Annotated in this window: 83 protein-coding genes and 13 pseudogenes (2 of these 96 only partly in view); 52 read left to right on the top strand and 44 right to left on the bottom strand. The window is 72.5% G+C overall.

The genetic code is table 11. From position 1 onward, the window contains the following. Positions 1–222, top strand: the final stretch of a protein-coding gene (locus ACIGW4_RS14715) for a GH32 C-terminal domain-containing protein (RefSeq protein ID WP_399580612.1). It extends 2,340 nt beyond the left edge of the window; the window shows 222 of its 2,562 coding nt (coding positions 2,341–2,562); its start codon lies off the left edge, out of view; the stop codon is at positions 220–222. Between the two features lie 248 nt (positions 223–470). On the opposite strand, the gene ACIGW4_RS14710 is transcribed toward ACIGW4_RS14715, so the two are convergent. The 5 genes from ACIGW4_RS14710 to ACIGW4_RS14690 form a co-directional block, all read right to left on the bottom strand. Continuing rightward, the gene (locus tag ACIGW4_RS14710) at positions 471–1,169 is read right to left on the bottom strand and encodes a transcriptional regulator (protein WP_123456757.1); all 699 of its coding nucleotides are present in this window, start codon (positions 1,167–1,169) and stop codon (positions 471–473) included. Positions 1,170–1,230: 61 nt separating this feature from the next. Further along, the gene (locus tag ACIGW4_RS14705; RefSeq protein WP_399580610.1) at positions 1,231–2,607 is read right to left on the bottom strand and encodes a nucleobase:cation symporter-2 family protein; all 1,377 of its coding nucleotides are present in this window, start codon (positions 2,605–2,607) and stop codon (positions 1,231–1,233) included. Positions 2,608–3,174: 567 nt separating this feature from the next. Beyond that, positions 3,175–5,802 carry an RICIN domain-containing protein gene (locus tag ACIGW4_RS14700; protein ID WP_399580607.1) on the bottom strand — a complete coding sequence of 876 codons (2,628 nt, stop codon included), beginning with the start codon at positions 5,800–5,802 and terminating at the stop codon, positions 3,175–3,177. A gap of 39 nt (positions 5,803–5,841) precedes the next feature. Further along, positions 5,842–8,205: a non-reducing end alpha-L-arabinofuranosidase family hydrolase gene (locus ACIGW4_RS14695; protein WP_399580605.1), complete on the bottom strand. Its 2,364-nt coding sequence runs from the start codon at positions 8,203–8,205 to the stop codon at positions 5,842–5,844. Between the two features lie 401 nt (positions 8,206–8,606). Further along, positions 8,607–10,193 (bottom strand): sigma-70 family RNA polymerase sigma factor, encoded by a 1,587-nt coding sequence (locus ACIGW4_RS14690; RefSeq protein ID WP_399580604.1) that lies wholly within the window; start codon positions 10,191–10,193, stop codon positions 8,607–8,609. Between the two features lie 271 nt (positions 10,194–10,464). Here ACIGW4_RS14690 and ACIGW4_RS14685 point away from each other — a divergent pair, with 271 nt between their 5' ends. From ACIGW4_RS14685 to ACIGW4_RS14650, 8 genes and pseudogenes are all read left to right on the top strand, one after another. Beyond that, positions 10,465–10,827 carry a DUF1304 domain-containing protein gene (locus ACIGW4_RS14685; protein ID WP_123456752.1) on the top strand — a complete coding sequence of 121 codons (363 nt, stop codon included), beginning with the start codon at positions 10,465–10,467 and terminating at the stop codon, positions 10,825–10,827. Positions 10,828–11,208: 381 nt separating this feature from the next. Then, positions 11,209–11,934: pseudogene (locus ACIGW4_RS14680) on the top strand (sensor histidine kinase); the annotation flags it as partial. Between the two features lie 229 nt (positions 11,935–12,163). Then, positions 12,164–12,463 (top strand): DUF664 domain-containing protein, encoded by a 300-nt coding sequence (locus ACIGW4_RS14675; protein WP_399580601.1) that lies wholly within the window; start codon positions 12,164–12,166, stop codon positions 12,461–12,463. A 96-nt stretch (positions 12,464–12,559) separates the two neighbouring features. Beyond that, a complete protein-coding gene (locus ACIGW4_RS14670; RefSeq protein WP_399580598.1) occupies positions 12,560–14,626 on the top strand; it encodes a carbohydrate binding domain-containing protein in 2,067 nt (688 codons plus the stop codon). 94 nt (positions 14,627–14,720) lie between these two features. Beyond that, positions 14,721–15,662 (top strand): adenosine kinase, encoded by a 942-nt coding sequence (locus ACIGW4_RS14665; protein WP_399580595.1) that lies wholly within the window; start codon positions 14,721–14,723, stop codon positions 15,660–15,662. Further along, positions 15,659–17,155 (top strand): GMC family oxidoreductase, encoded by a 1,497-nt coding sequence (locus tag ACIGW4_RS14660; protein ID WP_399580593.1) that lies wholly within the window; start codon positions 15,659–15,661, stop codon positions 17,153–17,155. Before ACIGW4_RS14665 ends, ACIGW4_RS14660 begins: the two co-directional genes overlap by 4 nt. Positions 17,156–17,190: 35 nt before the next feature. Next, complete coding sequence (locus tag ACIGW4_RS14655) at positions 17,191–18,135, top strand: aldo/keto reductase family oxidoreductase (RefSeq protein ID WP_260174596.1); 945 nt, start codon at positions 17,191–17,193, stop codon at positions 18,133–18,135. Positions 18,136–18,241: 106 nt separating this feature from the next. Beyond that, positions 18,242–20,293, top strand: coding sequence for a radical SAM protein (locus ACIGW4_RS14650; RefSeq protein ID WP_399580590.1), 2,052 nt, complete (start codon positions 18,242–18,244; stop codon positions 20,291–20,293). A gap of 91 nt (positions 20,294–20,384) precedes the next feature. On the opposite strand, the pseudogene ACIGW4_RS14645 reads toward ACIGW4_RS14650, so the two are convergent. The 4 genes and pseudogenes from ACIGW4_RS14645 to ACIGW4_RS14630 all read right to left on the bottom strand — a co-directional run. Further along, positions 20,385–23,429: pseudogene (locus ACIGW4_RS14645) on the bottom strand (alpha-amylase family glycosyl hydrolase); the annotation flags it as partial. Between the two features lie 140 nt (positions 23,430–23,569). After that, a pseudogene (locus tag ACIGW4_RS14640) lies at positions 23,570–26,635 on the bottom strand (alpha-amylase family glycosyl hydrolase); the annotation flags it as partial. Between the two features lie 141 nt (positions 26,636–26,776). Next, a complete protein-coding gene (gene rfbB, locus ACIGW4_RS14635; protein WP_398706279.1) occupies positions 26,777–27,769 on the bottom strand; it encodes a dTDP-glucose 4,6-dehydratase in 993 nt (330 codons plus the stop codon). Continuing rightward, positions 27,766–28,833, bottom strand: a complete 1,068-nt coding sequence (locus ACIGW4_RS14630; protein WP_398706278.1) for a glucose-1-phosphate thymidylyltransferase — start codon at positions 28,831–28,833, stop codon at positions 27,766–27,768. The genes rfbB and ACIGW4_RS14630 overlap by 4 nt, the downstream gene beginning before the upstream one ends. Positions 28,834–29,073: 240 nt before the next feature. On the opposite strand from ACIGW4_RS14630, the gene ACIGW4_RS14625 reads away from it, so the two are divergent. Genes ACIGW4_RS14625 through ACIGW4_RS14565 form a run of 13 tightly spaced genes read left to right on the top strand, consistent with a single transcriptional unit; the run spans position 29,074 to position 46,538 of the window. After that, positions 29,074–30,366, top strand: coding sequence for an aspartate aminotransferase family protein (locus ACIGW4_RS14625; protein ID WP_398706276.1), 1,293 nt, complete (start codon positions 29,074–29,076; stop codon positions 30,364–30,366). After that, a complete protein-coding gene (locus ACIGW4_RS14620; RefSeq protein ID WP_123456744.1) occupies positions 30,363–31,385 on the top strand; it encodes an ATP-binding cassette domain-containing protein in 1,023 nt (340 codons plus the stop codon). Before ACIGW4_RS14625 ends, ACIGW4_RS14620 begins: the two co-directional genes overlap by 4 nt. After that, positions 31,382–32,197 carry an ABC transporter permease gene (locus ACIGW4_RS14615; RefSeq protein WP_399580586.1) on the top strand — a complete coding sequence of 272 codons (816 nt, stop codon included), beginning with the start codon at positions 31,382–31,384 and terminating at the stop codon, positions 32,195–32,197. Before ACIGW4_RS14620 ends, ACIGW4_RS14615 begins: the two co-directional genes overlap by 4 nt. After that, on the top strand, positions 32,194–32,994 hold the full coding sequence (locus tag ACIGW4_RS14610) for an ABC transporter permease (RefSeq protein ID WP_123456742.1): 801 nt from the start codon (positions 32,194–32,196) through the stop codon (positions 32,992–32,994). The genes ACIGW4_RS14615 and ACIGW4_RS14610 overlap by 4 nt, the downstream gene beginning before the upstream one ends. 8 nt (positions 32,995–33,002) lie before the next feature. After that, entirely contained in the window at positions 33,003–34,535 is a 1,533-nt protein-coding gene (locus tag ACIGW4_RS14605; RefSeq protein WP_399580582.1) for a phosphotransferase, read from the top strand. A 1-nt stretch (position 34,536) separates the two neighbouring features. Beyond that, complete coding sequence (locus ACIGW4_RS14600) at positions 34,537–36,660, top strand: glycosyltransferase (RefSeq protein ID WP_399580580.1); 2,124 nt, start codon at positions 34,537–34,539, stop codon at positions 36,658–36,660. Beyond that, on the top strand, positions 36,653–37,768 hold the full coding sequence (locus ACIGW4_RS14595) for a sugar phosphate nucleotidyltransferase (protein WP_399580578.1): 1,116 nt from the start codon (positions 36,653–36,655) through the stop codon (positions 37,766–37,768). The genes ACIGW4_RS14600 and ACIGW4_RS14595 overlap by 8 nt, the downstream gene beginning before the upstream one ends. Before the next feature lie 11 nt (positions 37,769–37,779). After that, positions 37,780–40,869 carry an HAD-IIB family hydrolase gene (locus tag ACIGW4_RS14590; RefSeq protein ID WP_399580575.1) on the top strand — a complete coding sequence of 1,030 codons (3,090 nt, stop codon included), beginning with the start codon at positions 37,780–37,782 and terminating at the stop codon, positions 40,867–40,869. After that, complete coding sequence (malQ, locus tag ACIGW4_RS14585; RefSeq protein WP_399580574.1) at positions 40,866–42,944, top strand: 4-alpha-glucanotransferase; 2,079 nt, start codon at positions 40,866–40,868, stop codon at positions 42,942–42,944. The genes ACIGW4_RS14590 and malQ overlap by 4 nt, the downstream gene beginning before the upstream one ends. A 19-nt stretch (positions 42,945–42,963) precedes the next feature. Then, positions 42,964–44,124 (top strand): sedoheptulose 7-phosphate cyclase, encoded by a 1,161-nt coding sequence (locus ACIGW4_RS14580; RefSeq protein ID WP_398706266.1) that lies wholly within the window; start codon positions 42,964–42,966, stop codon positions 44,122–44,124. Then, positions 44,121–44,525 (top strand): cupin domain-containing protein, encoded by a 405-nt coding sequence (locus tag ACIGW4_RS14575; RefSeq protein WP_123456736.1) that lies wholly within the window; start codon positions 44,121–44,123, stop codon positions 44,523–44,525. Before ACIGW4_RS14580 ends, ACIGW4_RS14575 begins: the two co-directional genes overlap by 4 nt. Next, positions 44,506–45,579, top strand: a complete 1,074-nt coding sequence (locus ACIGW4_RS14570; protein ID WP_398706265.1) for an ROK family protein — start codon at positions 44,506–44,508, stop codon at positions 45,577–45,579. The genes ACIGW4_RS14575 and ACIGW4_RS14570 overlap by 20 nt, the downstream gene beginning before the upstream one ends. After that, the gene (locus ACIGW4_RS14565) at positions 45,579–46,538 is read left to right on the top strand and encodes a sugar nucleotide-binding protein (protein WP_399580572.1); all 960 of its coding nucleotides are present in this window, start codon (positions 45,579–45,581) and stop codon (positions 46,536–46,538) included. Before ACIGW4_RS14570 ends, ACIGW4_RS14565 begins: the two co-directional genes overlap by 1 nt. Positions 46,539–46,951: 413 nt before the next feature. On the opposite strand, the gene ACIGW4_RS14560 is transcribed toward ACIGW4_RS14565, so the two are convergent. After that, positions 46,952–47,167 (bottom strand): hypothetical protein, encoded by a 216-nt coding sequence (locus ACIGW4_RS14560; RefSeq protein ID WP_399580569.1) that lies wholly within the window; start codon positions 47,165–47,167, stop codon positions 46,952–46,954. Positions 47,168–47,640: 473 nt separating this feature from the next. Between ACIGW4_RS14560 and ACIGW4_RS14555 the strand changes: the two genes are divergently transcribed. From ACIGW4_RS14555 to ACIGW4_RS14545, 3 genes are all read left to right on the top strand, one after another. Further along, on the top strand, positions 47,641–48,063 hold the full coding sequence (locus tag ACIGW4_RS14555; protein WP_399580567.1) for a hypothetical protein: 423 nt from the start codon (positions 47,641–47,643) through the stop codon (positions 48,061–48,063). A gap of 7 nt (positions 48,064–48,070) precedes the next feature. Continuing rightward, positions 48,071–48,472 carry a hypothetical protein gene (locus tag ACIGW4_RS14550; RefSeq protein WP_383433980.1) on the top strand — a complete coding sequence of 134 codons (402 nt, stop codon included), beginning with the start codon at positions 48,071–48,073 and terminating at the stop codon, positions 48,470–48,472. Positions 48,473–48,638: 166 nt separating this feature from the next. Continuing rightward, positions 48,639–49,667: a hypothetical protein gene (locus ACIGW4_RS14545; RefSeq protein WP_399580565.1), complete on the top strand. Its 1,029-nt coding sequence runs from the start codon at positions 48,639–48,641 to the stop codon at positions 49,665–49,667. A 635-nt stretch (positions 49,668–50,302) separates the two neighbouring features. Here ACIGW4_RS14545 and ACIGW4_RS14540 read toward each other — a convergent pair. Together ACIGW4_RS14540 and ACIGW4_RS14535 are read right to left on the bottom strand one after the other, a co-directional pair. Then, a protein-coding gene (locus ACIGW4_RS14540) for an IS5 family transposase (protein ID WP_399580563.1) occupies positions 50,303–51,234 on the bottom strand; the annotation gives its coding sequence in 2 pieces (ribosomal slippage) (positions 50,303–50,838 and positions 50,838–51,234; 933 coding nt in all). Between the two features lie 2 nt (positions 51,235–51,236). Next, positions 51,237–51,839, bottom strand: coding sequence for a S1 RNA-binding domain-containing protein (locus tag ACIGW4_RS14535; RefSeq protein ID WP_399580562.1), 603 nt, complete (start codon positions 51,837–51,839; stop codon positions 51,237–51,239). A 162-nt stretch (positions 51,840–52,001) separates the two neighbouring features. On the opposite strand from ACIGW4_RS14535, the pseudogene ACIGW4_RS14530 reads away from it, so the two are divergent. From ACIGW4_RS14530 to ACIGW4_RS14515, 4 genes and pseudogenes are all read left to right on the top strand, one after another. Further along, a pseudogene (locus ACIGW4_RS14530) lies at positions 52,002–52,527 on the top strand (transposase family protein). A gap of 688 nt (positions 52,528–53,215) precedes the next feature. Next, positions 53,216–53,893: pseudogene (locus ACIGW4_RS14525) on the top strand (transposase family protein); the annotation flags it as partial. 201 nt (positions 53,894–54,094) lie between these two features. Next, on the top strand, positions 54,095–54,514 hold the full coding sequence (locus ACIGW4_RS14520) for a hypothetical protein (RefSeq protein ID WP_399580560.1): 420 nt from the start codon (positions 54,095–54,097) through the stop codon (positions 54,512–54,514). 209 nt (positions 54,515–54,723) lie between these two features. Continuing rightward, positions 54,724–55,941: a phosphatidylserine/phosphatidylglycerophosphate/cardiolipin synthase family protein gene (locus ACIGW4_RS14515; RefSeq protein WP_399580557.1), complete on the top strand. Its 1,218-nt coding sequence runs from the start codon at positions 54,724–54,726 to the stop codon at positions 55,939–55,941. Positions 55,942–56,005: 64 nt separating this feature from the next. On the opposite strand, the pseudogene ACIGW4_RS14510 reads toward ACIGW4_RS14515, so the two are convergent. Further along, positions 56,006–56,515: pseudogene (locus ACIGW4_RS14510) on the bottom strand (YihY/virulence factor BrkB family protein); the annotation flags it as partial. A 382-nt stretch (positions 56,516–56,897) separates the two neighbouring features. Then, positions 56,898–57,794, bottom strand: a pseudogene (locus ACIGW4_RS14505) (transposase family protein); the annotation flags it as partial. A gap of 398 nt (positions 57,795–58,192) precedes the next feature. Here ACIGW4_RS14505 and ACIGW4_RS14500 point away from each other — a divergent pair. Both ACIGW4_RS14500 and ACIGW4_RS14495 read left to right on the top strand, forming a co-directional pair. Next, positions 58,193–58,575, top strand: a pseudogene (locus tag ACIGW4_RS14500) (DUF6479 family protein). A 36-nt stretch (positions 58,576–58,611) separates the two neighbouring features. Then, positions 58,612–59,886 carry an NAD(P)/FAD-dependent oxidoreductase gene (locus ACIGW4_RS14495; RefSeq protein WP_399580555.1) on the top strand — a complete coding sequence of 425 codons (1,275 nt, stop codon included), beginning with the start codon at positions 58,612–58,614 and terminating at the stop codon, positions 59,884–59,886. A 71-nt stretch (positions 59,887–59,957) separates the two neighbouring features. Here ACIGW4_RS14495 and ACIGW4_RS14490 read toward each other — a convergent pair. The 8 genes and pseudogenes from ACIGW4_RS14490 to ACIGW4_RS14455 form a co-directional block, all read right to left on the bottom strand. Continuing rightward, positions 59,958–60,636, bottom strand: a pseudogene (locus tag ACIGW4_RS14490) (transposase family protein); the annotation flags it as partial. Positions 60,637–60,864: 228 nt separating this feature from the next. Continuing rightward, on the bottom strand, positions 60,865–61,287 hold the full coding sequence (locus ACIGW4_RS14485; RefSeq protein WP_399580553.1) for a YjbQ family protein: 423 nt from the start codon (positions 61,285–61,287) through the stop codon (positions 60,865–60,867). A gap of 69 nt (positions 61,288–61,356) precedes the next feature. Further along, positions 61,357–64,197, bottom strand: a complete 2,841-nt coding sequence (locus tag ACIGW4_RS14480) for a type 2 lanthipeptide synthetase LanM family protein (protein WP_399580552.1) — start codon at positions 64,195–64,197, stop codon at positions 61,357–61,359. 194 nt (positions 64,198–64,391) lie between these two features. Then, on the bottom strand, positions 64,392–64,595 hold the full coding sequence (locus ACIGW4_RS14475; RefSeq protein ID WP_123456731.1) for a DUF6229 family protein: 204 nt from the start codon (positions 64,593–64,595) through the stop codon (positions 64,392–64,394). A 311-nt stretch (positions 64,596–64,906) separates the two neighbouring features. After that, positions 64,907–65,887: a methyltransferase gene (locus ACIGW4_RS14470; protein ID WP_399580550.1), complete on the bottom strand. Its 981-nt coding sequence runs from the start codon at positions 65,885–65,887 to the stop codon at positions 64,907–64,909. Positions 65,888–65,916: 29 nt separating this feature from the next. After that, positions 65,917–66,225: pseudogene (locus tag ACIGW4_RS14465) on the bottom strand (PhzA/PhzB family protein); the annotation flags it as partial. Between the two features lie 57 nt (positions 66,226–66,282). Further along, positions 66,283–66,963: a phenazine biosynthesis FMN-dependent oxidase PhzG gene (phzG, locus tag ACIGW4_RS14460; RefSeq protein ID WP_399580547.1), complete on the bottom strand. Its 681-nt coding sequence runs from the start codon at positions 66,961–66,963 to the stop codon at positions 66,283–66,285. A gap of 1,628 nt (positions 66,964–68,591) precedes the next feature. Then, positions 68,592–72,404 carry a CHAT domain-containing protein gene (locus ACIGW4_RS14455; RefSeq protein WP_399580546.1) on the bottom strand — a complete coding sequence of 1,271 codons (3,813 nt, stop codon included), beginning with the start codon at positions 72,402–72,404 and terminating at the stop codon, positions 68,592–68,594. Positions 72,405–72,485: 81 nt separating this feature from the next. Here ACIGW4_RS14455 and ACIGW4_RS14450 point away from each other — a divergent pair, with 81 nt between their 5' ends. Continuing rightward, on the top strand, positions 72,486–72,893 hold the full coding sequence (locus ACIGW4_RS14450) for a hypothetical protein (RefSeq protein WP_399580544.1): 408 nt from the start codon (positions 72,486–72,488) through the stop codon (positions 72,891–72,893). A 10-nt stretch (positions 72,894–72,903) separates the two neighbouring features. On the opposite strand, the gene ACIGW4_RS14445 is transcribed toward ACIGW4_RS14450, so the two are convergent. Beyond that, positions 72,904–73,044 (bottom strand): hypothetical protein, encoded by a 141-nt coding sequence (locus tag ACIGW4_RS14445; protein ID WP_399580542.1) that lies wholly within the window; start codon positions 73,042–73,044, stop codon positions 72,904–72,906. A 66-nt stretch (positions 73,045–73,110) separates the two neighbouring features. On the opposite strand from ACIGW4_RS14445, the gene ACIGW4_RS14440 reads away from it, so the two are divergent. Both ACIGW4_RS14440 and ACIGW4_RS14435 read left to right on the top strand, forming a co-directional pair. Further along, positions 73,111–73,827, top strand: coding sequence for a hypothetical protein (locus ACIGW4_RS14440; protein WP_399580541.1), 717 nt, complete (start codon positions 73,111–73,113; stop codon positions 73,825–73,827). A 211-nt stretch (positions 73,828–74,038) separates the two neighbouring features. Then, positions 74,039–74,200: pseudogene (locus tag ACIGW4_RS14435) on the top strand (transposase family protein); the annotation flags it as partial. A gap of 288 nt (positions 74,201–74,488) precedes the next feature. Here ACIGW4_RS14435 and ACIGW4_RS14430 read toward each other — a convergent pair. Then, on the bottom strand, positions 74,489–74,614 hold the full coding sequence (locus tag ACIGW4_RS14430; RefSeq protein WP_399580862.1) for a hypothetical protein: 126 nt from the start codon (positions 74,612–74,614) through the stop codon (positions 74,489–74,491). 145 nt (positions 74,615–74,759) lie between these two features. Between ACIGW4_RS14430 and ACIGW4_RS14425 the strand changes: the two are divergent. From ACIGW4_RS14425 to ACIGW4_RS14415, 3 genes and pseudogenes are all read left to right on the top strand, one after another. Next, a pseudogene (locus ACIGW4_RS14425) lies at positions 74,760–75,647 on the top strand (MsnO8 family LLM class oxidoreductase); the annotation flags it as partial. 231 nt (positions 75,648–75,878) lie between these two features. Then, on the top strand, positions 75,879–78,239 hold the full coding sequence (locus ACIGW4_RS14420; RefSeq protein WP_399580538.1) for an ATP-binding cassette domain-containing protein: 2,361 nt from the start codon (positions 75,879–75,881) through the stop codon (positions 78,237–78,239). Positions 78,240–78,324: 85 nt separating this feature from the next. Further along, positions 78,325–79,038, top strand: coding sequence for a GNAT family N-acetyltransferase (locus ACIGW4_RS14415; protein WP_399580536.1), 714 nt, complete (start codon positions 78,325–78,327; stop codon positions 79,036–79,038). Between the two features lie 213 nt (positions 79,039–79,251). On the opposite strand, the gene ACIGW4_RS14410 is transcribed toward ACIGW4_RS14415, so the two are convergent. From ACIGW4_RS14410 to ACIGW4_RS14385, 6 genes are all read right to left on the bottom strand, one after another. Next, positions 79,252–80,703, bottom strand: a complete 1,452-nt coding sequence (locus tag ACIGW4_RS14410) for an MFS transporter (RefSeq protein ID WP_260174592.1) — start codon at positions 80,701–80,703, stop codon at positions 79,252–79,254. Positions 80,704–80,910: 207 nt separating this feature from the next. Beyond that, positions 80,911–81,738 (bottom strand): tyrosinase family protein, encoded by an 828-nt coding sequence (locus ACIGW4_RS14405; RefSeq protein WP_123456715.1) that lies wholly within the window; start codon positions 81,736–81,738, stop codon positions 80,911–80,913. A 22-nt stretch (positions 81,739–81,760) separates the two neighbouring features. Further along, entirely contained in the window at positions 81,761–82,153 is a 393-nt protein-coding gene (locus ACIGW4_RS14400; RefSeq protein ID WP_398706237.1) for a tyrosinase cofactor, read from the bottom strand. A 294-nt stretch (positions 82,154–82,447) separates the two neighbouring features. Next, on the bottom strand, positions 82,448–83,197 hold the full coding sequence (locus tag ACIGW4_RS14395) for a succinate dehydrogenase/fumarate reductase iron-sulfur subunit (protein WP_123456713.1): 750 nt from the start codon (positions 83,195–83,197) through the stop codon (positions 82,448–82,450). Next, positions 83,194–85,191 (bottom strand): fumarate reductase/succinate dehydrogenase flavoprotein subunit, encoded by a 1,998-nt coding sequence (locus tag ACIGW4_RS14390; RefSeq protein ID WP_123456712.1) that lies wholly within the window; start codon positions 85,189–85,191, stop codon positions 83,194–83,196. The genes ACIGW4_RS14395 and ACIGW4_RS14390 overlap by 4 nt, the downstream gene beginning before the upstream one ends. Positions 85,192–85,193: 2 nt before the next feature. Next, positions 85,194–85,820 (bottom strand): succinate dehydrogenase, encoded by a 627-nt coding sequence (locus tag ACIGW4_RS14385; protein WP_260174697.1) that lies wholly within the window; start codon positions 85,818–85,820, stop codon positions 85,194–85,196. 201 nt (positions 85,821–86,021) lie between these two features. Here ACIGW4_RS14385 and ACIGW4_RS14380 point away from each other — a divergent pair, with 201 nt between their 5' ends. Next, entirely contained in the window at positions 86,022–86,900 is an 879-nt protein-coding gene (locus ACIGW4_RS14380) for a LysR family transcriptional regulator (protein ID WP_123456710.1), read from the top strand. Between the two features lie 64 nt (positions 86,901–86,964). Here the strand turns inward: ACIGW4_RS14380 and ACIGW4_RS14375 are convergent, their stop codons facing one another. Both ACIGW4_RS14375 and ACIGW4_RS14370 read right to left on the bottom strand, forming a co-directional pair. Then, positions 86,965–89,130 carry a bifunctional diguanylate cyclase/phosphodiesterase gene (locus ACIGW4_RS14375; RefSeq protein ID WP_123456709.1) on the bottom strand — a complete coding sequence of 722 codons (2,166 nt, stop codon included), beginning with the start codon at positions 89,128–89,130 and terminating at the stop codon, positions 86,965–86,967. After that, the gene (locus ACIGW4_RS14370) at positions 89,127–89,939 is read right to left on the bottom strand and encodes an SAM-dependent methyltransferase (protein WP_398706231.1); all 813 of its coding nucleotides are present in this window, start codon (positions 89,937–89,939) and stop codon (positions 89,127–89,129) included. The genes ACIGW4_RS14375 and ACIGW4_RS14370 overlap by 4 nt, the downstream gene beginning before the upstream one ends. Before the next feature lie 541 nt (positions 89,940–90,480). Here ACIGW4_RS14370 and ACIGW4_RS14365 point away from each other — a divergent pair. From ACIGW4_RS14365 to ACIGW4_RS14355, 3 genes are all read left to right on the top strand, one after another. Further along, positions 90,481–91,203: a hypothetical protein gene (locus ACIGW4_RS14365; RefSeq protein ID WP_398706230.1), complete on the top strand. Its 723-nt coding sequence runs from the start codon at positions 90,481–90,483 to the stop codon at positions 91,201–91,203. A 49-nt stretch (positions 91,204–91,252) separates the two neighbouring features. Beyond that, the gene (locus ACIGW4_RS14360) at positions 91,253–92,017 is read left to right on the top strand and encodes a DUF4239 domain-containing protein (RefSeq protein ID WP_123456706.1); all 765 of its coding nucleotides are present in this window, start codon (positions 91,253–91,255) and stop codon (positions 92,015–92,017) included. A gap of 163 nt (positions 92,018–92,180) precedes the next feature. After that, positions 92,181–92,738 carry a hypothetical protein gene (locus tag ACIGW4_RS14355; protein ID WP_123456705.1) on the top strand — a complete coding sequence of 186 codons (558 nt, stop codon included), beginning with the start codon at positions 92,181–92,183 and terminating at the stop codon, positions 92,736–92,738. A 179-nt stretch (positions 92,739–92,917) separates the two neighbouring features. On the opposite strand, the gene ACIGW4_RS14350 is transcribed toward ACIGW4_RS14355, so the two are convergent. Continuing rightward, a complete protein-coding gene (locus tag ACIGW4_RS14350) occupies positions 92,918–93,445 on the bottom strand; it encodes a hypothetical protein (RefSeq protein WP_123456704.1) in 528 nt (175 codons plus the stop codon). Between the two features lie 391 nt (positions 93,446–93,836). Here ACIGW4_RS14350 and ACIGW4_RS14345 point away from each other — a divergent pair, with 391 nt between their 5' ends. Beyond that, on the top strand, positions 93,837–94,496 hold the full coding sequence (locus ACIGW4_RS14345) for a class F sortase (RefSeq protein ID WP_123456703.1): 660 nt from the start codon (positions 93,837–93,839) through the stop codon (positions 94,494–94,496). Positions 94,497–94,595: 99 nt separating this feature from the next. Here the strand turns inward: ACIGW4_RS14345 and ACIGW4_RS14340 are convergent, their stop codons facing one another. After that, complete coding sequence (locus ACIGW4_RS14340; RefSeq protein WP_260174591.1) at positions 94,596–95,456, bottom strand: polysaccharide deacetylase family protein; 861 nt, start codon at positions 95,454–95,456, stop codon at positions 94,596–94,598. Positions 95,457–95,561: 105 nt separating this feature from the next. On the opposite strand from ACIGW4_RS14340, the gene ACIGW4_RS14335 reads away from it, so the two are divergent. After that, on the top strand, positions 95,562–96,023 hold the full coding sequence (locus tag ACIGW4_RS14335) for a universal stress protein (RefSeq protein WP_399580528.1): 462 nt from the start codon (positions 95,562–95,564) through the stop codon (positions 96,021–96,023). An 85-nt stretch (positions 96,024–96,108) separates the two neighbouring features. Here ACIGW4_RS14335 and ACIGW4_RS14330 read toward each other — a convergent pair whose 3' ends face one another. Continuing rightward, a complete protein-coding gene (locus ACIGW4_RS14330) occupies positions 96,109–97,281 on the bottom strand; it encodes a CapA family protein (RefSeq protein ID WP_399580526.1) in 1,173 nt (390 codons plus the stop codon). Positions 97,282–97,543: 262 nt separating this feature from the next. Here ACIGW4_RS14330 and ACIGW4_RS14325 point away from each other — a divergent pair, with 262 nt between their 5' ends. The 3 genes from ACIGW4_RS14325 to ACIGW4_RS14315 all read left to right on the top strand — a co-directional run bounded on the left by ACIGW4_RS14325 (position 97,544) and on the right by ACIGW4_RS14315 (position 99,247). After that, positions 97,544–98,107, top strand: a complete 564-nt coding sequence (locus tag ACIGW4_RS14325) for a sigma-70 family RNA polymerase sigma factor (protein WP_123456699.1) — start codon at positions 97,544–97,546, stop codon at positions 98,105–98,107. A 4-nt stretch (positions 98,108–98,111) separates the two neighbouring features. Then, the gene (locus tag ACIGW4_RS14320) at positions 98,112–98,543 is read left to right on the top strand and encodes a PaaI family thioesterase (RefSeq protein WP_123456698.1); all 432 of its coding nucleotides are present in this window, start codon (positions 98,112–98,114) and stop codon (positions 98,541–98,543) included. 206 nt (positions 98,544–98,749) lie between these two features. After that, positions 98,750–99,247, top strand: coding sequence for a hypothetical protein (locus tag ACIGW4_RS14315; RefSeq protein ID WP_123457626.1), 498 nt, complete (start codon positions 98,750–98,752; stop codon positions 99,245–99,247). Positions 99,248–99,253: 6 nt separating this feature from the next. Here ACIGW4_RS14315 and ACIGW4_RS14310 read toward each other — a convergent pair whose 3' ends face one another. The 6 genes and pseudogenes from ACIGW4_RS14310 to ACIGW4_RS14285 form a co-directional block, all read right to left on the bottom strand. Further along, complete coding sequence (locus ACIGW4_RS14310; protein ID WP_398714030.1) at positions 99,254–100,462, bottom strand: sensor histidine kinase; 1,209 nt, start codon at positions 100,460–100,462, stop codon at positions 99,254–99,256. 109 nt (positions 100,463–100,571) lie between these two features. Then, positions 100,572–102,317: a cation acetate symporter gene (locus tag ACIGW4_RS14305; protein WP_359588759.1), complete on the bottom strand. Its 1,746-nt coding sequence runs from the start codon at positions 102,315–102,317 to the stop codon at positions 100,572–100,574. Between the two features lie 10 nt (positions 102,318–102,327). Continuing rightward, the gene (locus ACIGW4_RS14300) at positions 102,328–102,504 is read right to left on the bottom strand and encodes a pentapeptide repeat-containing protein (RefSeq protein WP_399580850.1); all 177 of its coding nucleotides are present in this window, start codon (positions 102,502–102,504) and stop codon (positions 102,328–102,330) included. Then, positions 102,499–102,882, bottom strand: a pseudogene (locus ACIGW4_RS14295) (hypothetical protein); the annotation flags it as partial. The gene ACIGW4_RS14300 and the pseudogene ACIGW4_RS14295, both read right to left, overlap by 6 nt. A 70-nt stretch (positions 102,883–102,952) precedes the next feature. Then, positions 102,953–103,702 carry a LytR/AlgR family response regulator transcription factor gene (locus ACIGW4_RS14290; RefSeq protein WP_398714032.1) on the bottom strand — a complete coding sequence of 250 codons (750 nt, stop codon included), beginning with the start codon at positions 103,700–103,702 and terminating at the stop codon, positions 102,953–102,955. 10 nt (positions 103,703–103,712) lie between these two features. Then, on the bottom strand, positions 103,713–104,585 hold the full coding sequence (locus ACIGW4_RS14285; protein ID WP_399580522.1) for an Fpg/Nei family DNA glycosylase: 873 nt from the start codon (positions 104,583–104,585) through the stop codon (positions 103,713–103,715). Between the two features lie 108 nt (positions 104,586–104,693). Here ACIGW4_RS14285 and ACIGW4_RS14280 point away from each other — a divergent pair, with 108 nt between their 5' ends. From ACIGW4_RS14280 to ACIGW4_RS14270, 3 genes are all read left to right on the top strand, one after another. Then, positions 104,694–105,365, top strand: a complete 672-nt coding sequence (locus ACIGW4_RS14280; RefSeq protein ID WP_359588757.1) for a response regulator transcription factor — start codon at positions 104,694–104,696, stop codon at positions 105,363–105,365. Then, on the top strand, positions 105,362–106,708 hold the full coding sequence (locus tag ACIGW4_RS14275) for a sensor histidine kinase (RefSeq protein WP_399580519.1): 1,347 nt from the start codon (positions 105,362–105,364) through the stop codon (positions 106,706–106,708). The genes ACIGW4_RS14280 and ACIGW4_RS14275 overlap by 4 nt, the downstream gene beginning before the upstream one ends. A gap of 247 nt (positions 106,709–106,955) precedes the next feature. Continuing rightward, a complete protein-coding gene (locus ACIGW4_RS14270) occupies positions 106,956–108,626 on the top strand; it encodes an alpha/beta hydrolase (RefSeq protein ID WP_399580517.1) in 1,671 nt (556 codons plus the stop codon). Here the strand turns inward: ACIGW4_RS14270 and ACIGW4_RS14265 are convergent. The 3 genes from ACIGW4_RS14265 to ACIGW4_RS14255 all read right to left on the bottom strand — a co-directional run bounded on the left by ACIGW4_RS14265 (position 108,589) and on the right by ACIGW4_RS14255 (position 113,356). Next, positions 108,589–109,980 (bottom strand): wax ester/triacylglycerol synthase family O-acyltransferase, encoded by a 1,392-nt coding sequence (locus ACIGW4_RS14265; protein WP_359588753.1) that lies wholly within the window; start codon positions 109,978–109,980, stop codon positions 108,589–108,591. The two genes, ACIGW4_RS14270 and ACIGW4_RS14265, sit on opposite strands and share 38 nt — an antisense overlap. A gap of 108 nt (positions 109,981–110,088) precedes the next feature. Beyond that, complete coding sequence (locus ACIGW4_RS14260; protein WP_398714042.1) at positions 110,089–112,176, bottom strand: SpoIIE family protein phosphatase; 2,088 nt, start codon at positions 112,174–112,176, stop codon at positions 110,089–110,091. Between the two features lie 49 nt (positions 112,177–112,225). Then, positions 112,226–113,356, bottom strand: a complete 1,131-nt coding sequence (locus ACIGW4_RS14255; RefSeq protein ID WP_399580513.1) for a DUF6777 domain-containing protein — start codon at positions 113,354–113,356, stop codon at positions 112,226–112,228. A 332-nt stretch (positions 113,357–113,688) separates the two neighbouring features. Between ACIGW4_RS14255 and ACIGW4_RS14250 the strand changes: the two genes are divergently transcribed. The 3 genes in view from ACIGW4_RS14250 to ACIGW4_RS14240 are tightly spaced (at most 22 nt apart) and all read left to right on the top strand, a layout consistent with a single transcriptional unit that may run on beyond the window. Further along, positions 113,689–114,567, top strand: a complete 879-nt coding sequence (locus ACIGW4_RS14250) for a YndJ family protein (RefSeq protein WP_123457624.1) — start codon at positions 113,689–113,691, stop codon at positions 114,565–114,567. Beyond that, positions 114,564–115,106 (top strand): DUF1990 family protein, encoded by a 543-nt coding sequence (locus ACIGW4_RS14245; protein ID WP_399580511.1) that lies wholly within the window; start codon positions 114,564–114,566, stop codon positions 115,104–115,106. The genes ACIGW4_RS14250 and ACIGW4_RS14245 overlap by 4 nt, the downstream gene beginning before the upstream one ends. Positions 115,107–115,128: 22 nt before the next feature. Further along, on the top strand, positions 115,129–115,343 hold the start of the coding sequence (locus ACIGW4_RS14240; protein WP_399580509.1) for a lipase maturation factor family protein. The gene runs 1,213 nt beyond the window's last position; only the first 215 of its 1,428 coding nucleotides appear in the window; it begins with the start codon at positions 115,129–115,131; its stop codon lies beyond the right edge, outside the window.

The raw sequence follows: 115,343 nt of genomic DNA, 5'->3' as shown, positions 1-115,343 counted from the left end.
GGAGTCCAGCGCGCGCCGCTGACGCCCCGGAACGGCAGGGTCGAGCTCCGCATCCTGGTCGACTGGTCCTCGGTGGAGGTGTTCGGCGGCGACGGAGAGGCCGTGATCACGGACCAGATCTTCCCGAGCCCGGACAGCGACGGCATCCGGCTCTTCGCCGAAGGCGGCTCCGCCCGCCTGGACAGCGCCGAGGTCAGGCAGGTGGGGTCATACCGCGACTGAACCCCACGCCCGTCGCGATCGAGCCGCCTGCGCGGATCCGTCGACGGTGTGGGCCGAGCACCGCGCCCACGGCCTGCGGCCCGACGGGAAGGCGGTGGTCGACGAGCCGCTGCCCGACACCGGGCCGGAACCGCGGCCCCCACACGGAGGCCGGCCACGGAGCAGTCCCGTGGGTGGGGGGCCGGGGCGCGCCGCTTCAGCCTCCCGAGCCCCCCTGCCCGCACCCCGCCCCCGCGCGGATCGCGCTCTCAGGTCGAGGAGTCATGGGCGACGAGGTGGAGGAAACGGTCCGACAGGGCGTGCAGCCACTCGGTCCGTTCCGCGGCGATCTCCTTCAGTCGCGCACTGTCGCTGCGGGCCACGAGATGGCCCATGTAGCGCTCGTTGAAGCGGGCGTACTCCTGGTGCAGGGTGCGCAGCGCCCGCGCCACGGTGCGCTCGGGTGCGCCGACGAGCCGCGCGAGCGGGCCGGCGTGTTGCTTCCAGCGGCCTTCGACGGCCTGGCGGAGCCGGCCGTCGAGGTCGCCGGCCCGCCCGATGGCCCTCAGCAGTTCGCCCGGTTCGAGGCCCAGGGCGTCCGCGAGCAGCAGGGCCTGTCGGTCGGTTCCGCTCCAGCGGTGGTCGCTCTCGGCGCGGGCGTAGTCGTGCGCGTCCATGCCGATGCGCCGGGCCAGCCGCTCGGCGCTGAACTGCCGGGCCAGGCGATGCTCGCGAAGAGATCTCGGCTTCCGGTCCATGAGCACCGGCACAGGGCACCACAGCGCGCTGGCCAGCGCGAAGAGTTCGGCCTCCGAGGGCGCCACCGCCCCCGACTCCCAGGACACGAGGGCCTCCACCGAGCGGTACAACCCCAGCTGCGCCATGCCGACGACGACCTGTTCATGGGTCAGGCCGATACGGAGACGGGCGGCCCGGGCCTGGGCGGGAGAGAACGGAGGGGTGGGCATGTGCAGATCACCTCGGTGAGCGGCTCCGCGGAACGCCGGGCTCGGCGGAGCGGGAAGGGGGTCAGCGGGCCGTGGCGGTCTGCGTACCCGTCCCGTCGTCGTACGCGGCGAGGCCGTCCCAGTCGATGTCCTTTCGCGTCCGGCGGCTCTCGAAGACGTGGAAGAACAGGTTCAACAGGACCGCCGTCAGCGTGCCGAGCGTGATTCCGCTGCCCAGGACGGCCCGCACCTCGGTCGGCATGCGCTCGAAGAAGGGCGCGACGGCCGTCGGGAGCATCGCGGTGCCGAGACTGACGGCCAGGATGACGGCGTTGCGCTCCTCCCGCAGGTCGACCTTGCCGAGGATCTGGATGCCGACGGTGGCGACCATGCCGAACATCGCGACGGCCGCCGCGCCGAGCACGGGGTGGGGGACGGAGGCCACCAGGGCTCCGGCCTTCGGCACCAGGCCGATGAGGATCATGAGGACGCCGGCCGCGACGACGACGAACCGGCTGGTGACGCGGGAGATGCGCACCAGACCGATGTTCTCGGCGAACGCCACGTACGGGAAGGAGTTGAACACCCCGCCCAGCACGGTGGCGACGCCGTCGGCACGCAGCGCGCGGCTGACCGTGTCGCCGTCGACCCTCCGTCCGGTGATCTCGCCCATGGCGTACACGTCTCCCGTGGTCTCCACCATGGTGATGAGCATGACGACGACCATCGCCAGCATGGGGAAGACCGAGAAGTGCGGCAGGCCGTAGTGGAAGGGAGTGCTGACGCCGAGCCAGTCCGCCTGGTCGACCGCCCCGAGGTCGGCGTCGCCGAGCAGCCAGGCGACGGCGGTTCCTCCCACCAGTCCGAGCAGGATCGCGACGCTGCGCAGGGGCGGACCGCCGAACCGCATCACCAGCAGGATGAACAGGAGGGTTCCACCCGCGTACGCGAGGTTGACCGGGTCCCCGTAGTGGGGCCCGTCCATGAGTGCCGAGCCGCCGCCGACGTCCTGGAGCGCCACCGGGATGAGGACGACGCCGATGACCGTGAGGAGGGTGCCGGTGACGATCGGGGGGAAGTACGCGGTCAGCCGCCCGGCGAAAGGGGCGAGGAGGAAGGCCGCGACCCCGCCCGTGATCACGGCGCCGTACACCACGAGGAGGCCGGCGGTGCCGCCGCCCGCACCCTGTCCGATGGCGATCATGGGCGAGACCGCGGTGAAGGTCGCGCCCTGGACGAGCGGGAGCCGGGCTCCGATCCGCCAGAAGCCCCAGGCCTGGATGATGGTGGCGATCCCGGCGGTGACCAGGTCGGCGTTGATGAGGTAGACGAGCTCCTGCCCGGAAAGGCCGAGGCTGCTGCCGAGGATCACCGGTACGAGCACCGCACCGGCGTAGAAGGCCAGGACGTGCTGGAATCCGTAGAGCGCGAGGGTGGGGAGTGGAAGTACCTCGTCCACCGGGTGCGGGGTGGTGAGGGATCGTCGGCGCGATGCCTGTGGTGCCATCTCTGCCTTGCCTTGAGGGTAGGTGAATGAGAGGGAGCGCGACGCCGGGTCGCGCGGAGGGCCTCGAAGGGAGGAGTCCGGGCGGCCGCGCGGATCAGGCGGTTCACCGGCTGGCGGCACGGGGTTACCGGCGCGGCCAGGCGTCCAGACATGGAGGCGTGAGGGAGCCGGGGTGAAGGGCCCGGGCCAGGCACAGATCCTTGCGGACAGGCAGGGCGTCACGCAAGGCGGTAGGCCATGGTTTTTTAACCAAAACCCTTCAGTAACTTACGAATCCATGGACATCGCCCACGTCGAGTGCGGATTTCGTTGCCCCTCACCGACCCAGGGGCGACGGAGCCGGATCCGGGTCCTGCGGCTTCGTCGTGGACGAGGACGACGCGCCGCCCGCGAACCCCGGCTGCTCCACAGCGGAAAGCCGCCCTCCCGCCGAGATGTCCCCTCGGTCGGGAAGGGCGGCTTCCATCGCTGATGTCGCGTCAGCTCAGGCGCACGCGTGCGTCCGCTCGGGCGTCGGGGTCAGGACGGGTCGCCGTACTGGAGGCCTCGCCCGTTGGTGCCGACGTACACGCGGCCGAAGGTGTCGGGGTCGCCGGTGACGACGCCGACACCGCCGATGCTGCCCCACTGGTGGGCGTCGTCGTTGACGCGGAGCCAGGTGGCGCCCTTGTCGGTGGAGCGGAAGACCCCGGTGACGTCCTTGACGGTGCCGATCAGGTAGAGGGCCTGGTAGGAGGCGCCGGGTGCGGCCTTGCCGAAGCCGAGGGCGGAGGCGGACCTCACCGTGGTGAGCGTGGTGAAGGTGCGGCCGCCGTCGGTGGAGTGCAGCAGCCCCTGGCCACCACCGGTGATCCACAGGTCTCCCGCGACACCGGGGACGGCCGTGAGCCGGCCGTCGGCGGGAAGGCCGGTGGCCCGGGCGGTGAAGGTCGCGCCGCCGTCGGTGCTGGCGTGGAGCGTGCCGCCGGCCAGTGAGTAGAACGTCCTGGCCGAGGAGCGGTCGGCGACGACCACGGCGTCGGTGCCCAGGCCGCCGACCTTCGACCAGCTCGTCCCCCTGTCGGTCGAGCGGTACGGGACCTGACCGGCCTCGGTCCAGACGATGGTCGAGCCGTCCGCCGAGAGCGCGACACGGCCGTCCTGGGCGCCGGCCACCGGTTCCGTCCTGAAGCCGTTCCAGCTGATGCCGCCGTCGGTGGAGTAGGCGCCGTCCTGCGCGCCGCCACGGCCGACGCGGACCATCACCGAGGGGTCGGACTGGGCGAAGTCGATGTCGGTGCTGTTGGTCATCATCGGGTTGCCCAGCCGCCCGGCGGGCACCTTGGTCAGGTCGTCGTGGCGGAAACCGCCCTGGTCGCCCATGGCGGTGATGACGGCGGCACCGCCGGGCGGGGCGATCGCGTCCATCAGCGCGGTCTCCTCAAGCCCCCGCGCCCCCACGGTCCAGTGACTGGTGCCGCCGCTGTCGGTGGCGTCGGCGTCCTTGCTGCGCCAGATGCCGTTGCCGGTGCCGTACAGCACGTGCCCGGAGGCGAAGGGGTCGATGGCCAGGGCGGTCATCCAGTGTCCGGTGTGGGTGCCGACGTACGGAGCGGCCGAGGCGTTCCGCACCGATTTCCCGGACAGTGCCGTCCACGTCGCGCCGCCGTCGGTGGTCCGGTAGATCTCGTCCTCGGGCCACCAGCGGTCGAGGGTGGTGACCATCACCGTGGAGGGCTTGCGCGGGTCGACGGCCAGCCCGGAGAACCCGTGACCGCCCTGGGACGGGGAGACGTTCTTCCACGCTCCGTCGGCCGGTGTGTGCTTCCACACCGAGCCCGCCGTCACGCCGTTGGGTCCGGGCACGTCGGTGTACGTCAGGTACAGCGAGCCGTCACCGGAGAGCACGCCGTGCTGTGGCATCTGGCCGGTGGGCTGCCCGGGGACGGCCTGCCAGGTGCTGCCGCCGTCGGTGGAGCGGTACAGGGAGGTGGACCTGTCGGCGACGCCGACGTAGACCGTCCTGCTCCCGGCCGGGCCGTACGTCACGAAGGAGATGCCCGCGCCGCTGCTCGCCCCGTCCTTGACGGGGAACGAGGAGACCTGCCGCCACGTCACACCGCTGTCCGTGCTGCGCCACAGCCCGTTCTTACGGGTGCCGAGGAGCAGGGTGCGGTTGTCCGAGGGGTCGATCACGAGCCGTTCGCCCGCCCCGCGGCCGTCCTCGTTGCCGCCCAGTTTGAACGGCAGGTCGGTGCGCTGGAAGGTGCGGCCCCGGTCGGTGGAGCGCAGGAGCGCGCCGTTGCCGGCCCAGTCGTTGGTGTAGGTGCCCGTCGCGAGGTAGAGCCGGTCGGGGTCGACGGGGTCGGTGGCCAGCGCGTCGACGCCCAGCAGGTTCCAGTCCTTCTCGCCGAGCCAGTCGGTCAGCGGGATCCACTGCTCGGCCGCGCTGTCCCAGCGGTAGGCGCCGCCCATGTCGGTGCGCGCGTACAGCAGGCCCTTCTCCCGTGGGTTGAACACCAGCCCGGTGACGTAACCGCCGCCGACCACCTGGGCGTTCTTCCACGCGTACGGTCCGGTCCCGGTGGTCGGGGCCTCGGCCGTTCTCACCAGTTTCCACTGCTGGTTGGTACTGCCATGGCCGGGATACTGGATGACCGCCGCGCCGTCGGCCGTGGAACCTCCGGAGACGTCCAGGACCTGGCCGCTCCCGCGGGAGGTGAGGATGACCGCGTCGGAACCGCTCACCTCGTCGATCCGCCACTCCTGGGAGGCGGAGGAGCTGTCGGTCTGCTGCTCGGCGACGGCCGCCCGGGCGGTCGAGGCGCCCGCTATGCCCAGCACCTTGCCGCTGTTGCGGTTCACCAGCTCGTAGTAGCCGCCCCCCGTGGGGCGCAGCCTCCACTGCTGGTTGGCGGTGTTCTGGTCGGTCCACTGCTGGATGCGGGTGCCGTCGGCGGTGGAGAAGGCGTTGACGTCCAGCGCCTTGCCGCTGCGCACGGAGAGCAGCCGGTAGTAGGCACCGCTGTCGACCGTCGCGGCCTGCGAGTCGTCCTGCACGAACAGGAAGTACGGCACGACGGTGACGGGCACACCGAGCAGCAGGGCGGTGGCGGTCCTGCGGCGGCGGTGACGCCCGCGGCGCCCGCCGTTCGTGGGGTTGTTCATGGGGGGTGTTTCTCCTTGTGCGACCGTGGATCGGGCAGCTCAGCGCTGCAGGGTGAGGACGCCCGGCCGGTACGGCAGCCGGTCGTAGGGGCCGCCCGCGTTCGGGGACTTGCCCTGGTAGAGGAACCGCAGGTCGCAGGGGTCGATGGTCATGGTCTGGTCGGGGTTGCCGCGGACCAGATCACCGTGGCTGATGTCGTCGGTCCAGGTGGCACCGCTGTTGGCCCTGCCGGCGAAGGGGTTGCTCTCGGTCGCGGCCTGGGGCGTCCAGGAACCGTTCAGGCTGGTGGCCGTGAACGAGCGGAAGTAGCGCTGCTCGTTCGCGCCCCGGGCCTCGACGATCATGAGGTACTGGTTCCGGCCCTGGACCTTGTAGACCTGCGGCGCCTCGAACAGGTTCTTCACGGTGTCGCTCATGACCGTCGTGTACGACGAGCCGAAACTGCCCGGGAAGTTCCCGATCGGCATGCTCGCCCGGTAGATCTTGCCGTTGTCACCGGCGAAGAACAGGTACATGTTCTTCTCGTCGGCGATCAGGGTCTGGTCGATCGGGCCGGTGCCGGATTCGGTGCGGGGGATGCTGCCGGTGAAGAGCGGCTGCGGCGCGGACCAGCCGTTGGGGTCGGCGGGGTCGCTGGACGTGCGGTAGCTGAAGGGCGACGCACCCCACTGGTAGGCGAGCACCCAGATCTTCTTGGGCGCGAAGTAGAACAGCGTGGGTGCCACCGCGTTCTGGCTCATCCTGGTCTGGCCGGCCGACGCCATGTCCGACCAGTTCGTGAAGGGACTGAACGCCATCGAGCCGTACGAGGCTCCCGACGCGCTCGACGCGTAGACCAGATGCTTGCCGTTGTGCACCACGTGGGTGAAGTCCTTCACCGCGTCCCACCCGTTCGACGGCTGTGCGAGGGCACCCGTCGAGCTCCACTTGTACGTCGACGGAAGAGCACACGTGCCGCCGCCCCTCCCGGACGGAGCGGTCCACTTCTGGTTGCCGACGGAGGCGCAGGCGTACAGCTGGATCCTGGTGCCGTTCGCGGTGCCGGCGCCGACGGCGTCGAGGCACAGCCCGGACTGGACGCCGGTGATCGTGCCGTCGGTGTTGATGTTCCACTGCTGGTTGGCGCCGCCGTTGCAGTCCCAGACGACCACCGAGGTGCCGTTGGCGGTGCCCTTGCCCTTGGCGTCCAGGCACTTGCCGTCGTGGACCTTCAGCTGCTTGGCGGCGGTGTAGGTCCAGCGCTGGTCGGCCTGTCCGCCGCAGTCCCACAGGTGCGCCTGGGCGCCGTTGGCGGTGGCGGAGCCGGGGATGCCGACACAGCGGCCGGAGGCCACGCCCTTGATCTCCCCGGTACCGCCGGTCGGCTCGGCCGGGGTGGTGCCGGATCCGGACCGGAGAGCGTTCATGACGGCGGTGTACGCGGGCTTGGGCTTGCCGTTGCCGTCGAACAGCAGGGGGTTTTCGCCGCTGCGCCAGGAGTCGCTGTCACGGACGCCCCACACCGTGATGCCGGTGCACCGGGCCACGGACAGACAGGCGCCGACCGCGTTCGCGTAGTGGGCGGGTGAGGCCTGGGCGATGTCCAGCTCGGTGATCTGGACGTCGACGCCCAGGGCGGCGAAGCCGGCCAGGGTGGTCCTGAAGGACGCCGGCGGGCCGCCCGCCCCGAAGTGGCTCTGGAACCCGACGCAGTCGATGGGCACGCCGCGGGACGTGAAGTCCTTGACCATGCGGTAGACGCCCTGGGTCTTGGCGTCCGACCAGTTCTCGATGTTGTAGTCGTTGTAGCAGAGCTTGGCCGAGGAGTCGGCCGCACGGGCGGTGCGGAACGCTTCCTCGATGAAGCCGTCGCCCAGCACCGTCTGGAAGACCGAGCCGCGGAGCCGGCCGCTGCCACCGTCGGCGAATGCCTCGTTGACCACGTCCCAGGCATAGATCTTGCCCTTGTAGTGGGTCATCTCGGTGGTGATGTGGTTGTTCATCACGCTGCGCAGCGTTTTCGCGTCCCGGATGGAGCCGACCCAGGAGGGGAGCTGCGAGTGCCAGACCGTGGTGTGGCCGCGCAGGCGCTGGCCGTGTGCCCTGGCGTGGTCGACGATCCGGTCCGCGGGACCGAAGTCGAAATTGCCGCGGGACGGCTCGATGGCGTCCCACTTCATCTCGTTCTCCGGGGTGATCATGTTGAACTCCCGGTCCGAGATCGCGGCGTACGCCGAGTCGCCGAGCCTTCCGGCGGCCACAGCCGTGCCGAAGTACCTGCCCGAGGGCGCCGCCTGGGTGCCCAGGGCCGCGGCTCCGGCGGAGTTGGGGAGGAGCGTCACGACACCGGCCACCAGCGCCGTGGCCGACAGTCCGATCGCCCATGTCCGGCGACGCCGGCGGAGCCGGTGCAGGCCCTTCATGCTTCTCCTCGGGAGTCCTGCGCACCGGTCGCCCGGAATTCGTGGATGTGCTGCGTCATGGAAGGAACTTTCTTCAGGGGACACGTCAGTCGGGGAAGTCGTCCTGCCGCGCCGGCACGTCATGGCGGGCGGCGGGAAGGACACCCCTGAAGTGGAGGCTTCCGAGCGCACGGGCTCGTAACAGAAAAGTCGGGCCGCCCGCGGGATCGCCCGGTGATGCATCTCGCAGGCAGAAAGCGTTATGCCGGGCGCCGCGGTCCGGTCGCGCCCGCGGAAAGGGCACGGCCGGACTCGTCAACGGTGAACGCTGGTCACGGCGTGGTGCGGGAGCCGGCCGGATCGTGCTGGAGGATCACCGGCCGTCACCGCTCACTCGGCCGGATCGCCCGAGGAGCGGGGGCTCAGGCCCGTGCCCTGCGGACGACGAAGGAAGCCTGGCCGGCGAAGGCCGGAGTGCCGTCGGAGCCGTCGAGCCAGACGCCGCCGTCTCGGTGGCGGAGGACCGATCCGGGATAGTTGTGCGCGTGCAGGGTCACCGACCCGGCGACCGTCCCGGGGCGCGGGCAGAAGGTGGCGTCCTCACGGAACAGTTCGCTGCCGTCGTCGGTGCTCAGCCGCAGCCGCAGGTACTGATGGCGAAGGTACCGGCCGTCCGCCGCGCGGAAGGTGACGCACCGTGAGTCGGCCAGCCCGCCGAGGACCGTGAGGGTGACCCGTTGCCGTCCCTGCGCGCTGCTGGACGCGGAGACCGGGCCGAGCGTCGCGAAGTCACCGGCGTACGTGACGAACAGGCCGGGTCGGTCCACGGACTCCAGCGACTGCGCACCCAGGGGAACGGTGTCCGTGACGGCGGACGGACCCGTCGGGGACGGAATCACCGGAGACGCGCTCAACGGAGACGGGCTCACCCGAGACGGTTCGGCCGACGTGGTGGTGGGCGACGGGATCGGCGTGGGAATCCCGACCGTGGGGGCGGCGACGACCCCGGGCTCCCGAGGCGCCGGTTCGGGCCAGGTCGCGTAGGTGGCGGTCCCGGCGATGAGCACCGCGCCGGTGGCGAGGCTCACCAGCGGATGAGCGGTGACCGCGTGGAGTTTGCCGGCCAGCACGCCGTGCGGACCGCCTCCCCCCGTCGCCGTGCCGACGGCGACGTGTGCCGTGGCCGGCCCGGCGGCCGTACCCGACAGCAGGCCCTTGGCGGCCAGCGCGGCGACGAGTCCGGCCGGGACGGCCAGCGTCGTGAGGCTGAGGGGCAGCAGTTCGGCCGGAACCCGTTCTGTCGTCGTCGCCGTGCAGACCGGGCAGTCACGGGTGTGCCGCGCCATCCGCTTGCGCCACACCGACGCATGGTGACCGTCCCAGCCGGCGACGGTCTCGGCCAACTGCGGACAGCGCGGTTCCGCCTCGAGCGCGGCGACGATCGTCCGGCACAGCTCCAGTTGCTCGCGCATGCGTTGCAGGCGCACTCCGACGTGGGCGACCGTGAGCCCCGTCGCGGCGGCGATGTCGTCGCGGCTCAGCAGGCCGGCGCATTCCTGCCACCACAGCGACAGCAGCATCCGATGGTCCGGGTCGAGCCACCGGCCGGCTTCGACGACCCGGCGGCGCTCGTCCGACACGTGCAGCCGCAGGATCGTCACGTCCACGGGTTCGGCGCCGGCGTCCGGTATCCGGTGTGCCTCGTCGAGGACCGTGGTCCGGTCGGCGAAGACGTGTTGCCGGTGCCAGTGGGTGTTGATCTGACGGAGCGTGATCGACACCAGCCAGGACCGGAAGCTCTCCGGGGCACGCAGGGAGGGCAGGTCGCGCACCACGCGCAGCAGGGTCTCCTGGACGACGTCGTCGACGTCGGCATGTCCGCTCAGCGCCCGCCCGACGATGTTGTAGACCAACGGCAGGTACGCGGCGATCAGCTCCTCGCGCGCCCGACCGTCACCGGCCTGCGCCGCGACGACCAGCTCCGCGTGGTCCGCATCCATGAGCCCCATTCCCACCTTCTCCAGGGGAGTGATCCACCGAGTCGGCGGCATACCTTAGCCTCGGCGAAGGTACACGGCCAAAGCCCGCGCCTCGGGTGGACGGGCTGGGCCGTGCCGACTCGGAGGGCCCGGTACCGCGTGTGCGTCCGGGCGGCGGACGGCCTGCTCGGCGCCGCCCAGGCAGGACGGGCCCGGCCCCGGGAGTGATCGAGCGGGGCGCCGCGTGTCGACGCGAGGGCGGTGGAGCGGGGTGCGGGTGTCGTGTGTGAGTCTGGTGCCCATGTCGATCATCGCAACCGTCGTGGTGCTGCTCATCGCCGTGCTCCACGTCTACATCCTGGTCCTGGAGATGTTCTTGTGGACCGGTCCGCGGGCCCGGGCCGCGTTCGGGACCAGCGTCGCGTTCGCCTCCGAGACGAAGGCGCTCGCCGCCAATCAAGGGCTGTACAACGGCTTCCTCGCCGCCGGGCTGGTGTGGGGCGCGGTGGCCTCCGACCCCGTGGGCTTCCAGGCGAAGGTGTTCTTCCTGGTGTGCGTGGCCGTGGCCGGTGCGTACGGTGCCGCCACGGCCAGCCGGAAGATCCTCTTCGTACAGACCGTCCCGGCGCTGATCGGTCTGGCACTGGTGCTGGCCGCCCACTGAGCGGTGCCGGCGAACCGACCGGGGCTGACGGACCTCGACCGGCCCGATCAGCCCAGGAAGCCCAGCCGCACCTGACGGTCGGGATCGTCCTTGTCGGTGTCCGCCGATTTCCGCCAGGACAACCCCGCCCCTACCGCCGCAGCACATGCGTTCAGCCCCGGGTGAAGCCTGGCATCGGGCCGGCCGGCCACGTAGAAGACGCCCGGATGAGCCGTGAACAGTTTGGTTTCCGCTGGAGAACCCCCCGGATGCGGGGGCTCGAACCCTTCCAGTAACGCGGCTCCCCCGCGGCGATGCCGAACATCCGGGCATTCTGCCCGTTGCCGTCTCGCTGCATCCTCCTTGGTCCTGCTCGATCGGGGACGGTCAGGCGTTCGCCCCACGGCCTTCGCCCCCCTCCTGTTCGGCCAGCTCGTGCAGGCCAGGCACGACGTGGCCCGCCAGCTCGTCGAGGTCGAGGAGGCTCGGGAACACGAACGCGCCCTGCACGCCCAGACCGTCCTGGCCCGCGAACGCGCCCAACTGGCCCGCGAGATGCATGACGTCGTCTCGCACCAGGTCAGCCTCATCGCCGTCCGGGCCGGCGCCCTGCAGGTCGCCGCCAAGGACCCCGACGCCCGCGAGGCCGCCCGCACCATCCGCACCCTGAGCGCGAACACCCTCGACGAACTCCGCCACATGGTCACCCTGCTCCGCGCCTCAGGCGGCAAGGCAACCGAACTCACCCCCCAGCCCACCCTCGCCGACCTCCGGCAGCTCATCGCCGACAGCGGCATCGAGACCACCCTGACCGGAGAGCCGCCGGCCGGCATCAGCACCACCGCCCAGCGCACCGTCTACCGCACGGTCCAAGAAGCCCTCACCAACGTGCGCAAGCACGCCCCCGAAGCCCGCGCCGACGTACGCCTGTGGCACGACGCGCACCACTTCGGCGTCACCGTCACCAACACCGCCCCCACCCGCCCGACCGTCCCCCTGCCCAGCGCCCACCACGGCCTCATCGGACTGAAAGAACGCGCCGAACTCCTCGACGGCACCCTCACCGCCGGACCCACCCCTCAGGGCGGCTACACGATCGAACTCCGTGCCCCTGCCCGACCTGACTGACCTGGCCCCACCAGGACGCACCGCCGGACCCTTCTGACTGGTCTCGACCAGTCCTGCGGTCGCCAACCCCGCCTCCCGGTCACCTCGTCTGCCGCCGTCGCCGCACCGAGCGGACGCTGACCCGCAGGTCCTTGGCGATCGCCGAGGCCGCCCGGTAGCCGGGCATCACCACGGACACCGTCCGGGCCCGGCGGCGACGCTTCCTGCGAACGCCGGCTCGGCGACCGGAATGAACACCCACGGCCTGACGGACGAGCAGGCCCGCATGACGGCCTCCGTCGGCGAGTCGGGCATCGGCGGACCGATCAGGCACGCCGCACGGTGCGAGACCTTCTGGACCGGTCTCGTCCTTCCGCAGCGGAGCAGGCCGCAGCGTAAGGCAGCCGAGGCACGGCCCGACCCGTGGTTCCGACCGTGGGAGCCCGGGCGCCGAACGCCGGCGGACGACGGCACCGACGGACGGGCCACGCGCCGCGGGCGCCGGGACACCCGGTCAGAACCCTTGACTCCCCCAGGAGTTCACCCCTAGCTTGCTCAAGATCTTGCGGAAAGTTACAGCAAGAATTTCCAGACTCCTCGGGGCGTACGAGCCACGTCCCGCACCCGCACCCGTACGAGGAGCACCATGACGATCGGTCTCACCGCCGCGTCCAGGCGCACCACCGCGTTACTCGCGTCCGCCGCCCTGACGTTCGGTCTCACCTCCGCGCTCACCGTGTCCGCCCCGCCCGCCGCGGCCTCCCCCAGCGCCAACGGGGCCAAGAAGGTCACCGCGGTCCTGTTCGAGTGGAACTTCGACTCCATCGCCCGCGAGTGCACACGGACCCTCGGCCCCAAGGGCTACGGCTTCGTCCAGGTCTCGCCGCCGCAGGAACGCGTCCAGGGCAGCGCCTGGTGGACCGCCTACCAGCCGGTCAGCTACAAGGTCCAGGGACCGCTCGGCGACCGTGCCGCCTTCAAGAACATGGTGGACACCTGCCACGGGGCGGGGGTCGAGGTCATCGCCGACACGGTCCTGAACCACATGACGTCCGGTTCGGGCACGGGCACCGCCGGCACGCGGTACGGCAAGTACGACTATCCCGGCGTCTACTCCGACGGGGACTTCCACGGGTGTCGCCGCCCGATCGGCAGCAACTACGGAGACCGCTACAACGTCCAGGAGTGCGAGCTCGGGGAAGCCGGGAACCCGTCCCTCGCCGACCTCGACACCGGCAGCGAATACGTCCGCGGCAGGATCGCCGGATACCTCGACGACCTCATGTCCCTGGGCGTCGACGGCTTCCGCGTGGACGCCGTCAAGCACGTCCCCGCGCGCGACCTCGCGGCCATCCGCTCCCGGCTGAGCGATCCGGACGCCTACTGGATCCAGGAGGCGATCTTCGGCGCCGGCGAGGCCGTCTCGCCGACGGAATACCTCGGCAACGGCGACGTCCAGGAGTTCCGCTACACCACGGACCTCAAGCGGATCTTCACCGGCGAGAAGCTCTCCTACCTCAAGAACTTCGGTGAGGCCTGGGGATACATGCCCTCCGGCCAGAGCGGCAGCATGGTCGCCAACCACGACACCGAGCGGAACGGGAACAGCCTGAACTACCGCGACGGTGCCAAATACACCCTCGCCCACGTCTTCATGCTCGCCCACCCCTACGGCACCCCGTCGGTCCACTCCGGTTACGAGTTCGGCAGCAGCGACGACGGCGCGCCCCACGGACACGACGTCACCGCCTGTTTCAGCGACGGATGGTCCTGCCAGCACGCCTGGCGCCAGATCGCCAACATGGTCGCGTTCCGCAACGCCGCCGAGGGCACCGGCATCACGAACTGGTGGGACGACGGCGACAACGCCATCGCCTTCGGCCGTGGCGACAAGGCGTTCGTCGCCCTCAACCGCGAGGCCGGCGGGATCACCCGGACGTTCCAGACCTCGCTGCCGGCCGGGACGTACTGCGACGTCCAGCACGGTGACCCGGTCCCGGGCGGCGGCTGCACGGGCCCCACGTACGCCGTCGGCTCCGACGGCAGGTTCACGGCCACGGTGGGCGGGAACGACGCGATCGCGCTGCACGTCGGCGCGATCGGGGGCGACCGGGCGACGGACGGCACGGCCACCGTCTACTACAGCACCGACAAGAACTGGTCCGCCTACCGGCTCCACTACGCCCCGACCGGCGGCACGTGGACCACGTCCCCCGGCGTCGCCATGGAGGCCGCCTGCGCCGGCTGGGTGAAGAAGAGCGTCGTGCTCGGTTCCGCCACCGGCCTGAAGGCCGCCTTCAACAACGGCTCCGGCACGTGGGACGACAACAACGGCGCCGACTACTCCCTGGGGTCCGGGGACGTCACCGTCAAGGGCGGGGTCGTCGCGACGGGCAACCCCTGCCCGGCCGGACAGACGCGGACCGGCGCCTCCTTCGCGGTCACGGCGACCACCGTCCCGGGCCAGAACGTCTACGTCGTGGGCGACGTCCCCGCCCTCGGCTCCTGGTCGCCCGCCGCCGCCCTCAAGCTGGACCCGTCGGGCTACCCCGTCTGGAAGCTCGGCCTGGACCTGCCCGCCGGCACCGCCTTCGCCTACAAGTACGTCCGCAAGGACGCCGCCGGCAACGTCACCTGGGAGAGCGGAGCCAACCGCACGGCCACCGTGCCGGCGGAGGGCAGCGCGTCCCTCACGGACACCTGGCGCGACTGATCCGTCCCGCACCGCGGGTGGGCCCGGTCCGGCGCGGCCGGGCCCACCCGCGGTCCGCGGCAGTCGACAGCACCCGCACGCGAGAGGAACAGCAATGAGCAGCGACTACGACGTCCTCGTCCTGGGAGGGTCGGGCGTCGACACGATCGTCTACGTCCCCGAACTCCCGCTCCCCTACGCCGACAGCTACATGATCCGGCCGGGCATCGAGACCCGGGCGGGCCAGACCGGGGACTTCGTGGCCCTCGGCCTCCACGCCCTGGGGCTGCGCACCCACCACATCGACATGATCGGCGACGACCCGTCCGGAGACCTCGTCCGCGCCTTCCACCGCGACAGGGGCATCGGTTTCACCGAGGTCCCCATGCCGGGTGGTACGAAGCGGGCCGTCAACCTCGTCGACCCGGACGGCCGCAGGCTGTCGCTCTACGACGAGAGCCGTTCGCGGGAGTCCGACCGCCTCCCCGAGGACCTGGTCCGCAAGCTGGCCGCGGCCAGCCGCCACGCGCACGTCTCCATCACCTATCCGTGCGCCTTCACCCTGCCCCTCCTGCGCGAGGCCGGCCTCACCGTCTCCACGGACCTGCACAACTGGGACGGCGAGAACCCGTACCACGAGGCCTTCGCCTACGGTGCCGACGTCGTCTTCGTCTCCACCACCGCCCTGCCGGATCCCGAGGCCACCATGCGCCGCGTCCTGGAGCGGGGCCGGGCCGAGGTCGTCGTGGCCACCGCGGGCGCCGAGGGCTCCTACCTGCTCACCGCCGCCGACGAGGACCCGGTCCACATCCCGGCCGTCGCCCCGCGCGAGCCGGTGGTGGACTCCAACGGCGCGGGCGACGCCTACGCGGCCGGCTTCCTCTTCGCCCGCCTCGCCGGCGAGGACCCGCGGCGGTGCGCCCTCCACGGCGCCGTCGCCGGGGCCTACGCCTGCACCGTACCGGCCACCGGGAGCGACGCCATCGACCGCGCGGCCCTGATCGAGGAGGTCGCCGCCCTCACCGGCGCCCGGTCCACCGCGGGGGGCGCCGCGTGACCGCCGACTCCTACGACGTCGTCGTCCTGGGCGGTGGCGTGGCGGGCTGCGTGCTCGCCTCCCGGCTCAGCGAGGACGGCGGGCGCTCCGTGTGCCTCGTCGAGGCGGGGCCCGACCACGGTCCGGACCCGGGCGGCTGGCCGGGCGGGGCGCTCGACGCCCGTGCGCTCCCGCGCGAGGAGATGTGGGAACGGAACGTGCCCGTCCATCGGTTCCGCGGCCGGGTGATCGGCGGTTCGTCCTGCGTCAACGGCTGCTGGAACACCTGGGGTTCGGCGGCGGACCACGACGAGTGGGAGCGGGCGGGCGGTTCCCGGTGGGGCTTCGCGGCCATGGAGCCGTACCGCGCCGCGGCCGTGCGCCGCATGGGCCTGCGCGAGGTGCCCGACCGCGAACTGTCCCCGTGGAGCCGGGCCGCCGTCGAGGCCGCCCGGGAACTCGGGCACACCGAGGTCGACGCGGGCCTGCCCGGGGCGCCCGGCTACGGCTTCCCGCTGCTCAACGCCGTGGACGGCCGTCGCTGGAACGCCGCGCTCGCCTATCTCGACGCGGACACCCGCGCGCGGGCGAACCTCACGGTGCTCGGGAACGCCGTGGCCGACCGGATGGTCCTGCGCGGCGGACGGGTGGAGGGGGTCGTCGTGCGCGCCGGCGGCGTGTCCCGCACGCTCCGCGCGGGACTGTACGTGGTGGCCGGCGGCACCTTCGGCTCTCCGGCGCTGCTGATGCGCAGCGGCATCGGCCCCGCCGACCCGCTGCGGGAGGCCGGCGTCTCCCCGGCGGTGGACCTGCCCGGCGTGGGGGCGAACCTGAGCGACCAGCCCGGCGTCTTCCTGCCGCTCGTGCCGACGGCGGAGCTGGACGCGGCCCTCGCCGAGAAGGAACGGGAGGGCGAGCTGTACGTCAACCGGGTCCTCGTCCGCGCGGCGAGCGAGTACGCCGCCGAGGGCGGCTGGGACCTGCACATCCTTCCCTCCGCCGGACCGCCGCTCTTCGGGTCCCTGCCACCGGGCCGGTACGAGGCGGGGGTGTCGGCCTTCCTCATGAAGCCCGTCTCCCGGGGCCGGGTGCGGCTGCGGTCCGCCGACCCGGAGGAGTCTCCCGCGATCGATCCGGCGTTCCTGTCGGACCCGGAGGGGCGCGACGCGGCCGTGCTCCGGTCGGGTCTCGCGACCGCCCGCCGGTTCGCCGAGTCCGCGGCCCTGAAGGGGCTCGCCGGACTGCCGGAGGGGACGGCGGCGCACGAGCTGCCCGAGGCGGAGCTGCGCGCCCGCCTCGGCACGTACTGGCATCCGGTGGGGACCTGCGCGATGGGGCCCGCCGGTGATCCGTCCTCGGTGGTGGACGGCGAGGGCCGGGTGCACGGCGTGGCGAACCTGCGGGTGGCGGACGCGTCCGTGCTGCCCACGGTCCCGGCCGCCAACACCCAGCTGCCCGTCCTGACCGCCGCCGAGATGCTGGCGGCCGCCATGGCCGCCGCGCCCGCCTCATGAGCCACGACCGCACCGATCCCGGAGGACCGACGAACATGACGGAGGATCCCGCCGCCCGCGGCGGACGACTGGTGTACGGCTGCATGGGGCTCGGCGGCGGCTGGGACACCCTGCCGTACGGGGCCGCCGACGTCGCCCGCGCCGAGGCCGCGGTCGAGGCGGCGCTGGACGCCGGCATCACGGCGTTCGACCACGCGGACATCTACCGGTACGGCAAGTCCGAGGCCGTGTTCGGCGAGGTGTTGTCCCGGGCCCCGGGGCTGCGCGACCGGATCACGCTCCAGACCAAGGTCGGCATCCGGCTCCCGGAGGCGGACCGGCCGGGCCTGTACGACCTGCGCGGCCCGAGCGTGCTGCGCCGGGTGGAGGAGAGCCTCGCCCGGCTGCGGACCGACGCGGTCGACGTCCTGCTGCTGCACCGGCCGGATCCGCTGGCCGACCCGGAAGAGCTCGCGGAGGCGCTCGTCTCCCTGCACCGGCAGGGCCTGGTGCGCCGTTTCGGCGTGTCCAACATGAACGCCGCCCAGATCGCGCGGCTCCAGTCCTTCCTCGACGTGCCGCTGACCGTCGACCAGCTGGAGATGAGCCTCCACCGCAGGGACTGGGTGGAGGAGGCGGTGCTCGTCAACACCCCGGCGGGCGCCGGGGTCGGCTTCCCCTCGGGCACCGTGGAGTACTGCGGCGAGCGGGGCATCGAGCTCCAGGCCTGGGGCGCGCTCGCGGGCGGACGCTTCTCCGACCCGCAGGCCGGTCCGGCGGGCGCGCTCGTGGCCCGGCTCGCCGAGGCCAAGGGCACCACCCCGGAGGCCGTGGTGCTGTGGTGGCTCCAGCGCCACCCGGCGGGGATCGTCCCGGTCGTCGGGACCTCCCGGCCGGAGCGGATCCGCGCCTGCCGCGACGCGGTGGGACGGGCGCCCGGCCTCGATCACGAGGAGTGGTACGCGCTGTGGACGGCCGCGCGGGGCGCGCCGCTCCCGTGAACCGCCCGCGTCCCGCACCGCTCCCGCCGCCCGGCGCCGCTCCGGCGCCGGGCGTTTCCCCGAACGCCCGGCCATCCCCGGTGCGCCCCCTGGACGGAGAAACACCGTGACCACCACCGCCGCGACCGTGGCGGGCTCCTTCGAGTCGGCCCGGTTCTACATCACCTTCCGCTGCAACTCCCTGTGCGGCTACTGCAACGTCTGGCAGGACGACAAGTTCAAGGGGTACGAGGAACTCACCCTCGAACAGGGCCGCCGGATCCTGGACGAGCTGCACGCGCTCGGCGTCCGCTACGTCGACTTCACCGGCGGGGAGCCGGTGCTCCATCCGCACATCGACGGCATCGTCCAGTACGCGAAGTCCCTCGGCATGACCGTCGAGATCACCAGCAACGGCATACGGTTCGCCAAGCACATCGACGCGATCGTGCCGCACGTCGACACCATGAACGTGTCCCTGGACACGCTGCGGCCCGAACGCTACCGGGCGATCCGGGGCGTGCCGACGCTCGACCGGGCCCTGGACGTGATCCGGGGGATCGTCGCCTCCGGCGCCGGGAACCTGAAGCTGATCTGCGTGGTGACGCGCGAGAACGTGGACGAGGTGCCGGACCTGCTGCGTTTCGCCCAGGAGAACCGGGTGACCGTCTACTTCTCGACCATGTTCGAGTACTTCGACGAGCAGGACACCGTCCGGGACGTGCGCAGGACGGCGCGGAAGCTGAAGCTGGTGGAGCAGAACGGCAGACCGGTGGCCGGAGGGGACTCCTGCGGCCCGGGCCGCGCCGCGGCGCCCGGACCCGACGACGGCTCCCTTCCCGACCTGCTGCTGGGGCTGCTGTACGCCCCCTTCTCGCTGATCAACCTGCACTTCCGCAAGTACGTGGAGACGCAGGACCCGAGCGCGCCGACGCAGTGCTACGCCAACAAGCGGATCCTGACGGTCGGCCCGGACGGGCGGCTCGTCCTGCCCTGCTACCACGCCTTCGACAACTCGGTTCCGTGGGGCGGGGGGCTGGCCGACGCGGTGCGGGACGAGGAGTTCGCGCGGGTGAGGGACGAGGAGGTGGGCTTCCGTCCGGAGTGCCGGGGGTGCACGGTCTTCCCGTACGTCGGGCTCTCCTTCAGTTACCGCTTCGACAAGGTCTTCCTCTACCAGGCGCTGTCCGAGGAGATCGCCAAGATCAAGGGCCGGTTCGTCGACCCGCTCCACCCCCGCGTCGCGGTCGCTCCCGAACCGCTGCTCGGGGAGTTCGCCGAGCTGGAACGGTTCGTCGACACCCGGCTGCCGGGCGCCCGTGAGCCGTTGGCCGAGGACCACCTCTATCGCTTCGACGTCACACCCACCGGACTCCACAGGGACCTCGTCGCCGGTGGGACGGCCGTCGAGGAGGTCCTCGCCGATCACGTGCGGGAGCAGTGCTGGGGCGTGCAGCGCTCGCCCCACCTCTGGATACGGCTGGTCTACCGCGAGCTCGTGCCGCTGCTGCGCGACCTCACGGAGCGAGGCCTGGTGTCCCGGCAGGCGTACGAGGAGGTCGTGGCCGGGCTGTACGGGGTGCAGCTCGCGTGGTGGCGGGCCTATCTCGGCCGGTACTTCCGGGGTGGCGAGGAGCTGCGCACCCGGGAGGCCGACGGTGTGGTCGCCCGGTTCCTGGCGCGGACCGGAGAGCTGCTGCCGGTGGCTCCCGAGTCCACGCGCGTCCGGCAGATCCTGCTCCACGCCGGCTGTGTGCTCGGTCTCCCGGCGGCCGGGCTCGCCCCTCTCGCCTCCCCCGAGCCCTTCGCGGAGGCCGCGCTGCTCGCCAAGCACCTCCTCCTGGTCGCACCGGACGGCGAACTCACGGCGTACGCGGCGCTGCTCCCGCCCGACGCGGCCGCCCCGCTCCTCGGGAAGACGCCTCCGGCGAACGGAACGCCAGGAGCCTCCGCCCGCGCGCTCGACCGGCTCCTGGACGAGGCCCCGGCCGCCGACGTGCCGTCGGTCGCGGCGCTGATCGACGCGGTGCGCGCCCTGCGCTCCGACGTGCCGGCCGAGGAGCTGGCCGGGCTGCTCCTCGCCCGCGAACTGCGGGACCCGGCACGCGTACGACTCCGCGGTGAGGTCCTGCGTCGTGCCGGTGGTCCGCCGGCCCGCTCGGCGCACCCGCTGGGCTGAACACCGGGGTACCGGCGGAACGCACCGTGCCCCCGAGCTCGCTCGGGGGCACGGTGCGTTCCGGTGCGGGTCAGCGCGGGTCCGTGCCGCTCACTCCGGTGGCGGCGAGGAGGGCGCCCGCGGTGTTGCGCTGGGTGGCGACGAGCTGGCCGCGCAGCGCCTCCTGGATCCGGTCGCGGTCGCGCGGGTCGACGGTGAAGGCCTGGCCGTGCGCCAGGTCGGGCCGGGCCGCCCGCTGTTCCTCCGTCAGGGCGGTGGGCAGGAGCCGCAGCCAGCGTCCCTCGTCGGTGAGGGCGCCGTCCTCGATCGCGAGGCTTCCCGAGGGGCCGTAGACGAGCTGCTGGCTGGTGGAGTCGGTCGCCTTGACGTCCCACACGACGGTGGTGGCGTCGAGCCAGGTCGCCTCCGAGCGGGAGAGGTCGAGGTCCGGCGTGGTGCGGACGCTCGGCAGGAGGTAGCCGGTGTCGCCGCCGACGAGCCAGACCTCCTTGCCGTAGGAGCCGAACTCGAGCGAGCGGTCGCCGGGAACGTCCTTCTCGTCGCCCCGGTGGACGATGTAGCTGAGGGAGGTGGCTCCTTCGGCCAGCGGCACCTCGAAGACCGCGCCGAAGGCGTCGCTGCGGACCGGGGTGAGCGGCCGGGACCAGTCGGTGGGGGCGGCGGCACCGGTCCAGGTGTGGAGTCCCCAGCCGGTGTGGTCGCCGTCCGGCCGGCGGTAGTGGATGACGGCCTTCCTCTCGTCCTGCGGCGGGTAGACACCGGCGGGGACGGTCTCGGACTGGCCCTCGGCGCCGGCCTCGACCCAGACCTCTCCGGTGCGCCGCAGTTCCACGGTGCGCCGGGGCCCGTCCGTCACGCCGTCCTTCTCGACGGTGTAGGGGACGCTGCCGGTGGTGGGGTCGACCTTGACCCAGGCGAACGCGCCGTAGGCGTCGCGGCCGGTGAACTCGACGGTGGTGCCGCCGGACACGAGCTTCCAGCCGGTGTAGTCCCCCTCGGGGCGCCGGTAGTGGACGACGGCGTAGTCGCGTGCGACGGCGCTGGGCCGCGTGGGCGCGACGGGCTCTCCGGCGGTGGAGGCGGCGCGTCCGCTCGCGACGCGTCCGAGGTCGTCGACGACGACGGCCTTGTAGCGCAGGGGAGTGCGCGCGGGCGTGTCGTCGGGCAGGTTCTGGGTGACCTTGTACGGGGCGTGGTCGGCGGAGCCGAGGACCTGCCAGGGGCCGTCGCCGACCTGGGCGGCGAAGACCACCCGGCTCAGTTCCCCGCCCCGGACGTCGGCGGAGAGTTCGACGGTGCCGGTGGCTCCGGCGGCCGGGGCCCTGAGCGTCAGGGCGGGCGCGGTGCGGGGGGTGTCCAGGGGGCGGCCGGCCTTGAGGACGACCGAGGACAGGGCCGGGACGGTGAGCGTGACCTCACGGTCGCCGTCGCTGCGGACCGCCGTGGTGCGTCCGTAGAGCGGGGTGAAGGAGGTGCGCGAGGTCCCGGTGCGGAAGGTGACGGTCCGTGGGGTGGTGGCGTTGTTGACCGCGACCAGGTACTCGGTCCGCCGCTTCGGGTCGATCCTGGAGGTGGCGTGGACTCCCGCGGTACGGGTGTCCGCGTACCGCTCGATCTGCACTCCGTCGCGGAGGGCGGGGTGCCGCTTCGTCAGGCGGGAGAGTTCGGCGATGGAGCGGTAGAGCGGGTGGGTGGTGTCGTAGGCGTCGGTGGCGTGGGTGCGGTCGGTGCCGATGAGGTCGTCGTCGAGGTAGTCGGGGACCTGCGAGGCGAAGAGGGTCTGGCGGGCGTCCTTGTCGCCGCCCGCGCCGGTGAAGCCCTGTTCGTCGCCGGCGTAGACGACGGGGTTGCCGCGGGAGAGGAAGAGGATCTCGTCGGCGAGGCGGGCCCGGGCGAGGAGTTCCCGGTCGTCGGCGCCGGGGTTGTCCCTGCGCAGGAAGCCGCCCAGGCGGCCCATGTCGTGGTTGCCGAGGAAGGTGACCTGCTCGTAGGCGTTGGCCTTGTCGGTGGTGTAGCGGTAGTCCTGGGCGAAGACGTCGGCGAGGGAGGAGGCCGGACGGCCGAGGGACACGACGTCGCGGACGGCCTGCTGGAGCGGGAAGTCGAGGGTGGAGTCGAGACGGCCCCGGGTGACGTAGGGGGCGGTGACGGCGGGGTCGGAGGAGAGGACCTCGCCGAAGATGAGGAAGTCCTCGCGTCCGCGCTCGGCGGCGTAGGCGTCCAGGGCGGTGGCCCACCGGGTCCAGAACTCCATGTCGACGTTCTTGACGGTGTCGACGCGGAAGCCGTCGACGGCGAAGTCCCCGACCCACCGCTCGTAGATCTCGGCGAGCCCGCGCACGACCTCGGGGCGTTCGGTCCACAGGTCGTCGAGGCCGGTGTGGTCGCCGTAGAGGCCGCTCTCGCCGACGAAGGTGGAGTCGCCGCGGTTGTGGTACATCGTGGGGTCGTTGAGCCAGGCGGGCTTCTTGGCGTTCCGCTCCGCCGGGGTGGTGACGGGGGTGTACGGGAGGCCGTCGGCGTCCATGGGGGCGGCGGTCCTCGTGTCGTCGAAGGGCCGGCCGGTGCTGTCGAGGTAGGGGTAGGCGCCCTTGCTGCGGTAGCCGTAGCGGTTCTCGCCCGAACGGATGACGTCGGCGGTGTGGTTGGTGATGACGTCGAAGAAGACCTTCATGCCCTTGGCGTGGGCGGCGGCGATCAGCTTCCTGAGGTCGTCGTTGGTGCCGAAGTGCGGGTCGACCTGGGTGAAGTCGGTGATCCAGTAGCCGTGGTAGCCGGCGGAGGCGTCCTTGCCGGTGCCCTGGACGGGCTTGTTCTTGAAGATCGGCGCCATCCAGATCGCGGTGGTGCCGAGGCCCCTGATGTAGTCGAGCCGCTCGGTCAGGCCCTTGAGGTCGCCGCCCTGGTAGAAGCCCTTGTCGGTGGGGTCGAAACCGGTCTCCGTACGGCTGCCGGTGAGACCGCCCCGGTCGTTGGAGGCGTCGCCGTCGGCGAACCGGTCGGGCAGGACGAAGTAGAACTGCTCGCGGGTGAGGTCGTGCCGGGCGGGCTGGGCGGCGAGGGCCCGGTCCGACGGCGGGGCGGGGATCCGGTGGCCGGTCGCCGCCGGTGCGGGGGCGGCGACGGCCGTCGCCATCAGCGCGACGGCGGTGGCGAGGGCGACGCGCGCTCCGGAGCGCGTGAGGGCGGGCGTGGTGCGCGGTGCGGCGGGGGCGGGGGCGGCTGGCTCGTGCACGTCTGGGTCCCTTCCAGATGGGCGGTTCAGTGGGTGGAGAGCTGGACGCCGGTCGCGCCCAGGAGGGCGCCGTCGGCGGCCCGCTGGGTGGCGATCAGCTGTCCTCGTCGCGCCTCGGCGGCTCGGTCGAGGTCGCGGGGATCGAGGGCGAAGGCCGACCAGCCCTCGTACCGGGGATGGCGTGCTCGCTGGTCGGCGGTGAGGGTGGTGGGGGTGAGGCGCAGCCACCGGCCCTCGTCGGAGAGGGCCCCGTCGGCGAGCGTGATGCCTCCGGGGGCGTAGACGAGCTGCTGACTGGCGACTCCGGTGCCGGTGCCGCGCCAGACGACGGTGGTGCCGTCGAGCCAGACGGCGTCGCTGCGGCCCAGGTCGAGCGGGAAGGCCCCGCCGAGGGAGGGCGACAGGTAGACGGGGTCTCCGGCGAGACGCCAGACCTCGCGGCCGTGGAGACGGAAGTCGAGGGCTTCGTCGGTGGGTACGTCCTTCTCCTCCTTCCTGTGGAGGATGTAGCTCAGGGAGCCGGCCCTCTCGCCGAGGGGCACCTCGAAGACGAGGCCGAAGGCGTCGCGGCGCGCGGGCCGGATCGGGTCGTTCCATTCGGGCGGGTGCGCGGCGCCGGTCCAGGCGTGCAGTCCCCAGCCGTCGTAGTCGCCGTCGGGCCGGTGGTAGTGGATCACGGCCTTGGTCGGGTCCTGGGGGGCTTCGGCGGCGGGGCGGACGGCGTCGACCAGGGTGGTGCCCTGGTGGGTCCAGGCCTCGCCGGCGGCGGTGACGTCGAGGACGCGTGCGGGACCGTCGGGGACGCCGTCCTTCTCCACGGTGAAGGAGAGGCTCGTCGTCCCCTCGGGCGGGGTCACCCACGCGAAGGCGCCGTACGCGTCCCGGCCGGCGAACTCCGCGGTGCCGGAACCGGTGCGCAGCCGCAGGCCGTCGTGGTCGCCGTCGGACCGCCGGTAGTGCACGACGAGGTGCCGGTGTTCCGCCTTCGGCTTGGCCGGGGTCGGGTTCTCGCCGGTCGTGGTGGCGCCGAGGGCGGCGGCGGTGCGGCCGGAGCCGTCCACGGCGACGGCCTTGTAGCGGACCGTCGTGCCGGCGGGCACGGTGGCGGACAGCTGCTGGGTGACCTTGTACGGGGCGTGGTCGGCGGAGCCGAGGACCTGCCAGGGACCGTCGCCGACCTGGGCGGCGAAGACCACCCGGCTGAGGGGGTCCCCGGAGACGGCGGCGCCGATCTCCACGGTGCCGCGGGCTCCGGCCGGGGGGACGGAGAGGGTGGGGGCGGGTGCGGCCGCGCTGCGGGGAAGCGGGGTGCGGGCCCTGAGGACGACGGTCGAGAGGGCGGGCACGGTGACGGTCACGCTGCCGGTGGGTCCGCTGCGCAGGGGGCGACGGGTGCCGTAGAGGGGGAGGAGGTCCTGGTGCGGGGCGCCGGTGGGGACGTAGGCGGTACGGGGTTCCTCGGCGTTGTTGACGGCGACGAGGTACTCGGTGCGGTCCCGGGGGTCGACGCGGGAGAAGGCGTAGACGCCCTGCCCGGCGGCGACGTGGCGCTCGATCTGGACGCCGTCGCGCAGCGCGGGATGCCGCTTCGTCAGGCGGGAGAGCCCGGCGATCGCCCGGTAGAGGGGGTGGCTCGGCTCGTAGGCGTCGGTGGCGTGGGTGCGGTCGGTGCCGATGAGGTCGTCGTCGAGGTAGTCGGGGACCTGCGAGGCGAAGAGGGTCTGGCGGGCGTCGGCGTCGCCGCCGGCGCCGGTGAAGCCCTGTTCGTCGCCGGCGTAGACGACGGGGTTGCCGCGGCTCAGGAGGAGCAGTTCGTGGGCGAGGCGGTCGCGGCGGAGCAGTTCGGCGTCGGTGGCGCCGGGGTTGTCCTGGGTGAGGAAGGCGCCGATCCGGCCCATGTCGTGGCTGCCGAGGAAGGTGACCTGCTCGTAGGCGTTGGCCTTGTCGGTGGTGTAGCGGTGGTCCTGGGCGAGGACGTGCGCGAGGTCTCCGGCGGGTCCGCCGCGCGAGACGTAGTTGCGCAGGGCGGCCTGGAGGGGGAAGTCGAGCGTCGAGTCGAGCCGTCCTCGGGTGACGTAGGGGGCGGTGATCGTCGCGTCGGCCGAGAACGCCTCGGCGAACATGAAGAAGTCCCCGCGTCCCCGCGTCGCGGCGTAGGCGTCGAGCGCGGTGGCCCACTGGGTCCAGAAGTCCATGTCGACGTTCTTGGCGGTGTCGACGCGGAAGCCGTCGATGGCGAAGTCCTCGACCCACTTCTCGTAGATCTGCTTCATGCCCTCGACGACCTCGGGACGTTCGGTCCACAGGTCGTCGTGGCCGAAGAAGTCCCCGTTGAGGCCGCTCTCGCCGACGAAGGTGGAGTCGCCGCGGTTGTGGTACATCGTGGGGTCGTCGAGCCAGGCCGGGACCTTGGCCGGTTTCGTGACGACCGGGGTGTACGGGAAGGAGTCGGCGTCGACCCGGGGGGTCTCGGCGGTGTCGTCGAAGGGGCGTCCGGTGCTGTCCAGGTAGGGGAACGCGCCTTTGGGGCGGTAGCCGTACTCCTTCTCGGCGTAGTCGACGGTGTCGGCGGTGTGGTTGGTGATGACGTCGAAGAAGACCTTCATGCCCTTGGCGTGGGCCGTGTCGACCAGGGTCCTCAGGTCCTCGTTGGTGCCGAAGTGCGGGTCGACCCGGGTGAAGTCGGTGATCCAGTAGCCGTGGTAGCCGGCCGTGGCGTCCTTCGCGTCCCCTCTGATCTGGACGGGGATGTTGGTGAAGACGGGGGCCATCCACAGGGCGGTGGTGCCCAGGCCTTTGATGTAGTCGAGGCGTTGGGTGAGGCCCTTGAGGTCGCCGCCCTGGAAGAACTTCTTGTCGGTGGGATCGAAGCCGGTCTCCAGGCGGCCGCCGGCGAGGCCGCCCCGGTCGTTGGCGGTGTCGCCGTTGGCGAACCGGTCGGGCAGGGCCAGGTAGAACTGTTCGCGGGTGAGGTCGTGCCGGGCGGGCTGTGCGGCGAGGGCCCGGTCCGACGGCGGCGGGGGCGCCGACGGGGGCGCCGGTGTCGTGGACGCCGTCGACGGTGTGCCGGTGAGGGCCGTCGCCAGGAGGGCGGTCGCCAGGGTCATGGCGGAGCGCCGGAGGGGTCCGGTCACGGGTGTGCTGCTCCTCGGGAGCGTGGAGGGACGTGCGTACGGAAGGGGCGGCCGGGCCCGGTTCGGCCCGGCTCCGGGAAGGGAGGAACGGCTCGGCGGGGCGCCGGCCGGGTCTCAGCGGCGGACGGCCCCGGCGGCGGGGCGGTCGTCGGACGTCCGCGGGCGCCGGTCCGCGTACCAGCGGACCGTGTCGGCGAGGGCCGTGGCGAAGTCGGCGCGGGGCTCGTAGCCGAGTTCCCGCCGGATGCGGGTGTCGTCCACCGCGTACCGCTGGTCGTGGCCCTTGCGGTCCGTCACCCGGACGATCCGGTCGGGTCCGGCACCGCAGAGTCCGAGGAGGCGGTGGGTCAGGTCCAGGTTGGTCAGAGAGGTCCCGCCGCCGATGTTGTAGATCCGGCCGGGGCGTCCGCCGTTCCTGACCAGTTCGACGGCGGTGACGTGGTCCTCCACGTGGAGCCAGTCCCGGATCTGGGAGCCGTCGCCGTACAGGGGTACGTCCTGGCCGGCCAGGAGGGCGGTCACGAAGCGCGGGATCAGCTTCTCGGGGTGCTGGCGCGGTCCGAAGTTGTTGGAGCAGCGGGTGACCCGGACGTCCAGGCCGTGGGTCGCGTGGTAGGCGAGTGCCATCAGGTCGGCGGCGGCCTTGGAGGCGGAGTAGGGCGAGCCGGGCCGGAGCGGGGCGTCCTCCGAGGCCGCGCCCGCGGCGATCGAGCCGTACACCTCGTCGGTGGAGATCTGGACGTGGGTCCGCACCCCGTGCCGGACGGCCGCGTCCAGGAGGGTCTGCGTGCCCAGGACGTTGGTGCGGGCGAAGAGCGAGCCGTCCTCGATCGACCGGTCGACGTGGGACTCGGCCGCGAAGTGCACGATCTCGTCGTGTCCGGGCACGATCCGGTCGACGAGCGCCGCGTCGGTGACGCTGCCGTGGACGAACCGGAAGAGCCGGTGGTCGCGCACCGGGTCCAGATGGGTGGGGCCGGCCGCGTAGGTCAGGTCGTCGAGGACGGTCACGGAGACGTCCGGCGGTCCGTCGGGGCCGAGGAGGCGCAGGACGTGGGCCGAGCCGATGAATCCGGCGCCGCCGGTGACGAGTATGCGTCGGGTCATGGGTGGAGTTGCACCTTGCTGTGGTCGCCGAGGACGAGGCGGTGGGCGTAGGGGAATCGGGGGGCCGCCACGACGGCGTCACGGCCGATGAAGGAGCGCTCGATGCGGCCGGCGCACTCGACGTCCGCGCCGTCGAGGAGGACCGACGCCTCGATCGAGCTGTCGTGGACGCGGCAGTTGGCGCCGATCGAGGTGTAGGGGCCGATGACGGCGTTGCTGATGACGCTGCCCGGGCCGATGACGACGGGTCCGGTGATCCGCGACCCCCGGACCACGGCGCCCTCGCCGAGGCGGACGCGTCCCACGACGGCGCTGTCGGGGTCCACCTTTCCTTCGAGCCGCCCGCTCAGACCGTCCAGGACGTGGCGGTTCGCCTCCAGCATGTCGTCGACGCTGCCGGTGTCGCGCCACACGGAGGTGGTCTCCTCGGCGAGGACGTCCTGTCCGTCGTCGATCAGCCACTGGACCGCGTGGGTGATCTCCAGTTCGCCCCGGGCGGACGGACGGATCGCGCCCACCGCCTCGTGGACGGCGGGGCTGAAGGCGTAGACGCCGATGAGGGCAAGGTCGCTGCGCGGGTGGACGGGCTTCTCCTCCACCCGTGTCACGCGGCCGGTCTCCTCGACCTCCGCCACGCCGAAGGCGCTGGGGTCGGGGACGGAGGTGACGAGCAGTCGGGCGGCGGCGGGCCGGATCCTCGCACGGGCGATGAAGTCCCGTACGCCGTCCTGGAGGTAGTTGTCGCCCAGGTAGACGAGGAAGTCGTCGTCGGCGAGGAAGTCGCGGGCGGTGGAGACGGCGTGGGCGAGGCCGAGCGGGCGGTTCTGCGGGATGTACGTGACGTCGAGTCCGAAGGCGGATCCTCCGTCGCCGACGGCCCGTCGGATGTCGTCCGCGTAGTCGCCCACGACGAGACCCACCTCGCTGATGCCGGCCTCCGCGATGGACTCCAGCCCGTAGAAGAGCACCGGCTTGTTGGCGATCGGCAGGAGTTGTTTGGTCCCGGAGTGGGTGAAGGGGCGCAGTCGGCTGCCGGTACCGCCGGCCAGGACCAGGGCTTTCACATCGGCTGCCTTCGGTGGGGTGCGGCCTGGCGGTGTCTGTGCACGGTCCCTCCTCGCTCTCGAGGCACTTGTCGGCGGTCGCACCGGCGACTCAAGCAGAGCCGCGCGGTGAACTGCAAGCCGTGTCTGAAAGTTTCTGAAATCTCTTGCTACTCGTCACCGGAGAGTGTTTGACTCGCACATCGAAACGATCAACTGGCTTTCGACGCACTTCAGTTCGTGCGACCCATGGGGGCATCGGTGGCAGGTCACCAGCGAGAACTGCTGGTCAGGGAGGCACGGCATCTGGCCCCTGGCGCCTCGGAGGAGGCGGCACTCGCCAAACGCGTCTTCGCCGAAGGGCGCGGGGCCGTCCTCACGGACCTCGACGGCAACCAGTACCTGGACTTCGCCGCCGGCACGCTCACCCAGTCACTGGGACACGGCCATCCGGAGGTCGTGGCGGCACTGATCCGTCAGGCCGAACGGCTGTGGAACGTACACGACAGCCCCACCCCCGAACGAGCCGCCTTCTTCGAGCTGTTGGCGCGTCTGCTGCCCGAACGCCTCGACACGTACGCGCTGTTCTCCACCGGGGCGGAAGTGGTGGAGGCCGCGCTCCGGGTCGTCCAGTCCACGGCCGAACCGGGCCGCAACCGCATCGGCGCACTGCGGCACGGCTTCCACGGCAAGACCATGGGCGCCCGGATGCTGGTCCACTGGGACGTCGGCCACCAGGCCTTCGCCGGGAACAGCGTCCTCGGCTACGCGCCGTACTGCTACCGCTGCCCGCTGGAACTGGAGTACCCCACCTGCGACGTCCGGTGCGCGGCTCTCGTCGACCGGCACATCGCGTCGAAGCCGAACGTCTCCGCCCTGGTCTTCGAGCCGGTGCTCGGCGCCGCGGGGGTCGTCGTGCCGCCCCCCGGCTACTGGGAGCGCGTCTCGGAATCCTGCCGTGACAACGGCGTCCTCCTCGTCGCCGACGAGGTGGCGACCGGCGGGGGCCGCACGGGAGCCTTCCTCGCCTCCGAACTCCTCGGCGTGGAGCCGGACCTCGTGGCGATGTCGAAGGGGATGGCGAACGGCTTCCCCTTCGCCGTCCTCGCGGGACGGCGCGACCTGCTGCACTCCCCCGCGGCCGCTCCGCCCGGCGCCTACGCGTCCACCTACGCCGGAAACCCGCTGGGCATCGCCGCCGCGCGGGCGACGCTCGAGGTCGTGGAGCGCGACCGGCTCATCGACCGGGTCCGGGTGCTGGGAGACCGGCTGGGCGAGCAGCTCGCCGCCCTGCACGCCCGGTTCGACGTGCTCGGGGAGGTCAGGGGCGTCGGCCTGCTGCACGGTCTCGAGTTCGTCCGGGACCGTGCCACCCGCGCCCCTGCCCCCGAGATCGCCCGCGCCGTCTACACCACCGCGCTCGAACTGGGGCTCCGCACCTCGGTCGGCGGCCACATCATCCGGCTCGCTCCCCCCTTCACCCTGGACGAGGCGCTCCTGGACGAAGGCGTACGGATCCTCGGACGGGCCGTCGAACGGGTGGTGGCCGCGTGATCGTCGCCGAACGGCTCACCAAGGACTTCCGCGTCGCCGAGCGGCGGCCGGGCCTCCTCGGCAGCCTCTCCACCCTCCTCACCCGCGAGTACCGGACCGTGCGCGCCGTGGACGGCATCTCCTTCCACCTCCGCGCCGGCTCCAAGACCGCGTACATCGGCGCCAACGGGGCCGGCAAGTCGACCACCATCAAGATGCTCACCGGCATCATGACCCCCAGCTCCGGCCGATGCCTGGTCAACGGCGTCGAACCCTACCGGCAGCGCCGGGACAACGCCCGTTCGATCGGCGTGGTCTTCGGGCAGCGCAGCCAGCTGTGGTGGGACCTCTCCGTGCCGGACTCCTTCCAGATCCTGCGCAGGATCTACGACGTACCGGACGCGGTGTACGAGCGGAACCTGGCGCTCTACCGGGAGCTCCTCGACATCGACGCCCTGGGGACCACCCCGGTACGCCAGTTGAGCCTCGGGCAGCGGATGCGGGCCGAGATCGCGGCGAGCCTGCTGCACGACCCGAAGGTCGTCTTCTGGGACGAGCCCACGATCGGCCTGGACATGGTGCTCAAGGAAGCCGTCCGCGCCCTCGTCAACCGCGCCAACGCCGAACTGGGCACGACCGTGCTGCTCACCAGCCACGACCTCTCCGACATCTCGGCCATCTGCGACGACGCGCTCGTCGTGGACGGCGGCAGGGTCGTGCACGAGGGAACGCTCCACGAACTGCTGCGCCGCGCCGACCGCCGGTCGGTCGTCTTCGACCACCGCGGCGGCCCCGGCGTGGCGGACACCGTGCTCCGGATCGAGACGGGGCTCCCGGGCGCCACGGCGGGCCTCACGGGCGAGGGACGGATCCGGGTGGACTACCCGGCGGACGCCTTCACCTCCCGGTACGTGCTCGGCTTCCTCCTGGACCACTTCGAGCTCGCCGACTGCTACGCCCCCGAGCCCGACCTGGAGACCGTGCTCCGCCAGACCTACCGGGGCGGTGCCCGCGCCGCGCGGGACGGCGGTGCCGGGTGAGGGGCCCCCTGCACGCCGGCGCCTACGTGCCCTTCGCCACCAGTGGGCTGCAGTCCCTGCTGCAGTACCGCTCCACCTTCCTGGTCACCGGCGTCACCGCAGCGGCGGGCGCCGCCGTCACCGTCTTCCTGTGGCGGGCGGTCTACGCCGGCTCCACGGGCCCCGGGCCCGGCGGCTTCACCCCGGCGGGCGTCACCACCTACCTGGTGATCGCCCAGGTCCTGGCCGTGGTGCACGCCAACCGGGTCGACGACGATGTCGCGGCCGAGGTCTACCGCGGCGACATCGCGGTGATGCTCGTGCGCCCCGTGAGCTATCCCCTGGTCCGCTTCGCCGCCTGCCTCCCCGTGATCGCCGCCAACGCGCTCCTCGTGGGCGTCCCGCTGCTCGTGCTCTTCGCCGTCCTCGTCCCGCTGACCGCCCCCACCCCGGTGGACGCGGCGCTCTTCGTCCTGTCCACCGCGTTCTCGGCGGTCATCGCCTTCTGCGTGAACCTGCTGACCGGCATGGCCGGGTTCGTCACCACGAACACCTGGGGCGTCCGCATGGTCAAGCAGGGGATCGTCGCCTTCTTCGCGGGCCAGATGGTTCCGCTGGCCCTCCTGCCCGGCCCCCTGCACACCCTGGCGATGGCCCTGCCCTTCCGCGCCATGGCCGACGGCCCCCTCACCCTGCTGCTCGGCCGGTACGAGGGGGTCGGCGGGGCGGTCGCCGTCCTCGGCCACCAGCTCGGCTGGGCCGCGGGGCTCGTACTGCTGTGCGCCGCGCTGTGGCGCGCCGCGGCCGGCCGACTGGAGGTGCTGGGCGGATGAACCGGACCGTCGGCGGCCATCTGCGCCTGGCCTTCTTCCTCGGCGGCGTGGGCCTGCACCGGCTCACCGCGTACCGCCTCGACTTCCTCCTCGGCTCCGGGGCCTTCCTCGTCCGGGTGGGACTCCAGACCCTGGCGGTGGGCGTGGTCTTCAGCCACGTCCCGGCCGTCGCCGGCTGGTCCTACCACCAGGTGCTCTTCCTCCTCGGCTGCTCCCTGCTGCCGCGCGGGCTCGACCACCTCTTCACCGACCAGTTGTGGGAGCTGAGCCGCAAGCTGGTCCAGCGGGGCGAGTTCTACCGCTACCTGATCCGCCCGGCGAACCCCCTCTTCTCGCTCCTGTCGGAACGCTTCTTCCACCCGGACGGCTTCGGCGAACTGGCCGTCGGCACCGCCCTGGTGCTCTGGTCCGGAGCCGAGCTGGGTCTCGACCCCACCGCCCTGCAATGGGCGCTCGTGGTGCCGCTGATCCTCTGCGGAGCGCTGATCCACGCCGCCGTGAAGCTCTTCTTCGCGTCCCTGTCGTTCTGGACGGTGACGAGCATGCCGGCGATGCAGACGGCCACCCAGGTCTCCGAGTTCGCCGGCTATCCGCTCGACCTGTACCACCCGTCGCTGCGGATGCTCCTCACCTGGGTGCTGCCCTTCGCCTTCACGTCGTACGCGCCGGCCGTCTACCTGCTGCACGGCTCCACCGGCCTGGTCCGGTGGCTTCCGGTCGTGACCGGCCTTTCCCTGCTCGCCGCGCTGTCGCTCTGGCGGCGCGGCCTTTCCAGATACGAGATGACCGGGAGTTGACGAACTGCGTGACCAGCGACACCCAGCTCCATGAACTGCTGCGCGGCGCGGACTGGCCGCCTGAGGACGTCCGCCGGGCCGACCGCTGCGTGCCGGTCGACGAGGCCCCCCTCGGCTCCGGCATCACGCTGTTCGTCGTGTCCGTCGTCGGCGGCCCGGCGCACGGCGGGCTCCTCCTCGTCCCCGCCCGCGCGGACGGGTCGGGCCGCCTGGTGGACGCCCAGGGCTCCGAGGGCTTCGACCTCGCCTGCGTGCGGCTGATGGCGGCCGGAGGCCGGATCCCCACCGCCCGCGGCGGTCACGTCGACTTCCGCGGCACGGCCGGGGCCCGCGCGGTCTCCCCGCTCCCCTTCGCGCAGGGCCGGTCCTCGAACTCGCTCTCGCTCCTCGACATCGACGGCCGTCCCCACCTCCACAAGACCTACCGCTCCCTCGGTGCCGAGGTGCGGGAGCCCGAGCTGCTGCGCCTGATGGACGGCAGCGCCCACACGCCCCGGTGGTTCGGCGACTACGGGTACGTGCCCCCGGGCGGCACGGAGCGACTGGCCCTCGGAGTGGTCTACGCGTACACGCCGGGCAGCGGGATCGACACCCCGCTGCGCGCGAACCTGCGCGCGCTCTGGCCCGGACTGACGGGCGGCCCGGGAGGCGTCCGGGAGTCCGCCCCGTCCGGCGGCGCCGGCGGCCCCGCGCGCCTGGACGGCCTCGTCCGGGAGCACCTCGCCCCCCTCGCCACCCCGCTCCGCACGGCCCGTTCGTTCCTCGGCGGGTTCCACGAGGAACTGCGCGTACGCCTCGGCCGGGGAACTCCCCCGCCGGACTACCCCGTCGAGCGTGCCCTCCGCGCCGCCGAGGAGCGGTGCCACGCCCTCGCCGAGCGGGCCGGCCGCGAGGCGGGGCTGCCGGCGGCCGCGCTGGACTCCGCCTTCGACTCCCTGACCCGGGAGATCGCGCTGCTGCGGACGGCCTTCGACGCGGCCGGCACGCACCCCGCAGGGCCCTGCCACGGCGACCTCCACCTGTCGCACCTGCTGTGGGACCCGCCCCGGCTCATCGACATCTCCACCCCGAGCACGGGCCCGGACGTCCCGGGCTGGGCCGAGCAGTCCCCGCTGCAGGACCTGGTCGCGCTGGGACGTGCCCTGGAGTACTTCGCCGCCGACGAGGCCGCGTACGAGAGCGCCCGGCTCCTGGGCGTCGACTCCACCGAGACGATGCTCGCCTCGCTCGACGGCGGCGCCGGCCTGCCGCCGCGCGAGCGGTCCGTGCTCCTGCTCGTGTTCGAGGCGGCGGACACGTGGCGCCGGCACGTCGCCGGCCTGTTGCTCGCGCCCGCCGGATCCGACGGGGACCGTGCCGGTCCGGGTCCCGACGCCTCCGACGAGCCGTTGCGACGGTTGCTCTACCTGCGCCGCCTGCTGCACGAACTCGACTACAACTTCGCGCACGCCCGGCCCTACCACGCCGCGATCGACCTGCGTCACGCCATGGCGCTCGGTCTCCCCTCCCCGCTCGCCCGCACCCTGACCGCGAGGACCTGACGTGAGTCACGTGACCGACGAACCGCTGCACGTCATCGAGACGTACTTCGAATGCTGCGGCTTCGACCACACCTTCCTCCAGGGCGGCACCTCGGTGTACCTCTGGAACCTCTCCCGCGCCTTCGCCCGCAAAGGCCACCGGGTGTCCATCGTGACGCCCGCTCACGGGCGCCTCGACGACCTGCGCCGCCGCCACACGGTCGAGGACCTCCCCTACGAGGACTCCTACACCCTCCCCCTCGTCCTCGACCCCGAGGTGTGGCGGGACTTCCCAGCCGAGGTGGACGTGCCGCTGCGCACCACGGCGCACCGGATACGTCTGGAGGGCGTCGACCTCTACTTCCTGTCGAACGACCACCTGGACCGGCTGCCCGACACCTTCTACCCGCCGTACTCGGCGAAGGGCCGGGACCTCACCTTCTTCAAGCCGCTGGTCTTCCAGGTCGACAGCGTGCGCTTCCTGCGCGGCTGGTTCGGCGGCGAACGGGCGATCGTCCACGCCCACGAGCCCTACTACCACTACCTGTTGCCTCCGGCGCTGAGCGGCGACCCGCTGAAGAGCGTGGTCACCACCGTGCAGAGCAACATGCCGATCACCAAGAAGGTGTACGGACCCGAGGTCCGCAGGCTCCTCGCACTCCTCGGCGCAGCCCCGCCGGCGGACGAGGAGCCGTCGCTTCCGGCCGGTGAGCGCGAGGCCCAGCGCCAGTACCAGACGCGTACCCATCTGCACTACGAGTACCCGGCCGACCACCTCACCGTCTACGGTCTGGTCGCCGACCACTCCGACGGGATCGACTTCCTCTGCCCCGGCCAACGGGACTTCTACAACGGTTTCCGCGACACCCCGTTCGAGGAGCTGTTCGCGGCGCTGCCGATCTCCCGGACGGTCCGGCGCAACGCGCACAAGCAGTTCGTCGGCGGCTGCGCGATCTCGGACGGCTGGCTCGCCCGGGACCCGGACGCGGTGGACCGGGACGGCGTCCTGTCCGGGCTCGGTCTGGACCCGTCGCTGCCGACCTTCTTCCACAACGCCCGCTACGCGGTCCACCACAAGGGCCAGGTCGAACTGGTCCGGGCGATCGACCGGGTCCTCACCGACGGGCTCGCGGCCAACTTCGTCCTGCGCTGCATCACCGGCACCGGCATCGACGACCCGTACTTCCACGAGGTCGCCGAGCGCCACAAGGGCCGGGTGCACCTGGAGTGGGAACGGGTCGACGAGAGCCGGGTCTTCGCCTACGCGGCCTCCGCCGACTTCTGCGTGTTCCCGTCCAAGTTCGAGATGGACACCTTCCTCATCGCCCAGGGCGAGGCCATGGCGTGCGGGGCGGTGCCGGTGGCCACCGCCCAGTGGGGCACGGCCCACTTCCGGCACGCCGCCGAGGACGCGACGCGGACCGGCTTCTCGGTCAACCGGTCGTTCGCCGAGGACGACGCGCTCCTCGTCGACGGGCTCGCCGACCGCTTCCACCGGGCCGTGCGCCTCTTCCACGACGAACCCGACGAGTACCGGGCCCTGTCGGCCCGTGCCCGGCAGGTGGCCCGCTCCTTCACCTGGGACCACTGCGCCGACCTCCACCTGGAGGTCTTCCGGGACCTCTGGCGCGGGACCGCCCCCCGGCCGACGGCCGACACGGCCCTGCGGCACGGCTGGTTCGACGTCCTGCCGTCCCGGACCTGGCAGGAGCGCCCCCAGGAGGTGCTCGACGCGGCCGTGGCGGCCGGCGACCTGGCCGCCGTCGAGCGGCTGGGCCCCGTCACCCCGCCCCTGGCCCTCCGGCTCTTCGACGCCGCCTGGGAGCGTGCCGACTTCGCCGTGTGCGAGGCGGTGGCGGAGCGGTGGCCGGACGCGATCCCTCCGGAGCGGGTGGCCCTCCTCGGTGACCGGTGCGCGCCCCACGGGGACGGCCTGCGGTACCGGCTCGCCCACGCGGAGCGCGTCGAACTGGTCGTCCCCGGCCCCCGGGGCCCCGGGGGCCGGGCGGAGGCGGAGGTCACCGAGTGGACCCGCGGGGAGACCGGGGAGTTCAGGGGTGCCGCTCCGCCCGCCGGCACGGACGCCCGGCTGCTCCTGACCCTTTCGAACGGCCGGATCGCCTGGGACGAGGTGCGTCATGGCTGAGTCCGACCAGGTCCGCACCGTCCTGCTCGCCGGCGGCCGGGGCGAGCGCATGGGGCGGCTCGGCGAGGGCCGGCTGAAGCCGCTCGTGCCGTACGGCGGCGCCTGCCGGCTCATCGACTTCAGTCTGGCGAACGCGCGCGACTCCGGCCTCGGGGAGGTGCTCCTGCTCTCGCAGTACGAGGAGCGCCTGCTGATGGACGACCTGCACTCCGCCTGGAACGGCACCTCGCGCGGCTTCCGGGTCCACTTCGGCCCGTACGACGCGGCGTACCACGCCGCGGGCGAGGAACTGCCCCCGCGGCTCCCCGACCGCACCTGGCCCCTGGAGAAGGGGACGGCCGACGCCCTCATCCGCAAGGAGCAGTACGTCTTCGGCCCCCGGACCGAGCACGTGATGGTGCTCCACGCGGACCACGTCTACCGCTTCGACTACGGCCCGCTGATCCGGCGGCACATCGCGTCGCGGGCGGCGCTCACCGTCGCCTACCAGCGGATCGACCCGCGCTGGGTCCACCTCTTCGGCATGGTCGCGTTCGACCGGGACGGCTCCCTGACCACCTTCGTGGAGAAGCCCGAGCACCCCACGTCCGACCTCGTGTTCGCCGCCTTCTGCGTGTTCGACGCCAAGGTGCTCCGGCGGTACCTGGAGGAGCTGGAGGGCACGGACTGGCAGCACGACATCAGCCGGGACGTGATCCCGGCGATGCTCGCGGCCGGGGAACGGATCCGGGGGCACCGCGTCGAGGGCCACTGGGAGGACATCGGCACGGTGGAGCGCTACCACCGCGCCCATCTCGCGATGACCCGCTCCGACGCCGGACTGCCGGTCCAGGCCCTGCCCTGGACCATCTCGCCCTACCTGCAACGGCGCCGGGTCGACTCGCCGGGTGCCCGGCGCTCCGTGGTCCCCTTCGACATGGTCAGCCGGGGACACGTCGAGGACAGCGTGCTCTTCCCCGGCGTCCGGATCGGCGAGGGGGCGCGGGTGCGGCGCAGCGTGGTGCTGCCCGGTGCCGTGGTGCCCGACGGGGCCGACATCGACTCCGCGGTCGTCCTGGAGAACGGCTTCGTCCAGCACGTCGAACCCGCGCCGAACGCCGCACGCTGAGGAGCACGTCCATGCACATCATCAACTTCGCCTACGAATGCGGCGGCTTCGACTCCCGGCTGATGCGCGGGGGCCTCTCGCCGCTGGTGTGGAACCTGTCCCGGGAGTACGCCTCCCTGGGACACCGGGTGTCGATCGTCACCCCCGCGCACGGGCACCTCGACCGGCTGCGCGAGTCGTACGCGATCGAGGACCTCGACTTCCGGCTCGACCACACGGTGCCGCTGGTGCTCGATCCGAAGACCTGGCCGGGCCGTCCCGCCGAGACGGCGCTGTCGCTGACGACCCGGGCCCATCTGCTGCGGCTCGACGGCGTGGACGTGTACTTCCTGTCCGACGCCCAGTTGGACCTGCTGCCCGACCGGCTGTACCCCCCGCCGGACTCCGAGGGCCGGGACCTGTCGTTCTTCAAGCCGCTGGTCTTCCAGGTGGCCGGACTGCGCTTCCTGCGGGAGCGGCTCGGCGGGGAGGAGCCGGCGATCGTCCACGGCTTCGAGCCGTCCTACCACCACCTCGTCCCGCTGGTGCTGCGCGACGACCCCCGGTGGCGCTGTGTCAGTACGGTGGCGGCCAACGCTCCGATCACGCAGAAGGTCTACCGGCCCCAGACCGAGGCCCTGCTGGCTCTCTTCGACGTGTCCCCCGCCCCGGCCGGTGCCGGCGCCGGGACGGGCGGGGCGGTCTCCCTCGACGCCTGGGAGGAGGCGCCGCCGCCGGAGGACTCGCCGGCCGCCGCCATGGTGCGGGCCCTCGCGGCGACGCGCCTGCACACCGAGTACGGCCCCGACCACGTGGGCCTCTTCCCGCAGCTCCTCGCCCACGCCGACCTCGTGGACTTCGTCTCCCCCGGTCAGCGCGACCACTACAGCACCTTCGCCGACACCCCGATGGAGCGGTACGTCGCCTCGCTGCCCGTCTCCGGCCTGCTGCGCGAGCAGGCGGGCAAGCTGTTCGACGGGGGCTGCGGGGTGTCCGGGACGTGGCTGGAGAGGGACCCGGCGGGGGTCGACCGCGACGCGGTGCTGCGCTCCCTGGGACTCGATCCGGCCCGGCCGGTCTTCTACCACGCCGCCCGGTACGCCGTGCACCACAAGGGCCAGCTGGAGCTGCTGCGGGCCGTGGAGGAGGTCCTGGCCGGCGGTGCGGAGGTCAGCTTCCTCCTGCGGTGCGCGACGGGCGCGGGCGGAGCGGCCGGGGCGGCGCCCGCCAACGCGTACTTCCAGCGGGTCGCCGACGCGTATCCGGACCGGGTGCGGCTCGACTGGCGGCTCGTCGACGAGGACGCGCTCTTCGCGGAGGCCGCCTGCGCCGACTTCTGCGTCTATCCGTCGAAGTTCGAGCTCGACGGGTTCCTCATCGCCCAGGCCGAGGCGATGGCCTGCGGCGCCGTGCCCGTCGCCACCGCGCAGCGGACCACCGCCCACTTCGGGCACGCGCTTCCCCACGGGGACCCGGCGGCGACGGGCTTCGCGGTCCGCGGTTCGTTCCGCGACGACGACCGCGAGCTCGCGTCGCTGCTCGCGGACCGGATCCGTGCCGCGGAGCGGACGTTCCGCGAGGCTCCCGGGGAGTACGCGCGGCTGTCCGCCGCGGCTTCCGGGACCGCCCGCGGTTTCACCTGGGGCGAGAGCGCCCGCCGTCGCCTCGGCGCGTTCCGGGAGCTCCTCGACGACGTTCCCCGCCGGCTGCCGGCGGGGGACGCGATCCGGTACGGATGGTTCGATCTGCTCGACGGGGCGGAGTGGACCGAGCACAGGGAGGCGATCGCCCGGCGCGCCCTCGAACTGGGGGACGCCGCCGCCTACGGGCGGTGCGCCGAACTCGACGGGGCCGCGTACGAGGCGCTGTTCGCCGCCGCGTTCCGGCGGGCGGACTTCCCGCGCTGCGCCGAGCTGGCGGAGGCGGCGGACCGCATGGCGCTGATGGCCCCGGTCCGGCACCGCTGTCGCGTCTCGTCCGCCGGGCCGGACGGGACGCTCCGGGTGGAGTACCGGCATCCGGAGGTGGCGGCGGTCGACGTCGTGGTCGAGGGGGACGCGGCGACCCCCGGCGACACGGACCCGTCCGGTCCGGAGCCCCTGGAATCGGCGGCCGAGGCCGCGCTGTCGGACGAGCCTGTGCCGTCCGCCGGCACGACCCGGACCACCGCGCTGCGGCGGGACGCCGACGGCGTCCTCCGGGGCTCCGTCCCGGCCGACGGCCTGCGGGCGGGTCTCGTCCTCCGGCTCACGCTCGCCGACGGCCGCGTGACCTGGGACCACGTCCCCCTCCCGGAGGCCCCGCCCTACCGTGTCGTGGCCACCGACCTCGACGGCACGCTGCTCCGCGGCGATCTGACGGTCTCGTCGCGGACCCGGCGCGCACTCGACCTGGTGGCCTCGTCGGGAGCCCTGCACCTCGTGGTGACCGGCCGCCCGGCCGCCGCGTGCCGTCGGCTCCTCGACTCCCTCGGCTACACGGGGCTCGCCGTCTGCGGCCAGGGCGCGCAGTTGTACGACGCGGGCGCGGACCGGCTGCTGTCCGCGGAGCGCCTCGACACCGGACTCGCGCGCTCGGTCGTGGCCCGCGTCGAGGACCTCGTGGGCCCGCTCGAGCTCGGGGTGGTGACCTCTCCCCCGGAGAGCCGCTTCAAGGTCACCCCGGGGTTCGGTGAGCGGGTGCGACACGGCTGGGACGTCACGGCTGACCGCTCGCTGCTGTGGGAGGCGCCGATCGACAAGCTGGTGCTGCACCACCGCGTCCTCGGGGACGACGAGCTGGCCGAGACGGCCCTCCGGCTCTGCGGCGAGGAGGTGACCGTCGTGCACTCCGTCCAGGGCATGGTCGAGGTCCTGCCGCGGGGCGTCACCAAGGGCACCGGGGTGGCGCGGGCCCTGGAGCTCCTCGGCGTCACGGGCGAGGAGACGATCGCCTTCGGCGACATGCCCAACGACATGCCGATGCTGGCGCTCGCCGGGCACGGTGTGGCGGTCGCCAACGCCCACGCGGCACTGCGGGCCGTCGCGGACGAGATCGCGCCGGGCAACGAGGAGGACGGCGTGGCGGAGGTCCTCGAGCGCCTCTTCGGCACGCCGGTGACGCCCATGGGAGGTGGCGTGTGAGCGACCCCCTCTCCCGTCTCGCCGAGGCCCACGGCGTGGCGACGGGTTACCGCACCGACCGGGGACGTCCGGTGGAGGTCTCCCGGGACACCTTGGTGGCGGTGCTCGCCGCGTGCGGCGTCGACGCCTCGACGCCCGCCGCCGCGGAGGCCGCCCTCGCGGCCCACCGCGCCGAGCGGGCCCGCCGGCTCGTCCCGCCGTGCGTCGTGGTGCGGGGCCCCCGCGGCCCCCGCCCGGCGCTGCCGGCCGGGGCCAGGGCCGAGGTGCTCTGCTCCGACGGCCGTACGCGGAAACTCGACGAGCCGCTGCCGGCGGGGTCCCACACCCTGAGCGTGGAGCGGGACGGACGGCGGGACGCCGCGGTGCTGCTGGTCGCGCCGGACGGGTCGGTCCCGGCACCGTACTCCTGGGGCTTCCTCGTCCAGCTCTACTTCCTGCTCTCGCGCCGCTCCTGGGGCATGGGCGACCTCGGCGACCTCGCCGAGCTGGCCTCCTGGGCGGGGCGCGACCTGGGGGCGGACTTCGTCCAGCTGGGTCCGCTGCACGCGATGGAGCCCGGCCCGCTGCCGGATCCGTCGCCCTACCGTCCGAGCAGCCGGCGCTTCCCCGACCCCATGCACGTGCGGGTCGAGGCCGTCCCCGAGTTCGCGTACCTGGCGGAGGGGCCGCGTGCCCGCGTCCGGCGGCTGGCGGACCGGGCCGCGGCCCTCAACTCCGCCGTGCTCGCCGGGGAGTCGCTCATCCGCCGCGAGGAGGTGCGCGAGCTGAAGCTGGCGGCCCTGCGCGAGGTGTACGAGGTGCCCCGTCCACCGGGCCGCGAGGCGGCGTTCGCCGCGTTCACGGCGCGGGAGGGCCGCGACCTCACGGACTTCGCCACCTGGTGCGCGCTGGCGGAGGTCCACGGCCCGGCCTGGCGTTCCTGGCCCGCCGCGCTGCGCGATCCGCGGTCGACGGTCGTGGCCGACGCCCGGCGGGTCCTGTCCGGCGCCGTCGACTTCCACCGGTGGCTCGCCTGGATCACCGACGAGCAGCTCGCCGGCGCCCAGCGCGCCGCGCGGGAGGCCGGGATGCGCGTCGGGCTCGTCCACGACCTGGCGGTGGGGGTGGCGCCCGAGGGGGCCGACGCCTGGGCGCTCCAGCACTGTCTGGCCGAGGGCATGTCGGTGGGGGCTCCGCCGGACGACTTCAACCCGGCCGGCCAGGACTGGGGGCAGCCTCCGTGGCGTCCGGACGCGCTGGCCGCGGAGGGCTACCGGCCCTTCGCCCGTCTGCTGCGTGCGGGGCTGCGGCACTCCGGCGCCCTCCGCGTCGACCACGTCATGGGGCTCTTCCGCCTCTGGTGGGTGCCCGAGGGGCGGCCCCCGACCGACGGCACGTACGTCCGGTACGACGGCGCGGCGATGCTGGCCGTGCTGGGCGCCGAGGCGGAGGCCGCCGGGGCGTTCGTCATCGGGGAGGACCTCGGCACGGTCGAGCCGGAGGCGCGCGAGGAGCTCGCGGCGCGGGGCGTGCTGGGGACGGCGGTGCAGCGCTTCGAGTACGAGGGCGGCTCCGAGGGCAGGGCGGGCCCCCTGCCGCCGGAACAGTGGCGTGAACACTGCCTGGCCACCCTGACCACGCACGATCTGCCCACCACGGCGGCCTGGCTCAGCGGTGAACACGTCGACCTGCGGGCCTCGCTGGGGCTGCTCGCCCGGTCGCCCGAGCAGGAGAAGGCCGAGGCCTCCGCCGAACGGGACGGCTGGCTCGCCGCGTTGGCGCGGCTCGGGCTCCTGCCCGATCCCGCCGGCGAGGTCGCCGCCCTGCACACCTACCTGAGCCTGACGCCGGCCCGGATGATCGGCGTCTGGCTCCCGGACACGACCGGCGACCGGCGGCCGCAGAACCTGCCGGGCACGGCGGGCGTCCACCCCAACTGGTGCCTGCCGATCGCCGACGGACAGGGCCGTCCCGTGTCCTTGGAGGAGCTTTCCGAGGCTCCGCTCGTCCACCACCTGGCCGAGGTGTACGCACGCCGGCCGCAAGCACACCGAGTGACCAACGAGGAGAGGCATGTCAAGCCGGGTTCTAGTTGACGAGGCACGTCGGCCGGGGGTGTGGGAGGACGCCGACGGCTTCAGCCTGCTCGCGCCGGACGGCACCGGGTACCGGTCGGACCTCGTCCCGGGGGTGCTCTCCCCCGGGAATCCCGCACTCGCCCGCGCCGTGGGCGGACGCCGGGTCGTCGCCTTCACGGGGCCGACCGTCGACCGCCTGTACGGGCAGGCGCTGCGCGACTACCTGGAGGCGAACCTGACACCGGGGACGTGGACCCTGCACACGATCCCCACCGGGGAGAAGAACAAGACCCTGGCCACGGCGGAGCGGGTCTGCTCGCTCGCCAAGGCCGCGGGACTCGACCGGCACGGGGTCATGCTGGCCCTCGGCGGCGGCATCGTCTCGGACGTCGTGGGCTTCGCCGCCTCGATGTACTCCCGGGGGATCCGCTACATCCGGATCAACACCACCCTCGTCGGTCAGGTGGACGTCGGGGTCGGCGTCAAGACGGGGGTCAACGCCCTGCACACGAAGAACATGTTCGGCGCCTACCACCCCGCGCACGCCTCGCTGAGCGATCCCTCGTTCCTCTCCACCCTGCCCCCGCGGGAGATCCGGTGCGGTCTCGCCGAGATCGTGAAGATGGCCGTGATCCTGGACGAGGAGCTGTTCCGGACGCTGGAGCGGTACCCGGACGCGTTCCGGCGGGACGGAACCCCGACGCCGCCCGAGATCGAGACGTACGTCCTGCGCACCTCGATGCGGCTGATGATGGAGGAGCTGTGCCCGAACCTGCGGGAACACCAGCTCGCCCGCCTGGTGGACTTCGGCCACACCTTCAGCCCCGTGATCGAGACGGCCGGCGACCACCGCCTCGAACACGGCGAGGCCGTCGCCGTCGACATGGCGCTCTCGGCCTGCCTGGCGCTGCGGCTCGGACTGGTCGACGAGCGGGAGTGCGACCGGATCGTCGGTCTCCTCGCCCGCATCGGGCTTCCCGTCTTCGACGCGGAGACCTGCACCCCGGAACTGATGACGCGGGCGCTGGAGGAGTCCTGGGAGCGACGCGGCCGCCGGCTGCACCTGGTGGTTCCCATCGCCGCGGGCAAGGCGACGTTCGTCGACGACCTCGCCGACGTGCCCCGTGACGTGCTCCGCCGGGCCCTGGACGAACTCGCCCTGAGAACCGACGGCATCGCCGAGGGGACCAGGCCGTGACCCGGGGCACCGGAACCGCGCGGCCCCTCGCGAACCTGCGGGACCTGCTGTCCCCCAAACCGCGCGACCACGGCGGGGCGGGGACGATCCTCGCCCACCGGATCTTCGCCCGGGGCGAGGGGCCCGGCGCCGGCTTCATCGACCTGGCCGTCCTGCCGCCGGGGACGTCCATCGGACGTCACCGGCACGGTCACGACCGCGAGACGTACGTCGTGCTCAGCGGCAGCGGCGTGATGTACCGGGACGGGGAGGCGTTCCGGGTGGAGGCCGGGGACGTCATCCCCAACGAGCCCTTCGGCGAACACGGTCTGAGCAACGACACGGACACGGAACTGGCGCTCCTCGTCTTCGAGGTGGAGGCCGGCGACAGGAAGGACCCCGATGGCGATCCCGCCCGGTGACCCGACGACGACCGGGACCGGCCCGCTCCTGACCGTCATGGACGTCGGAGGGACGACGCTGCGCGTCGGCACCTTCGACGTCCGGGGCGGCGGACGGCTGTCGGACGTGGCCCGGATGCGGGTGGACGGCATGGACCGTCACCCCGGCACCCCCGTGCCCGTGCTCCAGCGGCAGGTGGTGGACCAGATCGTGCGCGAGGCCGAGCGGCGGTCCGGGGCGCGCCCCGGCCCCGCTCCGGCCGCCCTGGCCGTCGCCTTCGCCGGGCCGGTCACCCGGGACGGGACCGTCCTGGGCGCCCCGACGGTGTGGGGCGGGGGCGGTGACCCCCTCCCGCTCCAGGAGGTCCTGAGCGCCCGGCTGGCCGTGCCGGTGCTCGTCGTCAACGACCTCACGGCGGCCGCCTGGCGGTACGGGACGGAGAGCGCGGTCCCGTTCTGTCTGCTGACCGTCAGCTCCGGCATCGGGAACAAGGTGTTCCGCGACGGCGACGTGCTCCTCGACGCCGAAGGGCACGGCGGGGAGCTCGGTCACTGGACCTGCGACCGCTCCCCCGACGCCCCGCCGTGCGACTGCGGGGGGCGCGGACACCTGGGGGCGATCGCCTCGGGGCGCGGGGTCCTCGCCGCGGTGCGCCGGGCGGCGGCGGCCGACCCGGCGGGGTACGCCCGGTCGGCACCGGCCCGCGCCGGAGCGGTCGATCCGCGGTTCCTCGGCAATCCGGAGATCGCGGAGGCCGTACGGAACGGGGACCCGTTCACGACGGCCGTGCTGCGCTCCACCCTCGTGCACCTGGCGGCGGCCGTGGGCGCGGTGTTCGCCTCCATCGGGATCCGCCGCTACGTCCTGATGGGAGGCTTCGCCCTCGCGATCGGCGAGCGCTACCGGGAGCTGCTGGTGGAGGAGCTCGTGCGGCAGGGCTGCTTCGGCCTGACGGCCGCCCAGGTGGACGCCATGGTCGTACTGGGCGAGGACGACGACGACCACGGCCTGATCGGGGTGGGCCGGCTCATGGGCCGCCGTCTCGCGGCACGACGGGAAAAGGTGACCCTCTGATGCCCGTCCGTACGGAGAACTCCGTGCCGGCCGCGGTCGCGCCCCGCCGGACGCTCGTGGTCGGCAGCGGGTTCGTCGGCTCCGAGATCGCCCGCCGGCTCGTCCTGGAGGGCCACGAGGTGACGCTCGGGTCACGAGGACGGCCCGCCGTCGAACCCGAGGCGTACGGGGCGCGTTGGAGGGCGCTGGACGCCACCGACGCGGAGGCCTGCGCCCGGGTCGTGACGGCGGTCGCCCCCCGCACGGTCGTCCTGGTCCACGGGCCGTCCGACGTCACCTGGTGCGAGGCGCACCCCGGGGAGGCGGCCGCGGCGCACAAGGCCGCGACCGCCCACTTCGCCGCGCTGCCGGGCCTGGACCGCGTCCTGATGATCTCGACGGACAACGTGTTCGACGGCAGGTGCGCCGAGAACGTCGAGTCCACCCCGGTCGCACCCGCCAACGCCTACGGGGCGGCGAAACGCGCCGCCGAGGAGCTCCTGCTGTCCCGGGCGGTCTCTCCGGCGACGGCCCTGCGCGTCAGCCTCGTCTACGGCCACGAGCCCGCGGACGGCGGGAAGTGGCTGAACTTCTTCTCGTCCTGTGCCCACCGCCTGGTCCGTGGCGAGACGGTGGAGGCGCCGGCCGACCAGTGGACCACGCCGGTCCTCGTGGACGACGTCGCCCTGGTGGTCGCCCGTCTCCTCACCCACGGGGGCTCCCTTCCGCCCGTGCTGCACCTGGGAGGTCCGGAGCGTGTCTCCCGTGCGGCGTGGGCCGGCGAGATCGCCCGCGTCCTGGGCGCACCGGCGGACCTGGTGAAGCCGGTCCCCCGGGCCGCCGGCCGCTATGCCTCCCGGCCGCGGAACACCTGCCTCTCCAGCACGCTGCTGTCGGCCGTGCCCGGGATGGCCGCCGTTCCCCCGCGGGGCGTGGCAGCGGCGGCCGAGTTCCTGGCGCCGCTGTTCCTCCGGCGCTGAGACACGACGGGGACACCGTCTCCGCGCCCTCGTCCGTCACGACGGCGGCGCGGAGCCTCTCCCGGGAGACCCGGCCGCCCGTCCGGGAAGACCGGCGGCCGGTCGTCGTGTTGGATGAGGCTGCCTTCCGGAGACAGGGCCAGGACCGGCATGCCCAGGTCGGCGGCGCGGGACGGCCGTCGGTGACCGGCTCGCGGCCGGGCGCCGTTTCGCCGGAGCGCAAGGAGATTCGGCGACCCAGCCCAGGACGGTCCCGACCGGCTCGATCAGCCCAGGAAGCTCAACCGCACCTGCCGCTGCGGGTTGTCCTTGTTGGTGTCCGCCAAACTCCGTTAAGGCAACACCAGCCTATCCGGACGGCAAGGGCCGGGGCCGACCCTTGCCACAACCCCGCGGTCACTTCTCCAGCAGGGTCACAGGGGCCTGGGGACGAGGAGGCGGCAGTCGAGGATCTGGCGGGCTTCCCTCCGGCGGGAGCGGCGGGGGTGCAGCAGGGCGACGCCGACGATGACGACGTACACGGTGATCCAGACGACGAGGCATTCGGTCTGGTCGTGGCGCTCGCCCGGCTGGCGCGGAGGGGCGCTCGGCCCTCTCATCTGGCGCTGGCGCTGTTCGGCGAAGGGCACCCGGTGCCGGAGGGGACCGTGCGAGACGCTTTCGGCAAGGCGGTCCGGGGCCTGGGCGCCGGGCTCGGCGAAGAAGGTCCGGAAGAGGGGGAGGACGGGGAGGAGTGGGCGGAGCGCGTCGCCGACGAGGTGGTCGCCTCGGGGCAGCGGGTGCGGCTCGTTCCCGCGCGGGTGCGTCGGATCGATGAGGGCATCGCCCGGTACATGCGTGACCGGGGAGTGGCGTGGCCCCCTCCCGAGCTGGCCGACCTGGATGAGAATCCGGAACCTCCGAGCCTATCCGGCGGGGAGGTCACGGCTTCCGCGGTGGCCACGGTGCTGCGAGGCGGTGCCGCCGTCACGCCACAGGGGATCGGCGACGTGCTGCGGGCCGTGCAGCCGACGGGCTGGGGCAACCCGGGGGCGCGCTGGCCGAGTACACGGTCAAGGACGTCCCTGATGCCGCCCGGGAGGTGTTCCTCCCGGGCGGCGGGATGAGCACTGTTCCCGACGGTGACGTCCGCGGCGCCCTGCTGGGTCTGGCGGAGACGGCCACCCTGGAGGACCTGCGGGACGCCTGGGAGGTGAGCGGGGCGACCCGCGAGTGGGCGCTGGACCTGTGCGCACGGATCGAGGCGGAGCTCGAGGCCGGCGAGCTGGGCGACGCGGCCCTCGCCTGGCTGATGGGCAGGGCCTTCGTGTCGGGGCTGGTGCTGATGGCCCAGGTGGGAGACCGCCACTGGTCCCCCACGGACCGGGCGTCGGACTCCCTGATCCTGTTGATGATGCGGCGGTCGTTGCGCGACCTCGACGGCAAAGTGCCGGACTGCCAGTGGGAGCTGCTCGGATCCCCCGCCGTGATGCCGGCCCCGCTGATCCCGTTCCTCCAGCCGCGGCACACCTCCGAGATCCAGTAGGAGAATCATGATCCAGAGCCCTCGTGAGACCGTGGCGGCGGCCATGGCCGAAATGGCGGTGCTGCGTGCTCTCCAAGTGGCCGGTCGGCGCTTGCTCGCGCGGCAAAGCCGGGCGGTACGGGGCCCTCTGCGGACCGTCCCTCCGTGGGAGCTGCATGTCCATCTGCCGGTTGGCGATACCGATCTGGCGCTGCTCCTGCGGGATGCGTGGGTCATCCCGGAGGCCGTCGGCCTGCCCTCGACCATGATCGACGAACTGGATCAGCACGTGCGGATTCTGCTTGCCGCGGGGCTCGGGTACCGCCGGGACGACTTGTTCAAGACTTTGTCCCGTATGCCGCTGGAACAGCTGGTACTCCCTTGGGACGCGCCTACCGGGAGGGAGGAGGCTCATGCCCCGAGCAAGTGATCCTGTGGAGCTGAGGGCGGCAGGCGTCCTGCAGTACTGCACGAGCGAGACCGTCGAACCGTATGACCACTGCCCCCGGTGCGGTGATTTCCATGAGGTGCGCGCGAACCTTAACGGGCGCTTCGACTTCATGTGCGGCGGTGATCGGGCGGTTGAGGTCACACAGGTGACCAGCAGCGTGGCTGAGCGGAACCGGCGCTCCTGGGAGCCGTACCTCAAGGAGCGTACGGTGCCCGAGTTGGATCTGGGCTGGCACGTGGTGTTCGAGAGCACGGCGAAGGCAACCTACGGGGGTCGCAAGGGGCACCCTCGTTTCAGGGATGCCCTGACCGTCATCAGCCCGGCCCTGGCCGAGCTGGAACGGTGTGGCGTGCATCACTTCACCCCCGGCACGGCCTGTATCGAGCATCCGTTCCACGAGGAGGCGTGCCCGTACGGCGTCCTGGGCAGTGCCGGGGTGATCTCCGGCTATTCCGTGCCCAGCGACACGACTACCGGCTACATCAGCGCCGGCCTGCTGACGGGGTACGACCAGATGCCGGCTTTCAACCCGAACCACTGGGCCGGGAAGGCCGAGAAGAACAGCCGCCAGGGAAAACCCCCACCACCCTCTCCCCTCCCGGAACCACTCCGGATGGGCCCGGTGCTGTGGTCGTTCGATCCGGACTTCCTCGCTTCACTGGAGAAGCGCCGGGCCGAGGACGAACGGAAATCGGCCGAGACGACGCGAGCCCTTTTCCCCGGTCGCCACACCGATGCTGAACTCACCGAACTGGCCCGCCGGGACGTGAGGGAACGGATCACCCTCGCACGATCCGTGACCTGGCGGACCGCGCTCCCGGCGAACCCGCCGCCCATCGCTGACGCCGACGGCGGAACGGAACTGGTGGACTTGCTGGAAGTCGAGTTCGGGCTGCACGAGGACCTGGCCCTGAAGCTCAACGCGGCTTCCGACCGACCGCGCCGCGAGGTGTTCTTCTGGCTCACCTGGATGCGTTCCTCGGCATGGCACCGCCTCGCCGCCCCGGGCCTGCTGCCCCCGCGGTCTCCGAACGTACCGGCCGGCATCACCGGCCTCTGGGTCGGCTGCCTGCTGGACCAGACCCACGTCCTGCACTGGGACCACGACACCGGCTGGACGCGCCACCCGCTCCCGAACCCGCTGCCTGTACCCCGATTCCCCGGCTGCCCCTGACCAACGACAGGACAGCACAGCGGCATTTCGGCCCCCTCATGGGCCGAGGTTGGACTGTGAGGAGGGCCCCCTCCGACTATAGACACGCTCCGCAGTTGTCTATGTTGCTAGGAGCTGTCCGGCCGATCATGAGCCTGTGATGGAACGTGCATGATGTCGCCCAGGTCCTGGCATCTGCGACGCCACCACGGCCAGGCATGTGGAGCGTGAGGGTCGGGCAGCGTGCGTGCCAGGAAGTCGGCGTCGGCTTCTTTGACGGCTGACGCGATTTCCCGGGCTGCTCGTCTGTCGAGAGCGCCGATGGCTCGCTCTATCAGGAAGCGGTCGTCCCAGATGTCGTAGCCGGGCAGATGCGGTTTGGGCAGGTAGAGCGGCCATCCTGAACGGTGCACGAAGCCCCGCCAGCATCGGACGGCGTGTTCGAGCGTTTGGACAGGAAGGCCGCGTTCGGCCTCGAACCGGGCCGCCTGGCGACGCGTATGGGGTGAGAACTGTGAGGACCGGCGCCGGTAGTCCCGAAGATGGGTCCGACAGGCAGCGTCCAGACGTAGAGCAGCCGCCGTCTTGCGGGGCATGACTCTTCTTTCGAAGTGGTGATCTCGGCAGGTCACTCTACTGTCTGGTCCTGCGGTGGTTCACGTCCTGAGCCAGATGGCCAGCGCCGCAGCGGTTGCGGTGCCGAGGTAGACGTAGCCACGTTTGTCATATCTGGTGGCGACGGCTCTGGCGTGCTTGAGCTTATTGATGGCCCGTTCGACGGTGTTGCGTTTCTTGTACCGCTCTTCGTCGAAGCCGGGTGGCCGTCCGCCGCGTGAGCCTCTGCGCCGGCGGGCGGCCTGGCTGTCGGTCTTCTCCGGGATCGTGTGCCGGATGCCCCGGCGTCGCAGGAAGTTCCGGACGGGCCCGTTGCTGTATGCCTTGTCGGCGGCGACGCTGTCGGGCTTCTTGCGGGGTCTGCCCGGCCCGAGGCGGGGGATGCGGATCTTCTCCAGCACTGGCTGGAGCTGGGTGCAGTCCGCCCGCTGACCTGGGGTGATGATCAGGGACAGCGGGCGGCAGCGGCCGTCCGCGCTCAGGTGGAGCTTGGTGGTGAATCCGCCGCGCGAGCGGCCCAGGCCCTCACCTCCCGCACCACCTCCACCAGGCGGGCGACGAGGCGCTGCCACGGCGTCTCGTCCTGGTGTTCTGCCAGTTCGGCCCCCTTTGAGCCGGGCGCCGACAGTGGGTCGGTGCGGGCACCGGCGGCATGCTGATGCGCACGGACGATGGTGGAGTCGACCGCGACGTCCCAGTCGATCTCGCCTGCGGCGTCGGCCGCGGCCTGGACCTGCTGGAGCAGACGCTCCCATGTCCCGTCGGCCGACCACAGGCGGCGCCGTTCGTAGACGGTCTTCCACGGCCCGAATCGTTCGGGCAGGTCACGCCACTGAACGCCGGTCCGCACTCGGTGCAGAATCCCGTCGATCACCTGCCGGTGATCCCGCCACCGGCCACAACGCCTGTTACTGACCGGCAGGAACGGCCGCAGCTGTTCCCACTCGGCATCGCTCAGTTCACCCCGCCCCATGCTCACATCAACGGCTTGGGCACGCTGGCCGGCACGACACCTTCGTGCCGGCCACCCTCCGATCTGGAGAGGAAGACCCGACGGGTTGGCAGCTCGATTTCCGTGACGACGACGGCGATCTCCTCTCCGACCTCGAAGTCTTCCACCGGACTCACCGCAGGCCGGCCGTGGACTGCTCTGAAGGGGGCCAGCCCGACAATCCCGTCCCCGAGGTCGACGAAGACGCCGAAGGGAAGCACCTTCTCAACCGTCCCGCAGAGTTCCTGGCCCACTGCTGTGCGGTCGGCGAAATCCTGAAGAGGGTCGGGTTCCAGTGCCTTCAAGGACAGCCTGGCCTCCGCGTTGTAGGTGTCGAACTGGAGGAACTCGCACGAGACACGCTGGCCTACCTGAACGACATCGGTGGCAGCGTCGATGTGCCGCCATGACAGTTCGGGGACGCCGATGAACCCGGCACCGGGGAAGAGGGGATGGGCAGGCCCGTCGTCCAGGGCCACGAAAACCCCGAACCGTTCGATCGCCGCGACGGCCCCGGACAGGATGTTGCCGCGGTGCAGGGACTCCAGGAACGCCCAGAGTCCCGGGCTTTCAGACTGCCAATCCATACCGACACCCTGGCATACGAGATCGTGGGGCGACCATGCCCTCGACGAGCTACCCCCTCGCCATGCCTCAGCAGTCGGCACCATGATCGGCCGGACAAGTCCTAGTACTGCAACGGTCTTTAAAGCGTGTTGCAGAAGGCTCTGTCCGGGCATTTCCCCTGCATGCGTGGGGTGTTGAGGGCTGAGCCGTTGTGGGTGGAGACGTTCACGGGGCTGCGGATGCGGCAGTTCGAACGGCTGCTGAAGGTCGTGCGTGAACGGGGCGGGAACGGGCCCGGTGGCGGCCGTCCGTAACTACCGGTTCTCCGCGAACGTGCAGGTCGTCATCGATGCCGACACCAAGCTGGTGATCGCTGCGGCCCGGCCGGTGGCCGGCAGCACCGCGGACGCGAAGGCCCGGCGGGACTCCGGCCTGGCCCGGCACTGCGAGGGCGTGACCGTGCTGGCCGATGGCGCCTACATCAACACCGGCCTTGTCGTCCCGCACCGCAAACGCCCCGGCCGAGCCCTGCTGCCGGGCGAGGAAGAGGACAACGCCGAGCACCGCAAGGTCCGGGCCCGCGTCGAGCACGCCTTCGCCCGCATGAAGCACTACAAGATCCTCCGTGACTGCCGCCAGCGCGACAACGGCCTCCACTACGCGGTCCAGGCCGTCGCCCACATGCACAACCTCGCCATGGCAGCGTGACCCGGCCAGCCCTAAACCGGCCCTGACCTGCCCAGACACGACCTTCTGCAACACGCTTTAGTACTGCAACGGTGCTTGCCGTGACTGATGGCTCCCGCCTCCGCACCCTGAGTGCTCCCCGCGCGAGCGGGGGTATAAGGGGTACAAACTCGCGGTTCGTCGCGGCCACAAGGGGGCGGGGCTGAGCGGCTGTCACCCTTCGGTGCGAACTGCTCCCGCATGGCAGTCGCTCTTCGGGGCCAGGGCCGAGACCGACCAAGATCCGGGCCATGCGCGGACCAGCCGCCTGCGGCTTGGCCGAATCGTGGCCGTTCCCACTGGTCAGCGGCCACACGAGGCGTGCACCACCAGCACACCAAGAACCTGCTGGTGTCGTACTCGCCGAAGAAGCCCGGCTTCTTCTAGGGGCATAAGAAGAGGCGCCCGACCTGGGCTTTCGCCCGTCAGGCGCCTCCCGTTCACCTTGCCACGGGAGGGGCGTGTTTGCACTGAAACTCCCAGTTCATCCCACCGGTATCCCGCTCCTGACCAGCTCTTCCGGACCAGTCACGGACCAAAATCCCGGCTCACCCCCCTGGCGCCTCGCTCCGGCTGACGCGGTCCCACTCCTCCATGGACTGTTCGATGAGGCGGTTGGCCTGCTCGCGGACGCCATCCAGGAACTTGGCGGAGTGACGGAAGAGGACCTCGGCACTCCGGCCCGCGCGACGAGCGCATTCGGCCGGGCCATCAGGTCCTCCCGGTCCTGGCGCATCTGCCTTGCGGCGACACCTACGCCCAGCTGGCCGCCGGGTTCGGCACCGGAATCGCGACCGTCTACCGCTACGTCCGCGAAGCGACAGAGGTCCTGGGCGCGCTCGCGCCCAGCCTGGCCCAGGTCATGCAGACCGCCAGCCGGCTGGCCTTCGTGATCCTCGACGGCACCCTGCTGCCGAGCGACCGGATCGTCGCAGACACCCCGTACCACTCCGGCGAACACAAGCGGCACGGCATGCGCGTCCAGGTCCCGACCGACCCGTTCGGCCACCTGCTGTGGGCATCGTCCGCACTGCCCGGATCCACCCACCACCTGACCCCTGCCCGGACACACGGGATCGTCGACGCACTCGCCGCCGCAGGGCCGAAGTGCTGCGCGGACAAGGCGTGTCAGGGCGCTGGACACCCGGTCCGGGTACCCTTCCGGGGCCGCCCTCTCAAGCGGTGACAGCGGCGGCATAACAGCTCTCATGCCAAGATCCGCCGCCCCGGCGAGCAGGCCACGGCCACTTTGAAGGGCTTGCGACTCCTACGGAAGCTCCGCTGCAGCACGAACCGGATCACCGACGCGGTGAAGTCCGTTCTCGTCCTTCACCACGCCCCAACCTGAGACTGGAAAAGGCTCATTCCCGCTGCACTCCGGCGGATTTGGCCTCCGGCCCTTCACGTCGTCCGAGTGCCCGGCCCGCCCCGGATTCCCGTCGTGAGAGTGATCCGTTGGCGGGACGCAAGCGGCACAGGAAACGAGGGGAGCCGCCTCAGGGCCTGGCCTGTGTCGTCGGCCGGGCTCTTCAGATCGCGGGAGAACGCGGTGAAGTTCCAGAAGTACCGAAAGCTCAAGGCCGGCGTCATGGCGGTGGTCGCCGTCGCGACCCTGACAGTGGCCACCGTCCCGGCGGCGGAAGCGTCGAACTGCAAGTTCGGCGGTGTCACCATCGACTGCGACCACCCGGTCTCCGAGCACGTCTTCAGCGACGGCGCACTGCAGCGGTTCGTCATCGGCACGGACGCGGCGGTGTGGACCCGCTGGACCGATCCGCAGCGGACCAGCTGGTCCAGCTGGGAGTCGATGGGCGCACAGGCCCGCTCCGGCGTGGCGGTCAAGCAGCACCACACGCAGGACTCCGTCCTCATCGGAGCCCTCGGCACCGACGGGTACTGGTGGTCGAAGTACCGTCGGCCCAGCGGGACCTGGAACGCTTGGCAGCGGTACGGGGTGGGCTTCCCGTAGCCCTTCCGGGGCCACCGCAGGGCGAGGTGTCACTCACCGTGGGGGCCAGGAGGGGGTGGACCGCTCGGCAGGTGGGGCTGCGCCGGTGCCGGTGCCGGTGGCGTGCAGCCCCGGCGCCGATGCCCTCCCCTTCCCCCCTCCCTCGTCCCCGTCCCGGAGGCCGTCGGATAAGGTCCTGGTCGTCGATGGCCCGACCGAGGGGGACTGGGATGTCTGACAGAGAGCAACCGCAGGGCGGCGCGACCACCGCCTCCGCCGACAGCGGCGCCGTGGACGAGCGGATCCACCGCATACGCCGGCGGCTGGAGCGGCTCATCGGCGTCGCGGCGACCGAGGGCAACGCCGTACGCCCCCTGCGCAACGGCGACGAGATCTTCGCCGCGATGCTGGACGCGATCGGCAACGCGCGTCACACCGTCGACATGATGACCTTCGTCTACTGGCGGGGCGACATCGCGCGGCGTTTCGCCGAAGCGCTGACCGACCGGGCACGTGCGGGGGTGAGAGTGCGGCTGCTTCTCGACGGCTTCGGCAGCCGCCTGATCGAGAAGGACCTGCTGGACCGGATGAGCGCGGCCGGAGTCGCGGTCGCGTGGTTCCGCAAGCCCCTCTACCTCTCGCCGTTCAAGCAGAACCACCGCTGCCACCGCAAGGCCCTCGTGGTCGACGAGCTGACCGCCTTCACCGGAGGCGTCGGGATCGCCGAGGAATGGTGTGGCGACGCCCGCAATCCCGACGAGTGGCGGGACACCCACGTCGAGGTCCGGGGCCCCGCCGTGGACGGCATCGCCGCCGCCTTCGCCCAGAACTGGGCCGAATGCCACACGGAGCTCTTCGACGAGCGTGACCGGTTCGTCGGCCACCCCCCGAGCGGGAGCGCCATCGTGCAGGTGGTCCGCGGTTCGGCCAGCGTCGGCTGGCAGGACATGCAGACCCTGATACGGGTGATCCTCGAATCGGCGGAGGAACGGATCCGTCTGGCGACCGCCTACTTCGCCCCGGACGACTACTTCATCGACCTGCTCTGCGCCACGGCCCGCCGCGGCGTGGAAGTCGATATCCTGCTGCCCGGCCCCCACACGGACAAGCGGGTGTGCCAGCTGGCGGGGCAGCACCACTACGAGGCGCTGACCGCCGACGGAGTGCGCATCCACCAGTACCAGCCGACCATGATGCACGCGAAGGTCATCACCATGGACGGCGTCGTGTCCCTGATCGGCTCCACGAACTTCAACCGCCGCTCCCTCGACCACGACGAAGAGGTCATGCTCGCCGTCATGGACTCCGAGTTCACCGCCGCCCTCGACGCGCACTACGACGAGGACCTCGAAGTGAGCGAGCTGATCCGCCCGGTCCGCTGGAAGCGGCGGTCGCTTCTGCAGCGGGCCCGGGAGACGGCGGTACTGCCCATCCGCCGCTACCTGTAGGAGGAGGCGGCGGCTCGACTTCCCGCGGCTTGTCGTCAGACCGTCCTGCCTGCCGCGCGCGCACCGCGTTGAACTGCGCGCCGGCGAGCAGGGCCAGATTGCCGAACCACAGCCACACGAGGAAGACGATGATTCCCGCCAGCGAACCGTAGAGGCGGCTGTAGGTCCCGAACAGCGTGTAGAGGGTGAAGAGCGCCGAGGCCCCGAGCCACAGGAAGGCCGCAAGGGCTCCACCCGCGAACCCCCGGCGCAGGCCACGGCCCTGGACGGGTCCCGTCCGGTAGAGGATCAGGATCAGCGCCGTGACGATCACCAGCAGCACCGGCCACCGCACCAGGGTCATGACGTCCGTGCCCGAGCGGCCGGCGGCCTCCGCGAGCCGCCGGGCCACCGGGCCGGTCGCGACGAGGCTCGCGGCGCCCGTGACGAGCAGGGCGGGCACCAGTGTCAGTACCGCGTAGTAGGTGAGGGCCGCCGCGTAGTCGGCGACGTTGTCCTCCCACAGCCGCACGGCGGTGGTCCACAGGCGGGTGCGGATGCGTTCGAGCAGCTCGAAGGACCGGTTCCCGGGCATGCTCCGACAGGTGCGGAGAATGTTCGACGTCACGGAGGTTCCCTGCCCTGCGTGATCGCTCTGGGCGGCACTGATGCAGAGCACTCAGGAACCGCGACTTCCCGACCCCGTTCCCGCGACACGGGCCCCTGTCACGCCGGACCTGCCCGTTCAGGGGCTGGAGGCGCCGGACATCCGGATCGCCGGCAGTGCACGCCGACGGACCGGCCCCGGTGAGGAGGACGGCGAGTCGCAGAAGGACGCCGAGGAACAGGACGAGGCTCCGGCCGCCGCCCGGCCACGCCGGAGCCACAGGAACCGGCCGACTGACGAGCTGGTGCGTAATAGCGGTGGAGGCGTGTTTCGCCTGGTCGCGGCCTGCTCTCAGGTATTGGCGATGCGGGTCGGAGACGAGGCCGGCGATGGCCCGGTAGGTGGCGGGCAGGGCATCTCGCCGGTGGGTCCAGCAAGTCGGCTGCTTCCAGCGTTCGTGGTCGGCGAGGGCGTGCTCGGCAGTGATGCGTTTCGATGAGTGTCGGTGCCGGGCCTCTTCTCTGGCGACGTGCACATGCGGCAAAGCGATCTTGTTCGGTTTCCTGGGCGGCGTGATCGCCTGGCCAGGGTGGTCGCGACGGAGCCCGAGGCAGCCGTCGCCCAAGAGCGCCTTCACCTCCGGGAAGTGCTGGAAGCGGACGGCGATGCCCTTGTTGCGTGCGGCGGTCGCATCGTGCATCCGCCCTGGCCGCAGGGCGTCGGTCCAGAGTGTGCGGCCCTGGTGGTCGGCGACGACGGTGGCCTTCATGGTGTTCTGCTTCTTCTTGCCCGAGACGAACGCCCGGCGTCCACCGCGGCCGGCTGCGGGACGTCCGACCTGGGCCTCGGTGGCGTCCAGCAGCAGCTCGATGCCCTCGGCCTGGGCATGGGCGAAAACATCGGCCAGGGTCCGCAGCCGCGGGCCAGGCCGGCCGGGGACCGCGCATTCCCGCTCGGCCGGAAGCACCCGTATCTCCCCGATCGCGCGGGTGACGGTGGAGCGGTCGACACCGAACAGCAGGGCGAGGACGGAGTGCGGGAGATCGTGCCGCAGGTGGATCGGCGTGACGATCAGCCGGTCGAGGAAGATCAACCGGTGCCGGGCGCCCCCTCCTGCCGCTCGTTTCCCGTCCTCGCCGCGTGTCTGGTGACGTCGTCCCTCGACAACGGCCTGCCACGGGCCGGCCGACTCCTCAAGCAGGCGGGCGAGATGGAGCCGGGAGATGCCCGTGAACATCTGATCCGGGAGAACCGTCCGGTTGACCATGATCACCACGATCGGATCGTGCCACCCATCAGCACGGATGCCTCCACCGCTATCACGCACCAGCTCGTAAGAAGTCGCAACAAGAGAGCCCTCAAGGCTCTGCGTGAACGGCGAATTTTCAATCAGTGACTGTAGTTCAGGCATTCTCTGCTGTCGTCCCTGGGCGAGCGCAGGAGGATTATCGCCTGCGTCGCGGTGCATGCCCCCCCTTGCCTGTCCGGGGTGCCAGTGGCGAAGCCATCCGATCAATTTGCGGTGCGTGATCTGCCGACCTCCGCTCAGCCGCCTGCATCCGTCTCGCACCCGACGGCGGAAGTCAGGGCTGTTGGCGTCGAGACCGGCGCCTCCTGGGCCGCCACTGGCCATCCTGGACAGGCTCAGAGAGATGGGATGCCTCCATGAACGCCCACATCCTTGGCACTGCGGAGACCGCGGCCGGCGTCTGGCAGTCCGGACTCACCCAGGTACTCGGCGGTCCGATCGTGGTCGCCGCCCTCATCGGTGCCTTCGCGTTCGGCATAAGGGTCAGGAACAAGGAGCTCCCGCCCCGGACCCCGGGTCGCAGCCGCATCGGCCCGACACGGGCCGGCTGCCGGGCGAGGTTTCCGAGTACCGCAAGCCCTCCGAAATGCCGCACACCGATGGCGAGCACCGCCTGATGCCGTACAACCTGAAGAGCTCCGGTGAGCCTGACACCGAACCGCCGAGTAAGGAGAAGCGTCAATGGCGCGGAATCTCAAGCGGTGGTTTCGATAGCGGCGGCACCGGCCATGGCGACTGAACCCGACGAATGACTCACCTGAAAGGGAGTTCATCCATGGTTGTGACAGGTAAGGAACGCGCCGACGTCGTCGTCATCGGAGCTGGTGCGGCCGGCCTTGCCTGTGCGGCAGACCTCGCTGCCCGCGGGCTCTCCGTCCGCCTCCTTGAGGCTGACGAAGCGCCCGGAGGGCGGATGCGCACCGATCGCGTCGCGGGTTTCACGGTCGACCGCGGATTTCAGATCTTCAACACGTCGTACCCGCAGGTCAAGCATCGACTTCACCTGCGCCGGCTCCGGCTCCGGCGCTTCAACCCCGCCGTTCTCGTGTCCACCACGCGCGGGATGCGGCGCTACACCGATCCCACCCGTGATCTGCGTGGCAGCGGAGATCTACTGACCTGGCGGGCTGCCTCGCCCAGAGACCTGCTCGCCGTGGGAGCGCTGTCGGCTCGCGACATGCTGGAGCCCGCTGCCATGCTGCGCGCCCGTCCCGACACCACCACCCGCATCGCTCTTACGAAAGCCGGGGTGTCTCAGGATCTGATCGACACCTTCTTCCGTCCTTTCCTCTCCGGTGTCTTCCTGGAAGAAGACCTGGACACCTCATCCCGCGTCTTCCACTTCGTTTGGCGTACGTTCCTGCGAGGCACTCTCTGCCTTCCCGCTGAGGGCATCCAAGCCGTGCCCGCCCAACTTGCCTCCGGACTGCCCTCCGGCGTGCTGTCGACCGAAGCGAGGGTCGACCGCCTCACGGACGACGGGGTGCAGTTCGCCGACGGTGCCGAGATCCACGCCCGGGCGGTGGTCGTGGCAACCGGGGCTCGTGCTGCGGCTCACCTCGTGACAGGCCTTCACGTTCCCACCGGTCGTACCGTGAGCACCATCTACCATGCTGCCGAACGCTCACCGCTGGCCGAGCCAACCCTTGTCGTTGATGCCGGCCGCCGCTTCTTGAACACCTGCGTCCTCACCGAGGTCCATCCTGGTTTCGCGACGGATGGCCGGGCCTTGGTGTCGACTTCCGTGCTCGGAGAGCTCTCCCCAGAACGAGACGACCGAATTCGAGAGGCTCTTGCCGAGGTGTACGAAGTGGACACCAAGTCCTGGGAAACCGTCCATCGAATCACTGTGCCCGACGCCCTGCCGGCAATGCCCCCTCCGTATCCGCTGACACGTACGACCCGTCTGAGTGCCGGCCGGTACGTATGCGGCGACCACCGGGCGACGGGGTCCCTGCAAGGGGCCCTCGCCTCCGGTGCCCGCGCCGCCCGAGAGGTCCTGGCTGATCTTGACCATGGGCGCACCCGGACGGGATCGCGGAGCTGGTGAGCTGTCCGGCTCGCTTGTCCGCCCACGGTGGGGCTGCGCCATGGGCGCGTTCCTGACGGACAAGGTCCGGAAGTCGACGAGCTGACCGAGACGAGGGCCCGGATCTTCGCATGGGACCGATTCACCGCCTGCTGACCTGCGGAGAGGGTCTCCCACCGTCCCCAGCACGGGACGCGGACCGTGCCGTCGGCGTACTGAGGCATTTCGGCCACATTGGACAGCGTGCCCCAGTCGTAGCCGTCGATGAAGTAACGATGGAACCAGTCAGTGAGCCCTTTCCGTCCTCACCCTGAGCCGGCCAGCTGCAGGATGAGGACGGCCTGGACGAGGCCGGTGGGGCCCACAGCAGTCGGCCGAAGGAGCCGGCGATGACCTGCACGTTCATCCCGTGCCGCTTGTGCTTGCCGGAGCGGAACGGCCGGTCCGCGGCGATGCGGTCGATCGGCAGCAGGATGCCGTCCAGGATCAGGTACGCCTTCGCCGAAGCGGTCCGCACCGCGTCGGCCAGGCCCGGGGCGAGAGCGGCCAGGAGCTCGACCACTTCGGTGACGCAGTGGTAGGCCGTCGTGGTACCGATGCCGAGCCCGGCGACGAGCTGGGCACAGGTGTGGCCCATCCGCAGATGGGCGAGGGTGAGCAGGCCCGGCGGCCGGCGGTCAGGCGCCGCCAGCGGGAGCCGATCACGCGGCGATACCGCCGCAGCTGCTGAGTTGGGTAGCTGTCGTCCTTCGGTGCGAACTGCTCCCGCATGACGGTCGCTCTTCGGGGCCAGGGACGAGGCCGACCAAGATCCAGGCCATACGCGGACCAGTCGTCTGCAGCCAGGCCGAACCGTAGCCGTTTCCGCTGGTCAGCGGCCACATGAGGCGTGTACCACCAGCACACGAAGAACCTGCTGGCAGCCTGAGCAGCAGCCATACTCCGGGGCCAGTTGGCGCGGCCGGACTTGCCGTCTACAGTCCGCACCGGGTCGGCGTCCTATCCGAGGAAGCTCAACCGCACCTGACGGTTGGGATTATCGACATTCGTGTCCACCAGGCACACCGACTGCCAGGTCCCCAGCGCCAGTTCGCCGCCGATCACCGGGAGCGTCGCGTGGGGCGGCACGAGGGCCGGCATCACGTGGTCGCGGCCGTGGCCCGGGCTTCCGTGGCGGTGCTGCCAGCGTTCGTCGGCGGGGAGGAGCTGGTGCAGGGCGGCCAGAAGGTCGCTGTCGCTGCCCGCGCCCGTTTCGATCAGCGCCACGCCCATGGTCGCGTGCGGCGTGAAGACGTTCAGGAGTCCGTCCCTGCCCTGTGCCACCTCGGCCAGGAAGGAGGAGCACTCCCGGGTCAGGTCGTAGACCGTCTCCGACGTCCCGGTGGTGATGTCAAGGGTGCGGGTCTCGAATCCGTGGCTCATGCCCCCATGGTGGGCGGGCGGGGCTTTCCGCTCAAACTTCACACGCGGGTGATCCGGCAGGTGCCCGGGTCACGTCTCCGGAGGGAGGGCCAGGAGGAGCGGAGAGCCCAGCCGGGCGTCGGGGTGCATCCGCAGGAGGTGGTGGACCACCCCGGACAGCCCCGGGAGCAGTCCCGGTGCGAACGCCTCCTTGGCGAGGCCGCCGACCGGGCCGCGCTGCTCGATGCCGGTGATCAGCTCCGCGTCGGCCTCCACGGCGGACGGCCCCTCGTACCCCTTCAGACCGCGCAGGCGGTGGAGGACCTCCCAGAGTCCGAGGTCGCCGTGGCAGAGGGTGTGGCTCCAGCCGAAGCCCTCGCGCAGGCCGACCGGTCCCGAGCGGAGCGCGGTGTCCAGGTGGCGCGGGTCGCCGGTCCGTTCGTGGAGGTCGACGGCGGCCAGGCCGATGCCCGTACTGCCGTGGCACCAGGCGGTGGGATGGTCGACCTCCCCTCCGACCCGCGCGTCGGCCCAGGCCCGTTCCCCGGGCGAGTACAGGGACTCCTCGAAGTCATGGGCCAGGGAGCCCAGTTCGTACCACCGGCGCCGGTCGGCCGCGCTCCCGGCGGCGGAGAGGGCGAGTCTGGTGAGCGCCCAGCCGGCGCCGGTGGCGCCGTGGGCGAATCCGCCGATGCCCTCCGGGAACATCACCGTGGACCACCGCGCTCCGCGGTCGTCGACGACCGCGGTCCGTTCCAGCCGTCGTCCGGCCTCGGCCGCGACCCCCAACCACCTTTCCTGAAGTGTGAGTTCGGCCAGGTCGAGCAAGGGGACGATCACTCCGGCCGCTCCGCCGAGCACGTCGAGCGCCCGGTCCTCGGCGATGAGCTCCGGGGTCAGCAGCGCGGCCCTGGCGCGGGCGCGGTCGAGCAGCCCCGGCGTCCCGAGGACGCGGTGCAGGGCCGACCAGGTCCACACCTGCGAGGCGATCCCGGTGAACCCGCCGATCTGCCGGGTCGGCGTGGTGTCCTCGGTGGCGGCCAGCACCTCCAGCGCGCCGTCCAGCACGGACTCGACACCGGCCACCGGGTCGGCCCGTCCTGCCCGCTGCTCCCGCAGGTACTCCGCGAGGGCGAGGGCGACGCCCCCCTGGCCGGTGTAGAGGTCCGCGCCGAGCGGGCGGACCGCCCAGCCGTAGTCCGTGAGCACCGGGCTGATCCAGGTCGCGGTGGCGTCGGTGCCGCGCACGGCCGCCGCGCGGATCGTCTCCACGGCCGCGGCCGCCAGTGCCCGGCGGCGCCGGTCCAGGTCCTCGGCGCCCGGAGACCGGGCGGGCGTCCGCACCCGGTCGGGGAGCCGCCGTTCGTTCAGGTAGGCGCCGACCAGTGCGCTGCGGATGGTGTCGCGCTCACGGGTGAGGTTCGCCCGCCGCCACCCGGTCAGGAAGGCGGCCGTCCGCCGCCCGTCCACCCGGTCGCCGAACACCGGGACGTCGCCGATCAGCAGGTCCGCGATCTCCCCGTCGATCACCGCCGGGTCGCGGGGCGCGCCCGGGGCTGCGAGGGCGTTGCGGTGGAGGATGTCGCGGGCCCGCGCCAGGGCGGCGTCGGGGTCGTGCAGCGAGGCCGGGTGCCAGAGCATCCGACCGATGTCCGTGTACGTCTGCGTGGGACGTCGGATCCTGCGGACCCGGCATCCGTCGAACACCTCCATCAGCGTGCCGAGTCCACCGGCCGCGTCGATGTCCGCCAGCGCCCCGGTGATCCGGTCGAAACCGGTCAGCACCTGGTCCCAGTGACGGATCAGCACCGGCTCGGGGCTGGGGTGGTTGCGGGCCGGGGGCAGGTCCACCACACCGATCTCCATGCGGGCGGTGTCCAGTCCTCCGTCCGCGATGACCGGGACCCGGATCCGCGGCTGCTGGCCGGGCAGACCGCCCGCGGCCGAGAGGTCCACTCCGGCGAGGGCGTAGCCGTCGGTGCGGAGCGGCAGGATGCCGGTGCGCAGCACGGTGTTGCGGATCGTCCGGGCCGCCCGGTCCACGGCGTCGCCGCGGCCGCTCGGCGGGACCTCGACATCGGGCGTGAACAGGGCCTCGGCGTCGACCACGGCGGGCACCGGGCCGTGGGCCACCAGGTTCTCGGCGTGCAGGTCGGTCCCGCCGATGAGCCGCATCACCGCCAGCCATCCGCCCAGGGCGCGGTAGAAGCGGGCGAGTTCCGTCTCGTCCCGGCAGTAGCGGTGGGCGAGGTGCTCGGCCCAGCCGTAGCCGTCCCGGACCACCACCCTCGGCACTCCCAGGTCCTCGGCGCCGGGGACGGCGGCGACGAAGGAGCGCAGCGCGGCGTCCACCTCCACCGGCCGCGGCTTGTACATGACGCTGCCCGTCTCGAAGAGCGCCCGGGCCACCGCCCGTCCTCCGTGGTGCGTGTCCCCGCGGGCGAGTTCCAGAGCGCGCAGGGGGCCCGGATCGTCGCCGAGCAGGCCGGCGACGGCCCCCCGGTCCGCGGCGAGCCGTGTGCCCAGTTCCAGCGCGCCCTCGATCAGGAGGCGCCCGGAGGCGTGGGCCCGTTCGCGCAGCGCCGGGTACCGCCGGTGCAGGGCCTCGGCGAATTCGGGGGCGGCGGCGTGCCGGAGGAAGGCGCCCCAGCGGGCGGCCGGGTCCGCGCCGGGCAGTGCTCCGGCCAGGACGGCGGCCCGCAGTTCCAGCAGGAGCACCCGGTTGAGCCGGAGCTGGAGGGTACGGCCGAGGGCCTCGCGGGTCGCCTCGCGCAGGACCGCCCGCTCGTCGGCGGCCAGTCCGGCGACCTTCGGGATCCGGTCCTCCAGCTCCGCGAACAGCGGGGCCGCGAAGGCGTCCACCGGTGCCGCGAACCAGCCCTCGGGCGGCGCTCCGTCGGCCGTGCGGGCCGCTGCCACCGGTTCCACCATGCTGGGTCCTCTCCTGACGGGTGGTGCGCGTGATCATCCGGCCTGGGGCGGTGCCGCGTCGTCGCGAGCCGCATGCGTCCGAGCATCGCCGCCCCCGGACGCGTCCGTGAGCCGGAGACGTCCGAGCGGCGTCGCGGGCCGGGGAACCCGTGAGGGCTCCCCGGGTGTCGCGTACGGTGCCGTGCGGCGGTTCGTCAGCAGCAGTAGCTGTGCCACGAACCGGTACAGCTGCTGCACCCTGTGAGCAGCGCCTCGGTGGCGTCGGTCAGCGCGGCCTCTCCGGCCGCGCCGCCCACGTAGAGCGGGCCGGCCGGGTTGTCGGCGCCGAAGGCCGTCTCGGCGCCCTGGAGCCAGGCGGTGACGATCTCGTCGGTACGGGTGGCGGACATGACGGGCATGCGGTTCCTCCTACGAATCGCCGGGATTGCGCGGAGCTACAGAATCCACCGGAGGATGTCCGTCCGAGATCTGCCAGAACCGGTCATTCTTCGACCGGGCTTCCGGTCGTGTCCGGCCCGGCCCGGAAGCCGCCGCCCCGCGGCCGGCCCCGTATCCGCGGACCGGTGCGCCGGGACTCGTCCGGGGCTCGAACCGAGGTGAGCGGCGGTGTCCGCCCCCGGACGGCCCGGTCCTCCGAACACGCCCGGCCGGGGTGCCGCGGACGGTGACCGTGCTCGTCAAGTGGGGCGGTCCGCCCACATCCGGCCATTCACCGTCCGCCATGCGGACGCTTCGAGCCGCTCCACGAGACCGCGCCGAGGCGTTTCTCGCGGGTGCCGCGCGCCGGACCCGCCGCGGCGGCCAGCAGGCCCTTCGTCTCCAGCGGCAGTTCCACCACCCGTTCCAGAGCGAGACCCGAGCGGTGCAGCAGCGTCCGGTAGTCGTCCAGGGTGCGCTGCCGGCCGCCGTTGACCACCAGCAGGTGCAGGTCCCACAGCGCGGCCAGCGGGCCCGAACCGTCGTCCGTGGCCATCCGCTCCACCACCAGCAGCCGGGCCCGCGGGGACAGTTCCGCCCGCACCCGGCGCAGCAGCCGGACGCAGTGCCCGTCGTCCCAGTCGCCGAGCACGCGGGAGAGCAGATAGACGTCGCCGCCGGCCGGCAGCGGCTCGGCGAACATGTCCCGGCCGTGGAGCTCCACCCGGTCCAGGCCCACGGTGGCCGCCAGATGGGCGCGGGCGTGCGGCAGCGTGTGAGGCAGGTCCACGAGGACGCCCCGGGTCCTCGGCGCGGCGGCCAGCACGGCGGCCAGCAGCCGGCCGCTGCCGCCGCCGACGTCGACCACCCGCTCGCGCCCCGTGAGGTCGAGGACACCGGGCACCGCCTCGAACACGGCGTGACCGGCCTGCATCACCCGCTGGAAGCGCCCCGCCGCCTCCCGGTCGCCCGCGAGGTAGGACAGCAGCGGCTCGCCGTGCGCCAGCTCGAAGCCGGACGTCCCGGTGGTCAGCGCCTCCTCCGCGTGCTCCCAGGCGCGGTAGAACTCCTCCCCGTACAGCAGCGCCATGTCGCGCAGCGAGCCCGGCCGGTCCCGCAGCAGCTCTCCGACCGGTGTGGTGGCCACCGTCCCGTCGCCGTCCGGCTCGAACACCCCGAGCAGGACGAGCAGGCGCAGCAGCCGGTGGACGAGGTCCTCGCGCAGCCCCGTCGCCGCTGCGAGCGCCGCCGGGTCCCGGTGTCCCCCGGCCACCAGGTCGGGCAGCCGCGGCCGGGCGGATAGCCGGGGAAGCGGATGGTGCCCTCGCCGCGGCACTCCGCGAGGACCAGGCCGGGCCGGAGCGTCTCGTACACCTCGACGTCGGTCCACTCCCAGTCGGGGAGCACCTGGAGCGACAGCTCGCCGTGGCGGCGCAGGTTCTCCCGGCCGCGCACCACGAGGGGCCGGCCGACGTCGGTGAAGAACAGGGCGGCCGTGCCGTCCTCGGTGTACAGCGTGTGGCGCCGCAGTCTGCTCTCCCGGTCGGTGCGCAGGAAGGCGTCGACGGTGGCCCGGTCACGGGCGCGTGCGGTGTCCTCGGAGGCGGACATCAGGGGCTCCCTTCTCCTTCGTGGGGGCGGTTCACTGCTGGAGGCTGTGGGGGTGGTTCACGGCTGGAGGCGGCCGGCCCGCCAGCCCTCGGGGCCGCGCGTGTAGCGCAGCCGCTCGTGCAGTCGTCCGGTGCCGTCGGACCAGAACTCCACCTCTTCGGGTACGAGTTCGAGCGCGAGGTACGCGGCGGGGCGCGGCCGCGGTCCGGCGACGGCCAGCCGCGCGGCGCGGTCCCGCAGCGCGGCCACCTCCGCGAGGGAGCCCAGCGGCTCGCTCTGCCGCGAGGCGGCCGTCATCGCGTGCGTGAACACCGGGCGGGCGGCCCAGAGGGCGTCGGCCGTCGCGTCGGGCAGTCGGCGCACCCGTCCGGCGAGGCTGATCTGCCGGCTGGTCTCCCGCCAGTAGAGCAGGCCCGACGCCCGTGGATCGACGGCGAGTTCGCGTTCCTTGCGGCTGCCGCGGTGGGTGGCGAAGACCAGGCCGGTGTCCGTGAACCGGTTGACGGCCACGATCCGGCTCGACGGGCCGCCCGCCGCCGTGGCGGTGGCCAGGGCGAGGGCCCGCGGTTCGCGCACGCCCAGTTCCTCGGCCCGGGCCAGCCAGCGGCGCAGCAGCGCCACCGGGTCGGCGGGCGGGTCGGCGTACTCGGGGAAGGGCAGCCGGACCGTTCCCGTCAGGGTCTCCGACCGGCCGGTGGCGTGCCGGGCGTGTGCGGTCGTGCCGGTGCCGTCAGACATGGATCCTCCCGGGACCCACCGGCAGCAGAACCATCTACGCACAGTCCTGGAGAAGGTGATGGGCTCGGCCTCCCCCAAGGACCCGCTGCAGCTGGACCTGTTCCCGCGGGCTCAGCCTGACGACCCGAGAGCCAGATCTGCCCGCCTCGTCGCTCGACCGGCAGACCGGCGGTGGTCAGGGGCACCCGCGGGCTGGTTGCCGCGAGGGCCGCCGAAGATGGTGGTCCTGCGGCGGGTGACAGTCTGCTCGGTGTCGGCGGTGATCCGGGGGGGGTGCTGGTGCCCTGGTGATCGGCGAGAACGAAGGCGAGGCCCTTGGCCGTTCGAAGGGCGGTGCCGCCGTAGCAGAGGGCCGCTGTGGCAGTGGTGGCGTTCTTCTCGAGCTGGAGCTCGTTTCCTTCCGGCAGGTAGAGCGTGATGCCGGTGGAGCCGCGGCGGATCAGGCGCCGGCCGGCGGTGTCGTAGACGTAGCTGGTGGTGTGGGTGACCTCGGTGAGGGACTCCAGGTGGCCTTCGACATCCCGCTCAAGGGTTTCGAGTGCGCTGTCACCGATCCTCCGGGTCATGGTGTTGCCGTTGTCGTCGTAGGTGTGGTTCTCGGTGCGCGGATCCGTTCCGGTCTGGGTGACCGAAGTCGGGTCGCGCTTGCCGGGAGTGGGGCCCGCGTAGATGCGGACGGTGCCACGGAGGAGTCTGCAGGGGCGTCACACCTCGGCAGGCGGCTGTCGGGCGTGAACTCAACGCCGAGGGGGCGTCCGTCGGTGGCTTCCGATCGGAAGTGTCAGCCGGTCCCGGGCGACCTTGGACTTCGTGAGTCAAAAGGTCGGCCGCAGCCTGCGCCCCTGGTCAAGTCTCCGACCTGAGGCTTCAGTCGGCACTCCGAGCCGGCACGGTGTCCCACCGCTTCTGGGTGCACCGTACGCCCTGGTAGCGACAGAATTTCAGGCCGGAACCCGCTAATGCTCCGCGGAGAACGCAATACGGGCTCGGCGCGGATCCGCCTGGAGGAATACACCTTGCGCTGTCGCTCACGCATTTCCTCGTAGCCAGTCCGGGGCGTCCTGTTGAACTTACGGTGCGGTGACCCCACCACACGTCCACCAGCCTGGGCGCCAAGGGGCCCGGTAGCCGGCGTCCGCGAGGAACTCCACCGCTGGGCCGCTCATCAGGAGCTTGACCAGGCCCGACTCGCCAGCACGGATGGCATCCACACAGCTGCCCGGCCCGGGGACTGCAGAACAGCACCCACCCCTTCTGGCCAGCGAGCACCGCGGCCTTGACGGCGTTCTGCTCGTTCTTCCTGGAGATGAACGCCTCCCGGCCCTTGCGTCCGGCCGGCAGACCCGGATCTCGGTGCCGTCAATGATGCCCGTCTACCCACTGATGCCGATGCAGTCGGTGATCTCGGCCGGTGTCCACCACTGGACGCCGGGACTGATCGCACACCCCCGCTCGGTGAGCAAGGGCCGCATCTCGCCGATCACCCGAGCGCCGATGGAATGGCCGGCCTCGAACCAGCAGGCCGCTCCGCCGCGAGTGGCCCCGTGGCGGAGATGAGCGAGGGCGGCCAGAAGCCGGTCGACGAACACGAACCAGGAAATAAGGGACTTAATGCCCTCTCGGGGGCTTCACGGGCCCACATGTATATGGGCCGCCCATAGAGAGGGTGCCCGGACGTATTTGGCCCGTTGCGCCCGGATCTCGTCATGCAGGGCGCGAGCCACGTCGAAGTTTTCGAGCGACCCGCCGTTGGCAAGCAATTTCGCGTAAAAGCCGTCCGAGATGCGAGCCGCAAGCCAGTCGTCGATCTCCCACAGCGAACCGATGACGTGGCGGAATCCGGCGAGGTGAAATGCCGTCGTAAGGTGCACGGATTCGTCCAGAGTCGCTTCGTTTTCGTTGAATGCCGTGCGGCAGGCCGACAGATAGGCCAAGGCCGCGCCAGACAGCCTCACCCCTGCCAGAGAGCTGACGGTCAGCGGATCTCGTTGGTGATCCTGCAGGAGCAACTTGCTGCGTGACGGATCGGTCGGGTCGTGAGCGCCGTGGCAGGCAAAGTGGACGATCGCGGCGTCGGGCAAATGGGAGAGGACGTTCGCTTTGGTCGCCGCCGAAGGGCTCATGGAGGTGCCGTGGGCGGTGCCATGCCCGGTCAGAACCGTAGCCTCCGGGAAGTGGCGACGGAGAGCCTCGGTTTCCGTGGCTGCGTGACGCAATGGCGCCGCACCGGGTGTTGCCTCCATAGCCACCACCAGGGCTTTCGCCGATACGGGGACGGCGGCGTGGCGGCGGGCGTGGCGCAAAGCCCTGATGGTGGGCGTATAGGAGGAGGCCACTCGGTCCATGACGGTCCTTGAGTCCTGGGCAGAGTGGTACCCAGCGGCATGCACGGGGAGCAGGCTCAGGAGCCCGCTCGTGACCCACCATGTCCGCGGCCAGTCACCGCCCATGGGCGGCGCTGTGGTGAACCCGAGCCGGTCCAGGACGGGTCCTGCCGCTGCATCCCAAAGCCACTCCAGCACCCGGCTTTGGGTTGCCTGTGCCGCTGCGCGCTCTTCAGGCGGAAGCGTGGTGTCGTGCGCATCCCGCAAGGCCTGGTGGAAGGTGGTGACAGTGGCATCGACCGTGTCCATGTCCAGGCCGGGGAGAGGCAGCAGCGTGACGCCTTCAGAAGTGACCAAGAGTGCATCGCTGCGGTACCTGCTGACGTTGATGACGGCGATGGGACCGTGCTGGGCCTCGGCAGTCAACTCCGTCAACTGCGGTGGAAGGTGGAAGGTGGAGAAGCCATCGTGTGCACGTATACGGGCGACCACCGAGTCGAACTGCTCGGCGAGGTCATGCCGGTCCGTGGCGCTCTGTAGGAAGCTGGACTCGGCGACGGCATCTACGGACTGGGGGGTGTCGAGGATGTCGCGAAGCTGGATGTACTCGTCCGCGAGGTCGGGAGCTGTTGCGCGAAGGTCGGTGAGGTCGGTGCGGGTGTCGAGCGACTGGCTCAGTAGGACGCCGCGCCCCTGTTCGAGCAGGGTCAGTGCCCGCTCGGCTCCGGCGGGGCCGTCGGCCTCCAGGACGAGGGCGGCCGCGTCAGCGGCTAGGCGGGCGTGGATGCCTAGCTCATACTGCTGATCGGAGCGGTGCAGCCGACGATGGACCGAATCCGGCAGAAGACGCACAGCGGCTTCCATCAGGTCCGCCACCTGGCCTGTCCGGCCATGCTGGTACGCGAGTGCGGCCGCACTCTGTGCGGCGAAGGCCCGCCAGCTCGGCGGTCCGCTCTTGGTGTTGAGGGCCTGCGTCATGACGGCGAAGGCTTCCTCGTTGTCGGCTTGGACGTCGGCGCTGCCGGCCGCGATACGCAGATGCAGGGCTCCTCCCAGGTTGTTCAGGAGGAAGAGACGGACCGGCAGGTCCTCTGGAGAGGAAGCAACCGCCCTGCGTCCTCGCTCTACCGCTTCATCGATGTCAGCCGGGTCGCGGAAGAACGAGAACCGTTCGGCGAGGGCGTTGGTGAGGCTCGTCAGAGGGTACGCCAGCATGGGGCTGTCGGCCGGGGTGAGCTCCACTGCCTCGCGCAAGGCATCGACAGCTTCGTCCAACTCGGCCCGGTCTCGCGTGTACGAGAAGCGATGACGCAAGGTAATTCCCAGGGCGGACAGGTACATGCGCCGATGGTTGTGCTGCCTTGGAGTGGCTGCCAACGCCCGCCGGGTCAGATCAATTGCCTCATCCAGATCCGACAGGGATCGGCTCCGTTCCGCACGCGAGACGAGTGCCATCGCCACGGTGACGCGATATACCGGCAGGGAGGGATCGCCGGCCGCGCATGCGGCAACGCCGGCGCGTCCGCTCTCGACTGCCTCGTCAATATCTGCTTGCGCTCCCAGGTGGTCGTATCTGTTGCGCAGGGCGCTGGAAAGATTGGTGAGATTCTGCGCTCGGAAGGGGTGTCCCTCGGGCGTGAGTCGGAGAGCTTCGCGGGCACGCCGCACGGATTCACCGAGGTCCCACGACGTTGTGGAGCGTTCATGACCGAGGGCCGTCACTAGGTTCGCCACGAAGCCAGCCCGCTGCGGGGCATGTTCGGGCGTGTTGCTCAGGACCTCTTGGAAGACGGTGATCGCCTCGCTCAAGTCCTCGGGGTCCCCGCGTCGGTCGTAGCGGTCCCTCAGCGCGGCGCCCAGGTTGGTGCGCAGCTCCGGCAAGTATTCGCTCCCCATGTCGGCCGTTGCCAGACGCGAGATGTTGATCGCCTCATCAAGGTCGACGATTCCGGTGGCGTTCGCGGCCCGAACGAGCAACACACTGCACAGGTTCGAAGCGCACATCGCGCGCGCCAGACCGGTCGTCGACTGCATCGCGCGCTGCCCGGCCTCCACGGCATCGTCGATATCCGAACGGTTCCCGTTCCTCGTGAACCGCAACACCAGTGAACTCCGCAGGAGTTCGAGTGCCTGGATGACTTCGGAAAGGTCGTCCGAGGGAGTCCTCACCAGCGTGCGCGCCACCTCGATTGCCTCATCCAGTTCGGGAGCGTTCGGGTCGAGTTCGGCTATGTCGAGCAGTGCCGTACCGAGCCGAAGAAGCAAAGAACCCCAGTGCCGTTCGTCCGGCGCCATCTCTTTTGTCCCGCGACGAAGGAGGGCAATGCCTTGACGAAGGTCTGCTTGGGCTCCACTTCGGTCGTGCCGGAGCAGGAGCGATTCCGCCAGCATGCACAGAACCACTCGCGTGTGCTCTCCGTCCGCCGGCAGGCTCGCGAGAAGTTCCTGCGCGGCCGCGATCGAGGCATCGATGTCCTCCTGCTCGCCCACCGCCTTGAAACGGGCACGAAGATCAAGGCAGAGGCCTCGGAGGCACTTGAGCCGGAAGAGGGCCCCCGTGGGCAGGAGCGCGGCGGCCTCCCGGTTGACCTCGATCGCCTCGTCGAGGTCGACCAGCTGATCGCGCAAGTGCGCGCGTAGCGTCAGAGCGTTGGCGAGCTTCGACATGTTGAGTGCGCGGACCTCAGACGACTCTTGGCGTACGGCGCCGACGATCCGGCGCCATGCCATCACGCAGTCGTCGATGAGGTGGGCCTCGTCCGAGGTGCGGGACTTCTCTGTCAGCTCCACGGCCAAACCGAAGGAGGCGTGCGCGATGAGGGGCAGCAGTTCCTGAGGAACGTTCCCTACGCCCGCCATGAAGTGGGCTGTGAAGGCCCTGACCGCGCAGCGGATCTCTTCGCTGCCGTCGAGACCTGCCTCGTGCCGCATGACGGCTCGCATCCAGTACAGGAGGCCGAGCGCTTCCCTGGCCGGCCCGAGGTAGTCCTCGGGGAGAACGGCAGCCAGGCGTCGCGCGTCCTCCATGGCGGACGGTTCCAAGATCGGGGTGTACTCGGCGGCGCGACTCAGACGGGCCACCACCGGCACCGTTCGGTTCTCGATCTCGGTGTGCATTGCTCCCCCGTGCCGTGGTGTGAGAGAAATGACCGTACGATCCGACAGTACGTCAAATTTGCTACACACAAGGGGATATCGGTGTCCGGTAACGTGACACAGGGTGGTCTCGGCGAGCCCGATGCCGATGGTGTGGCATACGTATGCGAGCACGCGGAAGAGATCCGGAGGCAACTGGAACTGACCGGTGATTCGGCGTGCCTCGATCGGCTCCGGCTGGCGGTCCAAGAGGAGCGCGCGGTCTTGGACCTCCTTGAGGAACTCCACGAGGCGGTGCTTGCTTCGGGCGATGCGCTGGGAGTCTTGGGGCGGGGCTCTCGCGGGGTGAGGCCCGCCGGGATCATGGCGGCACGTAGGGAGTCCGTCTTCATCTGTCCACGGCAGCGACGTTGCTCACGCAGTTGGTGGCCGCGTGAGGGGTCGACCGTACCCCCGGTATGCCACATCGACGAGGGAGCGGAAGTCAGGCTCAGGAAAGTGAAGATCTGAGATGGGTGGGCTACTGGGCGAACTCGGGAAGAAGCTTGCCGAACGGTGGCTGACCCTGCTTGTCCTGCCAGGCGTACTGCTGCTGGCAGCGCTGGCATCCGCGGTAACCCTCGGCCATGTCCATGCCCTCGACCTGTCTCGGCTGACCCATGAGATCGACCGATGGGCTGCCTCCCCCCAATGGACGGCGACTGGCAGAGTGGCAGTGGTGTTGGCCGTGATCCTCCTGGCTTCGGCTGTCGTGGGCCTTGTCGCCCAGGCAACAGGCTCCGTCATCGAAAGAATCTCGCTCGCTGCGGGCTGGGATCGATGGCCATGGGGAGCACGGCAGCTGGCCCATCAGCGCACTACCGCACGCCGCGCGCGGTGGGATCGACATGCAGAGACGTATCAAGGGCTCCTCGCCCAAGAACGCGCTCGCATCACCAACCCGTCATCTGCGGTGAGTTCAGAGGTGCAGACGCACGCCATGGCGGAAGCTCGTACGACGATGCTCCGCATCGCTGAGGAACGCCCGACACGACCCACCTGGATTGGGGACCGAATCAACGCCGCCGCCGTTCGGCTGGAACGGCAATTCGATATCGACCTCGGGCTCGTCTGGCCCCACCTGTGGTTGATGCTGCCCGATACGGCGCGCACCGAGATCACTGCGGCAAGGGGTCGTCTTACTGGCGCGACGACTCTGCTGGGCTGGGGCTTGCTCTATGCGGCCATCGGAACCATCTGGTGGCCCGGGCTTCTGATCGCCGCCGTGGTGTGTGCCACCGGCTGGCGCCGTTCCCGCGAGGCGGCAGACGCGTACTCGCTACTTCTTGAAGCATCCAGCCGTCTGTACATTCGCGAGCTCGCCGATCAATTCGGGTTCGACCACAGCGGCCCTCTGAACCCAGAAATCGGCGGGGACTTGAGCGATCACATCAAGGGCCCCTAACGAGCTCGTGCACGGTAAGCGGTGGGGCATCGAGCTCTGAATCGTCGATCATGGCTGCGTGGTGGGGGATGTGACACGCGCAGTGATCACCAGCAACCGGAGGGCCACGGGGCTGTCGGCCGACGTGATCGCTTAACTCGTTCCCGAGGTAGGCCCGTTGTGGCATGATCGCCACCAGGCGAGGCTTGCCTCTCAACCACGGAAGCGGGCCGTGGGCGCCGGCGCGAGGCACCGGCTGGTGTTCGTCGACCGGCTGCTGGCTACCCTCGTCCACCTTCGTCACGGTGTCACTTACGATGCGCTGGCCTGCTGGTTCGGCGTGGACCGCTCCACCATCACCTGGGCCATCGGTGAGGTGCGGCCCCTGCTCGCCGAACGGGGCTGCACCGTCAGCCCGGACGTGCGGCTGCGGACCCTGGTCGAGGTCACCGAGCACCTCATTGCCAGTGAGAAGAGCGGCATCGTCGACCACGCTCGCCAATTAGGGCTGGTCAAGCTCCTGGCCGACGGGCCCGTGGTCGAGGTCCTTGCCGATGCCGGCTGCCAGGGCCTGGGTGCGCAGACCGGCGGACGTGTGGTGACACCGCCGCACCGCAAGTTCAAGAAGAACACCCCAGACTGGTACGAGGAGCTGTACGAGCGACAGCGTAAAGCGCACTCCTCACGCCGCATCCGGGACGAGCACGGCATCGCCCATCTGAAGAACTGGCAGGCACTGGCCTGTCACCTCGGCCGTCGCGAGCACATGGGCGACATCGTCCAAGCTGTCGCGGGCCTGCTGTCCCACCAGCAGAGCGCGGACCTGATCCCGCACAGCAGAGGTGAAATCCGAACCCCCGCCGGGACCCTCGACGTCTCACCGCCTATCGTGCACGAGCTCGTTAGCCTCTGGCCTGCGGGTTGGGCCAGTATCGTGAGCCAGCACGGTCTCCCACCGCTTCTGGGTGTCGGAGCACCACGGCGTGCCCGGGGTCGCCGGTTCCGCGCCCACGGTCCTCGCCGCCGTCGCCGCCGCGACCTCCGCGGTCCGGGTCGGTACGGGAGGGGTGATGCTCCCGAACCACCGGCCGCTCGTCGTGGCCGAGCAGTTCGGCGTGCTCGAAGCCCTCTTCCCCGGCCGGATCGACATGGGGGTCGGCCGTTCGGTGGGCTTCACGGACGGCGTCCGGCGGGCCCTCGGCCGGAACAAGGACGACGCCGACCGGTTCGGGGAGCAGCTCGCCGAGCTCCTCGGCTGGTTCACCGGCGAGCAGACGGCCCACCCCCGGGTGCACGCCCGCCCCGCCGAGGGCCTGCGGGTGCCGCCCTTCGTCCTCGCGACCGGGGAGGGCGCCGGGATCGCCGCTGCCGCCGGGCTGCCGCTGGTCATCGGCGACCTACGCGGCCGTGAGCGGCTGCTGACGGCCGTCGACACGTACCGTGCCGCCTTCCGCCCGTCCCCGTGGGCCGCCGAGCCGTACGTGGTCGTCGCCGGAACGGTCGCGGTGGCCGCCACCGAGGCGGAGGCACGGCGGCTGCTGGTCCCGGAGGCCTGGTCCCTGGCGCACTCCCGCACCCTCGGCGTCTTCCCGCCGCTCGCCCCGCCCGAGCGGATCGAGGGGCTGCCGATGACGGAGAAGCAGCGCGGCTTCTACGAGGCGGGGCTCGGCGGACACGTGCACGGCACGGAGGAGCAGGTGGCGGAGGCGCTGGAGCGGGCGGTGAAGGAGACCGGGGCGCAGGAGGTCATGGTCACCACGAGCACGTACGACCGGGCGGCGCTGAGCGAGTCGTACCGCCGTCTCGCCCGCGCCGTCGGCCTGACCCCGCGGGACGCCTGACGTCACGGGACGCCTGGCCCCGCGGGACACCTGACGTCTCAGGCCGCCTGACGCCTCAGGCCGCCCGACGTCTCAAGCCGCCTGCCGTCCCAGGCCGTCCGACGCCACCGGAGGCGCGCTGTCGGCATCCGTCCGCGACCACCCGGGCGCCGGGGCGCCGCGGCCACCAGGTCCGTCGAGACCCCAGGGACCCACCGGGGCAAACGCGGACCATTCGATAGGGTCACCTCCATGCACGACACCCCCCACGATCCGTATGTCCGCGTCCGTGGTGCCCGCGAGCACAACCTCGACGGGGTCGACGTCGACATCCCCCGCGACGCGCTCGTCGTGTTCACCGGGGTCTCCGGCTCCGGCAAGTCGTCGCTGGCCTTCGGGACGATCTACGCCGAGGCGCAGCGCCGCTACTTCGAGTCGGTGGCGCCGTACGCGCGGCGGCTGATCCACCAGGTGGGGGCGCCCGCGGTCGGTGAGATCACCGGGCTGCCGCCGGCGGTCTCCCTGGAGCAGCGCCGGTCCTCGCCGAACGCCCGCTCCTCCGTCGGTACGGTGACCACCCTCTCCAACTCCCTGCGGATGCTGTTCTCCCGGGCCGGTCGCTACCCGGAGGGAGCCGAGCGGCTCGACTCCGACGCCTTCTCCCCCAACACGGCGGCGGGCGCCTGCCCTTCGTGTCACGGCCTCGGGACGGTCCACGACACCAGCGAGGAACTCCTCGTCCCCGACCCCGACCTGTCGATCCGTCAGGGGGCGATCGCCGCCTGGCCGGGCGCCTGGCAGGGGAAGAACCTGCGGGACGTGCTCGACGCCCTCGGTCACGACGTCGACCGGCCGTGGCGGGAGCTCGACGCGAAGGACCGGGAGTGGATCCTCTTCACGGACGAGCAGCCGGTCGTCACCGTGCACCCGGTGCGGGAGGCGGACCGCATCCAACGCCCTTACCAGGGAACGTACATGAGCGCCCGCCGCTACGTCCTGCGCACCTTCTCCGACTCGAAGAGCCCGTCCCTGCGGGCGAAGGCGGAGCGGTTCCTCACCAGCGCGCCCTGCCCGGCGTGCGGCGGCGGCCGGCTGCGGCCCGAGGCGCTCGCGGTCACCTTCGCCGGCCGGAACGTCGCCGAGCTCGCCGCGCTGCCGCTCACGGCCCTGTCCGGCCTCCTGTCGACGGAGGCGGCGACGGAGGACGCCTCGGAGACCGCGCGCGTCCTCACCGCGGACCTCGTCGCCCGGATCGGCACGGTCACCGAGCTCGGCCTCGGCTACCTCAGCCTGGACCGCGCCACGCCCACCCTGTCCAACGGCGAGCTCCAGCGGCTGCGGCTCGCCACGCAGCTGCGCTCGGGCCTCTTCGGCGTGGTGTACGTCCTCGACGAGCCCTCCGCCGGGCTGCACCCGGCCGACACCGAGGCCCTGCTCGTGGTCCTCGACCGGCTCAAGGCGGCCGGGAACTCGGTCTTCGTCGTCGAGCACCACCTCGACGTCGTGCGCCACGCCGACTGGCTCGTGGACGTCGGCCCGCGCGCCGGAGTGCACGGCGGACGGGTGCTGCACAGCGGCCCGCCGGAGGAACTGGCCGGCGTCGAGGCGTCCGCGACGCGGCGGTTCCTCTTCGACCGGGGCCCCGCGCCCGCGCGGACGGTGCGGGAGCCGGCGGGCTGGCTGCGCCCGGGGCCGGTCACCCGGCACAACCTGCGGGCGGTGGACGCCGCCTTCCCGGTCGGCGTCCTCACCGCAGTCACCGGTGTCTCCGGCTCCGGAAAGTCCACCCTGGTGGACGCGCTCTCCGAGGAGGTGGAGGGCGTGGACCGCCTGGTGACGGTGGACCAGCGCCCGATCGGCCGGACCCCGCGCTCCAACCTCGCCACGTACACCGGACTGTTCGACGTCGTGCGCAAGCTCTTCACGGAGACCGAGGAGGCGAAGGCACGCGGGTACAGGGCGGGCCGCTTCTCCTTCAACGTGCCCGGCGGCCGCTGCGAGACCTGCCAGGGCGAGGGCTTCGTCTCGGTGGAGCTCCTCTTCCTGCCCAGTACGTACGCGCCCTGCCCCGACTGCCACGGCGCCCGCTACAACCCCGAGACCCTCCAGGTGCGGCTGCGCGGCCTCACCGTCGCGGAGGTCCTCGACCTGACCGTCGAGTCCGCCGCCGCCTTCTTCGAGGACACCCCCGCGGCGGCCCGCAGTCTGCGCACCCTCCTCGACGTGGGCCTCGGCTATCTGCGGCTCGGGCAGCCGGCCACCGAGCTCTCCGGCGGGGAGGCGCAGCGCATCAAGCTCGCCTCCGAGCTCCAGCGGCCGCACCGCTCCCCCACCCTGTACGTGCTCGACGAGCCGACGACCGGCCTGCACCCGGCGGACGTCGAGGTCCTGATGCGCCAGCTGCACGGCCTCGTGGACGCCGGGCACTCGGTGGTCGTCGTCGAGCACGACATGGACGTCGTCGCCACCGCCGACTGGGTCGTCGACCTGGGCCCGGGCGGCGGCGACCGGGGCGGGCGGATCGTGGCGGCGGGTCCTCCGGACCGGGTGGCGCGGGCGGCGGACAGCCGCACCGCGCCGTACCTGGCCCGGGCCCTCTCCGGACGGCCCTGAGGGGCCCCCGCGCACGGGGCGGGGCCGTGGGCGCCGCCCGCGGGCCCTGTGGAACAGTGGCGGTCCCGAGGAAAGGCGGCGCACGATGACGAACGGCGAGTACGACGGCGCCCGGGTGCTCGACGACCCGGTGGGCGAGTCGTTGCGCGGCCGCCACGCGGACCTGGGACGCCGGTGCGGTCGCGCCGCCACCTATCTGCCGGAGGTCGCGACCTTCTCGGCGGTGCCCGCCGACGCGGACGCGGCGGACTGGGCCGACCTCGCCCGTCTCCTCGGCCGGGACGCCTTCGCCGACATGTTCAGCTGCACGGCGGTCCCGCCGCCGGACTGGAAGCCGGTCTTCCTCCTCGAAGGCCGGCAGATGGTCCGGTCCGCCGGTGCCCGGCCGGGGGCGGCCCGTGCCGCGGCCGGCACCGAGGTGGTCGAGCTCGGCGCGGCCGATGTGCCCGAGATGCTCGACCTGACCGCGCGCACGCGGCCGGGACCGTTCTGGCCGCGCACCCACGAGCTCGGCACCTACCTCGGGATCCGCGCGGGCGGCAGGCTGGTGGCCATGGCGGGCGAGCGGCTCCGGCCCCCGGGCTGGACCGAGCTCAGCGCCGTCTGCACGGACCCCGAGGCGCGCGGGCGGGGGTATGCGGCCCGCCTCCTGGACGCGCTCGTCGCCCGCGTGCTGGACCGGCAGGAGCGCCCCTTCCTGCACGTGGCCGAGGAGAACACCGCGGCGATCACGCTCTACGAACGCCTCGGCTTCACCAGCCGGAAGCACGTGACCTTCCGCGGCTTCCGCACCCCGTAAAGGCGCCGGGAGGCGGTCGACCGGAGGCACCGGGACGCGGTCGGGCTGAGGCACCGGGACGCGCTCGGCCGGAGGCGCCGGGACGCGGTCCGCCGGAAGCTCCGGGACGCGATCGGGCTGCGGCACCGGGACGCGCTCGGCCGGAGGCGCCGGGGTCGGCGGCGGGCGGCGCGGCGGCCCGGGGACAGCGGCGGGCGGCGCGGCGGCCCGGGGTCAGCGGCGGGCGGCGCGGCGGCCCGCCACCACGTCGGCGACGGCCGCGGCGAGCGCGGCCCCGACGAAGGCGATCGAGACGAGGAGGCCGTGGTCGTAGGCGGTGGCCCAGCCGTCCTGGGCGACCTGGGCGAAGAAGACCGAACCGACCGCGGCGATGCCGACCGCCGAGCCGACCCGCTGGCCGGTCTGCAGGGTCCCTCCGGCGCTGCCCGCGTGGCGCACCGGCACCTCGGAGAGGGTGAGGGTCTGGTTCGGGGAGATCACCAGGCCGCTGCCGATCCCCGCGAGGAGCAGCGGGGCGAGCAGCGCCCAGCCCGCACCCCGGCCGGGCACCTGGTGCACCGCGAACGCCGCCCCGGCGAGACCGATCGCCACCGTCGCCAGGCCGAAGACCACGAGCGGCCGGCCGAAGCGGTCCACGAGCCGGCCGCCGATCCCGGCCGCGACCGCCGAGCCCAGGGCGAAGGGGGTGAGGGTGAGCCCGGCCTGGAGCGCGGTGTAGTGCAGTCCGTTCTGCAGGTAGAGCGTGCTGACGAAGAAGATCGAGGTGAAGCCCGCGAAGTAGAGCAGGATCAGCAGCGAGCCGAGCCAGTAGGACCGGACGTGGAAGAGCTCCAGGTCGACGAGGGGTTCGGCGCCCGATCGGGCGCAGCGGCGCTCCCATCCCACGAAGACCGCGAGCAGCGCGGCGGCGACGAGGACGAGCAGGTACTTCTCGTCCCCGGGCCACTGCCGGGACTGGACGAAGGGCAGCAGCAGGGCGAGGACGGCGGCGCCGAGGAGCACCACGCCGACGGGGTCGAGGCGGCCGAGCCGCACCGGTTTGGCGTCCGGGGTGTCGGGGAGCAGCCGCCGGGCGAGGAACAGGCACACGATGCCGATCGGGAGGTTGACGTAGAAGACCCAGCGCCAGCCGTCCTCGGCTCCCGCCCCCTGGATCAGCAGCCCGCCGAGGAGCGGTCCGACGGCGGTGGAGATGCCGACGACGGTGCCGAACATCCCGAAGGCCCTGCCGCGCTCGGCCCCCCGGAACATCTGCTGGATGAGCGCGGAGATCTGTGGTGAGACGAGGGCTCCGGCCGCTCCCTGGACCAGCCGCGAGACCACCAGCCAGAGGCTCGTCTGGGCCGCTCCGCAGGAGGCCGAGGCGAGCGTGAAGAGCGCGAGGCCGACCATGAAGACGCTGCGCCGGCCGCGCGCGTCCCCGAGCCGTCCGGCCGGGATGAGGAAGAGGCCGAAGGCGAGCGCGTACCCGGAGACCACCCACTGGAGGTCCGACTCGGGGGTGTTCAGCCCGGAGCGGATGGAGGGCAGCGCGACGTTCACGATCGACACGTCGAGGAGGGTCATGAAGCCCGCCACGAGGCAGACGCCGAGCGCCTTCCACCGGTTCGGGCCCGGTTCCTCCTGCTGCCGGCGCAGGGCCTGTGCCGACTCTTGCCGGGTCACGTGTCCTCCTGGTTCCCTCGGGTACGGACCGGTGGACGGCGCGCGACACGGACGTGTGCGCCTCCCGGCCCGCGAAGCCCGAGTACCCGGCGGGTGCGTTCCCGATTCCTCCTTTTCGTGGAGATCATCCGTTGTCGTCGGCAAATGCCGCGAACCCCGCCCGGGGCGCCTTCGGGGCGCCCGGGGCGGGGAAGGGTCCGGCGTCCGTCAGGCCGCCGTGTCGAAGGTGTAGTGGGGCGTGTGGTCCAGCATGTCCGCGGGGGTCACGTCGTTCCACGGGCGCATGGTGTCGTGGAGGTCCACGACGTTCCGGGTGCCCGCGGCCGGCAGGTACGCCGAGCGGGGGTGGCGGGCCTGCCAGTCGGCCCACAGCTTGTCGACGAAGGCGTGGTGCAGCCAGAAGACGGGGTCGTTGGGCGAGACGCCGGTGGCCATCTGGCCGCCGACCCAGACGTGGACGCGGTTGTGGAGGTTCACCCCGCGCCAGCCCTCCAGGTGGTTGCGGAAGCCGTCCGAGGCGCTGTTCCAGGGGGCGGTGTCGTAGGTCTCCATGGCGAGGACGGAGTCCACCTCGGCACGGGTGGGGAGCTGCCGGCCGGCCGCGCCGAGGTCGCGCCGGAGGTAGTCGCGTCCGTCGACGCGGACGTTGATCGGCCAGCGGCCGCCGGTCCGGGCGAAGGGGCCGTCCGTGACCTGGCCGTCGCGGGCGCGGCCGGTGCCGCCGAGGAAGTCGGGCGCCCACAGCGAGGAGCGGGGGGTGCGGTCGGCGGTCCAGTCCCAGTAGGGCAGGGTGACGGTCGCGTCGACGGACTTGAGCGCCTCCTCGAACTCCATGAGGAAACGCCGGTGCCAGGGCAGGAAGGACGGCGAGCGGTGGCCGACGCGGTCGCCGTCGTCGGTGTCGCTCATGATGAAGGCGTTGTGCGTGGTGACGAAGGTGTCGTACCGCCCGGAGCGCTTGAGCTCCAGGAGGGCGGCGGTGAAGCGCCGCTTCTCGTCGGCGGTGAGGGTGGCCTGGTTCTTGCGTACGGTCATGGTGGTGCCGCTCCTGGATCGGTCAGCCGAGGGTGAGGGGTACGAGCGGGGCGCCCTGGAGCTCCCGGACGGCCGCGCGGGCCAACGCCCTGGGCGTGGCGACGGGCTCGTAGTGGTTGATCACGCTGATCCAGGTGCCGTCCGCGTTCCGCATGACGTGCAGTTCCCGACCGTCGATGGTGACGGAGTAGCCGCCCGCGTGGTGTTCCCCGTGGTGGCCGCCGCCGTGCGCGGGCCCGCCCTGGATGCGGCGGCCCTGGTAGACCTCGTCGAAGGGGGCCGGGTCGGAGTCGGCCGCCGGGGCGGCCGCGCGGGGAGCCGAGGCCGCGGCCTGCCCCGTCCGGGCGAGGACCGTGACGGCGCCCGCGGCGCCTGCCGCGACGCCGAGGGCCCGGCGACGGGTGATGCTGGACATGAGAAACCCCCAAGTGGTCTGTGCGACCGGGGGTTTGGTCATATGCCCCCGGCAGGGTCCATCAGTACCCGGGGGTCTCGGCGCGTCGGAAATCGCCGGCCGGCGGTTGGCCGCGAAGTGGTCAACCTGCCGCGAAAGGTGCAATTTTGAACGGATTCGATCTTACTGTTCCGGCGCGCGGAAGCGCCCCGGAGCGAAGATCTTGCGGAGAAGATGATCATTCCGTGAACGATCTTTCGCGCCGGGGCGCCGTGTGTGGCGGAGCCCACGCCCTCGGATTGTCCGGATCCGGCCTCAGCTCCGGCCGGCCTTCCGCCGCGCCCGCAGCCACTCCCTGTTCATCGCCGCGATCGACGGGAGCGGGATGCCCTTCGGGCAGGCCGTCGCGCACTCGCCCGTCAGGGTGCACCCGCCGAAGCCCTCCGCGTCCATCTGGGCCACCATGTCGAGGACCCGGGTCTCGCGTTCCGGGGACCCCTGGGGCAGGACGTTCAGGTGGTTGACCTTGGCGGAGGTGAAGAGCATCGCCGAGCCGTTCGGGCAGGCCGCCACGCACGCGCCGCAGCCGATGCACTCGGCGTGCTCGAAGGCGGAGTCCGCGTCGGCCTTCGGGACCGGCGTGGCATGGGCCTCCGGGGCCGAGCCCGTCGGGGCCGTGATGTAGCCGCCGGCCTGGATGACGCGGTCGAAGGCGGAGCGGTCGACGACGAGGTCCTTGACGACGGGGAAGGCGGAGGCGCGCCAGGGCTCGACGTCGATGGTGTCGCCGTCGCGGAAGGACCGCATGTGGAGCTGGCAGGTCGTGGTGCGCTCCGGCCCGTGCGCGTCGCCGTTGATGACGAGGCTGCACGCGCCGCAGATGCCCTCGCGGCAGTCGTGGTCGAAGGCCACGGGCTCCTCCCCGCGCAGGATGAGGTCCTCGTTGAGGGTGTCGAGCATCTCCAGGAAGGACATGTCGGGCGAGATGCCGTCCACCGCGTAGGTGACCATGGCCCCCTCGGTGTCGCCGTTCTTCTGGCGCCAGACGCGCAGGTCGATCCTCATGCGTAGCTCCGCTGGGTGGGGTGGACGTACTCGAAGACGAGGTCCTCCTTGTGGAGGACGGGCGGGCGGTCCCGACCGGTGCCGCGCTCTCCCGGGGGACGGCCCCCGGGCCCCTGGAACTCCCAGGCCGCGACGTACGCGAACTCCTCGTCACGGCGGGCGGCCTCGCCGTCCGGGGTCTGGGACTCCTCGCGGAAGTGGCCGCCGCAGGACTCGGCGCGGTGGAGCGCGTCGAGGCACATGAGCTCGGCGAGCTCCAGGTAGTCGACGATCCGGTTGGCCTTCTCCAGGGACTGGTTGAACTCCTCGCCGGTGCCGGGGACCTTGACGCGGCGCCAGAACTCCTCGCGGATCTCGGGGATGCGGCGCAGGGCCTCGGTCAGGCCCTCCTCGGTGCGGGCCATGCCGCAGTACTCCCACATGAGTTCGCCGAGTTCGCGGTGGAAGGAGTCGGGGGTGCGGTCGCCGTCGACGGAGAGGAGGAGGTTCAGCCGGTCCTCGGTCTCGGCGAGGACGTCGCGGACCGCAGGGTGGTCGTCGGTGACGGGCTCGCCGTGCGGATGACGGGCGAGGTAGTCGTTGATGGTGGCGGGAAGGACGAAGTAGCCGTCGGCGAGTCCCTGCATGAGGGCGGAGGCGCCGAGCCGGTTGGCCCCGTGGTCGGAGAAGTTGGCCTCGCCGATGGCGAAGAGGCCGGGAATCGTGGTCTGGAGGTCGTAGTCGACCCAGAGTCCGCCCATCGTGTAGTGCACGGCGGGGTAGATCCGCATGGGGACCTCGTACGGGTTCTCGGCGGTGATCCGCTCGTACATCTCGAAGAGGTTGCCGTACTTCTCCTCGACGGCCGCGCGGCCCATCCGCCGGATCGCGTCGGCGAAGTCCAGGTAGACCCCCTGTCCGCCGGGGCCGACGCCCCGCCCCTCGTCGCAGACGTTCTTGGCGGCGCGGGAGGCGATGTCGCGGGGGACGAGGTTGCCGAAGGAGGGGTAGATCCGCTCCAGGTAGTAGTCGCGCTCGTCCTCGGGGATGTCGGCGGCCGGGCGGGTGTCGCCCTTCGCCTTCGGCACCCAGATGCGGCCGTCGTTGCGCAGCGACTCGCTCATCAGGGTCAGCTTGGACTGGTGGTCGCCGGTGCGCGGGATGCAGGTGGGGTGGATCTGGGTGAAGCAGGGGTTGGCGAAGTACGCGCCGCGCCGGTGCGCCCGCCAGACGGCGGTGGCGTTGGAGTTCATGGCGTTCGTCGACAGGTAGAAGACGTTGCCGTAGCCGCCGGTGGCGAGGACGACCGCGTCGGCGTAGTGGGTGGAGATCCGTCCGGTGATCAGGTCGCGGGCGACGATGCCGCGGGCCCGTCCGTCGACGACGACCAGGTCGAGCATCTCCGTACGGGCGTGCATCTCGACGTTCCCGGCGGCGATCTGCCGGGACAGCGCCTGGTAGGCGCCGAGGAGGAGCTGCTGCCCGGTCTGGCCGCGGGCGTAAAAAGTGCGGGAGACCTGGACGCCGCCGAAGGAGCGGGTGTCGAGGAGTCCGCCGTACTCGCGGGCGAAGGGGACGCCCTGGGCCACGCACTGGTCGATGATCTCGACGGAGATCTGGGCGAGGCGGTGGACGTTGGACTCGCGGGCCCGGAAGTCGCCGCCCTTGACCGTGTCGTAGAAGAGGCGGTGGACGGAGTCGCCGTCGTTGCGGTAGTTCTTGGCGGCGTTGATGCCGCCCTGGGCGGCGATGGAGTGGGCGCGGCGCGGGGAGTCCTGGAAGCAGAACTGGACGACCTGGTAGCCCTGTTCGGCGAGGGTGGCGCCGGCGGAGCCGCCGGCGAGGCCGGTGCCGACGACGATGATCCGGTGCTTGCGGCGGTTGGCCGGGTTGACCAGCTTCGCCTCGAAGCGGCGGGTGTCCCAGCGCTCGGCGACGGGCCCGGCGGGGGCCTTGGTGTCGGCGATCGGCTCGCCGGTGATGTAGTCGAGGTGGCTCGTGTCGGGGTAGCTCATGGTCAGCTCACCACTCCGGTCATGACGGCGACGGGGACGGAGACGAAGCCCGCGGTCAGGACGAGCGCGAGGGTGTCGGCGAGGGCCTTGAGGAGGCGCTCGCGGCGGGCGTTGCCGACGCCCAGGGTCTGGGCGGCGCTCCAGAAGCCGTGGCGGACGTGGAGGCCGAGGGCGAGCATGGCGGTGATGTAGACGACGTTGCCGTACCAGGTGGAGAAGGTGTCGACGACGTTCTGGTAGGGCTTGCCCTCCTCGAAACCGCCGGGGTGGACGGTGCCGGTGGTCAGGTCGAGGAGGTGCCAGACGATGAAGAGGCCGAGGATCACCCCGCCCCAGCGCATGGTGCGGGTGGCGTAGGAGGCGCCCCTGCGGCGGTGGACGTACGCGGTGGGGCGGGCCTTCAGGTCGCGGCGGCTGAGCTGGTACGCGGAGACGGCGTGGGCGACGACGGCGGCGAGGAGCACGATCCGGACGATCCACAGGGCCCAGTGGTGGTGCAGGACCGGGGCGCCCATGACGCGCAGCCAGTGGCCGTAGGCGTTGAACTCCTCGGGGCCGAAGAAGACCTTGAGGTTGCCGGCGACGTGGGCGACGAGGTAGCCGAGCATGGTCAGCCCGCTGACGGCCATGACCGTCTTCTTGCCGAGGGTCGACGACCAGAATCCGCGGGACGGGGTCGGGGCGGGGGACGGCGGGCGGGCGGCCGTCCGCGCCCTCGTGGGTGCCAGAGCCATGTCCTCGACGCTAGGGCCGAAGGGCCCGAGAGGTCCAAGACATGGTCCGGCTGATCTCAATAGGCTGCACCTATTCACATCCCCTACGCTGGGGGCATGCAGTTCCAGCAGCTCCTCTACTTCGTCGCCGTGGCCGAGACCCGGCACTTCACCCGGGCCGCCGAACGCGTCCACGTCTCGCAGCCCTCGCTCTCCCAGCAGATCAAGGCCCTGGAGCAGGAGCTGGGCGCGGAACTCTTCAGTCGCGCCCGGGGGAACATCACCCTCACCGACGCGGGCGAGGCCCTGCTGCCGCTCGCGCGGCGGATCCTCGCCGACACGGAGACGGCCCGCATCGAGGTCCAGGAGCTGGCCCAGCTCAAGCGGGGCCGAGTGCGGCTCGGCGCGACGCCGAGCCTGTGCACGGGGCTCCTCCCGGACGTGCTGCGGACCTTCCACGACCTGCATCCGGGGATCGAGCTGCTCATCGAGGAGGGCGGCTCGCACGACCTCGTACGGGAGCTGGCGCGCGGCGCGCTCGACCTCGCGCTCGTCGTCCTCCCGCTGCCCTCCCCCTCCCCCGCCCTGACGACGGTCGAGCTGCTGACGGAGGACCTCGTCGTGGTCTCCGCCGCGTCGGAGCCGCCCCCGCGTCGGCCGGTGCGGATCAAGGACCTGCGGGACCAGCCCCTGGTCATGTTCCGGCACGGCTACGACCTGCGGGAGCTGACCGTGGCGGCCTGCCGGGCGGAGGGCTTCGAGCCGACGTTCACCGTCGAGGGCGGGGAGCTGGACGCGGTGCTCGGTTTCGTACGGGCGGGGCTCGGGCTCGCGGTCGTGCCGGCGATGGTCGCGGGGCGCGCGGGGCGGGACCTCCGGGTGACGGCCCTCGCCCGGCCGGGGCTGCGGCGGACGATCGCCCTCGCCCACCGCAGCGACGTGGCCCCGCCGAGAGCGGCCCGCGAACTCCAGAACCTCCTCCTGCACCACCCCTGACCCGACGGGGCCCGGTGCGGGGGTGCCGTCCCTCAGGGCGTGGGCTCCCGCGGGCAGGGGATGGTCAGGTGGCGTCTGCCAGGAGGAGGGTGTGGATGCGGTCCGGGGCGCCGGGACGGGCGTAGTACCAGCCCTGGGCCGTGTCGCAGCCCAGGTCACGGAGCTGACGCGCCTGGGCCCCGGTCTCCACGCCCTCGACGGTGACCGCCAGCTCCAGGCTGTGGGCCAGCGAGACGATCCCCTCGACGATCTTGAGGTCGACCGGGTCCACCGGGTGCTGCTGCATCCCCCGGGTGAAGGAGCGGTCGAGCTTCAGGACGCTCACCGGCAGCCGCCGCAGATTGGCGAGGTTCGAGTAGCCGGTGCCGAAGTCGTCGAGCGCGATGTCCACGCCCATCTCGGCGAGTTGCCGCAGCGGTTTCAGGAGGTCCTCGTCGGCGCCGATGAGGGCGGACTCGGTGACCTCCAGGCAGAGCGCGCCCGGCTCCAGGCCGGAGCGCTCCAGGACGTCGACGGTGTCGGCGACCAGGCGCGGGTGGTGGAGCTGCGTCGGGGAGAGGTTGACGTTGATGCGCAGCGGGCCGCCGTCGGAGTGCCGGGTCCGCCAGAAGCGGGCCTGGCGCACGGCCTCCTGGAGCACCCAGCGGCCGAGCGGCACGATGAGGCCGGTGTCCTCGGCGAGCGGGATGAACTGGTCGGGGCCGAGCACCCCGTGCTGCGGGTGGCACCACCGGACGAGGGCCTCCGCGCCGTGCACGCTGCCGTCGTCGAGGTGGACGAGCGGCTGGTACTCGATGAAGAACTCGCCGCGCTCCAGGGCGGTCGGCAGGGCGGTGGTGAGCCCGTGCCGGGTGATGGCGCGGGCGTCGGCCTCCGGGTCGGCGACCTCGAAGCGGTTGCCGCCCGCCGACTTGGCCCGGTACATGGTGATGTCGGCGCTGCGGAGCACCTCGGCCGGGGTCCGCTCCCCCGCCGGTCCCTCGACGACGCCGAGGCTGCCGCGGACGGTGAGTTCGCGGCCGTCGATGCGGAGGGGGGTGGCGAGGGCGGCGAGGATGCGGTCGGCGAGTTCGGTGACGTCCCGTCGTCCGCCGGCGCCGGTGGTGAGGGCGACGAACTCGTCGCCGCCGAGCCGGGCGACCATCTCGCCGGCGCCGGTGACGCAGCTCTGCAGCCGGTCGGCGACCTCGACGAGCAGCCGGTCGCCGGTGGAGTGGCCGAGGCTGTCGTTGATGACCTTGAAGCCGTCGAGGTCGAGGTAGCAGAGGCCGAAGCGGGCGTTCTCGCCGGGGGCGAGCGCCTTCTCCAGGCGTTCGAAGAACAGGGTCCGGTTGGGCAGTCCGGTGAGCGCGTCGTGGGTGGCCTCGTACCTCAGGCGCAGATGGAGCAGGCGCCGTTCGGTGGTGTCCTCCATGAGGGCCAGCTGGTACTGCGGGGCGCCGTCGGCGTCCCGGAGGAGCGAGACGGTGAGGTTGGTCCACAGAACCGTTCCGTCACCGCGGTAGAACGGCTTCTCGACGCGGTAGTGCTCACGCTCGCCGCGGACCAGCTCCTCGTACAGCTTCCAGACGTGCGGTCCGTCCTCCGGGTGCACCCACTCGCTGACCTTCCGGCCGCGCACCTGGCCCTCCATCCCGCCGAACATGCGGGTGAGGGTCTCGTTGACCTCCAGGACGTTGCCGTCGAGGTCGGCGATGCCGATGCCTATGGCCGCCCCGTCGAAGACCGCGCGGAAGCGGCTCTCGGTGGCGTGCAGGGCGATCTCGGCGGCGCTGCGGGCGGTGAGCGCGGAGCGGGCGATGGCCTCCTGCTCGGTGAGGGTCCGCTCGCGCAGGGCCCCCGCGTAGCCGACGGCCATGGCGTGCTGGAGCCGGGCGCAGCGGGCGCGGAGTTCCTCGGCGGGGAGGTCCGACTCCGTACCGCAGTAGAGCACCAGGTACGAGTCGACGACGCCGAGGCTGCGGCCGAGCGCGTCCGGGTCGGTGCAGTGGGCGGCGACGAGGGCCGCGCCGGTGCGCTGGGCCGGTGCCGTGTCGAAGGGCCGGGCGTGCAGGGCGTCGCACAGGGTGCGGGCCAGCGGCAGCAGGTGTCCTTCGAACTCGGCGCGGGTCAGCGAGGTGGCGGTCACCGGGAAGATCGCCCGGCTCCAGATGGTGACGAACCGCCTGAGTCTGTCCTCCGGGCCGTCGGCTTCGGCGACGGCGCCGGACGGCTGCGACGGGACCTTCACGCCTTGCGCCCCACCCCTGCGAACCCGGAGAAGGCGTACGGATCCTCCTCCTCGGCCGGGCCGTCCGGCCGCCAGAGCGGCATGGGGACGAGTCCGGGCTCGATCAGTTCGGTGCCGTCGAAGAAGCGGGCGATCTCGCCGCTCGACCGCATCACCAGGGGGTTGCGGATGTCGCGGTAGACCTCGACGGCGCCGCCGGCCCGTTCCTCGGGGAGGGGGATGCCCTCGTACGAGGCGTGGGTGAGGACGAGGAGGCTGCCGGGGGCGAGGGCGTCGATCAGTTCGGCGACCGCCTCGTGGGGCCGGTCCTCGTCCTCCAGGAAGTGCAGGACGGCGACGAGGAGCAGGGCCACCGGCCGCTCCAGGTCGAGGAGTCGGGTCACCTCGGGGCTGTGCAGGATCTCGGCGGGCTTGCGCAGGTCGGCGGCGACGACGGCCGCGCTGTCGTCGCCCTCCAGGACGGCGCGGCTGTGGGCCACGGCGACGGGGTCGTGGTCGACGTAGACGACCCGGGCGGCGGGGGCGGCGGCGCGGGCGACCTCGTGCACGTTGCCGAAGGTGGGGATGCCGGAGCCGATGTCGAGGAACTGGGTGACGTCGTTGTCAACGGCGTGGCGGACGGCGCGCCGCATGAAGGCGCGGTTCGCCTGCATGATCTTGGGCAGGCCAGGCATGAACTCCATGGCGTTGCGCGCCGCTTCCCGGTCCACTTCGAAATTGTGCGAGCCGCCCAGATAGAAGTCGTACATACGGGACACGCTCGGTACCGAAATGTCGATACCGGGCGGGGCCCAGGCGGGACGCTCCATCGATGTCTCCAACAAGTCGCCATGGGGGATACGGCCATGTGTTCGCGGCCGGTGTTCGAGGTGAGGCTACTGATCGCCCGCCGGGAGAGCGAGTAGAAACGGAAATTCGCGGTCCGTTCTTGGTCACACGCCATTGGCACGTGCTCCTGGAACGCAGACTTCACGCCTTCAGGCTGTGCAAATTCACGTGCATATGAGCGTGCGTCGGTTCCCGGGAGGCCGCCGACCGCGCCCGACGGGACCCCAGGTCCCTTCCGTACCTCGGCTGTTGCCGTTCTCCGGGCCGGTCGCCGGTGCAGGATGCCCTGCCGGCCGGCCCGTCCGACAGGGCGACAACCGGACAGTTCTCCGTCGGAAGGCCTGAACGAGCCGTGTCGGCCACCCGTCCGCAATCATCGCGACCGCAATACCGGGCATTGCGCCGAATCCGTCACCGACACCCGGCGAAACGTCAAGTCCTCACATCCGGAGATCCCCTCCATCTGGCGAATCCCGCGTGATTCCGCCCCGGCGCGCCCCGGATGTGATCAAGCTCGACGGCGTGTCTCTGTACGGATCACTCCTCGCGCGGCCGCTGGCGGCCCTCGGTCTCGTGTGGCTGCTCACCGCACCGGTGCCCGCCGCCGCCGACGCCTGCGCCTACGCCTCGACCGACTCGGGCGGTTCGCAGATCGCGGTGGCGGTCGCCGGCGGCGGCCACCACGACGTCGACGACCAGGGGAACGGTGGCGGGAAGGGCCACGGCAAGGGCAAGGGCCACGAGCACCACGGCAACGGCAAGGGCAAGGGGCACGGGCATCACCACCACCCGACGCCCTGCGATCCCGAGCCGCCCCCGCCGTGCCCGACGCCCACGCCGACGCCTCCGCCCTCCCCGACGCCGACGCCCGAGCCCCCGAAGCCCTCCCCGTCCCCGAAGCCGACGCCGAAGCCCGAGCCGCCTCCGCCGCCCGCGCCGAAGCCGGTCCCGCCCCGGCCGGTGCCGAAGCCGCCGGCCACCGGACCCGCGCCCCGCCCGGAGCCGCCGTCCCCCGCGCCCCCGGCCCCCAGGCCGCCGGAGCCCGCGCCCGCGCCTCCGCCGTCCCCGACCCCGCCGCCCACCGTGCGGCCCCGGCCGCCGTCCCCCTCCCCCGTGGTGCTGCCCCACTACCGCCCGGCGACGCACACCAAGCAGAAGGGGGGCACCTCCGTCGTCACCGCGACGCTGATGATCACCGCCCCGGCCGTCCTGGCGACGGCGATCCTGCGCCCCCGGTCGAAATGACCCGCCGTCCCCCTCATCCGCCGCCCCTCTGATTCCCGCCGGAGGAACCATGTCCGAATGGCTTGTTCTCTCTCTCGCGATGGCCGCAGCCTGTGCCGTCGTGCTCACCATCGTCGTCATCAACAACCGCCGGATCCCCGAGGACGACGACCCCAGCGAGACCCCCGACGTCATCGAGTACATGACGATGATGATCGGCGTGATCTACGCGATCGTCCTCGGTCTGGCCATCGCCGGCGTCTGGGAGGCCCGGGGGGCCGCCCAGGAGACCGTGCGGCAGGAGGCCCAGGCGATGCACGAGATCTCGGCGCGCGCCGAGGTGTACCCGCAGGAGGTCCGTTCCCGGATCCGCGCCGACGTCGACGCGTACGTCTCGTACGTGGTCCACGACGAGTGGACGTACATGGCCGATCACGGCGAGCTCAGCGACGAGGGCACCGCGCTCCTGGAGAAGGTGCGGCGCAGCGTCACCGACTACCAGCCGGCCAACGACTTCGAGGGGCAGGCGTACCAGCCGCTGGTGGACCAGGTGACCCTCGCCGACGACGCCCGGAACGCGCGCGGGCAGAGCGCCGGCGAGACGATGCCGGGGGTGGTCTGGTTCGGTCTGATCATCGGGGCCCTGGTGACGGTCGGCCTGATCTTCACGCTGCAGATCCGCAGGACCGGCCGGGAGCTGCTGCTCGCCGGGCTCTTCAGCGTGCTGATCGCCTTCCTGCTGTTCCTCATCTGGGACTTCGACGCGCCGTTCGGCCGGGGCATCTCGGCCACCGCCGCGCCGTTCGTCGATCTGTTCCCGCAGATCAGCGGCTGAGCCGGGCCGCGCGAATGGGCCACACGGGGGACATCGGTGCCCCATTCGCACCTCTGGGATCGCGGTTGTGGTAGTGCGCTCCTAGCGTTTCGGGCATCGAGGTGCACGGTCCTTCGCGGGAACCCCCTCCCGCGGCTGCCCCTCGGGACCCGGAGGATTCACCATGCGCGCGATACGTGCCGCGACCACTGCCCTGTTGGGAGCGGCCGCCCTCGCCCTGGCCGCTCCCGCCGCCCTCGCGGCGGACGGGGCGCCCGCCGCCGACCGACGGATGGCCAGGGCCAAGGCACCGGGCGATTTCGTCGTGTCGCCCTCGGTCGTCGCCCCTGGCGGGCGGCTGACGCTGAGCGCCCCCGGCTGCGCCAGTACGGCGACGGCCACGGCGGGCATCTTCGACACCGCGACCATCGCACCGGGGGCGACGGTGACCGCCACCGTGGACGCCGACGCCAAGCGCGGCGCCGTGTACACGGTGCTGTTCAACTGCACGGGCGGTGTGCAGGACACCGTCGCCCTGACGATCAGCGGCGCCCCCACCGCCACCCCGACGATCAGCGCCACCGTTCTCGCGCCTCCGCGCGGGGTACGCGGCGGTCTCGGCGGCTCGATGGCTCCCAGCACCACCGAACTGGCGGCCGGCGGCGCGCTGGTGCTGGCTGCGGCCTGCGGCACCGCCTATGTGGTCCGCCGCCGTCGCTCCGGCGCCACCCGCCGTCACTGACCCGCCGTCACTGCCCCACCGTCGCCGATTCGCCGTCATCGATCCGCCGTCACCGGCCGGGGCTTCACGGCCGGGAGGAGTGGTCTGCCGATCGGCGGTCGGGGCCGCCGATCGCCCCCGGATCCCGGCGGGGACTCGGGGGCGAGGGGCACGGCGGGCCGACCGGGAGGTTCGGCCGGTCAGACTCCCGCGCCGGTCAGGCGTCGGCGGCGGGCGATGAAGAGCCCTCCGCCGAGCGCGGCCGCGGCGACGAGGCTGCCGCCGACGGCCATCTCGGTGGAGCTGGGGGCCAGCGAGCCGCCGAGACCGCCGGCCGCACCCTGGCCGGCGATGACCCGGAACGGCTGGGTGAGCGTACGGCCGCCGCACTGGACGGCCAGGTTGTACTGGCCGGGCGTGGCGTTGTTGAAGATGCGGGCGGTGGCGGTGGACACCCCGTTGACCGCGGGGCCGAGCGTGACCGTCGCGAAGGCGTTGGACGTGACCGTGCCGCCGGCGCAGCCCCGGACGGTGATCGTGAGGATCCCGCCCTGGTGGACCGCGAAGGGGGATACGGTGACGCCGTTGGAGTTGTCCCCGCCCCGCTCGACCTGGAGAGGGCTGACGGAGACGCTGCTGGGCCCGTTGGTGGCGGTGGCGAGGGGGGCCGCGAACCCGACCGCCGCGAGCGCGGTGGCGGCCACCGCCAGAGTGCGTGCAGCACGCATGGTTGAACCTCCAGTGGAAGACGCCCCAAAGCGGTGCTCCGGGAGTTTCGACGAGTACGCCTTCCATGACGAACCATCACAAACCGTCGCAAGCCACGCATGTCGGCACTGGGCCGGTCCGGTGAGGCGACACGCCGGGCGCGGGACCCGCCGAGCCGACGGAACCGCAGGTCAGCCGCGCCCAGGACGCTTATCTGACGATTACTCGGATGGGTCAGCCGGTCGTCACCCGCCTGCCCTCCGCGCGCCCTTCCTCCGGGGCGCGCCACCGCGTGCCCCGCTCCGGCGGCGGGGCACCCGTCCGGCGGCGGCCCCCACCCGTTCGCCCCGTCCGGCGCGACGGCCCGCGCGACCGCCCTTACCGTTCTGACGACGCCGAGAAGGGAGAACCATGCCCCCGAAGGACTTCCGCGTCTTCGAGCGCAGGAGACGCCAACCCTGGGGCGTCCTGGCCCTCGCCATGCTGTCCGGACTCGCGATGATGCGCAACGGGGTGGACGTCCCCCTTGGACCGCCGCAACCCGCCGCGGCGGCCCGGCCGGTGGCGCGTCCGGTCGCCCCGCCGCCCGCCGCGAGCGCCGGCCTGGAGCCGCTGCCGTACGCCCCGGCGTCCCGGGTCAAGATCCCGGCGATCCAGGTGGCGGCGCCCATCATGGACGTGGGCCTGGACGAGCAGGGCTGGGTGGCGGCTCCTCCTCCGGAGGATCCCAACCTCGCCGGCTGGTACCAGAACGGCATCGCCCCCGGCATGCGGGGCACCTCCGTCCTCGTCGGCCACGTCGACAACCTGAAGGGCCCGGCGGTCTTCTACGGCCTGGGCTCGCTCCAGAAGGGCCAGCACGTCGAGGTCGAGCGGTACGACGGCCGGGTGGCGGTCTTCGAGATCTACGGCGTCCAGGTGTACGCCAAGGACAACTTCCCCGGCGTGGAGGTCTATGCCGACACCGGAGAACCGGAGCTGCGGGTGATCACCTGCGGCGGCGGCTACACGCGGGCACGCGGCTACGACGGGAACGTCGTGGTCTTCGCGCGCATGGTGGGCTCGCGCTAGGGGGCGACTCGATTCACGTCGGGTCGGGCCCCGGCCGGCGGCCGACGCGGAGGGCCCCGGCACCCTCGGGTGCCGGGGCCCTTCCCCGTCCCGGTGCGGTCAGCGCCGGGGGACGGTGATGTGGTAGCCGGCGTCGAGGAGTTCGGGCAGGTAGCGGCGGAGCGCGGCCACGCTCTGGGAGCGGTTGCCGCCGGCGTCGTGGGAGAGGACGACGACGCCGGGCGCGGCGCCGTCGAGGACGCGGCGGACGATGGTGCCGGTGCCGGGTTCCGTCCAGTCCAGGGTGTCGACGGTCCAGGCGAGCGGCTCCATGCCGAGTTCGGCGCCGATCTCGAAGGAGAGCCGGTTCCAGGCGCCGTAGGGCGCGCGGTACCAGAGGGGGGCCGCGCCCAGGGCCTTCTCGATGACCTCGCTGGTGGAGCCCAGTTCGGCGCGGATCCGGGAGGGCTTCAGCTTCGGGATGAGCGGGTGGGACCAGGAGTGGTTGCCGACGACGTGGCCGTCCTCGGCCATCTCCCGCAGCAGGTCCTGGTTGTCCACGGCCATCTCGCCGCAGACGAAGAACATCGCCCGGCAGTCGTAGTGGCGCAGGGTCTCCAGGATGCCGGGGGTGTAGCGGGGGTCGGGGCCGTCGTCGAAGGTGAGCACCATCGAGCGGCCGACCCCGGACATGCTGAGGAAGGGCCGCCGCCGCACCGGCGGCAGCGCGCGCCGGAAGGGCGGGGGCGCGTAGGCGGTCATGGGCTGGAGCCGGTACGCGGAGGGGCTCAGCCGGGCGGAGTGCGTCCGGGGGCCCGCGGCCGGGCCCGCGTGCCCCGCGCCGGAGGCGCCCCGCGGCGTGGGGGCGGCACCGGTGGCCGGGTCGGGGGTGGCGAACCGGTCCGCCGCGAGGGCGCCGACGGTGACGGTGGCCCCGAGGGCGGCGGCGAGCCGGAGCACCGCCCGACGCCCGCTGGGCATCTGATCCTTTTTCATGACCAATGGTTCGTACGGGCGAGGGTCCGGGTGGCTCAACGACACCGGCCGCCCGACCGAAAACACCCGATGAGCCGATAATCTCGAAAGGTGAGCGAACAACAGCCCGACCGGTTCGAACGCGGCACCGACGGCCCGAAAGTGATCATGGCGGGGGTCGACGGCTCCGCCTCCTCCCTGCGCGCCGCGGCGTACGCGGCCGGGCTCGCCCGGCGCCAGAACGCCCTGCTCGCCCTCGTGTACGTCCAGCCGGTGATCCCGGCGGGCGCGGCGCTCGGCGCGCCCGTGGCCGGGACGACCGAGGAGATCGCCGAGGACCTCGTCGCGGAGATCCGGACCTCGGCGGAGCGGGTGCAGGACCTGTGGCGGATCCGGTGGGAGTTCCGCACCTTCCGGGGCGACGCCTACACGGGCCTGGTCCAGGCGGCCGAGGAGCTGAAGGCGGACGCCGTGGTGGTGGGCGCCTCGGAGTCGGCGGGGCACCGCTTCGTCGGCTCGGTCGCCGTCCGTCTGGTGAAGGCGGGCCGCTGGCCGGTCACGGTCGTCCCCTGACCGGCCGTACGCCCGCCTTCCGACACGCCCCCCGAGCGGTCGCACGCTCCCTCCGGTCGAAGCGTGCCCTGACCGGCCGTACGCGCTACCTGCCCATCACCAGGCCGTCCTCGGCGGCTCCCCGGCCGAGGACCACCTGCCGGACGGTGTCGCGGATCTCCTCCTGACGCGCGTCCCCGCCCTCCGCCGCGCCGAGGTTCACCACGCGGCCGCGCTCGGTGTCGAACCACTGGGGGATGAACTCGGCCCTGGTGACCTCCCAGCGCCCGCCGGCGGTCCTGGGCGGGGCGAAGGTGAAGCGCCCGATGCTGCTCTGGTTGCCGCGCGGGTCGTGGGCGCCCTCGTGGTTGATCATGTCCCCGGCGATCTGGTCGCCCATCCCGTAGACGATCCAGGTCCCGTTGACCTTCTCGTAGGGCTGCGGGACGTGGGCGTGCGTACCGATGACGAGATCCAGGTCCGGGCGTCCGCCGCTCCGCGAGGCGGTCAGCGCGCGGCCGAGGGAGAGCTGCCGCTCGTCGGGCGCGGTCTGCCACTCGGTGCCCCAGTGGACGCTGGCCACCACCACGTCGGCGCCGGCCGCGCGGGCGGCGCGCGCGTCGGCGATCACCTTCTTCTCGTCGAGCGTGTTGACGGCCCAGGGCTGTCCCTCGGGCAGCGGATAGCCGTTGGTGCCGTAGGTGTAGGCGAGGTGGGCGACCGTGGCGCCCCCGGCCTTGAGCAGGGTGGGCCGCGCCGCCTCCTCCGCCGTACGGGCGGAGCCGGCGTGCCGGACGCCGGCCCTGTCGAGCGCGTCGAGGGTGCGGCGGAGGCCCGCCGCCCCGTCGTCGAGGCTGTGGTTGGAGGCGGTGGAGCAGGAGTCGTAGCCGGTGGCCGCGAGCGCGGCGGCGACCTCGGGCGGCGACTTGAAGGCGGGGTAGCCGGTGTAGGGTCCGCCCTCCTCTCCGTACACGGTCTCCATGTGGCAGATGGCCAGGTCGGCGCGGGAGACGACGGACTTCGCACCGGAGAGCATCGGGCCGAAGTCGTAGCCGGCCCCGTCCGCGTCCTCGGCGGCTCGCCGGATGATCGAGTCGTGCGGGAGGACGTCGCCGGAGGCGACGAGGGTGAAGCCGACGGGCGCGGAGGCCCCGCCGGGCGCGGCGGACGGGGTGGTGGGGCCGCCGACGGCCGGTCCGCCGCCACCGGCGCAACCGGTCGCCGCGGCGAGCAGGAGCGCGGCGAGCGCCGCCCCCGCGGGTCTGCTGCGTGAGGTCATGGACGGCACTCCACCCGAATCATGTGATGAACATCTGTTCTGATGAATTGACCCTTCGGAAAAGCCGCAGTCAAGGGTCAAGGCCGCACCGGGTGAGGAACCACGCTGAAACGGACGCACCGGCTCCGTCCGACCGTTCGCCGTGCCATTCGCCGCGCGGTGCGACCGTTCGTCGCAGAGCCGTGTCCGTTCCCTGTCCCCCGCCGCCCGGATGCGCTCGTATACGCCCCGGACGACGAGCCGCGGGAGAGGCGGGCAGAGCATGACGACGGCGACGGCGACGACCGACGAGCGGACCCTGGAGGAGCTGCAGCGGGACCACGGTCCGGCCCTGCTCACCTTCCTGCTCGGCCTGACCCACGGGGACCGGCAGCGGGCCGAGGACCTCGCGCAGGAGACCCTGGTACGGGCCTGGCTCCACCCCGAGGCCTTCGACGGTCCCTACACCTCGATGCGCCCCTGGCTCTTCACCGTGGCCCGCCGCCTCGCCATCGACGCCCGCCGCTCACGCCTCGCCCGCCCCGCCGAGATCGGCGACGGCGTCCTCGCGGTGACGCCCGACCCCGCCGACGCCACCGCCTCGGCCGACGCCGCGCTCGACGTGCGCGCGGCGGTGCGGGAACTGAGCCCCGAGCACCGCGCGGTGCTCGTCCGGCTCTACTTCCACGGCCTCACCGTCAACGAGGCCGCCGTCGAGCTCGGCATCCCCGCCGGCACCGTCAAGTCCCGCTCGCACTACGCCCTGCGGCAGCTCGGCCGCTCCCTGCCCGGCTACCGGCCGCGCCGCGCGGCCGTTGCCCGGGCCCGTGCCGGAGCCCCACAATGACGCCGTGACGCTGACACTCGCCGCCGCCGAAAAGGTCCTCGCCGACAACTTCGCCCCCTGGGTGCTCGACCTGGGACTCACCGTCGAATCCGTCGGCTCCCCCGAGTCCGCCGACGGCCACGAGGCCGTGCTCCGGCTCCCCTGGTCGGACCGGCTCGCCCGGGAGGGCGGCGGTCTCTCCGGCCAGGCCCTGATGGCCGCCGCCGACACCGCGACGGTCATCGCGGTCGCCGCGGCCCGGGGCGGCTTCGTGCCGATGACCACCGTCCAGCAGTCCATCAGCTTCCAGCGCGCGGTGATCGGCGCCGACGTGCTCGTACGGGCCCGGCTCACCAAGGCGGGCAAGCGGATGGCCTTCGCCGACATCACCATGACGGCCGAGGGCACGGAGGAGACCGCGGCCCACGCGACCGCCGTCTACGCGCTCCTGGGCTGAGCCGGCCCGGACTCCCCCGCCCCACGCGCCGCCCTCGACCCGCCCGACACCAGGAATCCCACCCGTACCGATCCGGCCGGGAAACGTATCCGAAACCACACGGGCGAGTTGAGCAAAGCGGGACCCGCGGGCGCCCTTCACGGAGGAGGCTCTCCCCCGGGCCCCTGACGTCCGGGGCCCTCATGTCCGGGGAGAAGGTGGGAGCGTTGCTGCCCGAGAGCACGAACGGCGCCGGCGGCACGAGCGGCGGCGGCCTCGCCGTCCCGATGGCCTGGCTGTGCGCCGAGTACCTGGCCGACGAGGTGCTGCGGGCCGCCGCGCTCGTGGCACCCGGCTCACTGGAGTACCGGGCCGGCCTCCAGGCGCTGGCCCTCACCGTCCACCTCGCCGGGGAACCGGACGGGCCGGCCGGCCCCTGGGCCGGCCGCCGGGTCGACGAGTGGCTGCGGCACACCGCGTACGACCGGCCCTGGCCGCCCTGGGTCGAGGAGCGGCTCGCCGCGCGGCGGGCGGCCGGCGACGACGGCCCCGACCTGGCGCTCGCCCGGACCGCCTGGGCCCGGCTGCGGGACACCTGGATCCGCGCCGCCGACCTCGACGGCCGGACCGACCCCGAGAGCCCGGTCGACGAGGCCGAGCAGGTCTGGCTCCCGGCCTGGAAGCTGGGCCTTCCGCTCGCGCACCTGTCGCTGCACCTGCGCTGACACCCGCTACGGCGCGGAAGGGTGCACCCCCGGACGGTACTTGGGGATCCGCACCGTCACCTTCATCCCGGCGTCGACCCCGGTCTCGATGACGAGCCCGTGCTCCGCCCCGTACACCTGGCGCAGCCGCTCGTCCACGTTGGACAGGCCGATGCCGGAGCCCGCCGGGTGCTCCCCGCGCAGGACGGCGCGCAGCCGTTCGGGGTCCATGCCGGTGCCGTCGTCCTCGACCGTCACCACCGCCTCGGCGCCCGCGTCCCGGGCGGCGATCGTGACGCGGCAGCCCCGCTCCCGGTCCTGGAGGCCGTGCTTCACCGCGTTCTCCACGAGCGGCTGGAGGCAGAGGAACGGCAGGGTCACCGGCAGCACCTCGGGGGCGATCTGCAGGGTCACCTTCAGCCGGTCCCCGAAGCGGGCCCCCGCCAGGGCCAGGTACTGCTCGATGGAGCGCAGTTCGTCGGCGAGCTGGGCGAACTCCCCGTGCCTGCGGAAGGAGTAGCGGGTGAAGTCGGCGAACTCCAGGAGGAGTTCCCGGGCCCGCTCGGGGTCGGTGCGGACGAACGAGGCTATGGCGGCGAGGGAGTTGAAGATGAAGTGCGGGGAGATCTGGGCGCGCAGGGCGCGGATCTCGGCCTCCACGATCCGGGTGCGCGAGCGGTCGAGTTCGGCCAGTTCCAGCTGGACGGAGACCCAGCGGGCCAGCTCGGTCGCGGCCCGCACGAGGACGGCCGACTCCCGCGAGCCGTAGGCGACGAGTGCGCCGAGGACGCCGTCCTCCCCGGTGAGCGGGGCGATCACCGCCCAGCGCAGCGGGCAGGCCGGGTCGTCGCAGCCGCTGTGGGCGGAGCGGCTGCGGCCGGTCGCCAGGGTCGCGGCGGCCTGCTCGGGGACGTGGGCCCGGTGGTGGTCCTCGCCCGGCCCGTCCCAGGCGAGGACCGCGTCCCGGTCGGTGAGGCAGAGCGCCTCGGTGCCGAGCAGCGAGCGGAGCGTGCGGGCCGCCTTGCGGGCGGTCTCCTCGGTGAGTCCGGCGCGCAGCGGGGGCGCGGCGAGCGAGGCGGTGTGCAGGGTGTGGAAGGTGGCCCGCTCGACGGGCGTGCCGAGGTCGGTGTCGGCGGCGCGCCCGCCGCGCCGGGCGGCGAACCGGCCGAGGACGAAGCCCGCGGCGAGCAGCACGGTCCCGGCGGCGACCGTGGCGGCGAGGGCGATCCCGCTCATCGGCGCCCCCGGCCGTCGCGGGCGTGCGCCTCGCGGCCGGTGCCGGGGGCGGTCGTCGGCGTGCCCGGCCGTCGTGGACGTGCGCCCCGTGGTCCGGGGGCGGGGGCGGTCATCGGCGTGCCTCCTGGGTGGGGACGGCTCCGGTGATCTCCTCCGGGAGGTGGAGCCGGGCGAGGATGGCGGGGGTGCCGGGCGGGATCCGGCGCGGGGTGGCGAGCGAGACGAGCACCATCGTCAGGAAACCGAGGGGGACCGACCAGACGGCCGGCCAGGCCATCAGGGTGTGCGGCCAGCCCTCGGGGGCGAGTCCGGCCCGGGTCGCCATCACGGCCGCGAGGGCGGAGCCGCCGCCGAGCAGCAGCCCGGCCATGGCGCCGGGCGGGGTGAGCCGCCGCCACCAGATCCCGAGGACGAGCAGCGGGCAGAAGGAGGAGGCGGAGACGGCGAAGGCGAGGCCGACGGCGTCGGCGACCGGGACCTTGGAGGCGACCACCCCGACGGCGAGCGGGACGGCGGTGGCGAGCAGCGTCGCGAGACGGAAGTGCCGTACCCCGCGGGAGGACGCCCGGGCGGGCAGCACGTCCTGGGTGAGGACCCCGGCGACCGACATGGTCAGCCCGGAGGCGGTGGAGAGGAAGGCGGCGAAGGCGCCGGCCGCGAGGAGCGCCCCGAGGAGGTCGCCGAGGAGCCCGCCGAGGATCCGGTCGGGCAGGACGAGGACGGCGGCGTCGGCGGAGCCGGTCAGGGCGAGTTCGGGGGCGTAGATCCGGCCGAGGGCTCCGTACAGGCCCGGCAGCAGGTAGAAGGCGCCGACGAGGCCGAGCACGACGAGGGTGGTGCGGCGGGCGGCGCGGCCGTGCGGGCTGGTGTAGAAGCGGACGGCGACGTGCGGCAGGCCCATGGTGCCGAGGAAGGTGGCGAGGATCAGTCCGTACGTGGCGTACAGCTGGTGTCCGTCGCGGCCCCCGGCGAGCGGCTGGGACCAGCCGAGGGGGTCGGAGCCGCCGGCGGCCCGGTCGGGCAGGGGCGCCCCCGGGGCGAAGGCGAGCGAGGTGCCGCCGAGGACGTGGTGGGTGCCGGGGGCGAGGGTGACGGTCCGGCCGGTGTACGCGACGGAGTCGACGCTGCCGGTGACGGTGACCGTGAGCGGGGCGTCGAGCCCGATCCGCACCGTGTCGGCGACCCGGACGACGGTGTGGTCGCGGAGCACGGCGGGGGCGTCGAAGCGGGCCCGGGGCGCCCCGTCCCCGTACCAGGCGGCGAGCAGGAAGAGGGCGGGGACGAGGAGGGCGGTGAGCTTGAGCCAGTACTGGAAGGCCTGGACGAAGGTGATGCTGCGCATGCCGCCCGCGGCGACGGTGCCGGTGACGACGAGGGCGACGAGCAGGCCGCCGACCCAGTCGGGGGCGCCGGTGAGGATCTCCAGGGTGAGTCCGGCGCCCTGGAGCTGCGGCAGCAGGTACAGCCAGCCGATGCCGACGACGAGGAGGCTGGCAAGCCGCCGGGCCCGCCGGGATTCGAGCCGGGCCTCGGCGAAGTCGGAGAGGGTGTACGCCCCGGAGCGGCGCAGCGGGGCGGCGACGAGGACGAGCAGGACGAGGTATCCGGCGGTGTAGCCGACCGGGTACCAGAGCATGGCGGGGCCCTGGACGAGGACGAGTCCGGCGATGCCGAGGAAGGAGGCGGCGGAGAGGTACTCGCCGCTGATGGCGGCGGCGTTGAGGGCCGGCCGGACGGTCCGCGAGGCGACGTAGAAGTCGGAGGTGGTACGGGAGATCCGCAGGCCGAGGGCGCCGATGAGGACGGTGGCGAGGACGACGGCGGTGACGGCGGCGACCGCGTAGGTCTGGTTCATACGGGCCGGTTCACCGCTCGGCGGAGACGGTGTCGGTGGAACCGGTCTCGGCGGAACCGGTGTCGGCGAAGCCGGTCTCGGTGGAACCGGTGTCGGCGAAGCCGGTCTCGGCGGAACCGGTGTCGGCGAAGCCGGTCTCGGCGGAGACGGTGTCGGTGGAGCTGCTCTCGGCGGAGACGGTCTCCACCAGGCCGGTGAAGTCGTGTTCGTTGCGTTCGGCCCGGCGGACGTACCAGTGGGCGACGGCCCAGACGACCGGATACACGCCGAAGCCCAGGGCGGCCCAGACGAGCGCCTCGGGGGCGGGCAGCGCGAGCAGCAGCGGCAGCGAACCGACGAGCAGGGCGAGGGCGCCGAGGGCCGTGAGGGCGGCGCGGAGCTGGCTGCGCATCAGGGAGCGTACGTAGGTGTGACCGAGGGTGGTCTGCTCGTCGATCTCGGAACGGGCGGGCGGGTGCGGGGTCCGGGGGCGCGGGCGCGGCGGGGGCACGGACCGGTCGCCCAGGGCCGAGGCGTAGGTGACGGTCTCGCGCCGGGGCCGGCGCGCGGTGTGGTGCTCGGACATCGGTGTCCGCTCCCTCACGGTCGGACGGGCCCGTGGAGTGTAAGCGGAAGAACTCACGGGCCGGTAGGGGTCAGCCGCCCGCTCGGCGCGTCAGGAGATCCCGCAGGTGGCGGGCGTGCCGACGGGAGACGGCGAGGTCGGTGGCTCCGAGCCGCACGGAGGTGGCACCACCGTCGACGCGGAGTTCGGTGATCCGGCCGACGGCCACGAGGTGGCTGCGGTGGATGCGGACGAACCCCCGGTCGGCCCACCGCTCTTCGAGGGTGGAGAGGGGGATGCGGACGAGGTGGCTGCCGTGGTCGGTGTGGAGGCGGGCGTAGTCGCCGTGCGCCTCGACGTACGCGATGTCGTCGACGGCGACGAAACGGGTGACGCCGCCGAGCTCCACGGGGATCTGCTCGGGTGCGGCAGGGGCGGGCGCGGGGGCGGCGTGCACGAGTCCGTGGACGCGCCGGACGGCCTCGGCGAGCCGCTCGCGGCGGACCGGCTTGAGGACGTAGTCGACCGCCTGGAGGTCGAAGGCCTGGAGCGCGAAGCCCTCGTGGGCGGTGACGAAGACGACGAGCGGCGACCGGGCGGAGCCGGCGAGCAACCGGGCGACGTCGAGGCCGGTGAGGCCGGGCATGTGGATGTCGAGGAAGACGACGTCGATGCCGTCGTCGCCGTCGGGTCCGGAGTCCAGGGCGCGCCCGATCCTCCGCAGCGCGGCGGCCGCGTCGCCCGTCCCCTCGGCGGTCCGCACCCGGGGGTCGGCGCGCAGCAGGTAGAGCAGTTCGCCGAGGGCGGGTTCCTCGTCGTCGACGGCCAGTACGCGCAGCATGCGCGGGAGTTTATTTGAGGAGTCTGGACATGCGGCGGTCGGCGAGGATCTTCCCGCCGGTCTGGCAGGTGGGGCAGTACTGGAGGGAGGAGTCGCTGAAGGAGACCTCGCGGATCGTGTCGCCGCAGACGGGGCAGGGTTCGCCGGTGCGGCCGTGGACGCGCAGGCCGCTCTTCTTCTCGGCCTTGAGCTTGCCCGCGGCGAGGCCGTGGGAGCGTTCGACGGCCTCGTGGAGGGTGGTGCGCATCGCCGTCCAGAGGGTGGCCGTCTCCTCGGGGGTGAGGTTCCGGGCCGGTTTGAAGGGTGACGTCTTCGCGGCGTGGAGGATCTCGTCGCTGTAGGCGTTGCCGATGCCGGCGATGAGGCTCTGGTCGCGCAGGGCGCCCTTGATCCGGCGGCGTTCCCCGGCGAGCAGGGCGGCGAACTCCTCGGGCCCGAAGTCCTCGGCGAGCGGGTCGGGGCCGAGGCGGGCGACGCCCGGCACCTCCCGGGGGTCGTGGACGAGGTGGACGGCGAGGCGTTTGGTGGTGCCGGCCTCGGTGAGGTCGAAGCCGTCGCCTCCGGTGAGAGCGGTACGCAGCGCCAGCGGGCCCTTGCCGGGCCTGGGCGGCCCCGAGGGCAGCGGGTCCTGCCAGCGGAGCCACCCCGCGCGGGCGAGGTGGATCAGGAGGTGGAGTTCGCCCGCCGGGCCGCCGGTGGTGAGGTCCAGGAACTTCCCGTGCCGGCCGACCGCGGTGACCTCGGCGCCCTCGACGGCGCTCAGGGGCGGGTCGTACGTCTTGAGGACGCTGATCGCGACGGGCAGGACGCGGGCGATCTCCTTGCCCACCAGATGCGCGTCGAGGAAGGCGCGCAGTGCTTCCACCTCGGGGAGTTCGGGCATGGCTCCACCCTGCCGCACGGGGCATCGGGCCGCACGCCCCGGACCCGTCCGTACGGGCGTCCGGACAGGCGCTCGGTCAGGTGTCCGGACGGGCTTAGGGTGTGCGACGTGCGTGTACTGCTCGTCGAGGACGACGAAGATCTCCGGTTCGGGGTGGCCGCCGCCCTGCGGGCCGCCGGGCTCGCCGTCGACGAGGCCGCCGATCTGCCGCGGGCCGACGAGGCGTTGTTCGTCACGGCGTACGACTGCGCCGTCTTCGACCGGATGCTGCCGTCCGGGGACGCCGCCGCCTTCGTCGACGGGCTGCGACGCGCCGGCCGCGACGTGCCCGTGCTGTTCCTGACCGCGCGCGACACGGTGGCGGACCGGGTGGAGGGCTTCGCGAGCGGCGGGGACGACTACCTCGTCAAGCCGTTCGCGGTGCCCGAACTGGTCGCCCGGGTGCGCAGCCTGTGCCGCCGGGCCGCGGTCGTCCGCCCGCCGGTGCACCGCGTCGGCGACCTGGAGATCGACACCGCCCGCCGGCACGTCCGCCGGGCCGGGGTGCTGCTGACGCTCACGGGCCGGGAGTTCGCGGTCCTGGAGGTCCTCGCGGCGCGCGCCGACCAGACGGTCTCCCGCGCCGAGCTGATCGAGAGCTGCTGGGACGAGATGGCCGAGCCGCAGTCGAACGTCCTGGAGGTGCTCGTCTCCCAGCTCCGCCGCAAGCTCGGGGACCCACAGGTGATCCACACCGTGCGCGGGGTCGGCTACCGCCTCTCCCCCGACGACGCGCGGTGAGGCCCGCGCTGCCCGGCCGGGCGGGAGGCCGGCCACGGAGCCGGTCCGCGACGCTCACGCCGACCGCCCGGGTGCTGCGGCTGCGCCGGCGGATCAGCCTGCTGTTCGCGCTGACCAGCGCCGTGGGGCTGATCGCGATGGCGGTGCTCGCCGTGCGCAGCGACAGCGGCCGCTGGCGGGAGCAGCTCGATCACACGATGGACGCGGACACCAGCTGGGCCCTCGGTCTCCTGGAGACCGACGAGGAGGGGCGGCTCGTCCTGGACGTCCTGGCGGACTCGGTGGACACCGCGTGCCCGCCGCTGACGGTCCTCCTCGCGGACGGGGACGACCGGGGCGCGCTGAGGGTCGAGCACGCTCCGGCGAAACCGTGTCTGACGGTGAGCCGGGCCGTGGTCCTGGAGGCGGGCCGCGCGGCGGTGTGGGCCGACGGCGTCCGGGCCTTCGACGGGCGTACGACGGACGGCGGGCCGGTACGCGTGTTCGCCCAGCCCTTCTACGCCCCGGAGGCGGCGGACGACGAGGGGCCGCAGGGCGTGCTCGTGACCGTGGCCGACGCGACCGCCCAGCGGGACGACCACCGGCGGCTGGTGTGGCTGGTGACGGGCGGCTGCGCGGTGCTCGTCCTGCTGTCGGCGGCCGTCGGACACGTCCTGTCGGGACGGGCGGTCCGTCCCGCGCTCGCCGCGCTCGACCGGCAGGAGACGTTCCTCGCGGACGCCGCGCACGATCTGCGGACCCCGGCCGCCTCGCTGCGGACGCTCGCCGAGACGGCGCTGCGCGGCGAGACGGACAGCGCGGACGTGCACCGGCGCACGCTGCGCCTGGCGGAGGGGATGGGCCGGCTCGTCGACGGGCTGCTCACCCGTGCCCGGCTCATGTCCGGTACGGCCGCGGTCGCGCGCCAGCCGCTGCGCCTCGACCAGTTGGTGGAGGCGGTGGTCGACGAGGCCCCCACGGAGGGCCACCGCGTCCGGGTCGAGGCCGAGGAGGCCGTCGTGGTCGCCGACCCCGAACTCGTGCGCCGGGCCGTCGGCAACCTGCTGGACAACGCGCTCGCGCACGGCCACGCGCCGGGCGTCCCGGCGGACGTGCTGATCACGGTGGGCCGGGACGGGGTGCTGACGGTCGAGGACGCGGGCCCCGGCCTGCCTCCGGAGGTCGCGGGCGCCCTGTTCGAACGGTTCCGCAGCGGATCCGGGTCCACCGGCCTCGGTCTGTCCATCGCCTCCTGGGTCGCCCACGCGCACGGCGGCACGCTCACGACGGGCCCCGGGGAGCGCGGGGAGCGCGGGGAACACGGCGGGGCCCGGTTCGTCCTGCGCCTGCCGGTCTCGGGCTGACTCGCGCTCAAGGGGGTGAGGTCGCCCGAGGAGGTGAGGTACGGAGCGGCGCAGGGCCGTACGGAGCGATGCAGGGTCGTACTACGGAGCGAGGCAGGGCCGTACGAAGCGCTGCAGGGCCGGTGCGGAGCACAGCAGGACTGTACGGAGCGGGCAGGGCCGTGCGGAGCGGCACGGGCCTCTTCAGGAAAACCTCAGCATCGGTGCGCGACCCTTCCCCGGACCGACCACCCCAGGGGAGTTCCTCGTGTTCCGCACCGCCGCCCGCCACCGGGCCCTCGTCCTCGCCCTCGCCGTCCTCGGCACCACGTCCCTGGCCGCCTGCACGGCCGGGTCCGGCCAGGACGGGAGCCGGCCGGGGTCCACGGCCGCCGCCGACCCGGCCGCCCGCCCCGACCTGCGGCGCTTCTACGGCCAGAGGCTCGACTGGCGGCCCTGCGGCGACTTCCGGTGCGCGACGCTCACCGTCCCGAGGGACTACGACCGTCCCGGCGACGGCGAGACCTTCGCCCTGCCGGTGGCGAAGGCGGCCACCGCGGTCCCCGGCAAGCGCCTCGGCTCGCTCGTCCTGAACCCGGGCGGACCGGGCGAGCCCGGCGTACGGCTCCTGAAGGACGGCGTGGCCGACGACATCGGGAAGGGCGTGCGCGAGCGGTTCGACATCGTGTCCTTCGACCCGCGCGGCGTCGGCGGGAGCAAGCCGGCCCTGACCTGCCTCACCGACGACCGGGCCGAGGACGAGGCCCGCGAGGCCCAAGACGTCCATGAGGCCCACGAGGTGCCGCTCTACCCTCGCACGGACGCCGAGCGCGCCGACGCCCTCGCGGACGCGCGGGCGACGGCCGCCGCCTGCCGGAAGGCGAGCGGTCCGCTGCTGCCGCACGTCGGGACGGACGACGCGGCCCGGGACATGGACGTCCTGCGGGCCGCGCTGGGCGAGCGGAGGCTGACGTACGTCGGCTGGTCGTACGGCACGAGCCTGGGCACCTCGTACGCCGAGCAGTTCCCGCGCCGCGTAAGGGCGATGGTCCTGGACGGAGCGGTCGACCCCTCCCTGGACTGGCGGCAGCGCGTGCTGAACCAGTCGACCGGTTTCCGGGACGCGGTGGAGGAGTACGCCGACTCCTGCGCCGACGTGGTGGGCGAGGCCTGCCCCGGCACGACGCCCGGGGAGATACGCGCGCTGGTGGACCGGCTGCTCGACCGGACGCGGCGCGAACCGCTGTCGGTCGACGGCTCCGAGGAGGGGCTCGACGCGGCGGGCCTGGTCTCCGCGCTCAGCCTGTCCATGTACACGCCGGAGGCGCAGTGGGAGGGCCTGTCCGAGGCGCTGCGCGCGGCGGACGGCGGGGACGGCACGAAGCTGGCGGCCCTGGCGGCGGGCGACGAGGAGACCCCGGACACGGACGCCGACACCGACGCCGACACCGATGGCGACACCACCGACCCCGACAGCGACACCGGCCCCGCCGCCTCCGAAGAGCCCGCGAGCGACGGGCCCGAGGACAACAGCGACGCGGCCCTGATGGCGGTCGACTGCCTGGACGTCCCCCATCCGCGCGACGCGCGGGCGTACTGGGACGCGCTGGCCCCCGCCGACAGGGCCGCGGGCGTCTACGGCACGTCCGGCGTGACGAGCGAACTGGTCTGCGCGGACTGGCCGGCCGGGACCCGGCGGCCGCACCGGGTGCACGCCCCGGGCGTCCCACCGGTCCTCGTGGTGGGCACGGCGGGCGACCCCGCCACGCCCTACGACGAGGCGGTGAGCCTGGCCCGCCAGTTCCCCGGCGGCATGCTGCTGTCCTTCGAGGCGCCCGGCCACACCGGGTACGGCCGTGACTCCTGCGTCGACGAGAAGGTCGAGGAGTACCTGGTCTCCCTCACGAAGGTCCGGCCTGGCACGACGTGCGCGCCGTAGCGTCCGCCGGATCCAGCAGGTCGAGTTCGGCGGTGAGCGCGGCGGCCAGCTCGTCGAGGTCCGGGACGGCCTCGCCGTCGGCGACGAGGCCGATGTGGACCTGGCCGCCGTACGGGGACATGGCGACGGCGAGGGACTGGCCGCGGGCGAGCGGGGCCATCGGGAAGAGCGCGCGCAGCGGGGCGCCGCCGAGGGAGAGCGCGGAGCGGGGCAGCGGCACCTGGGTGACGAGGAGGTCGAAGAGGAGCCGGGCGGCGCCGGCGGCGAGGGGGGCTCCGAAGCGGTGGGCGAGCGGGTGCAACCGGTCGGCGAGGAGGGCGACGGCGCCCGCTCCGCGGAAGGGTCCGGCGGCCTTGTTGCGGTCCATGGCGTGGCGGACGGCGGCGAGCCGGGCGGCCGGGTCGGGTTCGGTGACCGGCAGGTCGAGGAGGTATCCGGAGAGGCTGTTCCCGGGGCCGGGCGGGGCGCCGGGACGGCGTCGGGAGACCGGGACGAGGGCCCGCGGGGCGGCACCGGGGAGGGGCAGGCCGCGCCCGTCGAACCAGCGGCGCAGGGCGCCGGCGACGAGGGCGAGGAGGACGTCGTTGGCGGTGCCGCCGCTGGCGCGGCGGATGCGGTGGACGCGGTCGAGGGGCAGGGTGGCGGTGGCGATCCGGCGGGTGCCGCTGGAGTCGGCGGCGAGCGGGGCGGCGGGTTGTCCGTCGAGGCGGCCGGCGCGGGCGACCGAGGAGCCGACGACGGAGGCACCGACCTCGACGGCCCGGCCGAGGTCGCCGAGGCGGTCGCGGGCGATGTCGAGGAGGCGGCCCGGACCGGGGAGCCAGGAGCGCGGGGGGACGGGGCGGGCGCGGCGGGCCGGGCGCCGGCCCGCGGCGATCTCGTCGAAGATCCCGGCGCCGATGGCGACGGCCCGCATGCCGTCGGCGAGGGCGTGGTGGAGTTTGACGAGGACGGCGAAGGAGCCGTCGGGGGCGCCGCTGAGCAGGTACATCTCCCAGGGCGGCAGGCCGCGGGCGACGGGGCGTTCCATGAGTTCGGCGGCGAGCCGGGTGGCCTCGGCGGTGAAGTCGGCGCCGGGGAGGGCGATCTCGCGGACGTGCCGGCGCACGTCGAAGTCGGGGTCGGCGCTCCAGGCGGCGCCGCCGACGGGGAACAGGACGTCGCGGACGCGCATCCGGAGCCGGGGGACGGCGGCGGCCCGCCGGGCGAGCAGCTCCAGGACGTCGGGGGGCTCCTGTCCGACGGCGGCGGGCGGGGGGCCGAAGTGGGCGAGGGCCCCGAGGTGCAGGGGGTGTTCGGTGGATTCCAGGTGCCAGAAGGCCAGGTCCAGGGGTGCCAGTAGCTCGCTGCTCAAGTTGTCCTCTTGTCCTGCGATTTCCTGCGCGATGAGACCGGTGAGCGAAGTCAATCGCATACCGTCAGTTACGGTCAAGTACGATCAGTTCACGCTCAGTTAACAAGTTCAACGCTCCACGATGAATTCGCACCACACGCACTTGCCGCCGCCCCGCGGCTCCACGCCCCACACGTCCGAGAGCCGGTCGACCAGGAGCAGTCCCCGGCCGGACACCCCCGCCTCCCCCGCCTCGCGGCGCCGGGGCAGTGCGCTGGACCGGTCCTCCACCTCCACCCGCAGCCGCCGCGGGGGGCCGGTCAGGATCCGCAGCGTCACGATCGCTCCGCCGTCGGTGTGCATCAGGGCGTTGGTCATCAGCTCGTCGGCGACCAGTTCGATCTCGTCCGCGCGCTCCCCCGCACCCCAGGCCCGGACGGCCGCCCGGATCATGTGCCGGGCGGAGCTCAGCGCCTCCGGGTCGTTCTGGGCGACGTGCTGCTGGAAGCGGCCGGTGCCCTGCGGGTGGTACGTGCCGTGGCGGCGCAGCAGCAGGATCGCGACGTCGTCCTCGCCGCCCCGCTCGGCGACGACGTCGCAGAGGTGGTCGGCGAGGTGCTGAAGGTCGGCGGGGCCGCGCCGGACCAGCGAGGAGAGCCACTGCAGGCCCTCGTCGAGGTCGGCTCCGGGCTTCTCCACGAGCCCGTCGGTGTAGAGCATCAGCGTCTGGCCGGGGTCCAGTTCCAGGGTGGTCACCGGGTAGTCGAGGCGGCCGAACTCCGCGGAGAGCCCGAGCGGCAGCCCGCCGCCGACCGGGAGCCTGCGGCAGCCGCCGTCGATCTCCCGGACCAGCGGGTCGACGTGGCCGGCGCGCACCACCTGGACGACCCCGGTGGCGAGGTCGACCTCCGCGTAGGTGCAGGTGGCGAAGCGCTCGGTGTCGAGCTCGTGGAGGAAGACCGAGGCGCGGGCCATCACCGTGGCCGGGGGGTGGCCCTCGGCGGCGTAGGCGCGCAGCACGATCCGCAGCTGGCCCATGACGGCCGCCGCGTGGGTGTCGTGGCCCTGCACGTCGCCGATGACGCAGCCGACCCGGCCACCGGGCAGCGGGATGATGTCGTACCAGTCGCCGCCGATGTCCCGCCCGAGGCGGGCCGAGCGGTAGCGGACCGCCGTCTGGGCTCCGGGCACCTCGGGGATCCGGCGCGGCAGCATCGCCTGCTGGAGCCCTTCGGCGAGGTCGTGCTCCTGCTCGTAGAGCACGGCCCGCTGGAGGCTCTGGGCGATGCTGCTGCCGAGGGCGACGAGCAGGGTCCGCTCGTCCTCGCTGAAGCCGGTCCTGTCGCTGTAGAGCAGGCCGAGCGCGCCGATGGGCCGGGCCTGGGCGATGAGCGGCAGATAGGCGGCGGCGGTGATGCCGAGCCCGCTGATGTGCGGCCAGAGCACCGGGAAGGAGTCGGCGAAGTCCCGGGCCGATTCGATGAACCGGGGGCGCAGGGTCCGGATGACCTCGCTCATCGGGTACGGCTCGTCCACCCGGGTGAACCGGGTGCCCGGCACGAAGGCCCCGTCGGGTCCTTCGGCGACGAGGTGGATGCGCCCGCCTTCGAGGAGGCCCATGACGAGACTGGCCGCGCCGAAGTGTTCGAGCGCGTGCGAGTCGTTGAGCAGGTCGATGACGTCCTGCACGGTCCGGGCGTAGGCGAGGGCCGCCGTGGTGCCCTCGACGACGCCGGCGCGCTGTCTGCGCCCTTCGTCGAGGCCGAGCCGGGCGGCGGACTCGGTGAGTTCGTGGGTGGCGTCGCGCAGGATGCCGATGATGCGGACGGGCCGGCCGGTGTCGTCGCGGTGGACGAGGCCCTGGGTGTGGGTCCACTGGTGGCTGCCGTCCCGGCGGCGGATGCGGAAGTACGCGCCGTACTGCTCGCTGCCGTCCTTGAGCGCCTGGGCCACGAGGGTGTCGAGCCGGCGGGCCTCGTCCGGCAGCACGCGCGAGCCCAGGCTCTCGGGTCTGCCGTCGTACTCGTCGCGGTCCATGTCGAAGACGTCGAGGGCGGCGTCGTCCATGGTCATGGTCCCGTTGAGCAGGTCCCAGTCGAAGCCGCCCATGCGGAAGGCGGGGCCGTGGTCGGCGAGGATCCGGGCCCCGGGCCGCGTCCGGTCCGGCGCACGGCCCGGCCGTGCGGTCGCCTCGCCGCCCCCGCTGCCCGCGCTCATGGGGCCACGCTAGGCGCAGCCCCGCCGGTGCGCACCAGGAAGATCCCCTTCACCCCTGGAAGGTCTCCGGCCGGTCGGGCGCCGGGCCGGCGGGGAAGAGCTCGTCGGGCGGCACCGTCCCGTCCGGGGCGGTGGGCGGCTCGGAGGGGAACGGCTCGAACGGGTCGGGGAAGGGCTCGGTGTACGGGTCGGGATCGGGCTCCGTGTACGGGTCGGGGGCCGAGGGCGTCGGGGCCGTCGGATCGGTGCCCGTGCCTCCGGTGCCGGACGGGTCGGGGGCGTCGGGCAGCGGGGCGCTGGGGACGGGTCGGGCGGGGTCCGGTGAGGCGGGGCGGTCGGGGGCGCTGGGGTCGGGCGTGCCGGAGCCGGTGAGGGCGCAGGTGTCGGGGTCGCAGTCCGGTTCGACGGCGGGGTCCTTGTCCTGGTCGCCGTCGCTGCCGGTCCGCCGTTCGATCCAGGTGCGGTCGGTGGTGTTCACGATGACCAGGCTGGTGACGACGGAGGAGGTGGGCCGGACGGTGATCACGCGGTCGGGGTCGAAGGCGTCCCAGGGGTCGCCCCGGTGGACGCCGCTCGCGGTGGCGGCGGGGCTGCGGAGCGGGTTGCCGCAGGCGCAGCGGACGCGCGGGGCCCCGTACTGGTCGACGAGGACCGCCGTCCCGGTCTGCAGCACGGCCTGGAAGGCGTGGGCGCGGCCCTCGCGGTAGCCGTGGTCGGTGACGCGGGTGTCGGCGCGCAGGGCGACCGGGGTGAGGCCGCGGAGCCAGTCGGCGACGCCGGTCTCGGGGATGCCGGCGGCCTCGGCGAAGGCGTGCGCCTTGGCGCGGTCCGCGGTGAGGAGGGCCACCTGCCGTTCGACGTCGCAGCTGCCGATCGCGCGCGTGCCGCCGTAGAGGCCGGGGGTGGAGCCGGTGACCTCGCGGGCCTGCGGGCCGCCGTCGCCGGGCTGCCGGTCGGGGGCCGCGGGCGGTGCGGTGTTCCGGACGGTGGAGGCGGTGAAGGGGTCGGGTCCATGGGCGCCGAGCGGCTGGAGGAGGACGTCCTGGGCGGGGGCCGGGGCCGGTTCGCCGCCGGCGCCCTCCCACGCGGAGGAGCAGCCCGTGAGCAGCAGTGCCGAGACGAGGCCCGCGGCCGCGGCCGCGGGGCGGGTCCGCCGCGTCCGGCGGAGGGATGAGCGCACCTTGTTCTCCCGACTTTCTCTCTCCACCGGGCCCGGCGCCCGGTTCCGGCCAGTGCCTCATGTCTGTCGCAGCGCGCGGGGGGCCGCAAGCGGAGAGCGTCCGACCGGGTCGCGGCGGCAGGCGGAGAGCCGCCGGCCAGGTCGCGACGTCAGGCAGAGGGCCGCCGGTCGGATCGCGACGGCAGGCAGAGGGCCGCCGGCCGATCGCGACGGCAAGCGGAGAACCGTCGGCCGGGTCGCGACCAACAGCGACTTGAACGCGTTCAAGAAAGGCCCTACGCTCGACTTGCCGGTTGAACACGTTCAAGTGGGGGTGGCGTCGTATGACCGTCCTGTCGGTCCTGGTGAGTCCGGTCGTGATGATCGGCATGTTCTGGGTCGTCCCGACGGGCCTCGCCCTCCTCGACGGCCCCCGGCCGCCCGGCTGGGACCCGCTCCGGCGCGCCTGGCCCCTGCTCGCCGCCCCCGGCGCCCTGTCCCTCTGGCTGCCCCGCTCCCCGGCCGCCACCGCGCTCGCCGCGGTGTACGCCCTCGCCACCCTGGCGCTCGCGCTCCAGGCCCCGGCCCGGCTGATGCTCACCCGCTCGCTCCGGCCGAGCGAGATCGCCGTCCTCTCCGCCCTGACGGCCCCGTCCGTCGCCGGCCTGGCGCTGGTCGCCGAGCGGGCCTCGTACCCGCTGTTCGGCTTCGACCTGGACGTCCTGGCGCTGACCGTCCCGCACTTCCACTTCGCCGGCTTCGCCGCCGCCCTGGTCGCCGGGCTCGTCAGCCGCACGTCCGACGGTCCCGCCGCCCGCCTCGCCGCGCTCAGCGTCCCCGCCGGCACCCTGCTCGTCCTGCTCGGCTACTTCGTCGACGACTGGGCCGAGCTCGCGGGGGCCGTCGTCCTCACGACCGGCATGGCCGCGGTCTCCGTGCTGACCCTGCGGGAGCGCCGCGACCTCGCCGCCGACCGGCTCACCCGCGGCCTCCTCGCCGTCTCGGCCCTCGTCCTCGTCGCCACCATGCTGCTCGCGCTCAGCTGGGCGCTGGGCGAGGCGACCGGGCTTCCGCACCTCTCCCTGACCTGGACGGCCGCCACGCACGGCCTGGGCAACGCCCTCGGCTTCGCCGTCTGCGCGCTCCTCGCCCGGCGCCGCCTCACGGCGGACCGCGCCTCCCGGCTCCTTCCGTCCCTTCCGCACCCGTCCCGAACGGAGCTCCCGGCATGACCCGCCTGACGCACGACCTCTCCCGGCCACGGCCCCGCCTCACCTACCCCGAGGTCGGTGCCACCCGCACCCCCGAGGCGCTCCCCGCCGGCTACCACCACCTGCGGCACAGCGCGGTCGTCGGCCACGGCAGGGCCGCCTTCGAGACCGCCGGAGAGGCCGTCACCACCTGGCGGATGCACCGCGCCTCCCGGGCGCGCGTCCGCGCCGACGCCGACCGCGCCGAGCCCGGCGTCCACCTGGAGGTGTCGCTGGGCGCCGGCCCGTTCCGGATCGGCGTCCCCTGCTCGGTGATCTGGACGGCGTACGAGGAGAACCGCATCGGCTTCGCGTACGGCACCCTGCGCGGGCACGCGGAGTGCGGCGAGGAGTCCTTCGTCGTCGAGCTGGAGCCGGACGGCACGGTCCGCTTCACGGTCACCGCCTTCAGCCGGCCCGCCGCCTGGTACACCCGGCTCGCCGGGCCCGTGATCCCGAAGCTCCAGCACGCGTACGCGCGCCTGCTCGGCCGCACCCTGGAGCGCCTCGTCAGGGAGTGACGCCGGGCCGATACTGGAGGGGATGGAGTGGTTCACCGCGCCCGACCACTGGCTGAGCCGGATCGTCTTCCAGCGGGGCCTCGCCGGGCTGTACTGCGTGGCGTTCCTGTCGGCAGCCCTCCAGTTCCGGGCGCTGATCGGGGAGCGCGGCATGCTCCCCGTACCGGAGTACGTGCGCCGGACCCGCCCGCGCCACACGCCCTCGCTCTTCCACTGGCGCTACTCCGACCGGCTCTT

Origin of the sequence: Streptomyces sp. NPDC053513, from assembly GCF_044544765.1 — a bacterium.
In the GTDB taxonomy this organism is placed as follows: domain Bacteria; phylum Actinomycetota; class Actinomycetes; order Streptomycetales; family Streptomycetaceae; genus Streptomyces; species Streptomyces litmocidini.
Note: the sequence above shows the minus strand (reverse complement) of the source record. Positions and strands in the feature narration are given on the sequence as shown.

What these genes read in the sequence shown, in the direction of transcription:
- ACIGW4_RS14475 (WP_123456731.1), bottom strand. Translation starts at nt 64,595, where the DNA reads ATGCCCGTCATGTCCGCCACCCGTACCGACGAGATCGTCACCGCCTGG.
- ACIGW4_RS14330 (WP_399580526.1), bottom strand. Translation starts at nt 97,281, where the DNA reads ATGACCTCACGCAGCAGACCCGCGGGGGCGGCGCTCGCCGCGCTCCTG.
- ACIGW4_RS14565 (WP_399580572.1), top strand. Translation starts at nt 45,579, where the DNA reads ATGCCCGTCCGTACGGAGAACTCCGTGCCGGCCGCGGTCGCGCCCCGC.
- ACIGW4_RS14395 (WP_123456713.1), bottom strand. Translation starts at nt 83,197, where the DNA reads ATGAGGATCGACCTGCGCGTCTGGCGCCAGAAGAACGGCGACACCGAG.
- phzG (WP_399580547.1), bottom strand. Translation starts at nt 66,963, where the DNA reads ATGTCTGACGGCACCGGCACGACCGCACACGCCCGGCACGCCACCGGC.
- ACIGW4_RS14345 (WP_123456703.1), top strand. Translation starts at nt 93,837, where the DNA reads ATGCCCCCGAAGGACTTCCGCGTCTTCGAGCGCAGGAGACGCCAACCC.
- ACIGW4_RS14610 (WP_123456742.1), top strand. Translation starts at nt 32,194, where the DNA reads ATGAACCGGACCGTCGGCGGCCATCTGCGCCTGGCCTTCTTCCTCGGC.
- ACIGW4_RS14400 (WP_398706237.1), bottom strand. Translation starts at nt 82,153, where the DNA reads ATGTCCAGCATCACCCGTCGCCGGGCCCTCGGCGTCGCGGCAGGCGCC.
- ACIGW4_RS14590 (WP_399580575.1), top strand. Translation starts at nt 37,780, where the DNA reads ATGCACATCATCAACTTCGCCTACGAATGCGGCGGCTTCGACTCCCGG.
- ACIGW4_RS14380 (WP_123456710.1), top strand. Translation starts at nt 86,022, where the DNA reads ATGCAGTTCCAGCAGCTCCTCTACTTCGTCGCCGTGGCCGAGACCCGG.
- ACIGW4_RS14310 (WP_398714030.1), bottom strand. Translation starts at nt 100,462, where the DNA reads ATGAGCGGGATCGCCCTCGCCGCCACGGTCGCCGCCGGGACCGTGCTG.
- ACIGW4_RS14535 (WP_399580562.1), bottom strand. Translation starts at nt 51,839, where the DNA reads ATGGATTGGCAGTCTGAAAGCCCGGGACTCTGGGCGTTCCTGGAGTCC.
- ACIGW4_RS14685 (WP_123456752.1), top strand. Translation starts at nt 10,465, where the DNA reads ATGTCGATCATCGCAACCGTCGTGGTGCTGCTCATCGCCGTGCTCCAC.
- ACIGW4_RS14445 (WP_399580542.1), bottom strand. Translation starts at nt 73,044, where the DNA reads ATGGGTCAGCCGAGACAGGTCGAGGGCATGGACATGGCCGAGGGTTAC.
- ACIGW4_RS14710 (WP_123456757.1), bottom strand. Translation starts at nt 1,169, where the DNA reads ATGCCCACCCCTCCGTTCTCTCCCGCCCAGGCCCGGGCCGCCCGTCTC.
- ACIGW4_RS14390 (WP_123456712.1), bottom strand. Translation starts at nt 85,191, where the DNA reads ATGAGCTACCCCGACACGAGCCACCTCGACTACATCACCGGCGAGCCG.
- ACIGW4_RS14670 (WP_399580598.1), top strand. Translation starts at nt 12,560, where the DNA reads ATGACGATCGGTCTCACCGCCGCGTCCAGGCGCACCACCGCGTTACTC.
- ACIGW4_RS14675 (WP_399580601.1), top strand. Translation starts at nt 12,164, where the DNA reads ATGAACACCCACGGCCTGACGGACGAGCAGGCCCGCATGACGGCCTCC.
- ACIGW4_RS14285 (WP_399580522.1), bottom strand. Translation starts at nt 104,585, where the DNA reads ATGCCCGAACTCCCCGAGGTGGAAGCACTGCGCGCCTTCCTCGACGCG.
- ACIGW4_RS14700 (WP_399580607.1), bottom strand. Translation starts at nt 5,802, where the DNA reads ATGAACAACCCCACGAACGGCGGGCGCCGCGGGCGTCACCGCCGCCGC.
- ACIGW4_RS14415 (WP_399580536.1), top strand. Translation starts at nt 78,325, where the DNA reads ATGACGAACGGCGAGTACGACGGCGCCCGGGTGCTCGACGACCCGGTG.
- ACIGW4_RS14325 (WP_123456699.1), top strand. Translation starts at nt 97,544, where the DNA reads ATGACGACGGCGACGGCGACGACCGACGAGCGGACCCTGGAGGAGCTG.
- ACIGW4_RS14360 (WP_123456706.1), top strand. Translation starts at nt 91,253, where the DNA reads ATGTCCGAATGGCTTGTTCTCTCTCTCGCGATGGCCGCAGCCTGTGCC.
- ACIGW4_RS14420 (WP_399580538.1), top strand. Translation starts at nt 75,879, where the DNA reads ATGCACGACACCCCCCACGATCCGTATGTCCGCGTCCGTGGTGCCCGC.
- ACIGW4_RS14480 (WP_399580552.1), bottom strand. Translation starts at nt 64,197, where the DNA reads ATGGTGGAACCGGTGGCAGCGGCCCGCACGGCCGACGGAGCGCCGCCC.
- ACIGW4_RS14690 (WP_399580604.1), bottom strand. Translation starts at nt 10,193, where the DNA reads ATGGGGCTCATGGATGCGGACCACGCGGAGCTGGTCGTCGCGGCGCAG.
- ACIGW4_RS14595 (WP_399580578.1), top strand. Translation starts at nt 36,653, where the DNA reads ATGGCTGAGTCCGACCAGGTCCGCACCGTCCTGCTCGCCGGCGGCCGG.
- ACIGW4_RS14455 (WP_399580546.1), bottom strand. Translation starts at nt 72,404, where the DNA reads ATGCACACCGAGATCGAGAACCGAACGGTGCCGGTGGTGGCCCGTCTG.
- ACIGW4_RS14570 (WP_398706265.1), top strand. Translation starts at nt 44,506, where the DNA reads ATGGCGATCCCGCCCGGTGACCCGACGACGACCGGGACCGGCCCGCTC.
- ACIGW4_RS14385 (WP_260174697.1), bottom strand. Translation starts at nt 85,820, where the DNA reads ATGGCCGTCAGCGGGCTGACCATGCTCGGCTACCTCGTCGCCCACGTC.
- ACIGW4_RS14290 (WP_398714032.1), bottom strand. Translation starts at nt 103,702, where the DNA reads ATGCTGCGCGTACTGGCCGTCGACGACGAGGAACCCGCCCTCGGCGAA.
- rfbB (WP_398706279.1), bottom strand. Translation starts at nt 27,769, where the DNA reads ATGACCCGACGCATACTCGTCACCGGCGGCGCCGGATTCATCGGCTCG.
- ACIGW4_RS14695 (WP_399580605.1), bottom strand. Translation starts at nt 8,205, where the DNA reads ATGAAGGGCCTGCACCGGCTCCGCCGGCGTCGCCGGACATGGGCGATC.
- ACIGW4_RS14495 (WP_399580555.1), top strand. Translation starts at nt 58,612, where the DNA reads ATGGTTGTGACAGGTAAGGAACGCGCCGACGTCGTCGTCATCGGAGCT.
- ACIGW4_RS14655 (WP_260174596.1), top strand. Translation starts at nt 17,191, where the DNA reads ATGACGGAGGATCCCGCCGCCCGCGGCGGACGACTGGTGTACGGCTGC.
- ACIGW4_RS14555 (WP_399580567.1), top strand. Translation starts at nt 47,641, where the DNA reads ATGAGCACTGTTCCCGACGGTGACGTCCGCGGCGCCCTGCTGGGTCTG.
- ACIGW4_RS14340 (WP_260174591.1), bottom strand. Translation starts at nt 95,456, where the DNA reads ATGCCCAGCGGGCGTCGGGCGGTGCTCCGGCTCGCCGCCGCCCTCGGG.
- ACIGW4_RS14350 (WP_123456704.1), bottom strand. Translation starts at nt 93,445, where the DNA reads ATGCGTGCTGCACGCACTCTGGCGGTGGCCGCCACCGCGCTCGCGGCG.
- ACIGW4_RS14665 (WP_399580595.1), top strand. Translation starts at nt 14,721, where the DNA reads ATGAGCAGCGACTACGACGTCCTCGTCCTGGGAGGGTCGGGCGTCGAC.
- ACIGW4_RS14260 (WP_398714042.1), bottom strand. Translation starts at nt 112,176, where the DNA reads ATGAGCGCGGGCAGCGGGGGCGGCGAGGCGACCGCACGGCCGGGCCGT.
- ACIGW4_RS14370 (WP_398706231.1), bottom strand. Translation starts at nt 89,939, where the DNA reads ATGGAGCGTCCCGCCTGGGCCCCGCCCGGTATCGACATTTCGGTACCG.
- ACIGW4_RS14355 (WP_123456705.1), top strand. Translation starts at nt 92,181, where the DNA reads ATGCGCGCGATACGTGCCGCGACCACTGCCCTGTTGGGAGCGGCCGCC.
- ACIGW4_RS14405 (WP_123456715.1), bottom strand. Translation starts at nt 81,738, where the DNA reads ATGACCGTACGCAAGAACCAGGCCACCCTCACCGCCGACGAGAAGCGG.
- ACIGW4_RS14485 (WP_399580553.1), bottom strand. Translation starts at nt 61,287, where the DNA reads ATGAGCCACGGATTCGAGACCCGCACCCTTGACATCACCACCGGGACG.
- ACIGW4_RS14515 (WP_399580557.1), top strand. Translation starts at nt 54,724, where the DNA reads ATGTCTGACAGAGAGCAACCGCAGGGCGGCGCGACCACCGCCTCCGCC.
- ACIGW4_RS14305 (WP_359588759.1), bottom strand. Translation starts at nt 102,317, where the DNA reads ATGAACCAGACCTACGCGGTCGCCGCCGTCACCGCCGTCGTCCTCGCC.
- ACIGW4_RS14550 (WP_383433980.1), top strand. Translation starts at nt 48,071, where the DNA reads ATGATCCAGAGCCCTCGTGAGACCGTGGCGGCGGCCATGGCCGAAATG.
- ACIGW4_RS14245 (WP_399580511.1), top strand. Translation starts at nt 114,564, where the DNA reads ATGACCCGCCTGACGCACGACCTCTCCCGGCCACGGCCCCGCCTCACC.